Origin of the sequence: Rothia sp. HMSC078H08, from assembly GCF_001808955.1 — a bacterium.
Lineage (GTDB): Bacteria > Actinomycetota > Actinomycetes > Actinomycetales > Micrococcaceae > Rothia.
The window spans coordinates 1-115,343 of record NZ_KV795235.1 but is presented as its reverse complement, the minus strand read 5'-3'; the positions used below and the strand labels follow the sequence as shown (position 1 = coordinate 115,343).

Annotated in this window: 99 protein-coding genes and 1 tRNA gene (1 of these 100 running past the window's edge); 16 read left to right on the top strand and 84 right to left on the bottom strand. The window is 58.2% G+C overall.

All coding sequences use genetic code 11. The annotated features are described in order from the left end of the window. The 5 genes from guaA to groES form a co-directional block, all read right to left on the bottom strand. A protein-coding gene (gene guaA, locus HMPREF2528_RS00500; RefSeq protein WP_012903093.1) for a glutamine-hydrolyzing GMP synthase crosses the window boundary here: on the bottom strand, positions 1-807 show its 5' portion. It extends 786 nt beyond the left edge of the window; the window shows 807 of its 1,593 coding nt (coding positions 1-807); it begins with the start codon at positions 805-807; its stop codon lies beyond the left edge, outside the window. A gap of 219 nt (positions 808-1,026) precedes the next feature. Continuing rightward, entirely contained in the window at positions 1,027-2,157 is a 1,131-nt protein-coding gene (locus tag HMPREF2528_RS00495; protein WP_049363234.1) for a GuaB3 family IMP dehydrogenase-related protein, read from the bottom strand. A gap of 146 nt (positions 2,158-2,303) precedes the next feature. Next, on the bottom strand, positions 2,304-3,821 hold the full coding sequence (guaB, locus tag HMPREF2528_RS00490) for an IMP dehydrogenase (RefSeq protein ID WP_049363231.1): 1,518 nt from the start codon (positions 3,819-3,821) through the stop codon (positions 2,304-2,306). Between the two features lie 310 nt (positions 3,822-4,131). Beyond that, positions 4,132-5,718 carry a chaperonin GroEL gene (groL, locus tag HMPREF2528_RS00485; protein ID WP_070541476.1) on the bottom strand — a complete coding sequence of 529 codons (1,587 nt, stop codon included), beginning with the start codon at positions 5,716-5,718 and terminating at the stop codon, positions 4,132-4,134. Positions 5,719-5,823: 105 nt separating this feature from the next. Further along, positions 5,824-6,111 carry a co-chaperone GroES gene (groES, locus tag HMPREF2528_RS00480; protein ID WP_005505066.1) on the bottom strand — a complete coding sequence of 96 codons (288 nt, stop codon included), beginning with the start codon at positions 6,109-6,111 and terminating at the stop codon, positions 5,824-5,826. A 226-nt stretch (positions 6,112-6,337) separates the two neighbouring features. Here groES and HMPREF2528_RS00475 point away from each other — a divergent pair, with 226 nt between their 5' ends. Further along, the gene (locus HMPREF2528_RS00475) at positions 6,338-7,822 is read left to right on the top strand and encodes a class I SAM-dependent methyltransferase (protein WP_371326304.1); all 1,485 of its coding nucleotides are present in this window, start codon (positions 6,338-6,340) and stop codon (positions 7,820-7,822) included. Positions 7,823-8,141: 319 nt separating this feature from the next. After that, a complete protein-coding gene (locus HMPREF2528_RS00470; protein ID WP_049358746.1) occupies positions 8,142-9,290 on the top strand; it encodes a glutamate--cysteine ligase in 1,149 nt (382 codons plus the stop codon). A 100-nt stretch (positions 9,291-9,390) separates the two neighbouring features. Here HMPREF2528_RS00470 and tsaD read toward each other — a convergent pair whose 3' ends face one another. The 5 genes from tsaD to alr form a co-directional block, all read right to left on the bottom strand. Further along, positions 9,391-10,491 (bottom strand): tRNA (adenosine(37)-N6)-threonylcarbamoyltransferase complex transferase subunit TsaD, encoded by a 1,101-nt coding sequence (gene tsaD / locus HMPREF2528_RS00465; protein ID WP_049349291.1) that lies wholly within the window; start codon positions 10,489-10,491, stop codon positions 9,391-9,393. Between the two features lie 144 nt (positions 10,492-10,635). After that, positions 10,636-11,145 (bottom strand): ribosomal protein S18-alanine N-acetyltransferase, encoded by a 510-nt coding sequence (rimI, locus tag HMPREF2528_RS00460; protein WP_049341807.1) that lies wholly within the window; start codon positions 11,143-11,145, stop codon positions 10,636-10,638. Beyond that, entirely contained in the window at positions 11,146-11,964 is an 819-nt protein-coding gene (gene tsaB, locus HMPREF2528_RS00455; protein WP_070541473.1) for a tRNA (adenosine(37)-N6)-threonylcarbamoyltransferase complex dimerization subunit type 1 TsaB, read from the bottom strand. Between the two features lie 23 nt (positions 11,965-11,987). After that, a complete protein-coding gene (gene tsaE / locus HMPREF2528_RS00450) occupies positions 11,988-12,587 on the bottom strand; it encodes a tRNA (adenosine(37)-N6)-threonylcarbamoyltransferase complex ATPase subunit type 1 TsaE (RefSeq protein ID WP_049358743.1) in 600 nt (199 codons plus the stop codon). Then, a complete protein-coding gene (alr, locus tag HMPREF2528_RS00445; RefSeq protein WP_070506887.1) occupies positions 12,587-13,900 on the bottom strand; it encodes an alanine racemase in 1,314 nt (437 codons plus the stop codon). The genes tsaE and alr overlap by 1 nt, the downstream gene beginning before the upstream one ends. A 138-nt stretch (positions 13,901-14,038) precedes the next feature. Between alr and HMPREF2528_RS00440 the strand changes: the two genes are divergently transcribed. The 3 genes from HMPREF2528_RS00440 to HMPREF2528_RS00430 all read left to right on the top strand — a co-directional run bounded on the left by HMPREF2528_RS00440 (position 14,039) and on the right by HMPREF2528_RS00430 (position 18,103). After that, positions 14,039-15,301 carry a glycosyltransferase gene (locus HMPREF2528_RS00440; RefSeq protein ID WP_070506890.1) on the top strand — a complete coding sequence of 421 codons (1,263 nt, stop codon included), beginning with the start codon at positions 14,039-14,041 and terminating at the stop codon, positions 15,299-15,301. A 28-nt stretch (positions 15,302-15,329) separates the two neighbouring features. Continuing rightward, positions 15,330-16,112, top strand: coding sequence for a phosphatase (locus HMPREF2528_RS00435; protein WP_070506892.1), 783 nt, complete (start codon positions 15,330-15,332; stop codon positions 16,110-16,112). A 509-nt stretch (positions 16,113-16,621) separates the two neighbouring features. After that, positions 16,622-18,103: a sugar transferase gene (locus HMPREF2528_RS00430; RefSeq protein ID WP_044150222.1), complete on the top strand. Its 1,482-nt coding sequence runs from the start codon at positions 16,622-16,624 to the stop codon at positions 18,101-18,103. Positions 18,104-18,327: 224 nt separating this feature from the next. On the opposite strand, the gene HMPREF2528_RS00425 is transcribed toward HMPREF2528_RS00430, so the two are convergent. The 3 genes from HMPREF2528_RS00425 to glmS all read right to left on the bottom strand — a co-directional run bounded on the left by HMPREF2528_RS00425 (position 18,328) and on the right by glmS (position 22,602). Continuing rightward, complete coding sequence (locus tag HMPREF2528_RS00425) at positions 18,328-19,914, bottom strand: bifunctional ADP-dependent NAD(P)H-hydrate dehydratase/NAD(P)H-hydrate epimerase (protein WP_070541470.1); 1,587 nt, start codon at positions 19,912-19,914, stop codon at positions 18,328-18,330. Positions 19,915-19,999: 85 nt separating this feature from the next. After that, complete coding sequence (locus tag HMPREF2528_RS00420) at positions 20,000-20,440, bottom strand: holo-ACP synthase (protein WP_044150219.1); 441 nt, start codon at positions 20,438-20,440, stop codon at positions 20,000-20,002. Between the two features lie 278 nt (positions 20,441-20,718). Further along, a complete protein-coding gene (glmS, locus tag HMPREF2528_RS00415; protein WP_070541467.1) occupies positions 20,719-22,602 on the bottom strand; it encodes a glutamine--fructose-6-phosphate transaminase (isomerizing) in 1,884 nt (627 codons plus the stop codon). A gap of 184 nt (positions 22,603-22,786) precedes the next feature. On the opposite strand from glmS, the gene coaA reads away from it, so the two are divergent. The 3 genes from coaA (at position 22,787) to mscL (ending at position 25,486) form a co-directional block, all read left to right on the top strand. Further along, positions 22,787-23,743, top strand: a complete 957-nt coding sequence (coaA, locus tag HMPREF2528_RS00410; RefSeq protein WP_070541464.1) for a type I pantothenate kinase — start codon at positions 22,787-22,789, stop codon at positions 23,741-23,743. A 161-nt stretch (positions 23,744-23,904) separates the two neighbouring features. Beyond that, positions 23,905-24,813, top strand: a complete 909-nt coding sequence (locus HMPREF2528_RS00405; RefSeq protein ID WP_070541461.1) for a M15 family metallopeptidase — start codon at positions 23,905-23,907, stop codon at positions 24,811-24,813. Positions 24,814-25,105: 292 nt separating this feature from the next. Then, positions 25,106-25,486 carry a large conductance mechanosensitive channel protein MscL gene (mscL, locus tag HMPREF2528_RS00400; RefSeq protein ID WP_012903069.1) on the top strand — a complete coding sequence of 127 codons (381 nt, stop codon included), beginning with the start codon at positions 25,106-25,108 and terminating at the stop codon, positions 25,484-25,486. Positions 25,487-25,663: 177 nt separating this feature from the next. On the opposite strand, the gene glmM is transcribed toward mscL, so the two are convergent. The 37 genes from glmM to rpsJ all read right to left on the bottom strand — a co-directional run bounded on the left by glmM (position 25,664) and on the right by rpsJ (position 54,393). Continuing rightward, positions 25,664-27,022: a phosphoglucosamine mutase gene (gene glmM / locus HMPREF2528_RS00395; RefSeq protein WP_012903068.1), complete on the bottom strand. Its 1,359-nt coding sequence runs from the start codon at positions 27,020-27,022 to the stop codon at positions 25,664-25,666. 243 nt (positions 27,023-27,265) lie between these two features. Then, positions 27,266-28,333, bottom strand: a complete 1,068-nt coding sequence (ppk2, locus tag HMPREF2528_RS00390; RefSeq protein WP_070541458.1) for a polyphosphate kinase 2 — start codon at positions 28,331-28,333, stop codon at positions 27,266-27,268. Positions 28,334-28,512: 179 nt separating this feature from the next. Continuing rightward, entirely contained in the window at positions 28,513-29,004 is a 492-nt protein-coding gene (gene rpsI / locus HMPREF2528_RS00385; RefSeq protein ID WP_070541455.1) for a 30S ribosomal protein S9, read from the bottom strand. A gap of 31 nt (positions 29,005-29,035) precedes the next feature. Continuing rightward, positions 29,036-29,479, bottom strand: a complete 444-nt coding sequence (gene rplM, locus HMPREF2528_RS00380) for a 50S ribosomal protein L13 (RefSeq protein WP_005505035.1) — start codon at positions 29,477-29,479, stop codon at positions 29,036-29,038. Between the two features lie 364 nt (positions 29,480-29,843). After that, the gene (gene truA, locus HMPREF2528_RS00375) at positions 29,844-30,809 is read right to left on the bottom strand and encodes a tRNA pseudouridine(38-40) synthase TruA (RefSeq protein ID WP_070541452.1); all 966 of its coding nucleotides are present in this window, start codon (positions 30,807-30,809) and stop codon (positions 29,844-29,846) included. Positions 30,810-30,982: 173 nt separating this feature from the next. Then, positions 30,983-31,636, bottom strand: a complete 654-nt coding sequence (gene rplQ / locus HMPREF2528_RS00370) for a 50S ribosomal protein L17 (RefSeq protein WP_012903064.1) — start codon at positions 31,634-31,636, stop codon at positions 30,983-30,985. A 105-nt stretch (positions 31,637-31,741) separates the two neighbouring features. Then, a complete protein-coding gene (locus HMPREF2528_RS00365; RefSeq protein ID WP_005505031.1) occupies positions 31,742-32,734 on the bottom strand; it encodes a DNA-directed RNA polymerase subunit alpha in 993 nt (330 codons plus the stop codon). A 138-nt stretch (positions 32,735-32,872) separates the two neighbouring features. Continuing rightward, complete coding sequence (gene rpsK, locus HMPREF2528_RS00360) at positions 32,873-33,280, bottom strand: 30S ribosomal protein S11 (RefSeq protein WP_005505028.1); 408 nt, start codon at positions 33,278-33,280, stop codon at positions 32,873-32,875. A 68-nt stretch (positions 33,281-33,348) separates the two neighbouring features. After that, entirely contained in the window at positions 33,349-33,717 is a 369-nt protein-coding gene (rpsM, locus tag HMPREF2528_RS00355) for a 30S ribosomal protein S13 (protein WP_005505026.1), read from the bottom strand. A gap of 180 nt (positions 33,718-33,897) precedes the next feature. Continuing rightward, a complete protein-coding gene (rpmJ, locus tag HMPREF2528_RS00350) occupies positions 33,898-34,011 on the bottom strand; it encodes a 50S ribosomal protein L36 (RefSeq protein WP_004005257.1) in 114 nt (37 codons plus the stop codon). Between the two features lie 124 nt (positions 34,012-34,135). Continuing rightward, positions 34,136-34,357 (bottom strand): translation initiation factor IF-1, encoded by a 222-nt coding sequence (infA, locus tag HMPREF2528_RS00345; protein ID WP_005505018.1) that lies wholly within the window; start codon positions 34,355-34,357, stop codon positions 34,136-34,138. A gap of 287 nt (positions 34,358-34,644) precedes the next feature. Next, positions 34,645-35,859: a dual-specificity RNA methyltransferase RlmN gene (gene rlmN, locus HMPREF2528_RS00340; RefSeq protein WP_044150213.1), complete on the bottom strand. Its 1,215-nt coding sequence runs from the start codon at positions 35,857-35,859 to the stop codon at positions 34,645-34,647. Between the two features lie 124 nt (positions 35,860-35,983). Then, positions 35,984-36,823: a type I methionyl aminopeptidase gene (gene map / locus HMPREF2528_RS00335; protein WP_070541449.1), complete on the bottom strand. Its 840-nt coding sequence runs from the start codon at positions 36,821-36,823 to the stop codon at positions 35,984-35,986. Between the two features lie 119 nt (positions 36,824-36,942). After that, entirely contained in the window at positions 36,943-37,506 is a 564-nt protein-coding gene (locus HMPREF2528_RS00330; RefSeq protein WP_005505015.1) for an adenylate kinase, read from the bottom strand. Continuing rightward, positions 37,503-38,810: a preprotein translocase subunit SecY gene (gene secY / locus HMPREF2528_RS00325; RefSeq protein WP_012903060.1), complete on the bottom strand. Its 1,308-nt coding sequence runs from the start codon at positions 38,808-38,810 to the stop codon at positions 37,503-37,505. Before secY ends, HMPREF2528_RS00330 begins: the two co-directional genes overlap by 4 nt. Before the next feature lie 280 nt (positions 38,811-39,090). After that, a complete protein-coding gene (rplO, locus tag HMPREF2528_RS00320) occupies positions 39,091-39,537 on the bottom strand; it encodes a 50S ribosomal protein L15 (RefSeq protein ID WP_005505008.1) in 447 nt (148 codons plus the stop codon). A gap of 2 nt (positions 39,538-39,539) precedes the next feature. Continuing rightward, positions 39,540-39,746 carry a 50S ribosomal protein L30 gene (gene rpmD, locus HMPREF2528_RS00315; RefSeq protein ID WP_004005265.1) on the bottom strand — a complete coding sequence of 69 codons (207 nt, stop codon included), beginning with the start codon at positions 39,744-39,746 and terminating at the stop codon, positions 39,540-39,542. 2 nt (positions 39,747-39,748) lie between these two features. Continuing rightward, the gene (gene rpsE / locus HMPREF2528_RS00310) at positions 39,749-40,393 is read right to left on the bottom strand and encodes a 30S ribosomal protein S5 (RefSeq protein WP_171840195.1); all 645 of its coding nucleotides are present in this window, start codon (positions 40,391-40,393) and stop codon (positions 39,749-39,751) included. Positions 40,394-40,422: 29 nt separating this feature from the next. Then, positions 40,423-40,782 (bottom strand): 50S ribosomal protein L18, encoded by a 360-nt coding sequence (gene rplR / locus HMPREF2528_RS00305; protein WP_005505006.1) that lies wholly within the window; start codon positions 40,780-40,782, stop codon positions 40,423-40,425. Positions 40,783-40,784: 2 nt separating this feature from the next. Next, positions 40,785-41,321, bottom strand: a complete 537-nt coding sequence (rplF, locus tag HMPREF2528_RS00300) for a 50S ribosomal protein L6 (protein WP_005505004.1) — start codon at positions 41,319-41,321, stop codon at positions 40,785-40,787. A gap of 27 nt (positions 41,322-41,348) precedes the next feature. Continuing rightward, positions 41,349-41,747: a 30S ribosomal protein S8 gene (rpsH, locus tag HMPREF2528_RS00295; protein ID WP_005505003.1), complete on the bottom strand. Its 399-nt coding sequence runs from the start codon at positions 41,745-41,747 to the stop codon at positions 41,349-41,351. A 73-nt stretch (positions 41,748-41,820) separates the two neighbouring features. Beyond that, entirely contained in the window at positions 41,821-42,381 is a 561-nt protein-coding gene (rplE, locus tag HMPREF2528_RS00290; RefSeq protein WP_005505001.1) for a 50S ribosomal protein L5, read from the bottom strand. Further along, positions 42,381-42,716, bottom strand: a complete 336-nt coding sequence (rplX, locus tag HMPREF2528_RS00285; RefSeq protein WP_005504988.1) for a 50S ribosomal protein L24 — start codon at positions 42,714-42,716, stop codon at positions 42,381-42,383. Before rplX ends, rplE begins: the two co-directional genes overlap by 1 nt. A gap of 3 nt (positions 42,717-42,719) precedes the next feature. Next, complete coding sequence (gene rplN / locus HMPREF2528_RS00280) at positions 42,720-43,091, bottom strand: 50S ribosomal protein L14 (RefSeq protein WP_005504986.1); 372 nt, start codon at positions 43,089-43,091, stop codon at positions 42,720-42,722. A gap of 681 nt (positions 43,092-43,772) precedes the next feature. Further along, positions 43,773-44,549 carry a YncE family protein gene (locus HMPREF2528_RS00275; RefSeq protein WP_239669209.1) on the bottom strand — a complete coding sequence of 259 codons (777 nt, stop codon included), beginning with the start codon at positions 44,547-44,549 and terminating at the stop codon, positions 43,773-43,775. A 1,364-nt stretch (positions 44,550-45,913) separates the two neighbouring features. After that, positions 45,914-48,670, bottom strand: coding sequence for a Vgb family protein (locus tag HMPREF2528_RS00270; protein WP_070506912.1), 2,757 nt, complete (start codon positions 48,668-48,670; stop codon positions 45,914-45,916). A gap of 489 nt (positions 48,671-49,159) precedes the next feature. Beyond that, entirely contained in the window at positions 49,160-49,432 is a 273-nt protein-coding gene (rpsQ, locus tag HMPREF2528_RS00265) for a 30S ribosomal protein S17 (RefSeq protein ID WP_012903053.1), read from the bottom strand. Beyond that, the gene (gene rpmC, locus HMPREF2528_RS00260) at positions 49,429-49,668 is read right to left on the bottom strand and encodes a 50S ribosomal protein L29 (RefSeq protein WP_005504969.1); all 240 of its coding nucleotides are present in this window, start codon (positions 49,666-49,668) and stop codon (positions 49,429-49,431) included. Before rpmC ends, rpsQ begins: the two co-directional genes overlap by 4 nt. 5 nt (positions 49,669-49,673) lie before the next feature. Further along, the gene (rplP, locus tag HMPREF2528_RS00255; protein WP_005504968.1) at positions 49,674-50,093 is read right to left on the bottom strand and encodes a 50S ribosomal protein L16; all 420 of its coding nucleotides are present in this window, start codon (positions 50,091-50,093) and stop codon (positions 49,674-49,676) included. After that, positions 50,094-50,891 (bottom strand): 30S ribosomal protein S3, encoded by a 798-nt coding sequence (rpsC, locus tag HMPREF2528_RS00250; protein WP_005504966.1) that lies wholly within the window; start codon positions 50,889-50,891, stop codon positions 50,094-50,096. Next, a complete protein-coding gene (rplV, locus tag HMPREF2528_RS00245; RefSeq protein WP_005504964.1) occupies positions 50,892-51,257 on the bottom strand; it encodes a 50S ribosomal protein L22 in 366 nt (121 codons plus the stop codon). Positions 51,258-51,317: 60 nt separating this feature from the next. Beyond that, positions 51,318-51,599 (bottom strand): 30S ribosomal protein S19, encoded by a 282-nt coding sequence (gene rpsS / locus HMPREF2528_RS00240; RefSeq protein ID WP_004005282.1) that lies wholly within the window; start codon positions 51,597-51,599, stop codon positions 51,318-51,320. A gap of 12 nt (positions 51,600-51,611) precedes the next feature. Then, positions 51,612-52,448, bottom strand: coding sequence for a 50S ribosomal protein L2 (gene rplB / locus HMPREF2528_RS00235; protein WP_005504961.1), 837 nt, complete (start codon positions 52,446-52,448; stop codon positions 51,612-51,614). Between the two features lie 40 nt (positions 52,449-52,488). Further along, positions 52,489-52,791, bottom strand: a complete 303-nt coding sequence (gene rplW, locus HMPREF2528_RS00230) for a 50S ribosomal protein L23 (protein ID WP_005504959.1) — start codon at positions 52,789-52,791, stop codon at positions 52,489-52,491. Continuing rightward, positions 52,791-53,408 (bottom strand): 50S ribosomal protein L4, encoded by a 618-nt coding sequence (gene rplD, locus HMPREF2528_RS00225; RefSeq protein ID WP_005504957.1) that lies wholly within the window; start codon positions 53,406-53,408, stop codon positions 52,791-52,793. Before rplD ends, rplW begins: the two co-directional genes overlap by 1 nt. Positions 53,409-53,414: 6 nt before the next feature. Further along, positions 53,415-54,071, bottom strand: a complete 657-nt coding sequence (rplC, locus tag HMPREF2528_RS00220) for a 50S ribosomal protein L3 (RefSeq protein ID WP_005504955.1) — start codon at positions 54,069-54,071, stop codon at positions 53,415-53,417. 13 nt (positions 54,072-54,084) lie between these two features. Beyond that, on the bottom strand, positions 54,085-54,393 hold the full coding sequence (rpsJ, locus tag HMPREF2528_RS00215; RefSeq protein ID WP_004005287.1) for a 30S ribosomal protein S10: 309 nt from the start codon (positions 54,391-54,393) through the stop codon (positions 54,085-54,087). A 486-nt stretch (positions 54,394-54,879) separates the two neighbouring features. Between rpsJ and HMPREF2528_RS00210 the strand changes: the two genes are divergently transcribed. Then, a complete protein-coding gene (locus HMPREF2528_RS00210; protein WP_070541446.1) occupies positions 54,880-58,299 on the top strand; it encodes a Fe2+/Zn2+ uptake regulation protein in 3,420 nt (1,139 codons plus the stop codon). Between the two features lie 587 nt (positions 58,300-58,886). On the opposite strand, the gene tuf is transcribed toward HMPREF2528_RS00210, so the two are convergent. The 22 genes from tuf to modA form a co-directional block, all read right to left on the bottom strand. Then, the gene (tuf, locus tag HMPREF2528_RS00205) at positions 58,887-60,077 is read right to left on the bottom strand and encodes an elongation factor Tu (protein WP_005508397.1); all 1,191 of its coding nucleotides are present in this window, start codon (positions 60,075-60,077) and stop codon (positions 58,887-58,889) included. 200 nt (positions 60,078-60,277) lie between these two features. Beyond that, a complete protein-coding gene (fusA, locus tag HMPREF2528_RS00200) occupies positions 60,278-62,392 on the bottom strand; it encodes an elongation factor G (RefSeq protein WP_005508395.1) in 2,115 nt (704 codons plus the stop codon). A gap of 72 nt (positions 62,393-62,464) precedes the next feature. Next, a complete protein-coding gene (rpsG, locus tag HMPREF2528_RS00195; protein ID WP_005504941.1) occupies positions 62,465-62,935 on the bottom strand; it encodes a 30S ribosomal protein S7 in 471 nt (156 codons plus the stop codon). Then, positions 62,935-63,309: a 30S ribosomal protein S12 gene (gene rpsL / locus HMPREF2528_RS00190; RefSeq protein WP_005504939.1), complete on the bottom strand. Its 375-nt coding sequence runs from the start codon at positions 63,307-63,309 to the stop codon at positions 62,935-62,937. Before rpsL ends, rpsG begins: the two co-directional genes overlap by 1 nt. Positions 63,310-64,007: 698 nt before the next feature. After that, positions 64,008-66,038: a neutral/alkaline non-lysosomal ceramidase N-terminal domain-containing protein gene (locus HMPREF2528_RS00185; protein WP_070541443.1), complete on the bottom strand. Its 2,031-nt coding sequence runs from the start codon at positions 66,036-66,038 to the stop codon at positions 64,008-64,010. Between the two features lie 591 nt (positions 66,039-66,629). Further along, on the bottom strand, positions 66,630-70,532 hold the full coding sequence (locus HMPREF2528_RS00180; protein WP_070541440.1) for a DNA-directed RNA polymerase subunit beta': 3,903 nt from the start codon (positions 70,530-70,532) through the stop codon (positions 66,630-66,632). A gap of 110 nt (positions 70,533-70,642) precedes the next feature. Continuing rightward, positions 70,643-74,149, bottom strand: coding sequence for a DNA-directed RNA polymerase subunit beta (gene rpoB, locus HMPREF2528_RS00175; RefSeq protein WP_049349243.1), 3,507 nt, complete (start codon positions 74,147-74,149; stop codon positions 70,643-70,645). Positions 74,150-74,406: 257 nt separating this feature from the next. Then, positions 74,407-75,903: an L-serine ammonia-lyase gene (locus HMPREF2528_RS00170; protein WP_070541437.1), complete on the bottom strand. Its 1,497-nt coding sequence runs from the start codon at positions 75,901-75,903 to the stop codon at positions 74,407-74,409. Between the two features lie 276 nt (positions 75,904-76,179). Beyond that, the gene (gene gcvT / locus HMPREF2528_RS00165; protein WP_049341124.1) at positions 76,180-77,298 is read right to left on the bottom strand and encodes a glycine cleavage system aminomethyltransferase GcvT; all 1,119 of its coding nucleotides are present in this window, start codon (positions 77,296-77,298) and stop codon (positions 76,180-76,182) included. 172 nt (positions 77,299-77,470) lie between these two features. Next, entirely contained in the window at positions 77,471-80,311 is a 2,841-nt protein-coding gene (gene gcvP / locus HMPREF2528_RS00160) for an aminomethyl-transferring glycine dehydrogenase (RefSeq protein WP_012903038.1), read from the bottom strand. Between the two features lie 284 nt (positions 80,312-80,595). Then, the gene (locus tag HMPREF2528_RS00155) at positions 80,596-81,816 is read right to left on the bottom strand and encodes an MFS transporter (RefSeq protein WP_049363181.1); all 1,221 of its coding nucleotides are present in this window, start codon (positions 81,814-81,816) and stop codon (positions 80,596-80,598) included. A gap of 30 nt (positions 81,817-81,846) precedes the next feature. Beyond that, positions 81,847-82,680, bottom strand: a complete 834-nt coding sequence (gene narI / locus HMPREF2528_RS00150; RefSeq protein WP_070541434.1) for a respiratory nitrate reductase subunit gamma — start codon at positions 82,678-82,680, stop codon at positions 81,847-81,849. A gap of 26 nt (positions 82,681-82,706) precedes the next feature. Beyond that, positions 82,707-83,447 (bottom strand): nitrate reductase molybdenum cofactor assembly chaperone, encoded by a 741-nt coding sequence (gene narJ / locus HMPREF2528_RS00145; protein ID WP_070541431.1) that lies wholly within the window; start codon positions 83,445-83,447, stop codon positions 82,707-82,709. A gap of 3 nt (positions 83,448-83,450) precedes the next feature. Further along, on the bottom strand, positions 83,451-85,064 hold the full coding sequence (gene narH / locus HMPREF2528_RS00140; protein ID WP_012903032.1) for a nitrate reductase subunit beta: 1,614 nt from the start codon (positions 85,062-85,064) through the stop codon (positions 83,451-83,453). Continuing rightward, positions 85,064-88,783, bottom strand: a complete 3,720-nt coding sequence (locus tag HMPREF2528_RS00135) for a nitrate reductase subunit alpha (protein WP_070541428.1) — start codon at positions 88,781-88,783, stop codon at positions 85,064-85,066. The genes narH and HMPREF2528_RS00135 overlap by 1 nt, the downstream gene beginning before the upstream one ends. Before the next feature lie 78 nt (positions 88,784-88,861). Next, entirely contained in the window at positions 88,862-90,055 is a 1,194-nt protein-coding gene (locus tag HMPREF2528_RS00130; RefSeq protein ID WP_044150199.1) for a ThiF family adenylyltransferase, read from the bottom strand. A gap of 120 nt (positions 90,056-90,175) precedes the next feature. Next, entirely contained in the window at positions 90,176-90,682 is a 507-nt protein-coding gene (locus tag HMPREF2528_RS00125; protein ID WP_044150198.1) for a molybdenum cofactor biosynthesis protein MoaE, read from the bottom strand. Continuing rightward, positions 90,672-91,190, bottom strand: a complete 519-nt coding sequence (locus HMPREF2528_RS00120; protein ID WP_070541425.1) for a MogA/MoaB family molybdenum cofactor biosynthesis protein — start codon at positions 91,188-91,190, stop codon at positions 90,672-90,674. The genes HMPREF2528_RS00125 and HMPREF2528_RS00120 overlap by 11 nt, the downstream gene beginning before the upstream one ends. 49 nt (positions 91,191-91,239) lie before the next feature. Next, positions 91,240-91,740, bottom strand: a complete 501-nt coding sequence (moaC, locus tag HMPREF2528_RS00115) for a cyclic pyranopterin monophosphate synthase MoaC (protein ID WP_005508376.1) — start codon at positions 91,738-91,740, stop codon at positions 91,240-91,242. A gap of 108 nt (positions 91,741-91,848) precedes the next feature. Beyond that, entirely contained in the window at positions 91,849-93,228 is a 1,380-nt protein-coding gene (locus HMPREF2528_RS00110; RefSeq protein WP_044150194.1) for a molybdopterin molybdotransferase MoeA, read from the bottom strand. A gap of 124 nt (positions 93,229-93,352) precedes the next feature. After that, positions 93,353-94,225 (bottom strand): ABC transporter permease, encoded by an 873-nt coding sequence (locus HMPREF2528_RS00105; RefSeq protein ID WP_012903025.1) that lies wholly within the window; start codon positions 94,223-94,225, stop codon positions 93,353-93,355. A 37-nt stretch (positions 94,226-94,262) separates the two neighbouring features. Continuing rightward, entirely contained in the window at positions 94,263-95,072 is an 810-nt protein-coding gene (gene modA / locus HMPREF2528_RS00100) for a molybdate ABC transporter substrate-binding protein (protein WP_044150191.1), read from the bottom strand. A gap of 229 nt (positions 95,073-95,301) precedes the next feature. Between modA and moaA the strand changes: the two genes are divergently transcribed. The 5 genes from moaA (at position 95,302) to HMPREF2528_RS00075 (ending at position 100,218) form a co-directional block, all read left to right on the top strand. After that, the gene (moaA, locus tag HMPREF2528_RS00095) at positions 95,302-96,513 is read left to right on the top strand and encodes a GTP 3',8-cyclase MoaA (RefSeq protein ID WP_070541421.1); all 1,212 of its coding nucleotides are present in this window, start codon (positions 95,302-95,304) and stop codon (positions 96,511-96,513) included. A 104-nt stretch (positions 96,514-96,617) separates the two neighbouring features. Continuing rightward, the gene (locus HMPREF2528_RS00090) at positions 96,618-96,884 is read left to right on the top strand and encodes a MoaD/ThiS family protein (RefSeq protein ID WP_049338071.1); all 267 of its coding nucleotides are present in this window, start codon (positions 96,618-96,620) and stop codon (positions 96,882-96,884) included. Continuing rightward, positions 96,884-97,588: a molybdenum cofactor guanylyltransferase gene (locus HMPREF2528_RS00085; protein WP_049338070.1), complete on the top strand. Its 705-nt coding sequence runs from the start codon at positions 96,884-96,886 to the stop codon at positions 97,586-97,588. Before HMPREF2528_RS00090 ends, HMPREF2528_RS00085 begins: the two co-directional genes overlap by 1 nt. Positions 97,589-97,729: 141 nt before the next feature. Further along, entirely contained in the window at positions 97,730-99,043 is a 1,314-nt protein-coding gene (locus HMPREF2528_RS00080; protein ID WP_070506949.1) for a molybdopterin molybdotransferase MoeA, read from the top strand. 98 nt (positions 99,044-99,141) lie between these two features. After that, the gene (locus HMPREF2528_RS00075; protein ID WP_070506951.1) at positions 99,142-100,218 is read left to right on the top strand and encodes a LacI family DNA-binding transcriptional regulator; all 1,077 of its coding nucleotides are present in this window, start codon (positions 99,142-99,144) and stop codon (positions 100,216-100,218) included. Positions 100,219-100,334: 116 nt separating this feature from the next. Here HMPREF2528_RS00075 and HMPREF2528_RS00070 read toward each other — a convergent pair whose 3' ends face one another. The 12 genes from HMPREF2528_RS00070 to HMPREF2528_RS00015 all read right to left on the bottom strand — a co-directional run bounded on the left by HMPREF2528_RS00070 (position 100,335) and on the right by HMPREF2528_RS00015 (position 112,210). Further along, positions 100,335-100,988, bottom strand: a complete 654-nt coding sequence (locus HMPREF2528_RS00070) for a GNAT family N-acetyltransferase (protein ID WP_070541418.1) — start codon at positions 100,986-100,988, stop codon at positions 100,335-100,337. A 274-nt stretch (positions 100,989-101,262) separates the two neighbouring features. Further along, complete coding sequence (locus HMPREF2528_RS00065; RefSeq protein ID WP_049349209.1) at positions 101,263-103,260, bottom strand: PTS sucrose transporter subunit IIABC; 1,998 nt, start codon at positions 103,258-103,260, stop codon at positions 101,263-101,265. Between the two features lie 242 nt (positions 103,261-103,502). Further along, entirely contained in the window at positions 103,503-105,044 is a 1,542-nt protein-coding gene (locus tag HMPREF2528_RS00060) for a glycoside hydrolase family 32 protein (RefSeq protein ID WP_070541415.1), read from the bottom strand. Between the two features lie 323 nt (positions 105,045-105,367). Continuing rightward, positions 105,368-105,742 carry a 50S ribosomal protein L7/L12 gene (gene rplL, locus HMPREF2528_RS00055; RefSeq protein ID WP_005504884.1) on the bottom strand — a complete coding sequence of 125 codons (375 nt, stop codon included), beginning with the start codon at positions 105,740-105,742 and terminating at the stop codon, positions 105,368-105,370. Positions 105,743-105,896: 154 nt separating this feature from the next. Continuing rightward, positions 105,897-106,427: a 50S ribosomal protein L10 gene (gene rplJ / locus HMPREF2528_RS00050; protein WP_070541412.1), complete on the bottom strand. Its 531-nt coding sequence runs from the start codon at positions 106,425-106,427 to the stop codon at positions 105,897-105,899. 419 nt (positions 106,428-106,846) lie between these two features. Continuing rightward, complete coding sequence (locus tag HMPREF2528_RS00045; protein WP_070541409.1) at positions 106,847-108,001, bottom strand: ABC transporter ATP-binding protein; 1,155 nt, start codon at positions 107,999-108,001, stop codon at positions 106,847-106,849. A gap of 195 nt (positions 108,002-108,196) precedes the next feature. Beyond that, a complete protein-coding gene (locus HMPREF2528_RS00040; RefSeq protein ID WP_070541406.1) occupies positions 108,197-109,186 on the bottom strand; it encodes an SLAC1 family transporter in 990 nt (329 codons plus the stop codon). Positions 109,187-109,402: 216 nt separating this feature from the next. Next, on the bottom strand, positions 109,403-110,098 hold the full coding sequence (rplA, locus tag HMPREF2528_RS00035) for a 50S ribosomal protein L1 (protein WP_005504876.1): 696 nt from the start codon (positions 110,096-110,098) through the stop codon (positions 109,403-109,405). Positions 110,099-110,235: 137 nt separating this feature from the next. Then, a complete protein-coding gene (gene rplK, locus HMPREF2528_RS00030) occupies positions 110,236-110,664 on the bottom strand; it encodes a 50S ribosomal protein L11 (protein WP_005504870.1) in 429 nt (142 codons plus the stop codon). Positions 110,665-110,930: 266 nt separating this feature from the next. Beyond that, positions 110,931-111,677 carry a transcription termination/antitermination protein NusG gene (nusG, locus tag HMPREF2528_RS00025; RefSeq protein ID WP_049338063.1) on the bottom strand — a complete coding sequence of 249 codons (747 nt, stop codon included), beginning with the start codon at positions 111,675-111,677 and terminating at the stop codon, positions 110,931-110,933. Positions 111,678-111,781: 104 nt separating this feature from the next. After that, on the bottom strand, positions 111,782-112,060 hold the full coding sequence (gene secE / locus HMPREF2528_RS00020) for a preprotein translocase subunit SecE (RefSeq protein ID WP_012903011.1): 279 nt from the start codon (positions 112,058-112,060) through the stop codon (positions 111,782-111,784). 77 nt (positions 112,061-112,137) lie between these two features. After that, positions 112,138-112,210: transfer RNA gene (locus tag HMPREF2528_RS00015), tRNA-Trp, on the bottom strand. Between the two features lie 353 nt (positions 112,211-112,563). On the opposite strand from HMPREF2528_RS00015, the gene HMPREF2528_RS00010 reads away from it, so the two are divergent. Together HMPREF2528_RS00010 and HMPREF2528_RS00005 are read left to right on the top strand one after the other, a co-directional pair. Beyond that, on the top strand, positions 112,564-113,766 hold the full coding sequence (locus HMPREF2528_RS00010) for a pyridoxal phosphate-dependent aminotransferase (protein ID WP_070541403.1): 1,203 nt from the start codon (positions 112,564-112,566) through the stop codon (positions 113,764-113,766). Between the two features lie 472 nt (positions 113,767-114,238). Next, positions 114,239-115,270, top strand: coding sequence for a 6-phosphofructokinase (locus tag HMPREF2528_RS00005; protein WP_005504866.1), 1,032 nt, complete (start codon positions 114,239-114,241; stop codon positions 115,268-115,270). Positions 115,271-115,343: the final 73 nt, after the last annotated feature.

The window sequence follows — 115,343 nt, the reverse complement described above, 5'->3', positions numbered from 1 at the left end:
TTCACGCTCGCCCTCACGGAGCAGACCGTGGTCAATGAAGAAGCAGGTGAGCTGGTCACCAACAGCCTTGTGCACGAGTGCTGCTGCCACGGAGGAGTCAACGCCGCCGGAGAGCGCGCAGATGACGCGGTCGCTACCGACCTGCTCGCGAATCTTAGCAACCTGCTCTTCGATGATGTTGTTGGTGGACCAGGTGGGCTTCAGACCTGCCACATTGTAGAGGAAGTTCTCCAGGGCGACCTGGCCGTAGTCGGAGTGCTTCACCTCGGGGTGCCACTGCACGCCGCCGAGCTTGCGGGACTCATCCACGAATGCTGCCACGGATGCGCCGGGTGTCGTTGCCAGCACCTCGAAGCCTTCGGGGGCTTCGGTCACGGAGTCACCGTGAGACATCCACACGTTCTGGGTGGTGGGGGTGCCGGTCAGGAAGGAGGAGTTCTCAGCGCAGATCACAGCGTCGGTTGCGCCGTATTCGCGCAGACCGGTCTGGGCGACGGTGCCGCCGAGGGTCTGGGCCATGACCTGGAAGCCGTAGCAGATACCGAAGATCGGCACGCCAGCTTCAAACAGGGCCTTGTCACCCTTGGGGGCGCCATCGGCGTAGACCGAGGAGGGGCCACCGGAGAGCACGATGGCTGCCGGGTTCTTGGCGAGCATCTTCTCAGTGCTCATGGAGTGGGGGACGATTTCGGAGTAGATGCCGGCCTCACGCACGCGACGAGCAATGAGCTGTGCGTACTGTGCACCGTAATCTACCACCAGGACGGGACGCTCTTCGAGCTGGTCCAGGTTCACAGAGTTGGTCACGAAAATTACCTCAACGTGTTGGTACTAATCCGCGCACTTGCGCGGGGATATATCTATTTTACGCTATCGCTGTACGCCGCCGACGGCACGTAGCCACTCCCCCATCCCGGGGTTCCGCTACATGCCCTAACGGGAGTAGAGCGTGCGTATAGAAAGCACCGCCCGGCGACCGGCAGACCAAAACCTGCCAACCGCCAAGCGGTGATTCATAAAGCTACATTAGCCGCGGTACGAGGGAACCACGGTCAGGTCAGCCTTCTGGAACTTCTTCAGGTCCAGGTAGCCGCAGTTAGCCATTGCGCGCTTGAGCGCACCGACAATGTTGCTGGTGCCGTTCACGTGGTGCGAAGGACCGTACAGGACCTCCTCCAGGGAGCCTACAACACCGAGCGGGGTGCGCACGCCGCGCGGGAAGTCCAGCGAGTGCGCCTCGTTGCCCCAGTACCAGCCCTGGCCGGGAGCCTCGGATGCGCGAGCCAGCGGAGCGCCCAGCATGACAGCGTCAGCGCCCAGTGCGAGCGCCTTCACCATGTCGCCGGAGCGGCCCAGGGAGCCGTCAGCGATCACGTGCACGTAACGGCCGCCGGACTCATCCAGGTAGTCCGAACGTGCTGCAGCCACGTCAGCGATAGCGGTTGCCATCGGTGCAGAAATGCCCAGGCCCTGACGGGTGGTCTGTGCAGAACCGCCACCGAAGCCCACCAGCACACCGGCTGCGCCGGTACGCATCAGGTGCTTAGCCTGCGAGTAGCCAGCCACGCCACCAACGATGACCGGAACGTCGAGCTCGTAGATGAACTTCTTCAGGTTCAGCGGCTCGTGCGAGGTCGAAATGTGCTCAGCGGAGACGGATGCGCCGCGGATGACGAACAGCTCAACGCCAGCCTTCACCACGGTCTCGTAGTGCTCCTGGGTGTTCTGCGGGCTCAGGGAGCCGGCAACAACCACGCCGGAGTCACGAATCTCTTCCAGGCGTGCAGTAATCAGTTCCGGCTTGATCGGCTCGGAGTAAATCTGCTGCATGCGGGTGGTGGCGGAGGCGGGGTCCGCCTCGGGCAGCTCAACAATCTCGTCGAGCAGCGGCTGCGGGTCCTCGTAGCGGGTCCACAGGCCCTCAAGGTTCAGCACGCCCAGGCCACCCAGCTTGCCCAGGGCAATAGCGGTCGCCGGGGACATGACCGAGTCCATGGGCGCACCAATGATGGGGGTGTCGAACTTGAAGGCGTCAATCTGCCAGGAGGTATCGACATCGCGGCGGTCGCGGGTACGGCGGGTGGGAATGAGCGCCACATCGTCCAGGGAGTAGGTGGGGCGGGCGTTCTTGGAGAGGCCAATCTGAATTTCAGACATGGGGTGAATCCTTTCGAATTCGGTTTGAGGGGTGCCGCTGGGCGTTATTCGCGCCGATGCCCGCCCCGATACCCGAGCGGGTATGGGGCGGGCTCAACGGCGCATGGCGTGCACGCCATGCGGGGAATCATCGTTGGTGATGCGTATTAGGCGCGGTAGTTCGGTGCCTCAACGGTCATCATGATGTCGTGCGGGTGCGATTCCTTCAGACCTGCGGGGGTGATGCGCACGAACTGACCCTTGTACTTGAGCTCCTCGATGGTGCGGGAACCGACGTAGAACATGGTCTGGCGCAGGCCACCTTCGAGCTGGTGAATCACTGCGGAGAGCGGGCCGCGGAAGGGAACCTGACCCTCAATACCCTCGGGAATCAGCTTCTCTTCGCTGGAGACGTCAGCCTGGAAGTAGCGGTCCTTGGAGAAGGACTTGTGGCGGCCGCGGGTCTGCATTGCGCCGAGCGAACCCATGCCGCGGTATGCCTTGTACTGCTTACCGTTCATGAAGATCAGCTCACCGGGAGACTCGGTGGTACCAGCCAGCAGGGAGCCGAGCATCACGGAGTCAGCGCCGGCAACCAGTGCCTTGCCGATCTCGCCGGAGTGCTGCATACCGCCGTCAGCGATCAGCGGCACACCTGCCGGGATTGCTGCCTTAGCGGACTCGTTGATAGCGGTCACCTGGGGAACACCAACACCGGCGATAATGCGGGTGGTGCAGATGGAGCCGGGGCCAACGCCGACCTTCACGCCGTCAGCGCCGGCGTCGATGATTGCCTGTGCACCCAGGCGGGTTGCAGCCTGGCCACCGATGACGTCCACGTGTGCTGCGGCGGGGTCCTTCTTCAGGCGGGCAATCATGTCGAGCACGCCCTGGGAGTGGCCGTTTGCGGTGTCCACGAACAGTGCGTCGACGCCTGCCTCAACCAGGGTCATTGCGCGCTCGTAGCCGTCGCCGAAGAAGCCGATAGCAGCGCCGGCACGCAGGCGGCCGTCCTCGTCCTTGGTGGCCTTGGGGTACTGCTCAGTCTTGACGAAGTCCTTCAGGGTAATCAGACCGGCGAGCTTGCCTGCGTCGTCGACCAGGGGCAGACGCTCAATCTTGTTGTGGGACAGCAGCGCGAATGCTTCGTCCTTGGTGACGCTGGGGTGCGCGGTGACCAGCGGCATGGGGGTCATGATGTCGCGGACGCGAATGCCCTCGTAGTCGGAGCGGGAGATGTAACGGATATCGCGGTTGGTGATGATACCTTCCAGCACGCCCTCTTCACTGACGACGGGCAGACCGGAGACCCTGTAGTAGCCACAGACCTCGTCGTATTCGGCGATGGTTGCGTCAGCACCAATGGTGACGGGGTTGATAATCATGCCGGACTCGGAGCGCTTGACGCGGTCCACGTGTGCAGCCTGGTCCTCGATGGAGAGGTTGCGGTGGATAACGCCCATACCGCCCAGACGTGCCATAGCAATTGCCATAGCGGAGTCGGTCACGGTGTCCATTGCGGCGGAGATGATGGGGGTGTTCAGGGTGATGCGCTTGGACAGGCGGGTGGAAGTATCCGCATCGGAGGGGATAACGTCAGTGTTGCCGGGCAGCAACAGCACGTCATCGTAGGTCAGGCCGGTGAAGCCGAAGGGATCCTCGGACAGAGCGGTGGGAATGGTCATTGTCTACCTTTCGGATGCTGGCTTCATCGGTGAGAAGCTCAGCCTATACGTTGCATATGTCAAGATGCGGTACGAACCCGTCTGCTCGCACCCCACAAGGTGGTTTGAGCGCAAACGGGAACAGCTTACCTTCTATAGTAAACCGCTAAAGATTTCTTTGCTGAGAAGCACTCATAGTAAGCGTCCCTCAGCGGGAGGCTGTCGGCAGGTTCTAGCGCCCTTCGAACGCGAGCGCGCCCGAGCCTACCGACAGCGAGTGCCCGGTACCGGCCTCCATGATGGAGGGGGCGGCACCAGGCACACACACTATTTAGTCTTCTTCAGTTTCTTCGGGCTTCTCAACCACCAGGGTCTCGGTGGTCAGCACCAGAGCCGCGATGGAGGAGGCGTTCTGCAGGGCCGAACGGGTCACCTTCACCGGGTCAATCACGCCGGCTTCGATGAGGTCCACGTACTCGCCGGTCTTGGCGTTGTAGCCATGACCCACGGGCAGCTCGGAGACCTTGGAGACGATGACGTAGCCGTCTTCGCCAGCGTTCTCAGCGATCCAGCGCAGCGGCTGAACCAGGGCTCGGCGAACGATCTGTACACCCACGTTTGCGTCGTGGTTGCCCAGGTCCATGCCGTCCAGTGCCTTCAGCGCGTGAACCAGTGCGGAACCGCCACCGGAGACGATGCCCTCTTCCAGAGCGGCACGGGTGGAGGACACAGCGTCCTCGATGCGGTGCTTGCGTTCCTTCGCCTCAACCTCAGTTGCGGCACCAACCTTGATGACGCCCACGCCGCCGGCAAGCTTGGCCAGGCGCTCCTTGAGCTTCTCGCGGTCCCATTCGGAATCCACGCGCTCAATTTCGCGGCGCAGCTGCTGCACGCGATCCTCAATTGCCTCGGGGTCACCGCCGCCGTCCACGATGGTGGTGTGGGACTTGGTGACGGTCACGCGGCGTGCCGAGCCCAGGTGCTCCAGGGTGACCTGCGGCAGGTCAATGCCGAGCTCGCCGGTCACGACGGTGCCGCCGGTCAGAATTGCCAGGTCCTGCATGATTGCCTTACGGCGGTCACCGAAACCGGGAGCCTTCAGAGCGACCACGTTGATGGTGCCGCGCAGCTTGTTCACGACCAGTGCAGAGAGCGCCTCACCGTCAACGTCTTCTGCGATGATGGTCAGCGGCTTCTTCGCCTGAACGATCTTCTCGAGCACGGGCATGATTTCTGCGATGGTGGAAATCTTGCCCTGGTAGAGCAGCACGAGGCTGTTCTCCAGCACTGCTTCGCCGCGCTCAGCGTCGGTGACGAAGGAGGGCGAGAGGTAGCCCTTGTCGAACTGCATACCTTCGGTGATGTCCAGCTCAATTTCGGTGGAGGAGCCGTCTTCGATGGTGATGACGCCGTCCTGGCCGACCTTCTCGAAGGCGCGAGCCAGCAGCTCACCAATCTGCTCGGACTGGGCGGAGATAGCGGCAACGTGCGCCACCTCGGGGCCCTGCACGGGGCGTGCGTTCTCGAGCAGGCGTGCGGAGACAGCCTCCACAGCAGCCTCAATGCCGCGCTTGACCTCGGCGGGTGCCGCGCCGCTGGTGACATTGCGCAGGCCCTCGTTGACCAGTGCCTGTGCAAGCACGGTTGCGGTGGTGGTACCGTCACCGGCTACGTCGTTGGTCTTGGTGGCGACTTCCTTCGCCAGCTGGGCGCCCAGGTTCTCGTACGGGTCGTCCAGTTCAATTTCGCGGGCAATGGACACGCCGTCATTGGTGATGACGGGTGCGCCCCACTGCTTGTCGAGCACAACGTTGCGCCCGCGCGGACCGAGGGTTACCTTGACCGCGTTTGCCAGCTTATCGACGCCAGCCTGCAGGGACTTGCGGGCGGCATCGTTGAATTCAAGCTGCTTAGCCATGTGTTCGCTACTCCTAGTGCGTCACAGAAAGGAAAATTTGAGGGGCAGATGATAGCTCATGCGCCGTACCGGATGAGCGGTACGGCGCATGAGCATCTGAAAGTATTAGTCGACGATTGCCAGAACGTCGCGTGCGGAGAGAATCAGGTACTCTTCGCCCTGGTACTTGACCTCGGTGCCACCGTAGCGGGAGAACACGACAACGTCGCCTTCCTTGATGTCTACGGGGATGCGGTTGCCCTTCTCATCCACGCGGCCCGGACCAACGGCGACAACGCGTGCTTCCTGCGGCTTTTCCTTCGCAGTTTCGGGGATAACCAGACCGGATGCGGTGGTCTGCTCAGCCTGTTCGATCTTGATAACGACGCGGTCTTCCAGCGGCTTGATAGCCATAATCGGTTCCTCCGGGTTGTGGATTTACGTTTGATGCGAGACAGCGGCGCAGTGGCGCGCCCGATGACTGTCTCGAGTGCTACCTCAACTCTAGTTTCACCTGTGCTTTCGGTCAAGAAAAGCGCCCCTCTGCCGGGGTGTTTCACCGCAAGGCGAACGCTGAGCAAAAAGCTGGGCAAATCGGGCTCCCCACCTACCAAAACCGGCACCCCGTAAAATGAGGAGCATGCCTACATCCCCTTTTACTCCCGCCGCTGAGCTTCCGTTCAGCGCCGAAGCGCTCGCGGCAGCCGACGAGCTCTACCCGCTGGGCTCGGATACGCTCAGCGCCGTTACCTCTTTGCGTTCGCGCGGTTTCAGCCCCGAGGAGTCTGCACAGATTATTTCGCTGGCGCAGGCTCGTACCCGTGCGCGCGCCAAGTTCGGCGAGCGCGCCCGCACGCTCATGCTGACTCAGGAGGCTGCGGAGCAGGCGACCCGCCCGGTGATTGCGCATTATCGCGCTCAGCGTCTGCGCCCTGTTGCCGGCACGGTGGCTGATTTGGGGTGCGGTATCGCCTCGGATTCTGCCGTATATGCGGCGGATCGCGGTGCCGTGGTTGCGGTGGAGTTGGACCCGCTGACCGCTTCTTTTGCGGCGAAGAACCTTGAGTTCTGCCCGCAGGCGCGCGTGTATTCGGGGGATGTGACCGATTATGTGCACGGTGAACTTCTGGACGCTTCCGGTGAGCCGGTGGGCATTGTGTGGATGGACCCGGCACGCCGCGAGTTGCGCGGTGCGAAGAAGGCTCAGACGGAGCGTCTTTTTGATCCGGAGGCGTTCTCTCCCCCGTTCTCGTTCGTGCTGAATCTGGCGCGCACTGGCGTGCCGATGGGCGTGAAGTTGGGCCCCGGTTTTCCGCATGAGGGCATCCCCTCACCCGAAGATATTGCGTCGGAGGCGAACCCCAACCCGCGCGTTGAGGCGGAGTGGATCCAGTCGGAGGGTTCCCTCGCCGAGTTGGTGCTCTGGTTTAACGCGCTGGCTCAGGAGGGGGTGGCTCGCACGGCGACCTCTGTGCATGAAACCCCTGCGCGCGAGATGCCTGCGGAAGAGGCTACCCCCAACGAAGGCTCCACCGAAGGATCCACCGGAGGCACCGCCGAAACCTGCGCCCTACTGCCTCCCTACGAGGCGGTGAACTTCCGCAGCCCCTTGACGGCGGAAGAGGCACAGCAGAGCGTTGACGTTCCGGTGTCCCTACCTCAGCCCGGTGATTACCTGCTGGAGCCTGCCCCGGCGATTGTGCGCTCGCACCTGGTCGCTGAGTTTGCGCAGAGTATTGGCGCGCACCTGCTGGATGAGCACCTGGCGTACCTGTGTTCTGCCGAGCCGGTGGCGCATCCGCTGGTTGCCTGCTACGAGGTGCTGGAGGAGATTCCCCTGCAGGAGAAGCAGCTGAAGCATTGGGTGCGTGAGCAGGGCTTTACGGCGCTGACTATTAAGAAGCGTGGCGTGGATATTGTTCCGGAGCAGTTGCGGGCGCGACTACTGGGTTCTGCGGGTTCTAAGCCTTCCAAGAAGAAACAGAAAAAGAACGCTAATTCTTCTTCGGGTACTCAGGAGTCCTCGTACCGTCCGGCAACGCTGGTCTTTACCCGCATCGGTTCGGGTAGGGATTCACGACGCGTCGGCTGGCACGTGCGCCCGCTCCAACCTCGCCAGCCCTAACTAACCAGCCTTGACTACTCAACCCTGGCTACCCAACCCTGACTGCCCAGCCCCGAGGACAGGTTACCGTTCATGACGATTCATTACGGTACCGTTCCGGATTCTGCACTCGACAGGGCACTGGGAACCGCAAGACCGTACACTAGATACGGTGCCGGATAAAGATACTGTGCCTGATCAAAGATACGCGGCCTAGTAGAGGTACTCCCTCAAGGAGCCAGCTCTCACAGGCTAGCGCACAGCCGGGCAGAGCCCACCGATAATAACTTCCATAGTCGGCACCATGCACGACCCTATTTCCAGACGCAGGAAAGGCAATATGATCGACTTTGCTACCTCCCCGCAGTCCACTCTCGGCGTGGAATGGGAGATTGCGCTTATCGACCGTGAAAGCGGCGCACTGACCCAGCGCGCCAGCGAGGTGCTATCCATCCTGCGCGAGCGCCGCCCCGAGCTGCTTGAGCCCGCCTCCGACCGGGCGCACGTGACCGGGGAATTCCTGGAGAACACCATCGAGGTCATCACCGGCGTCTGCACGACCGTGGCGCAGGCCTGCCGCCAGCTGCAGGAGTTGACCGACACCATTCGCGAGATTACCGACGGGCTGGGTATCGAGTTCTACCCGGCGGGCACGCACCCGTTCTCCCGCTGGTCCGAGCAGCCCGTCGTGGCCAAAGAACGCTATCGGCGCGTCGTGGAGCGCGCCCAGTATTGGGGCCGCCACATGGTCATCTACGGCGTGCACGTGCACGTGGGTGTGGATTCTCGCGATAAGGTTCTGCCGCTCGTTGACGCGCTCACCAACTACGGGCCGCACCTGCTGGCGCTCTCCTGCTCCTCCCCATACTGGGAGGGCATCGACACCGGTTACGCCTCGCACCGCACCCAGCTCTACCAGCAGCTGCCGACCAACGGCCTGCCCTTCCACTTCGACACCTGGGAGCAGTACAGCGAGTACCTGGATTCACTGGTGGCGACCGACGTGATTAACGACCCGAGTGAGGACCGCTGGGATGTGCGCCCGGTTCCGCGCTACGGCACCATTGAGATGCGCTATTGCGACGGCCTGGCCTCCCTGCCGGATGTTGCCGCGGTTGTGGCGTTCACCCAGTGCCTGGTGGAGTACTTCTCCCGCCGCATTGAGGCCGGCGACAAGCCCGAGGTGCTGGCCCCCTGGCACGCGCAGGAGAATAAGTGGCGCGTGGCCCGCTACGGCCTGGACGCAAAGATCGTGGTTTCCAACGCGCCGGAGCAGCGCACCTTGCGCGAGGACTTTGAACTGCTGCTGCCCGAGCTGGAGCCGGTGGCCCGCGACCTGGACTGCGAGGTGGAGCTGGCACAGGTGCGCCGCATCCTTGCGGAAGGTACGGGAGCCGACCGCCAGCGTGCAGTGTTCGAGCGCACCGGCTCGATGCGTGAGGTGGCACTGGATGTGGCCGCGCAGTCTCGTGCGCGAGCGCTGCGCTAACCCCTCGCGGGAAGAAAACTTAGATACGTAAAATGCCTCGGCGCAGTCATCATGAGACTGTGCCGAGGCATTTCTACGAGCTTTTTTAGAAGCAGGCAGTTTAGAAGCAGACGGTGGTCACCGGCAGCGAGGAGTCCGTCGTGAAGTCCACGCCCGAGGGCTCGCGGCCCGCGGCGACCAGGCGGGCGCCCAGGGCGGCAACCATCGCGCCGTTGTCGGTGCACAGGGTGAACTTCGGAATGATTAGGCGCACACCCTCGGAGGCGCATCGGGCGGCCAGCAGCTCGCGCAGACGCGAGTTTGCCGCCACGCCACCGCCGAGTAGCAGGGTCTTCATGCCCTGCTCGCGGCAGGCGAGCATCGCCTTCTTGGTGATGACGTCCACGACCGCTTCTTGGAAGGAGGCGGCGATATCAGCAACAGGGATCTCTTCACCGGCGGCTTCGAAGCTCTCAATCACGCGCGCCACTGCGGTCTTCAGGCCCGAGAAGGAGAAGTCGTAGCGATGCTCTCCGGGGTTCTCGGCGGTGCCCATGAATTTGCGGTTCGACAGGCCGCGCGGGAACACGAAGGCGTTGCGGTTACCTTGCGCGGCGGCGCGGTCGATGGCGGGGCCACCCGGGTAATCCAAGCCGAGCAGGCGGGCGACCTTGTCGTAGGCCTCGCCGGCGGCGTCATCCAGGGTTGCGCCGAGCAGGCGCACATCGGAGGTAATGTCGCGCACCTGCAGGATTTCGGTGTGACCACCAGAGACCAGAAGCGCGCCCAGGCCGCCCGAGCCGGCGTTGGCCAGCAGGTCGGAGCCGTCCTCGGTGCCGTTGTCCTCGAGCAGGCCAACGCCAACGTGCGCGACCAGGTGGTTAATGCCGTAGAGGGGCTTGCCGGTGGCGATGGCGAGCGCCTTTGCCGCGGAAACACCCACCATGAGGGCACCGGCCAGACCGGGACCCGCGGTCACGGCGATGGCGTCCACCTGATCGAGGGTGATGTCCGCTTCGGCAAGTGCCGCTTTGAGGGCGGGAATCATGGCGTCCAGGTGAGCGCGGGAGGCGATTTCGGGGATCACGCCGCCAAAGCGCACGTGCTCTTCCATGGAGGAGGAGATGGTGTTGCTGAGCAGCTGTGCACCGTGCACAATGCCGATTCCGGTCTCGTCGCAGGAGGATTCGATGCCCAGAACGAGGGGTTCGCGAGTGCTCATAGTTCATCTTTCTGTTGCGCTGTCTGCGCGTAGTGCTTCTAGTTGCAGTGATGTAGGGATGCTGTGTTGTAGGGATACTGCGATGTAGAGGGCGGTGGAAGCTTGCCCCTAGTGCGGGGATTGCCGTTTAGCTCCACGGACTATTTAGAACGTGCATTCCATAATGATGGCGTCGGTTCCGTCATCGTAGTAGCCGCGGCGTACGTGAATCGCACGGTAGCCGTTGCGTTCGTAGAGGCGCTGGGCGCGCGGGTTGTCGGCACGCACCTCCAGCAGGATACGCTCGGCTCCCTGCTCGCGGGCGCGCTCGTGCATCTGCTCGAGCATGGCGCGACCGAAGCCGTGACCCTCGTACTCGGGGAGCACGCCGATGGTCTGAACGTCGGCGGTGTCGGCTACGACCATGGTTCCGCAGTAGCCGATGGCGCGCCAGCTGCCCTCGTTATCTTCCGAACCTTCTGCAGGCAGTTCGAGCATGTAGTAGGTTCGGGTCGGGTGGGTCAGCTCTTCGAGGAACATGTCGATGTGCCAGGCGTCGGCGGGGAACAGTGTGGTTTCCATGCGGTGCATGGTCTGCACGTCGGCAAGTTCGGCAATGCGCAGGCGGGCACCCTGTGCTAGGTCGTCTCGCACGATATTTTCGGTAGCGCTCATTTAGTTCTCCTTCTGCGCGGCAGTCTGTGCAGCTGCCTGCGCGGCCTGCTTCTGCTGGCGGGCGAGCATTGCGGCGGGGACCTTTGCGTCTGAGTCGCGCAGGTACTGGGCGGAGGTGTCCTCGCTCAGGTTCTCTACGCCCAGGCGTGCCGCGGCGGCAACTAGGTACTCGGCGTGCGGGTGAACCTCGCGGGCAGAATCAACGATGGTCCAGCCGTGCTCTTCGAGGGCCTCGGTGTACAGGCCAGCACCGTAACCGTAGGCGTAGGAGGGGCCCCCACCGGGCAGAATTTCGGAGGCGGGGCATACGTTCGGGCCGTCCACCAGGCTGTAGCCTTCGGCGTTCACGCAGTAGCGGGCGGAGTAGACTTCGCGGCGGCGCGCGTCGGAGAGTACGAGCAGTTCAGCACCTTCAGCAGAGGCGAACGCTCGTTCTACGTTCTCTTCCTCGGCAACTGCGCCTGCTTCCCCGGCAGCCGCACCGGATACAGCGCGCTCAGCCAGGGCGGTCAAGCTCATCATGCCGTACACCGGCACCGACCAGGCAAAACCCAGAGCGCGCGCAGTAACGATACCGGCACGCAGACCCGTAAAAGGTCCCGGACCGGTACCGGTCAGAATCGCATCCAAGTCTTCGCCGCGCACGCCAGCGTCCTGCAGGGCAGCCCGCGCGTAGGGTCCCATCACCTCGGCATGGGAGCGGGTATCTTCGCTCTCGTAGCGGGCGAGGATTTCGAAGGACGCACCGGCTTCGGAGCCGTGCACACGGGCGAGCGCCACAGATGCGGTGGCGGATGAATCAAGGGCAAGTACTAGCACCCTATCATTCTAACGCGCGGGCTCTAGGCGCTCTGCAGGGCCTCTTTCAGAGCGTCGAAAGCGTGCTCCCAGCGGGGGCCGAAGGCGCGCACCCGCAGCAGGCGAGGTTCGGGGGTGTCCGCGTCCTCGTCACTTTCGTCTTCGTCGTCCCAGCTGAACTCTTCGGCACCCGAGTAGGCAAAGCGCGCATCCGCACCAGTCAGACGGGTGAAGTCCAGCTCCAGGCGGGAATCGCTCAGATGCTCAGCCTTATCGCGGCCCCACTCGATGACGGTCACCGAGCGCGGCAGGGAGAACTCCAGGTCCAGGTCGTCGAGCTCTTCGGCACTGGAGAGGCGGTAGGCGTCCACGTGCACCAGGTCGGGGCCGCCGGGGCGGGGGCCGTCCGGCAGGTTTGGGTGCACGCGCGAGAGCACGAAGGTCGGTGAGATAACACCTTCGCGCACGCCCAGGCCTTCGCCCAGGGAGCGGGTGAACGTGGTCTTGCCCGCGCCGAGCTCGCCCGAGAGGAGTAGTACGTCCCCGGCGTTCAGGTGCTGCGCCAGGGTGAGCGCCAGGCGGCGCGTATGGTCGGGGCCGGTCACGTCCAGGTCGAGGGCGGCAGAAATGTATTCAGCGCTCATTAGCCCTCCTGTTCCTCGCCGGTGCCCCACAGCTCGTTCAGCTCAGCTTCAACCCAGGAGCCGCCGACGTAGAGGCGCTCCACACGGGGAGAAATACGGGTCACGATTTCGTAGTTAATGGTCTGCGCCGCTTCAGCCCACTCCTCTACGGGCGGGTTCTCGCCAGCGCCAAAAAGGATGGCGGGCGCGCCCAGGTACCCCAGGGCGGGATCGCTCAGGCCGGGTTCGCCCAGGTCAACGACCATCTGGTCCATGGCGACGCGGCCAACCACGCGGTAGGTCGTACCCTCCGCGTTATTAGGCACGGAGCCGTTCTCCACGTTCTGCGCGCCCGGGTAGATGCGCACCGGCGCGTTCTCCGCAATGCGCGGCACACCGTCAGCGTAGCCGAGCGGCACAAGCGCCAGGGTGGTTGCCTTGGGAGTGTGGTAGCGCAGACCGTAGGAAACACCCTGACCTGCAGGAACTTCCTTCACGGCGGCAATGTAGCTGCCCACCGTCATGACGGGCTTCAACCCCAGGTCTTCAGCGGTCACCTCCGGCAGCGGGGAAAGACCGTACAGCGCGAGGCCGCAACGCACGCCGTCACCGAGCAGACGCTCCTCAGTGTCCCAGCCCTCCAGCGAGGCGGTCAGGGTCGCCGGGGAGTTCGCCAAATGCACGATCTTCGGGGCCAGGCCAGCCTCACGAGCCTGAGCCACAAAAGTATCCAAAGTATCGACCTGCTGCGCAGTCTCGGCGCGGGTCGGCTCATCCGCAACCGCCAGGTGGCTAAAAATACCCTCAACCGTAATCAGACCGGCATCCTCCAGGGAAGCGGCGCGAGCCACCAGCGCAGGCCAATCCGCCGCGGTGGCACCGTTACGGCCCAGACCGGTATCAGCCTTCAGATGCACGATAGCGCGCTCGCCGGTGCATTCAGCGGCGGCGGCAACCGCCTCCAGGTCCCAACCGGAAACACCCAGACGAATCTTCTCCTGCAGTGCAGCCTCAAAATCGGTGGAGGGGGTGTGCAGCCACGCCATGAGCGGCGCATCAATACCGTCAGCACGCAGTTCCAGCGCCTCGTTCACGTGCACCACACCCAGCAGGTCAGCGCCGGCTGCAATAGCCGAACGTGCCACCGGGTACGCGCCGTGACCGTACGCATCCGCCTTAATCACTGCAATGAGCACGCGGTCGCCAATGAGTTCCTTGAGTCGGCGCACATTATATTCCAGCGCGTCAAGATCAATCGTGGCGCTACGTTCCACCTGGCCGGGAGCGCAGGGCGGGCAGTAAAGCGGTTCGGCAGGCTGCTGAGGGTGAGTCATGGTCCTTCGTTTCTGACGGGCGGGTACTACAGGCTGTACTTGAGCAGCCTCTCTTCTACTAAATTCTAGACCTCCCGCTGTGCGAAAGTCCTGTCGCGCTACACTAGGTCAGGTACCCCTTTAGAGAGGAAAGCATCGATGAGCACTCTGCCGCCGGTTCGGACGGTTCACGTGTATTCCATGCACACCGACCCTTTTGCGCAGCCCGGTAGCGGAGATGCAGGCGGCATGAACGTCTATATTGCCCGGTCGGTGCATGCCATGCTGGAACTGGATCCGGAGCTGCGGGTTGAGGTTTTCACCCTGGATCGCGGTGAGGCGCTTCCGACCGATTCGCCGTTCCGTCAGCCTCCTCAGCCCGGCGAGCGCCTTGTGCGCCACAGTCTTGATCTGCCCTCCGCCCGTGGTCTTTCGAAGAACGAGCTGGCTGCGGTCACCGATGATTTTGCGCAGGCGTGCGTCGAGCAGGCACTGTACACCCCGGATATTATTCACGCCCACTATTGGCTGTCGGGTCAGGCTGCGGCTCGTGCATCCGACCTGTGGTCGGCTCAGGGCGTTGGCTTCCCGGTTCCTGTTCTTTTTACTCCGCATACGACGGCTGCTGCCAAGGATGCGCGCCGCGGCGAAGGTGAGGCGCCCGAACCCGAGGAGCGCTATGCCGCCGAGCGCCTGATGAGTAGCTCCGCGAGCCGGGTGATTGTGAATACTCCCCTGGAGGCGCAGCAGATGGGCGAGTATTACGGTACGGACGCGCAGAAGCTTGCCACTATCCCGCCGGGTGTTGACACCTCGATTTTCCATACGATTCCTGGCGTGCATCCGCTCAATGACACCTCTGAGACTCGTTGCCGCATTGTTTTTGCCGGTAGGCCTCAGCCGTTGAAGGGCCCGCATCTGCTGGTGGAGGCACTCGCGCTGCTCCCCGATGATTTGCAGGTGGACGTAGATATTATTGGTCGTTCCGATTCGGATTATGAGCGCCGCCTGTTGCAGCGTGCAGCTGAGCTGGGTGTGGCGGATCGGGTGCATTTGAAGGACCCGGTTCCGGCGTCTGAGTTGGCGAATATTTTCCGTGCCGCCGATATTGTGGCGTCCCCGTCCTCATCTGAGACGTTCGGTTTGGTGGCGCTGGAGGCGCAGGCATGCGGCGCGGCGGTGCTCGCTACGGATGCTGACGGTCTGCGCTATGCGGTGGAGAACCACCGTACGGGTCTGCTGGTGGCGCCTCGTACTCCGCAGCGTTGGGCTGCGGCTATTGAGCGTCTGGTGCGTGCCCCGTATCTGCGTCATTCGTTGGGTGCGAACGCCGCTGCGCGTGCCCGCACGATGGGTTGGGAGCAGACGGCGCGTAAGACCCTGGAAGCTTATGCCGAGGTACGTGAGGGTATCTCGCAGTAATGTATTTTTCACGTTGTGAGGAGTTTTAATGTCTTTCTCGATGAGCCGCAATGAGTTCGCCGCGTACCTGGATTCTGTGCGTATTACCGGCGAGGTGGCAACCGCCCGAGAGAATAACCTGGACCACATTCAGGGTTTCCTGGATGGTAATGAGCACCTTGAGTTTGGTGTGCAGTGGACCCGTGAGTGGGATTACGATTCGGTGTTTGAGGTGATGGTCCGCCGCGCGGGTCTGAACCCGGACCGTTCGCATACTCACGGCCAGGACACTATTGGTGCTGAGCAGTGCATCAGCGCGCTGGAGGAGTACGCCCGTATCTTCGGTGAGGCGGTGCGTGCGGGTTCTCGTATTCTGTTTGCGACCGGTCACCCGGCGGGTTTGTTCCCCATGTACGCGGTGATGGCTGCGGCGGCGAAGGCTGCTGGTGCTGAGGTTCTTCAGATTGAGGAGGGCGAGCGTTTCCTGGACGGCGACGTCCGCCAGATTATGGATGTCGTGATGTTTGAGCAGTACGGCAACCTGCAGCATACGCATTTCCCCGGCCCGATGCGCATCGCTTTGGATCAGCTGGAGGCGCGTGGCGTGACCCCGGACCTGGTGGTTTCGGATCACGGTATGGGTGGTTATGCGGCGTCTACTCGTAAGCTGCTGACGATTGGCATTGCGGATTGTAATGATCCGGGTCTGTTTGTTGCGGCTGAGCAGGGAGATTTGCCGGTGTGCGTGCCGATGGACGATAACGTTCCGCCGCGCCGTTATGAGCCGATGATTGATTTCATTTTGGATCGTGCGGGGCTTGAGCGTCCTTAATGTCCCTTTTACGCCGTGTGCGTAGGGTTTGTTATTGAGCCTCCGGGGTTTGTCTTTTTATATGCCGGTTATTGTTTTTCTGCAGGTGCGTGAAACATACCGGTAGTTTTGGGAGTTTCTTAGCTCCACTAGGCATTCTTCCCGGAGGCTCTTATTCTCTTCTTTTTCTGTGATTGATTTCATCACACCGGAGCGACTTTGCCTCTTCATTCTTCGAGACGGAAGACCCCCGACCCCGTAGAATAGTTTACGGAACACGTTTATGCGCTCTGTGGGCTCATATAACGCTCCACTAGGCGTCTTACCAGCGCCTTTGCCGTAGTCTCTGCCATTATTTTCACTCAGTAAGATTAAGGGTTCACTCATTCATCAGGACAAAGACTAGGACACGATTCCCTATTCACCGATAATTAGGGGTAAATGTGCCTATTCGCCGCTCTCAGTCCACGACACAGGACAAATTTCCGGGGAAGATTACACCGTTGAAAGTACAAGATCGTCTTAAAAAAATGTGGGGTTCAGACTTCGTCGTCAAGCGAAGCTGGCATCCCAAGGTTCAGCGTGCCCTTTACTTTGGCGATTTTCTCGCCATTGCTATTGCGGTTGTCGCTGCGCATCTGATTCGTTTCGGGTGGGAGAATGCTGACCTGCCCTATGTGAACGTTTGGCCTATTAACGCCCTGGATGGCCGTATTCCCGCTATTGATTACATCTTCCTGGGCGTTGGTATGGTTGTCGGCTGGTGGTTTATCCTCCAGGTGAACGGCTCCCGCAGCCTGCGCATCATGGGGTTCGGCACTGAGGAGTACCGCCTCATTACTCGCGGTACTACTTACTTTTTCTGCCTGCTGATTATTGTGGCGTTCTTCCTTAAGGTTGACGTCACCCGCATGTACCTACTGATTGCTTACCCGCTGGGTCTGTTCCTTCTGCTCGTTGAGCGTTGGCTGATTCGTCAGGGTCTGGTGCGTTCGCGTACTCGCGGTCGTGCGTTGACTCGCGTCATGATTATTTCTGATGTGACGACTGGTCAGCACCTGTACAAGAACCTGAAGGATGTGGTTGCTTCCGGCCTGTCCCCCGCTGCGTTCTACCTGCCCGGTTTCACCCCGGGTACTACTGTTGCTGGCGCTCCGATTCCGGTCCTTGGTTACAGCACTTCTCCGGCTGACATTATGGAGGCCATCCGCGAGAACGATATTCACATGGTCGCGGTTACGAATGGTCACCACTTGAGCCCGGATCAGGTTCGTCTGCTGGGTTGGAAGCTTGCTGATGCGCATATTTCGCTGATTATGGCTCCTGCGACGACCGATATTGCTGGTCCGCGTATGCACATGCAGCCGCTGAATGGTCTACCGCTGGTGCACGTGTCGACGCCGCGTATTACCGGTCTGTCGGCGTTCTTCAAGCGCGCTGTGGATGTTGTGTCTTCGGGTCTGGGTTTGATTCTGCTGTCTCCGCTGTTCCTGGTGGTGGCGCTGCTGGTCAAGCGTGATGGCGGTCCGGTCTTCTTCCTGCAGAACCGTGTGGGTCTGAACGGTGAAATGTTCAAGATGGTGAAGTTCCGTTCGATGCGTACTGACGCCGAAGAGGTTAAGAAGCGCCTCCTGGAGCAGAACGAGGGTAATGGTGTGCTCTTCAAGATGAAGGACGACCCGCGTATTACCCCCATCGGCAAGTTCATCCGTAAGTACTCGATTGATGAGTTGCCTCAGCTGTGGAACGTGTTCATTGGCGATATGTCGCTGGTGGGTCCGCGTCCTCCGCTGGTTGAGGAAGTTGAGCAGTACGAGGACATTGCGTACCGCCGTCTGCTGGTGAAGCCCGGTATTACCGGTCTGTGGCAGGTTTCTGGCCGTAGTGACCTTTCTTGGGAAGAGTCGGTTCGTCTGGATCTCTACTATGTTGAGAACTGGTCGCTTACCGGTGACCTCATTATTCTTCTGCGTACTGTCCGTGCGGTTTTCGCTAAGGAAGGCGCGTACTAAGAAGAGTTGGGGGTCTCTCGCTGGTATGTATGCCGTTTTTGAAGATGCTGTTCCGGCACAGGCAGCTTGGCATCATCCATTGATATAAACGCACAGAAGGGGCGTGAATCCATTTCCGGTGGATTCACGCCCCTTCCTTTGTGCCTTCTGCCTGGTTCATTGAGAGACGCTCTAGAATCTCTGGAGGGCGTTAGGCTGGAGGCGGCGTACTGGGCGCCTCTGCCCTATTCGGCGATGAGTCGCGCAATGACTTCGGGGAGCATATCCGCGACGCGGGTTGCCGGGGCGGGGCCCAGCAGCGCATCCTTGACGCTTCCGGTGGCGCTGGCGCGTGCGGCTTCACCGTGCAGGTAGACTGCGAGCGCACCGATGGAGGCGTAGGTGCAGTTTTCTAGGGCTTCTCCGCGAGCGTCGAAGGCGGCTACGGTCTGGGCGAGCAGGGCGCCGTAGATGCCGGTGAGGGTGTCACCGCTGCCTGCGGTGGCGAGCCAGGGGCTTCCTCCGGCAACGCTGTAAGTGGCGCCGTTGGGTGCCGCAATGAGCGTGTAACCGCCCTTGAGCATGACGGTCGCGCCGGAGAGTTCGGAGGCGGCACGCACCCAGCGGAAGGGCTCTGCGTCGATGTCCTTACGACTGGGAACGATGGTGTCGCCCAGGTGCTTCTTCCAGGTTTCGGGGGCGAGCTCGTGTACGACCCGCAGGAATCGTTCGAGTTCTGCCGCGTGCGGGGTGAGAATCTTGTGGGATCCGAGGTGCTTACCGGTTGCCATGTATTCTGCCGCCAGGTCGCAGGCACCAGCGTCGAGGATTGCGGGTTCGGGCGAGTGGAGCAGGTAGCGGTTCTTGTCCAGCGAGTCGTAGCTGGAGCCGGAGCCGCCGGCCCAGACGGTGACCCTCTGCAGGGCGGGTGCGCCGCTGAAGTAGACGGTTTCGGGGTTGTGGGCGATCATGAGCTGGCGGAGCTCGTGGGAGTTGGCACCGAAGCGAACCATACCAACGCCGGTGTTGAGGGCAGCACGCACACTCATGAGGGCTGCGCCGGGGTATTCGAGGCTTCCAGTGAGCATGCCGAGTACGCCGCGAGTGTACTTGTGGGAGTGCTCGTCGGGGATTTCGATGAGTTCGCGGTAGTCTTCGCGGTCGAGAACACGCAGGGCGGGCTTGTGGGCGTCGAGGGCTTCGGGCACGCCCAGGTCGTAGAGTTTGATGTCTCCGGAGTGGACGCTGTGGCTGGTGCCTGCCGGCAGCTTGTGACCGATGAAGGTGACGGTGCGGTCGGCACGCAGGGAGGGTTCGTGCACGGTTCCGCGGTTGTTGTCGACTCCGGAGGGGGTGTCGACGGCGAGGACTGCGCCGAGCTTACCGTCGAGCTGCGCGGCGCGGAGTACGCCCAGGTATTCGCCGGCGCTACCGCGTACGGCGCCGCTGGAGCCGGTACCCAGGATGCCGTCGATGGTCAGGTCGTAGCCGGCAAGCTGCTCGTGGGTGTGTTCGGGGTCGAGCACGCGGGTGCCTTCGCCGCCTTCGCGGGCGATGAGTTCGAGGTTCTTTTCGCTGGAGTCGAAGATGACTGCATCAACGCGGTGACCCTTGGCGCTAAGGCGGGCGCCGGCGTAGATGGTGTCTGCGCCGTTGTTGCCCGGACCGATGAGCAACAGGATTTTGGCGTTGTCCTTGCCGCGGAGCAGGTCCTGTGCTTCGGCTGCGACGGCGTCTGCGGCGCGTTGCATGAGGTAGCCGTCGTAGTCGGCGGCTTCGATGTAGGGCTTTTCTGCTTCGCGTACCTGGGAAGCAGTGTAGATGAGCTTCATTGCTGTCTCCTTGGGTGGCACCGTGCGGGCCTTAGGGGTCACCGGGTGTGGTGTTGATGTGGCTCTGCGTTAATCGTCGGTGGCGTTAGTTTTCGTCGGTGTCGTCGCCGGCGATGACGCTGAGTCGGTAGCTTTCGGGGTTGAACTTTTGCAGGTGCGCCAGTTCTGCATCGCTGAGGTATTCGGCGGTTGCGATGGCGATGGCGATGGGTTCATCGTGGGTCAGCGAGAGGTGGATGCGGTTGATGCCGAGTTCTTTAGCACGGCGGGCGATGGTGCCCTGAATGATGAGGTAGGGTTGGCCGCTTTCGGCGGTGGCGACTTCGCAGTCTTGCCAGTTGAGTCCGGCGGGTGCTCCGAGTACTTTTGCGACGGCTTCTTTGGCGGCAAATCGTACGGCTTGGGAGCGTACATTCCGGGTACGTTCGTTGGGGGTGAAGACGCGGCGGACGAAGGCTGGTGTTTCGGTGACGATTCGTTCGAATCGTTCGATGTTGACGGTATCTACGCCGATTCCCATGATCATGAGCTTCACCTTCTGGGCTAGGGGTGGTGCCGCGTCCTGTTTGCGGTTTCTCTTGTTTTAAGTCTAGCGAGATTCGTTTCTTTTAGATGGGATAGCGGCAAATATGACGCATAGTTGATATCTGTTTCACAGCGTCTATTTTTGTTGGATCATCCACGAATAACCGCCTGAGTAAACGACAAGGGCGGTGGTTGAGTTCTCTAAGAACTCAACCACCGCCCTTGTCGTTATCGCCGAGGCGATTTCCGAGGATTACTCCAGAGGATTACCCTAGAGAATTACTCCACGGTCACGGACTTTGCGAGGTTACGCGGCTGGTCAACGTCCAGGCCCTTAGCTTCTGCCAGTGCGCATGCGAAGATCTGCAGGGGCACAGTTGCCAGCAGGGGCTGCAGCAGCGAGGGGCATGCCGGGACGGTGATGAGGCGGTCTGCGTAGGGCTTGACGGCCTCGTCGCCTTCCTCGGCGATGACGATGGTGAAGGCGCCGCGAGCGCGCACTTCCTGGATGTTGGAGACGACCTTGCCGTGCAGGGAGTCGCGACCGTTTGCGGAGGGAACCACTACGATGACCGGCTGGCCTTCATCGATCAGTGCGATGGGGCCGTGCTTGAGCTCGCCTGCTGCGAAGCCTTCAGCGTGGATGTAGGTGATTTCCTTGAGCTTGAGTGCGCCTTCCATTGCGACGGGGAAGCCCACGTGGCGGCCAAGGAAGATCACGGAGGAGGCATCCTTCATTTCGACGCCCAGTTCCTTGACCTGGGTGTCGTTGTCGAGGACCTTCTGGATCTTTGCGGGCATGTTCTGCAGCTCGGCAAGGATCGAAGCAATTTCGTCCTTGTACTTGTTGCCGCGCAGCTGTGCCAGGTACAGGCCAAGCAGGTATGCTGCGGTGATCTGTGCCAGGAATGCCTTGGTGGATGCCACTGCGATTTCGGGGCCTGCGTGGGTGTACAGCGCAGCGTCGGATTCACGGGGCAGGGTCGAGCCGTGGGTGTTGCAGATGGAGACAACCTTTGCGCCCTGTTCGCGTGCGTGGCGCACTGCCATCAGGGTGTCCATGGTTTCACCGGACTGCGAGAGTGCCACGATGAGGGTCTTCTCGTTCACGATGGGGTCGCGGTAGCGGAACTCGTGTGCGAGCTCAACCTCGGTGGGGATGCGGCACCAGTGCTCGATGGCGTAGCGTGCCACCTGGCCTGCGTATGCTGCGGTACCACATGCGACGACGATAATCTTGTCGATCGAGCGTAGCACCGAGTCGTCGATGTTCAGCTCGTCGAGGGTCAGGTTGCCGTTCTCGTCGAGGCGGCCCATGAGGGTCTGCTCAACAGCTGCGGGCTGCTCGTGGATTTCCTTCTCCATGAAGGAGTTGTAGCCGCCCTTTTCGGCTGCTGCTGCGTCCCACTCGATGTGGAAGGGCTTGCCCTCTGCGGGGTTACCTTCGAAGTCGATGATGGAGTAGTCGGTGCCGGTGATGGTCACGATCTGGTCCTGACCCATCTCGACGGCTTCCTTGGTGTAATCAATGAACGCGGAGACGTCAGAGCCGAGGAAGTTCTCGTTCTCGCCCAGGCCGATAACCAGCGGGGAGTTGCGGCGGGTTGCCACAACGCGGTCCGGGTGGTCGGCGTGGATAGCCAGGATGGTGAATGCACCTTCGAGGCGGTTGGATGCGACGCGTACTGCCTCGGTGAGGTCACCGGTACCGAGCTTGTTGTAGATGCTTGCGATGGTTGCTGCAGCTACCTCGGTGTCGGTCTGAGATGCGAATTCTACACCTTCGGCGAGCAGCTCGGCGCGCAGTTCTGCAAAGTTTTCGATAATACCGTTGTGTACGACGGCGAGGCGGCCGTTGTCGACAACGTGGGGGTGAGCGTTGTTGTCGGTGGGTCCACCGTGGGTTGCCCAACGGGTGTGACCGATACCAATCTGGGAGTCCGGCAGGGGGTGTTCCTTGACCTCGTTCTCAAGGTTCAGGAGCTTGCCTGCCTTCTTACGGAATACGATGCCGTCGGGGCACACGAGTGCCACGCCAGCAGAGTCATAGCCGCGGTATTCCTGGCGGCGCAGACCTTCGAGGACCACATCGTATGCGTTGTGGTCAAACTTGTTACCGTCCGGAGCAGTGTCCAGACCTACATATCCTACGATTCCACACATGCTATAAGTTTATCCCACAAGTATCCAGATATGCGCACGGTGAAATACCGTTATACGTCACGTTTATTGTGGCTTTCCTGGCTTTTTCAGGTTTTACCCTTTTCTTTCCATACATTTATTTCTTCAGACATACCGTGAGAGTAGATATTTTCCCCACGGGCTGAAAGTTCGTACACTTAGATAAATGAGCACCGCACCGTATTTTTCTGGCGATGACCGCTTCATGCATCTTGACCGTTCCCGTTGGTCGCACCTAGCCGATGAGATTTCTGTTCCCCTCAGTGCTGAGGAAATTGAGTCTCTTCGAGGCCTGGGTGAAACTGTCGACCTTGAGGAGGTGCAGCGTATTTATCTGCCGGTTTCTCGTCTTCTTAACCTGTATGTGACTGCTGCTTCTTCGTTGAACCATATGACGAATGATTTTCTGCATGTGTCTCAGCGCCGCGTCCCGTTCATTATTGGTGTGGCGGGTTCTGTTGCTGTGGGTAAGTCGACGACGGCACGTATTTTGCAGGCTCTTTTGAGCCGTTGGCCTTCGACTCCGAAGGTTCAGTTGGTGACGACGGATGGTTTCTTGTACCCGAATGCGGAGCTTCAGCGTCGCGGCATTATGCACCGTAAGGGTTTCCCGGAGTCTTATGATCGCCGTGCCCTGTTGAATTTTGTGTCACAGGTGAAGTCCGGTGCCGAGCGTGTGGTGGCGCCGAAGTATTCACATCTTTATTACGACATCATGCCGGATGAGCATATTGAGGTCACGGCACCGGATGTTCTGATTCTTGAGGGGTTGAATGTTTTGGCACCTTCTCAGGCTGAGGGCCCGGAGACTTCTGATCTGACGCTGAGCGATTTCTTTGATTTCTCTATTTATGTGGATGCCCGCACTGAGGATATTGAGCGCTGGTATGTGAATCGTTTCTTGACTCTGCGTTCTTCGGCTTTTGCGAACCCGGAGTCGTATTTCAAGCGTTATGCGGAGCTGAGCGATGAGCAGGCGGTTGAGGTTGCGACCGGCATTTGGAAGAGCGTGAATGAGCCGAATCTGTTGCAGAATGTTTTGCCTACTCGTGCTCGTGCGCATTTGATTCTGCAGAAGGGCGCCGAGCATACCGTGGAGCAGGTTCTTCTGCGTAAGAACTAGAGGTTCTTTAGGTTTTTATTGTTCGTGTGTGGCTTTTAGTTGCCCGTGTAGCGCGTTTGTGGTGCATTCTAGTAGAAGGCGCCGGAGGCTCCACTCCCTCACGGGGTGGGTTTAGGCTTCCGGTGCTTTTGTATGCACCTACGCCATGATGAGGAGTTATTGTGAAGTCCCTGCACCGTACGTCTACCGCTCAGGAGTCTTTTGATAGTTCTGCGGTGAATCGCCGTACTCTTTTGGGTGCCGCTTTGGGAGTTGGTGGCACGGCGCTATTGGCAGCTTGCGGTTCGCAGGGTCAGGGTGCGTCTTCTTCATCTTCTGCTGCGAGTGCTTCTGAGTCTGCGGCGGCTTCGGCGGCTTCTTCTAGCGCCTCTTCCGCTGCGTCGGCATCTTCTGCCGCGCCCTCCCCTGTTGCTTCTGCTACCAGTGCTTCTGCAAGTGCTTCGGCTTCTGCGAGCGTGTCTTCTTCCCCGTTGGCGCTTGCTCAGCCGAGTGTTGAGTCTCAGCCGGATTCTTTGCGTTGCCTCGTAAATAAGATGCGCCCCTTTGAGCAACAGGACTGGGAGCCGAGCGACCTGGTGGAGTTCTATGGTCATCAATTGCGCGCTGAGGCGGCTAAGGCAGCGGATACGATGATTGATGCGGCTGCTACTGATGGCGTGACTCTGCTTGTTTCTAGCGCGTATCGTTCGTATGCGGTGCAGCAGCAGACCTATCAGTATTGGGTTTCGGTGAACGGTCAACAGGTGGCGGACCAGTTATCGGCTCGTCCCGGCTATTCGGAGCATCAGACGGGCTTGGCGATTGATTTTGCTTCTCCTGAGGGTTGCCGTCTGGAGGAGTGTTACCGCGATACGCTGGCTGGTCAGTGGTTGGCGAAGAACGCTCCGCGTTACGGATATATTTTGCGCTTCCCTGATGGTCGTCAATCGGTGACCGGTTATCGTTTTGAGCCGTGGCATTACCGCTATGTGGGTGTGCAGATTGCCCAGGAGTATGTGTCTTCGGGCGCGAAGACTTTTGAGGAGTTTATCGGTACGGGTGCGGCACCCGATTATGCAAGTGCGAGCTAGGGTCGAGGCTAATCTTTCGGCTTTGGTCGGTGCGCCAAGTGGTGATGTGTATCGTCTTTCAAGCTTCCGTACCGGAGATAAATAGGCACAGTAGATGCATATTTTTTCGCATACACACCCCGTAAATCCGCGGTTTTTCGCAGGTTTTAGAGATTTTTGCTCAGGTTCATGTGAGCTAGACTTTAAGTATCGGGCGCCATAGGACCACTGTGAAGAAAAACACATGCTTTACAATGAAAATTTTCTCAGAATATGGCATTTTCTGAGGTGAAAAGGCGCTATTCTATATCTCATGCTTAAGGGTTTTAAAGATTTTGTAATCCGCGGTAACGTCATCGACCTCGCAGTTGGTCTGATTATGGGTACCGCCTTCACCGCTGTGGTGACCTCGCTTGTCCAGGCCGTCCTGATGCCGGCTATCTCCATGCTGGTTGGCTCCCCCAACTTCGACAACTTCCTGGTCTTCGGCCAGATCAAGGTTGGCGTGTTCCTAACCGCTATTGTCAACTTCATCCTGATTGCAGTTGCTGTCTACTTCGCAGTTGTTGTGCCCACTCAGAAGCTGACTGAACTCGCGCTGGCTAAGAAGAAGGCTGAAGACGAGGCTGTTGAAAAGGAAGAGACCGAGCTTGACCTCCTGAAGGAGATCCGCGACGCTCTGGCAAAGAAGTAATTTCTCTGCTCTCTACCACTAATTTTTTAGACCCCCGTATCCCCTGTGGATACGGGGGTTTTCCGTATCCTCGTCCCCCCCCTCCCCCGCCCAAGATAACGAAGAAGGGCTGGGAAGGTAACACCTTCCCAGCCCTTCTCTATCCTCCATTGCGGTCTTCGCACCGGAAGGATACGTTTAGAGTGCCAGTTCCTTAGCCACAACGCCAGCCAGCTGCTGAGCAACCTCATCAGCCTGCTCCTGGGTTGCAGCTTCAACCATCACGCGGACCAGAGGCTCGGTGCCGGATGCACGCAGCAGCACGCGGCCGCTCTCGCCCAGTACGCCTTCAGCCTCGCTCACAGCGGTAGCGAGCGCCTCGTTGGTCTTGACCGCCGCACGGTCAACGCCCTTGACGTTGATTAGACGCTGCGGGGTGGGTTGCATACGCGATGCCAGCTCCGAGAGGGTCTGACCGCTACGAGCCACCTCTGCAGCCAGCTGGATGCCGGTCAGAACGCCGTCACCGGTGGTTGCGTAGTCGCTCATGATGACGTGGCCGGACTGCTCGCCGCCAAGGTTGTAGCCGTGCTCGCGCATAGACTCGAGGACGTAGCGGTCACCCACAGCGGTACGGCCCAGGGTAATACCGTGCTCGCGCAGGTACAGTTCCAGGCCCAGGCTGCTCATTACGGTTGCGACGAGGGTGTCCTTTGCGAGCTTACCTTCGCGCTTAGCGGCAACAGCCAGGATAGCCATGATCTGGTCGCCATCTACCAGGTTGCCCTTTTCGTCAACTGCCTGGCAACGGTCGGAGTCACCGTCGTGGGCGATACCGAGGTCCGCGCCGTGCTCAACGACAGCTGCCTGCAGCTTCTCGGGGTGGGTGGAGCCCACACCGTCGTTGATGTTGGTGCCGTTGGGCTCTACAGCCAGTGCGATGACCTCTGCACCCAGTGCCTCGAAGGTTGCCGGGGACGCCGCGTAGGCTGCACCGTTTGCACAGTCCAGAACAATCTTCATGCCTGCGAGGGGCTTGCCATCGGGCAGGGTGGAGACCAGGTGCTTCACGTAAGCCTCGGTACCGTTCTCCAGGGGCTTGACGGTACCCACAGCACCACCGGTCGGGTAGCGGAAGGACTTCTCGCGGTAAACGCGCTCAATAGCGTCCTCAACGGAGTCTTCCAGCTTCTGGCCGCCACGAGCCAGGAACTTAATACCGTTGTCCGCTGCAGGGTTGTGCGATGCAGAAATCATCACGCCGAAGTCAGCACCGGTGTGTGCCACCAGGTAAGCTGCTGCGGGGGTGGGGACAATGCCGGCATCCAGCACGTCAACACCTGCGCTAGCGAAGCCAGCCTTCATCGCAGAGACAATAAAGTCTGCAGAGGATCGGGAGTCATTTGCAATCACGGCACGGGGGCGTACGCCCTCTTCTACCGTGTCAAAGCCCAGAACAATAGAAGCCGCCTGCGCGAGCTCCATAGCCAGGGCGGGAGTAATTACATCGTTTGCCAGACCGCGTACGCCGTCGGTTCCAAAAAGTCGTTCAGTCACCCTTTTATTTTACGTTGTGCGTAACTCTGCTTAGGCGCATACACCGTAAATTCTTCATAATCAGAAAGTGATTTTCAGCGGCTACATATCTGCTTCATAGCTAATATTTCTGCAGACGCGCAAAGGTGCCTGCTCTCCGTTCCCGGGGTTGGGAAAAGAGAGACAGGCACCTTCATAATGCAAGCTATTTGGCGGTTATATCGCCGTAGGGTTGAGTTTTTATTCTCCCCTATTTATCCACGCTTACTTGACGACGGGGAAGCCGTCGGGGGAGTCACCGGACTCGTCCTCGAAGACGTGTGATGCGGAGCGAACGATCAGCGAGTCGAGCTCGCCCACGACTGCCTCGTCCTTGGAGGGGTAGTCGAACTGGGAGAGCACGTAACGCATTGCTTCCAGACGTGCGCGCTTCTTGTCGTTGGACTTGATAACGGTCCAGGGGGCGTCACCGGTGTGGGTGTAGAAGAACATTGCTTCCTTTGCCGCGGTGTAGTCGTCCCACTTGTCCAGAGATGCCAGGTCGGTGGGGGAAAGCTTCCACTGGCGGACCGGGTCGGTACGGCGGGAGGTGAAGCGTGCGAGCTGCTCTTCGCGGGTGACGGAGAACCAGAACTTGATGATATGGATACCGGAGTTCACCAGCATGCGCTCCAGGTCCGGAACTTCGCGCATGAACTCGAAGTACTGTGCCTGGGTGCAGTAGCCCATAACGCGCTCAACGCCGGCACGGTTGTACCAGGAGCGGTCCATCAGGACGATTTCGCCGCCGGAGGGCAGGTGCTTGATGTAACGCTGGAAGTACCACTGGGTCTGCTCGATGTCGGTCGGCTTCTCCAGTGCCACAACGCGAGCGCCACGGGGGTTCAGGTGCTCGGTGAAGCGCTTGATGGAGCCACCCTTACCTGCTGCGTCACGGCCTTCGAAGATGATGAGGATCTTCTGACCGGTGGACTTAGCCCAGAGCTGCAGCTTCAGCAGCTCAATCTGCAGGGCACGCTTTTCCTTCTCGTATGCCTTACGGCTGAGCTTGGTGTCGTAGGGGTAACCCTTCTTCCATGCCTGCGAGGTTTCGTCGTCCTTCTTGTCCTTGCCGAGGGCGCGGGTGAGGGAAGCCATTTCGTCCAGCTCTGCCGAGTAGTCCTCGACAACGGAGGTACGGCGCGCCTGGGGCTTCAGGGCTTCCTTGATGGCTTGTTTCTTCTCAGAACCGGTGTGTGCGTGTGCGCCTTCAGCGGCGTGCTGGTGGGCTTCAGCCTGAGGAGCCTCCACTGCCTTCTCTTCGGGCTGGGTGGAGGGATTCTGCTCTGCCATGAGTACTCTTTTCTTCCTGTCTGCTTTGACTCTTTAACTCTACCGGTGTGCTCTTCGATGAACAAACGTAACAGTTATATGCACCTATAACCTTGTAACGCTCACGGTGGATAGATACGCAAAACGCCCCGATTCTCCCGAAGGAGAAGCGGGGCGTAACGCTTCGTAAAAACCAGCGATTAACGCTTGGAGAACTGCGAAGCCTTGCGTGCCTTCTTAAGACCAGCCTTCTTACGCTCGATGACGCGTGCGTCACGGGTCAGGTAGCCAGCCTTCTTCAGTGCGGGGCGGTTGTTCTCGCGGTCGATCTCGTTCAGTGCACGAGCGATACCCAGGCGCAGAGCACCTGCCTGGCCGGAGGGGCCACCACCGTTGATGCGTGCGATGACGTCGTATGCGCCCTCGAGCTCCAGGAGCTTGAAGGGCTGGTTGACGTCCTGCTGGTGCAGCTTGTTGGGGAAGTAGTCTTCCAGGCTACGGCCGTTGATGGTCCAGTTGCCGGAACCGGGCACAACGCGAACGCGTGCTACTGCTTCCTTGCGGCGACCAACTGCTGCGCCTGCAACAGTCAGGGCCGGGCGTGCTGCCTTAGCCGCTGCGGGGGCAGCGGACTCCGAGGTGTAGCTGGTCAGCTCTTCCTCGACTACGATCAGCTCTTCGTTCTGAGCCACGATTTCTCCTATTGTTTCTCGTAGGCCCGAATTACTGGGCGACCTGGTTGAATTCGTAGGTCTTGGGCTGCTGTGCCGCGTGCGGGTGCTCGGGGCCAGCGTAGACCTTCAGCTTCTTGAGCTGCTGTGCAGCAAGCTTGTTCTTGGGCAGCATGCCCTTGACAGCCTTCTCAACCGCGCGAACGGGGTTGGTCTCAAGCAGCTCTGCGTAGTTCACGGACTTCAGACCGCCGGGGTAACCCGAGTGGCGGTATGCACGCTTCTGCTCGAGCTTTGCACCGGTCAGGGCGACCTTCTCAGCGTTCACGATGATAACGAAGTCACCGGTGTCAACGTGGGGAGCAAAAGTCGGCTTGTGCTTACCGCGCAGCAGGATAGCGGTCTGGCTTGCGAGGCGGCCGAGAACAACGTCGGTGGCGTCAATGACGTGCCACTGGCGCTCGACTTCGCCGGGCTTGGGAGTATAAGTGCGCAAAATATTGGCCTTTGTCTCGAAATGTACATACGGCGCTTAGTTGGGTATCGCGCCTTTTACTTACGTGCATGACGAACACCCGGGTGAGGACCGAGCTGCCGCCCGTTCTTCCCGTACTCTAGACCGCCTTAACGTCCTGCAACTAGACAGCGATTTAGAGCGCGCTCGGGTAGAACACGCACAACATATCAAGACTATACAGGACGTCGAGTGCTTAATCCACCGCCAAAGCCTTAAAAATAGGGCTTTTTTGTCTTAAACACATTTTAAATTCCATCCGTGTAATTCACCGGAGGTAGTTGTGCTCCCCCGCGACGCTTCACGGCACATGAGCAACGTGACGGGGCTCAATATATACAGGGCGTTAAGCACTCTGTGCTTCATGGTCCTCGCGCTTTGCTCGAGCACGTTCCGCCTGCTCTCCATACAACTCCGGAGCAGGGTAATAAATCTCAGCTAGTGCCAGAGCATGCGGAGGCGCCAGAGTCAGCGAAGCCTCGCGTCCCGGGTTCTCGATCCGCTCACGCAACCAGGCTGCGTCACGTTTGCCCGTTCCGTAGAGCACCAACGCGCCCACAAGCGAACGCACCATGTGATGGCAGAAGGCATCAGCCACCACACGCACCTCAATAAGGCCACTTTCAGTACGAGTGAAGCTAAGCTCTCGCAGCTCACGAATCGTGGTCGCGCCTTCACGCGGCTTGCAGAAGGAGAGGAAATCACGCAGGCCGAGTAGCTGCTGCGCCGACTGGTTAAGATCAGCACAATCCAGGTGCTCAGGTACCGCCCAGGTGTAGGTACGGTGCAGAGGGTTAAGACCGTCTGCCGCGCCATCTGCAATGCGATATACGTAGCGGCGACCGGTAGCCGAGAAGCGCGCATCAAAATCGAAGGGAACCTCAGCAACCCTGTGAATCTGAATAGCGCCCTGCAAAATGCCGCGAACGTTCTTCGGAAGGTTGAGTTGTTCTTCCGCATCGTAAAGGCAGCGTTGCAGAGCCCCGGTGAGGCGGCGCCCCAGGGCAGCCGTCGGGTCATCTTCCCCCGTTCGCCCCTGCAGGCGAGTCCAGTCCTCATCACTCAGATCGCAGTGCAAGGTTTGGGCTTCTGCGTGCACTCCCGCATCCGTTCGACCCGCAACCACCACACGGTGAGGCGCCCGCAGAATCAGCTCGAGGGCGTTCTCGATAACTCCCTGCACGGTGACCAGGTTCGGCTGGGCTGCCCACCCGCTGAAAAGAGAACCGTCGTAAGCACAATCAATTCGCACGCGGTGCGTAGCGGTGAAGGGCTGCTCTTCGTAATTCTCTAAAGAAGTAGCGTTATGCATTGGTGTGCCTTTCAGCGGTAAAGGACGATTGAAGACTACGGGCCGGCTCTTGGATAGCGAATGCGCAAAGAACCGTGTCCTCTTAAGTATGCAGATACGCCAATCCGCCGCCCACAATAGTGGACGGCGGATTGACATATTTTAGGCTTAGCCTAAATCAGCTGGGATCCGTATTACTCGGAAACCTTCTGTGCTGCTGCGCCACCTGCGGGGGCGTAACCTGCAGCCTCTGCCGACTCAGCGGAGTCGAACCAGATTTCAGCCTTGGTGCTGGTGTACCAGCGGGAACCGGGCACGTGGTACTTCATGGAATCGGCGTTACCCTTAACCTCGAAGCCCTCGGGAGCCTCGCCGGACTCCAGGGGTGCGTGGGAACCTGCGGGCAGGCCCTCAGCTGCTTCAGCCTTGGGAGCCTCAGCTGCCTTCTCAGCAACCTTGGTTGCCTCAGCAACTGCACCCTGGGTTGCAACGGGCTCCATGACGAGCTCGATGACTGCCATGGGAGCGTTGTCACCCTTGCGGTTACCGATCTTGATGATGCGGGTGTAACCACCGGGGCGCTCTGCCATTGCCGGAGCAATAACGGTGAAGAGCTCGTGCACAACGGACTTGTCGGTGATGGAACGCAGCACGCGACGGCGAGCAGCCAGGTCGCCCTTCTTACCGAAGGTGATGAAGCGCTCTGCCACCGGACGCAGGCGCTTTGCCTTGGTCAGGGTGGTGGTGATGCGCTTGTGCTGGAACAGCTGCGCCGACAGGTTGTTGAGCATGTGGCGCTCGTGGGTCGGGGAACCGCCGAGGCGGGGACCCTTAGTGGGAGTAGGCATAGTTAAATCTCCATAGTTGCGTTCCCTAACGCCCCAGCAGCGGAGCCTCTTAGGGAATCAAGTTTGACTGATCCCGGTGGAACCGGGTGAACTATTCGGTCGAAATTATTCGCCGGAACCGTCTTCGTCATCAAGCGGGCGTGCAGCAGGCTCGAAACCGGGAGGGGAGTCCTTCAGAGCCAGGCCGAGCTCAATGAGCTTTGCCTTGACCTCGTCAATGGACTTAGCACCGAAGTTACGGATGTCCATCAGGTCAGCTTCACTGCGGGTCACGAGCTCACCCACGGTGTGGATGCCCTCGCGCTTGAGGCAGTTGTAGGAGCGGACGGACATGTTCAGGTCCTCGATCGGCAGTGCCAGATCAGCGGCCATGGACTCGTCGGCGGGCGACGGGCCAACTTCGATACCCTCAGCTGCAATGTTCAGCTCACGTGCCAGGCCGAAGAGCTCGACCAGGGTGCTGCCTGCAGAAGCAACGGCGTCACGCGGTGCGATGGCTTCCTTGGTTTCGACGTCCAGGGTCAGGCTGTCGAAGTCGGTGCGCTGCTCAACACGGGTCGCGTTCACGCTGAAGGTAACCTTCAGAACCGGGGAGTAGATGGAGTCAACCGGGATACGGCCAATCTCGCCATCGCCGACCTTGTTCTGAGCTGCAGTCACGTAGCCGCGACCGCGCTCGATAACCAGCTCAGCGTTGAAGTTTGCCGAGGCGTTCAGGGTTGCTAGGTGCAGTTCCGGGTTGTGGATCTCCACGCCAGCGGGAACCTCGATGTCGCCTGCGGTCAGTTCACCTTCGCCCTGCTTGCGCAGGTAGGCCACGACGGGCTCGTCGTTCTCAGAAGAGATGGAGAGCTTCTTGATGTTCAAGATGATCTCAGTGACGTCCTCGGTCACGCCGGGAACGGTGCTGAACTCGTGCAGTACACCATCAATGCGGACGCTGGTAACAGCGGCGCCGGGGATGGAGGACAGCAGAGTACGGCGGAGGGAGTTACCCATGGTGTAGCCGAAACCGGGCTCCAGAGGCTCGATGGTGAAGCGCGAGCGGTTGGGCGCTACGACCTCTTCAGTCAGAGTGGGGCGCTGTGCAATAAGCACTTTGTTTCCTTTCGGTGAGCTCCGCTATATGAGCCCACAGGTTGGGGAAAACATATCTTAGGAAGCAGACGGGTGTCTGTACTCTCCGGGTACAGCTCCGTGGAGCGTACCCGTCGAGGGATTAGGTCAGGGACCTAATTAGACGCGGCGGCGCTTCGGGGGACGGCAACCGTTGTGTGCAACGGGGGTAACGTCCTGAATCGAACCGACCTCGAGGCCTGCAGCCTGCAGGGAGCGGATTGCGGTTTCGCGACCGGAACCGGGGCCCTTGACGAACACGTCAACCTTGCGGACGCCGTGCTCCTTGGCGCGGTTTGCAGCAGCCTCAGCAGCCAGCTGTGCGGCGTAGGGGGTGGACTTACGGGAGCCCTTGAAGCCCATGTCGCCAGCGGAGGACCAGGAGATCACTGCACCGGTGGGATCGGTGATGGAGACGATGGTGTTGTTGAAGGTCGACTTGATGTGAGCCTGACCAGCAACGATGTTCTTGCTAACCTTGCGGCGGTTGGTCTTACGAGCTGCCGCAGCGCGAGTCTTGGGAGGCATTTTTGATTCTCCTACAAAGGTTTTCTAATACGTTGGTCGGATAGAGATATCCAACAGAGCAACGTTGCTTACTTCTTCTTACCTGCGACGGTACGCTTCGGACCCTTGCGGGTACGTGCGTTAGTCTTGGTGCGCTGACCGTGAACCGGCAGGCCGCGGCGGTGGCGCAGGCCCTGGTAGGAACCGATTTCAACCTTACGGCGGATGTCAGCTGCAACCTCGCGGCGAAGATCACCTTCAACCTTGTAGTTGCCTTCGATGAAGTCACGAAGTGCCACGAGCTCCTGGTCGGTCAGGTCCTTGACGCGGGTGTCAGGGTTGACGCCGGTAGCAGCGAGGGTTTCGTGTGCACGGGTCTTGCCCACGCCGTAGATGTAAGTGAGAGCAACTTCCACGCGCTTTTCGCGGGGAATATCAACTCCAGCGAGACGTGCCATACTGGCTTCTCCTTGTTGTTTTCCAGAGGTCTATAGCATCACTGCCCGAGTTATTCTGGCTCGGTCCCCGGCCTCTGAGTCCGGAGGTATCCGAAGGCGCCTCTTGGGGCGTTGCTTCGGAGCGGTGCCTATGACAATTCCACCCTCTTATAGGGCGGCTATGAAGTCAGCTGCTAGGGATTAGCCCTGGCGCTGCTTGTGGCGCGGGTTTTCGCAGATCACCATGACCACACCGTGACGGCGGATCACCTTGCACTTATCGCAGATCGGCTTAACGCTCGGCTTGACCTTCATCGCATTCCTTTTGATTGCAACTTGATTACTGGCGAGATAAGAGGTTCCCTCACTTACGTTGGGGAACTGCGTTATCCCTTTGAACACGATTTAAACGCCGCCAGAGGCGACGTTTATCTCGGGTTTACTTGTAACGGTAGACGATACGACCTCGGGAAAGGTCGTAGGGGCTCAGTTCCACTACTACTCGGTCCTCAGGCAGGATGCGAATGTAGTGCTGACGCATCTTGCCCGAGATGTGTGCGAGAACCTTGTGGCCGTTATCCAGCTCAACACGGAACATCGCGTTGGGCAGAGCTTCAACCACAGAGCCTTCAATCTCGATGACGCCGTCTTTCTTAGCCATATCCTCCGCTAACGTCGGTGCCCGTCGCAGGTGCGGCGGGCAAATGTATCTTCTGTTTGTGAGCTCACCGCGGTGAGGTGCTGGGGCGTTTTAAGGCGCACTTAACACTGGCACAAACAACCAACTGTTAACTCTACGGCAAAGACCCTGGAAAAACAACCGTGATTTTTATGACATCAGGCACTTAAGGTTTAAAAGGAAGAAGCCCCTCCCCCCACGCTCCAGAAAGCCTTGAGGATTTCCATCCGCAGGAAAGGGGCACCGCTTATCGGTCAAAGCTCAGCTACTTAGTCTTCCTTAGCGGCAAGCTGACCGCATGCACCATCAATATCTGAGCCTCGAGTATCACGAATAGTCGTCGGAATACCATGTGCACGCAGACGCTCCACAAAGTTCTGCTCAACGCCCTTACGGGATGCCGTCCACTTCGAACCCGGGGTCGGGTTCAGCGGAATCGGGTTCACGTGCACCCAGCCACGGCCGCGCTGAGCCAGCTTCTTACCGAGCAGATCCGCACGCCAGCCCTGATCGTTAATATCTCGAATCAGTGCATACTCAATGGAAACGCGGCGGCCGGTCGTACGGTAGTAGTCGTATGCAGCGTCCAGAGTCTCGTCGACCTTCCAACGCTGGTTAATCGGGATGAGCTCATCACGTAGCTCATCATCCGGAGCGTGCAGAGACAGCGCCAAAGTAATGGGCAGCTTCTCCAGCTCAAACTTACGAATACCCGGCACCAGGCCCACGGTCGACATGGTCAGACCGCGAGCAGAAATACCGAGGCCCTCGGGCGAAGGGTCAATCAGGCGGTGCACAGCACCCATGGTTGCCTTGTAGTTAGCAAGCGCCTCGCCCATACCCATGAAGACAATATTGGAAACACGCAGCGGACGAGTATCCTCAGAACCGCCTTCTGCTTCTTCCAGGCCCTTCATCTGCTTCAGGTAGCGGGCACCGGCAACGACCTGCTCCACAATTTCCGCGGTGGACAGGTTGCGAGTCAAACCCTGCTGACCGGTCGCACAGAAGGGGCAGTTCATACCGCAGCCAGCCTGCGAAGAGATGCACATGGTCACGCGGTTGTCATAACGCATGATGACAGACTCAATGAGCGCACCATCAAAGAGGCGGTGCACAACCTTCAGGGTGTCGCCACCGTCAGCCTCGAGGGTACGGACCGGGGTCAGAAGCTGAGGCATCGCCTGTGCAACCATCTGCTCGCGGTCCTTAGCCGGCAGGTCAGTCATCTCAGCGGGGTCAGTGACCAGACGCTCAAAATAGTGCTTGGACAGCTGGGATGCACGGAACGACTGGTAGCCAAGTTCCTTCAGAAATTCACGGCGGCCAGCCATGTCGAAGTCAGCGATATGCTTGGGCGGCTTCGCACGGCGCGGTGCTTTCAGGGCAATCTGGCCGGGTGCGGGGCGAACGTTCGAGATTTCAACCGGCACCTTGGTCGCAGCGGGTGCGGTTGCCTCGCCGCTATTGAGAGTTTCGCTCATGGAGCTTCTTCCTTGTGATGTGGATGCTTTCGGATGCGCTATCACGCACCGGACCGGATTCGCCGGTTTCTTCGGGTGGAGGTGGGGCAGCTAAAGGTGGATACCCCTCCCCTAGTGGTGGGACTTAGGCGGGGATCGGAACCGGGGTTACGCCAAAGCGAGCAAGTTCGCTTGCACCACCGTCTTCTGCAGTCAGGACCCAGATACCTTCGCTATGCACAGCAACGGAGTGCTCCCACTGGCAGGCATCGGAGCCGTCAACGGTTACAACGGTCCAGTCGTCGGAGAGCACCTTGGTCTCGATGGAACCAGTCACAAGCATCGGCTCAATAGCGAAAGCCATGCCGGGCTTGATCTTCGGCCCCATGTCACGCACTGCGTAGTTCAGTACGTCCGGTGCCATATGCATCTGGGAACCGATGCCGTGGCCCACGTAGTCTTCAATAATGCCGTACTTATCGCCGTATTCTTCGGTCACATATGCTTCGATGGCAAGGCCGATTTCGCCGACCTTCTTTGCGGTTGCCAGAGCGGCGATGCCGTGCCACATTGCCTCGCGAGTGATGGCGGAGAGCTCTGCGCGTGCTTCGCTCACATTGTCACCGACCAGCACAGTACGTGCCGAGTCGCCGTGCCACTGGCGGTTGGTTGCGGGGTCGATAACGTATGCGCCACCGTCGATAGAAAGGATGTCGCCGTCCTTGAGCACGTAGTCGCCGGGGATGCCGTGAACGACCTCATGGTTGACGGAGGTGCATACGGTTGCCGGGTAGTCGTAGTAGCCGTAGAAGTTGGAGGTGCCACCCAGTTCCAGCATGGTGCGTTCAAAAGCGGCGTTCACCTCTGCGGTGGTTGCGCCGGGGCGAGCTGCCGCCACTGCCGCATCGAGCGCGCGGCTGGTGATGACTCCTGCACGAGCCATCTGCTGAAGCTGTGCATTGGTTTTAATTTCGACTCGTGCCATTCTGGCTCCTTAGGTATAGGGGCGGTGCGCCCAAGCTTAGAACTCTACAGACAGCACTGTACCCCCGCAAGTCTTTGTGATGCATCATGCACCTCAAATTGCGGGGGTACAGCAGAAGATTACTTCAGAGCGTCGAGGATGCGCTCGGTGACTTCAGCAATCTCGCCGAGGCCGTTAACTTCCTTGACGATGCCGCGTTCGCGGTAGATTGCGATCAGCGGTGCGGTCTCTTCTTCGTAGACCTTCAGGCGGTGACGAATGACCTCTTCGTTGTCATCGGTACGACCCTGCTCTGCTGCGCGGTTGAGCAGACGCTCAACGAGTTCGTCGTTGTCTGCAACCAGCAGGAGAACTCGATCGATCTTCTCACCCTTGGCTTCGAGGATGGAGTCTAGCTCGTGCACCTGGGAGGTGTTGCGGGGGTAGCCGTCGAGCAGGAAGCCGTTGACGACGTCGCTTTCCTCCAGACGTGCGCGCACCATGTTGTTGGTGACAGAGTCGGGAACCAGGTTGCCGGAGTCGATGTACGACTTCGCTTCCTTGCCCAGCTCGGTCTCTTCCTTGATGTTCTTACGGAAGATATCACCGGTGGAAATCGCGGGAATCTTCAGCGCTTCAGCGATCTTGACGGCCTGGGTGCCCTTACCTGCACCGGGAGGGCCGACGATGAGCAGACGGTTCATCGGAGCAGTCCTTCGTAGTTTCGTTGTTGGAGCTGAGCGTTGATCTGCTTGAGAGTATCAAGACCAACACCCACCACGATCAGCAGCGAGGCGCCGCCGAACGGGAAATTCTGGTTTGCGTTGAATAGGATAAGCGCTACCAGGGGAATCATGGAAATTACACCCAGGTAAAGTGCGCCAGGCAACGTAATTCGGTTGAGTACGTAGCTGAGGTAACGCGCGGTGGGCTTACCCGCACGGATGCCGGGAATGAAGCCACCGTACTTCTTCATATTGTCCGCTACTTCTACCGGGTCGAAGGTGACCGCCACGTAGAAGTACGCGAAGCCAATAATCATGAAGAAGTAGAGAGCAATGTACAGCGGGTGATCGCCGCGCACCAGGTATGCGTTAATCCAGTTGACCCAGTCCGGCGGGGTGGAGCCGTCGGTGGGGGTGTTGAACTGGGCAATCAGGCCGGGCAGGGTCAGCAGGGAGGACGCGAAGATCAGCGGGATCACGCCGGCCATGTTGACCTTCAGCGGGATGTAGGTGCTGGTGCCGCCAATGGTGCGTCGACCAATCATGCGCTTTGCATACTGCACGGGGATACGGCGAACGGACTGTTCCACGTAGACCACGGCAAGCATGACCAGCAGGCCAATACCGCAGACAGCCGCGAAGATACCCCAACCGTGGGTGCGCTGGATGGAGCCCAGAGCGCTCGGGAAGGAGGAAGCGATGGAGGTGAAGATCAGCAGGGACATACCGTTGCCGACGCCACGCTCGGTAATCTGCTCACCCATCCACATGATGACGGTGGTACCTGCACACAGGGTGACGATAATCAGCAGGATGTGCAGTACGTCGTCCTGGGGGATGATGCCCGGGCAGTTACCCAGCAGAACGCCAGAGCGTGCCATCGAGACGATGGTGGTTGCATTCAGCAGAGCAAGAGCGATGGTCAGGTAGCGGGTGTACTGGGTGAGCTTTGCCTGACCCTGCGCGCCCTCATCGTGCAGCTCCTGGAATCGCGGGATGACCACGCGTAGCAGCTGGATGATAATGGACGCGGTAATGTACGGCATCACGCCGAGGGCAAAGATCGAAAGCTGCAGCAGTGCGCCACCACTGAAGAGGTTGACGATATCGTAGACGCCACCGCTTGTAACATTGGCGTTCAGACACTGCTGTACATTTCCGTAGGAAACGCCTGGCGCGGGGATGAAAGTGCCCACGCGGTACAGCACAATCATTGCCAGGGTAAACAGCAGCTTACGCCGCAAATCGGCGGTCTTGACGACTCGCCCGAATGCGCTCAGCACATGTCCTCCTGTAAGTCTATGGGGCGCCCATCCCTCTCAAAGAGTTTTAGGGCGCAGTAAACACATCTTCCAGTCTATCGTGTTTGGAGCGGGTAACGATAACTCCCTAGCAGATTATGTAGCTTTTATATTCTCTTAGCGTGATTTTTGAACGCCAAATGTGGCGCACACCAAGCGTTCAAATATACGAATACAGGAATATATCCCGTTGTGAGTCTTTCCGAGCAGCAAAAAGCCCCCGCCGTACAGTGTACGGACGGGGGCTTTCTCGTCTTGAAGACTACTTAACGGTTACAGAACCGCCAGCGGCCTCGATCTTCTCAATAGCGGAAGCCGATGCCTTGTCAACAACAACGTTCACCTTGACGGAGATTTCGCCGTTGCCCAGAACCTTCACGAGCTCGTTCTTGCGAACGGCACCCTTAGCAACCAGTGCCTCGACGGTGACGTCGCCACCGTTGGGGAACAGTTCCTGGATGCGGTCCAGGTTAACAACCTGGTACTCGGTGCGGAAGGGGTTCTTGAAGCCGCGCAGCTTCGGCAGGCGCATGTGCAGCGGCAGCTGGCCGCCTTCGAAGCCTGCACGAACCTGGTAACGTGCCTTGGTACCCTTGGTACCGCGACCTGCGGTCTTACCCTTGGAGCCTTCACCGCGGCCAACGCGGGTCTTTGCCTTGTGGGCACCCGGTGCCGGGCGCAGATCGTGAATCTTGATAGCTTCTGCCATCTTTACTTGACCTCCTCAACCTTCACCAGGTGAGCAACGGTGTTAACCATGCCAACGGTGACGGGGTCAGCAGTGCGGACTACCTTGTTGCCGGGGCGCTTGAGGCCCAGGGAACGCAGGGTGTCGCGCATGTTCTGCTTCTGACCAACATAGGACTTGACCTGGGTGATTTCCAGCTTTGCGTCGCTGGGCTGAATACGCTTGGCCATTACTACGCACCTGCCTTTTCAGACTTGGTGTTGCGCAGGTAGCTGGGGATAACCTCATCGGTGGGCAGGCCACGGCGGGCTGCCACTGCCAGGGGCTCCTCGAGCTCCTTGAGTGCTGCAACAGTTGCGTGAACGATGTTGATCTGGTTGGAGGAACCGAGCGACTTGGACAGCACGTCGTGAATGCCTGCGCACTCGAGTACTGCACGCACGGGGCCACCTGCGATAACACCGGTACCAGCGGTTGCCGGGCGGAGCATCACAACGCCTGCAGCTGCCTCACCCTGCACACGGTGCGGGATGGTGCGGCCTTCGATGCGGGGAACGCGGAAGAAGTTCTTCTTTGCTTCCTCGACACCCTTGGAGATTGCTGCGGGAACTTCCTTAGCCTTACCGTAGCCAACGCCGACCAGGCCGTTACCGTCACCAACGACGACCAGTGCGGTGAAGCTGAAGCGACGACCACCCTTGACGACCTTGGAAACGCGGTTGATGGTCACAACGCGCTCGATGTACTTGTCCTTCTCCTCCTCGCGAGCGCGGTTGTTACGGCGCTCACCACGGCCACGACGCTCGCCGCGGTTGTTGCGGCGCTCCTCGCGCTGGTTGGAGGTCTCAGCGGTTTCAGCTACTACTGCTTCGCTCACCTGAGTTTCCTTTACGTTCTGCTCGCTCATTAGAGTGCAAGACCTCCCTCGCGTGCACCGTCAGCAACGGCTGCAACACGGCCGTGGTACTTGTTACCACCGCGGTCGAACACGACTGCCTCAACACCAGCTGCCTTGGCGCGCTCTGCTACGAGCTCACCAACGCGCTTTGCCTTAGCGGTCTTGTCCAGGTCAGCTGCACGCAGCTCTGCTTCCATGGTGGAAGCGGATGCCAGGGTTACGCCCTTGACATCGTCGATAACCTGAACGAACATGTGACGGGTCGAACGGGTGACGCACAGGCGCGGACGCGCAGCGGTACCCGAAACGTACTTGCGGATGCGAGCGTGACGACGTGCACGCTGCGCTGCCTTCGACTTGATAGCCATGTTTACTTACCAGCCTTTCCGACCTTGCGGCGGATGTGCTCACCTGCGTAGCGAACACCCTTACCCTTGTAGGGATCGGGCTTACGCAGACCACGAATGTTTGCTGCAACCTGACCAACGAGCTGCTTGTCGATACCCGACACGGTCAGCTTGTTAGCACCCTCCACTGCGAAGGTAATACCCTCGGGAGCGGTGATGTTGATCGGGTGGGAGTAGCCCAGAGCGAACTCCAGGTCGTTACCCTTCGGGGTCACACGGTAACCGGTACCAACGATTTCCAGCTTCTTTTCGTAGCCGGAGGTAACGCCGATAATCAGGTTCTGAATCAGGGTACGAGTCAGACCGTGCAGCGAGCGAGACAGGCGCTCGTCGTTCGGACGAGATACAACGATCTCGTTTTCGTTCAGAGCCACGGTGATGGGGGAAGCTACCTTGTGGGAGAGCTCGCCCTTCGGGCCCTTAACGGTAACCAGGTTGCCATCGACCTTAACCTCAACGCCGGCGGGAACCGAGATGGGGAGACGTCCAATACGTGACATTATTCTCTTCCTTTCTCTTCTAACCGACTACCAGATGTAAGCGATGACTTCGCCGCCCACGCCCTTCTTCGCAGCCTGCTTGTCAGTGAGCAGACCCGAAGAGGTGGACAGGATTGCGATGCCGAGGCCACCCAGAACCTGGGGCAGGTTGGTGGACTTTGCGTAGGTACGCAGGCCCGGCTTGGAAATACGACGCACGCCAGCGATGGAACGCTCGCGGGACGGACCGTACTTGAGGACGAGGGTCAGGGTCTTGCCGACCTTTGCATCCTCAACCTTCACGTCGGCGATGTAGCCCTCAGCCTTCAGGATCTCAGCAATGCGAGCCTTCAGCTTGGAGTAGGGCATGGATACGGTGTCGTGGTATGCGGAGTTTGCGTTACGCAAACGGGTCAGCATATCTGCGACCGGATCAGTCATAGTCATTGTGGGCTTTAGCCCTTCCTCGTTGTGGTTTCCCTACCCCGCGGTAACGGGGTCTGGACCTACAACGTAGTCGTTAGTTGGTCTTGAACGGGAAGCCCAGTGCCTTCAGGATTGCACGGCCTTCTTCGTCGGTCTTCGCGGAGGTCACCACGGTGATGTCCATACCACGCACGCGGTCGATCGAGTCCTGATCGATTTCGTGGAACATGGACTGCTCGGTCAGACCGAAGGTGTAGTTACCATTACCGTCGAACTGGCGGTCCGAGAGGCCGCGGAAGTCGCGGATTCGGGGCAGTGCCAGGGTGACGAGGCGGTCCAGGAATTCCCACATGCGGTCGCCACGCAGGGTGACGTGTGCGCCGATGGGCATACCTTCGCGCAGCTTGAACTGTGCGATGGACTTCTTAGCGCGGGTAACAATCGGCTTCTGACCGGTGATTGCGGTGAGATCGCGGATTGCGCCGTCCATGAGCTTTGCGTCGCGAGCTGCCTCGCCAACACCCATGTTTACGACGACCTTAACGATCTTCGGGGTCTGCATGACGTTCTCGTACTTGAACTCTTCCTGCAGAGCGGGAACGACGACCTCAGCGTACTTGGTCTTGAAGCGGGGGGTGATCTTGGTTTCGGTCATTAGATGTCCTTACCCGAACGCTTAGCAACGCGCACGCGAACGGTGCGCTCCTTGCCGTCACGCTCTACAGTCTCGAGGCGGAAACCAACACGGGTCGGCTTCTTGGTCTCGGGGTCAACAATCGCAACGTTAGAAACGTGGATCGGTGCCTCAACCTTCTGAATGCCGCCTGCTGCGCCGGTCAGGGGGTTAGCCTTGGTGTGCTTGGTGACGACCTTGACGCCCTCAACAATCACGCGGTTTTCCTTGGGGAGAACCTTCAGAACCTTGCCCTGCTTGCCCTTATCTGCACCGGAAATAACCTGAACCAGGTCGCCGGACTTGATCTTAGCCATGAATTAGAGCACCTCCGGAGCCAGCGAAACGATCTTCATGAACTTCTTGTCGCGAAGCTCACGACCCACGGGGCCGAAGATACGGGTACCACGGGGATCACCATCAGTGTTCTTCAGGATCACTGCGGAGTTCTCGTCGAACTTGATGTAGGAGCCGTCGGGACGACGGGTTTCCTTCTTGGTGCGGACGACGACTGCCTTGACAACGTCACCCTTCTTTACGGTACCGCCGGGGATTGCATCCTTGACGGTTGCGACAATGATGTCGCCAATGCCTGCGTAGCGACGCGAGGAACCACCGAGAACACGGATGGTCAGGATTTCCTTCGCACCAGTGTTGTCGGCGACCTTCAGTCGCGACTCCTGCTGAATCATATTTCTCCTGTCGTCTCGCCGGTTCCGACTCGCTTTAGGCGCGAGCCAGCCTTGCGGAACATTTTTACGGGATTGGTTGACGCCCCGGGCCCCAACTCTATGGAAGGGGTTAGCGGAAACGCCTGGGGCAAACCCATGCCAGAAGCATTTGGACCCGCGTGAAGCGGGCGTATCCCACCCGTAAATAGCGGCATTATGCACTGGCACGAGAAGCCCGTGGTTGTGCGGCTATTTGGATACAGCCACACAGTCTTAACACTGTACAGGAAGCAGGTATGTAGCGCAAGAGTTTGCCGACTATGATTTCAGTCTCCTCCACCCTATCTCTGGGGATAGCCGGGCTTAGAGAGCAAAAACCCCATACCCCACATCACCATCGATTGAGAAGGCCCCTTATTTGACACTTAAAGCAGGAGGCCCCTTCGTGTAGTTCCTGACGCATAAGAAACTGAAGGGGCCTCGAGAAATCTATCAAACAATGTGTCAAACAAAGAAGATAGATATTAATATTTTACTACGCTTTAATGTCCCTCCACGACAGACTTGCCGCAGTACTGGCAAGAGACCACCCCGGTCCTACTCCCCACCTCTCAGACATACGCACAGTGCTAGAGCGCGGCTAGAGCGCGGCACGCACTACGTTGATATATCAGCTGCTCTCAGTCGCTCTTCACTCATCAGCTAGGGCATATATACTTTCGCGATACCGTCACGAACGATAGGGCGAGGAGGTTCTCCCGGTCGAGTCTCTTCTGCAGCCTCGTAGTATTCGCCAGAGTTTGCATCCAGCACGTAGGGAACCTCAGCTGCGGGGTAGTCTCCTGCTTTATCGACAGCAATAACACTCCCGTCCTTCAACAGGACCTGGTGGTTAATGCGGGTGGGAGCCACCTGCACGGTGTCAATAATGGCTCGATTGAGCGTATTAATGACGGTAACAGTTCCGCCACCAGCAACTGCCGCCTCCCCCTTGCCACCGAAATCAGCAACATAGAGCAGGTGACGTTCTGCATCGAGCAAGATATCGGTGGGCATCTTTCCGAACGGAAGATAAGCGAGGTGCTCACCCTCAAAGCTCAGAACATACAGACCGCCATTCTTACCCTCGCGCCCTTGCGCAGAGACATATAGTTCACCGCGCGTCGAATCAATCTCCACACCGTGAACACCGACTGGAGTATTGGCGTCTTCCCCGCCAATTACGGGTAGCTTGCGTGCAAGCTCCCAGGTATTCATATCCACAACCCAGATTTCATCTCGCATAATATTCGGGATGTACAGGAGGCTACGGCTTTCGTCCGCTACGGGTCCTAGTAGCATGGCAGGGCCTTCCCCTTGAAGGGGGCTAACCCTACGTTCCCCCTCTGCGGTGGGTGCAGAAATCACCTGGTAGCCGCCCATTCCGGTAACGAGTACGGCACCGTTGGGTGCGACGTATAGCTCACGCGGAGTCAGCATCTCTACTTCTAGAACGAGAGAATCCCATACGCGCGATAGGTCCTTTTGGGAGTATGCGGTAACCGAGTTTGTGCGGGTTCCTCCGGTCCAGAGAAGCCCCCGTTCATTGTCTGCGGCTAACCCATAGGCAGCTTGAACCTGGAAGAGGTTTGCTAGTTCGGGGTTATTTTCCGGGATAACGGGCAGAGTAGCCGTCTGCTCAATCTGCAGGGTATCCGCGTTTATGCGAGCAATTGTGGCGCAGAGAGTGCCGTGGGTCTTTGTGTGGTTATAGCTTCCACTTACAAAAAGAACGTTCTCTTCAGGGTTGTATGCCACTTGATACTGGCCAGCAAGTCCCGCGGAACGATCCACGGAAAAACGCTTAGCATCCGGCACGTTCTTCTGCTCTTCTCCTGCGACAGGGGGAACCATAAGTATCTCCAGAGTTGTGTAGTTTGGAGGCTAGCTCACCTTATATTTTGCGGGCTTAGCATCCGGAGCTTTCTGCTGTATATCTTACGCTTTGCCCACCATTTTGAGGCTTTTCTAGTGCAGTCCATGCACTACGAAATTCATCCTCAAGAGGTCCTATATTGGCATCCGGAGCTGTTCTCCCCTCCGGCTCTGAGCGGGGCAAATTTACCCCATGAAAGCTTTACAATATAAACATAATTAGCATAAAAGACATATATCTAGAACTATCGGCATCTTCTAGAACTAAAAGACTTATATCGAGTCGACCAGAGCCATAGATTTTGTAATATTTCTTCACCTCTGACCCCCTCAAAACAGCGTTCTGAAAAAATCTGCTTAAAAATTTAGAAATTAAGGGTTGTTTTTTCAAAAATCAAGTTTTTTAGCAAAAATCGCGATTCAAGGTGCGAAAATCAGCGAGATGTACCATAATAGAAGAGACGCATGCGTCAAACAAGAGGTTCGGTCCTTATCGGACAGATTTCTTGGGTCCCTTTTTCCTCGCTAATCCGTTTGTCTAGGGACCGAACCTCGCTTTGACACTAAACCCGCACTTCGGTGCGGGTTTTCTTCGTATTTGAGGCGTTAGAATCCCGCACTTCATTCTTCAGGCTGTTAACTCGTCAAATAAGGGCGGGCGAGCGCAGAGGGTGCGCTTCACCCTTCCTCCGCTTCTCTTCCGCTCTCCCCCGCTACTACTTCTGATCCTGGTCTAGGCCTTCCGCTCGAATACAGACGTATAGGCAAAATGATAGGGGCGGTACCCATCGGTTCGATGGGTACCGCCCCTTTCAGCGCCTATCGGCAGTTTCAGAGAGTCAAGCGGGTTCTTGAATATCTAGCAGATCCCGCTCTACCTCTTTCGCTACCGCCAAGCGGTAGTATCGTGGGCTGCCGTGGGGTACGGGCTATGCCTTGCGGCGACGTGCTACCAGCACGGTTGCGCCAACGACCAGGGCAAGAACGCCGATTCCTGCAGCAACGACGACGCCCGAAGCACCGGTGTTAGCCAGCGAAGACTTCGAGGAGCTCGAAGCGGTGGAGCCGTTGTTGGAAGAGGTGACGTTCTGCGACGAAGAGCCGGAGGTCTTCGGTGCAGTGCTGTCCTTCTTCTGAGCATCAGACTTCAAAGAATCCGCGGGAGCCTTGGACTGATCCTTAGCGTTTTCCTTTACCTGTTCCTTGGAGTCTGCCGGTGCGGAAGGCGCCTCAGAGGGGTTAGTTACAGGTGCATTAGCCGATTCGGATGCCTTCGGTGCAGGTGCCTGGTTGTCAACGCTGAAGGTGTATTCTGCAGCCACACCACCGCGCACGTTATCGTTCTCGGTCAGGGAACCGGAGAGCAGGTAGATAGCAACGCTATCGCCGGTCTTCAGTTCTTCAGTCAGGTTAGAGTTTGCCACGGTGGGGCGGTCGATGGTTGCGGTGAAGTTACCGTTTTCGTCCGCCTTGATGTATGCCCAGATGCCTGCGCTATTGCCTTCAACGCCTGCGAGCTTAGGCTCTACCTTCGCAGAAATAGCGCCCTTGTTCAGCTTGACGGCGATAACGGAGCCCTTACCGTCCAGAGTCTTGAAGCCTTCACCGCGGAAGGTCAGCTTCTGGCCGTCCCAAGTCTTGGGGAAGTAGACCTTAGCGCCGTCCTTGTACTCGTGCACAACCTCATTGGAATTTGCGCTTTCGGAGGGTGCCGGGGTGCTCGGCTCGGGCTTAGCAGACTCGCTCGGAGCCGGAGTAGTCGGCTCAGGCTTAGCAGACTCACTCGGAGCCGGAGTGGTCGGCTCAGGCTTAGCAGACTCGCTCGGAGCCGGAGTGGGCTGTTCGCTATCCGGCAGGCTCAGCTTAGTGCCGGCAGGGTAAGTGGTAGTCACGCCAGAAGGAGTAGCAGCGACCTGGGTGGTTTCTGCCGGTGCGCAGGTCTCAGCGGTGTCTGCCTTCTTCTCTGCAACAGTTGCGGAGAGCGCTTCACCACCGCGAGGAGTGTCACCTTCAACAATGGAGCCGGAGAGCAGGAAGACCGATACCTTATCGCCGCTCTTCAGATTTTCCGTCAGGTTGGAGTTCTCGGTGGTCGGGTACGGCAGTTCAGCGGTGAAGTTACCGTTTTCATCTGCCTGGATGTACGCCCAAACACCTGCGCTGTTGCCCTCAACGCCGTTGAACTTCGGCTCTTCCTTCGCGGAGATACGACCCTTGTTCAGCTTAACGGCGAGCACGGAGCCCTTCGAACCGTCCTGAGTCTTGAAACCTTCACCACGCAGCTTCAGGGTTTCACCGGTGGTCCAGTCCTTCACTGCGTAGAGCTTAGCGCCGTCGGCATAGGTCTTCACCAGCTCTTCAGAAGCAGTCTGCACTGCCGGCTTCGCGGCAGTTTCAACGGTGGTGTTGATCTTCACCATGACGCCGGGGGTAATCGGGGAATCTGCGTTGTCCTTGCCCTTAGGCTCGGTGCTAGAGGTGCGGTATTCACCGGTGGTCTTATCGATGGTGTAGTCGGTTTCGATAGCGGAAGCGCCTTCGACGCTACGTGCTACAGCGTATACGCTACCGTCTGCAGTGACCAGAACATCATTCGCACCGCTAGTTGCGCCGGTGGACACCTGAGACACAACGGTGCCGGTGCGTGCGTCAACAACGCCGACGTTGCCGGTACCGTAATCGGTCACGTACAGCAGGTCACGGGCTTCGTCGGAGGCAAGGGCGAGAGCCTGAGAGCCGAAAGGAATGGTCTTCTTGTAGGCGCCGGTTTCCAGGTCGTAGACGGTGATACCAGAGTTAGTGCCCTTACGGTCACCCTGGGAGCTGACGTAGATTTCCTTCAGAGACTTGTCGATGGTGACGTCAGAGGCGTTCAGGTCGGCTTCAGCATTGTCCTTGTGCAGCTGAATAGTCTTCTCAACCTCGTAGCTCTTGGTGTCGATTACCTTCACGGTGCCGGCACTCAAGGAGGGTACGTAGAGCTTGCCATCAGCGGAGTCCACGTGCATGTTCATTGCGATGTCAGATTCGCCCTTGGCGTCGGTGAATTCAATCTTCTTGACCAGGGCGTGCTGGGTGGTGTCGAAGACGCTAATGCCGCCGGAGCCAGATACAAAGACCTTGCCGCTGGAGGGATCGATGCGTACCTCGCGCGGGTGGTTGACCTCGCCTTCTGCGCTGCTCCAGATAATCTTGTTGGTCGCGGGATCGAAGACAGATACCTTGTTGACGCGGGTCTGGGTCACCCATACGTATCCGGTTGCTTCGTCGTAGGCAATACCGTAGGGAGATTCAATCTGCTTACCGGTCGGTGCGGTAGCGCCACGTGCGGTGAAGTCGGTGGTCGGGAACTGGTAGACAGTGGAGAGGCTCGGGGTGGATCCAACGTTCCAGGTGCCGACACCACCGGTCAGTACCGGCGGGCGGCCGGAGGAGAAGGAGGTGTAGAGGGAGGAGGTTGCTGCCGAGTATGCCAGCTGGTACTGGCCGGGCAGGCCCTGGTACTGGGTAGCGCTCACTGCAATGTGGCGGCATTCCTCAGCAGAGGTCTGGGAGTTTCCTCCGGGGACGGAAGCGGAGACGTTTGCCGCAAAGGTAGCGGGAACCGCAGCGAAAGAACCTGCGACAACGGAAAGTGCGCCAGCAATGGCGAGCAGCTTACGTGAGGGCTTGGGTGAAGAAGTCATGCTGATCCTCGATGATGTGTAGTGGTACTTCTCCAAAGGTCGTGCAACCTCCGGAAGATGCGTAGCTAAGCCCCTATGGATGAAGCAAGGCTAGACTAAGCAACTATAAAGTTGATAATAAGTGCCTCGTTAGGTTATTTTCAAGCAGCTATTATCAGCGCCCACGCTTCTCACGACTCTTTTAGCCACCGTCGCTATCCTCCCTAAAGCCCCGCATACACGCTCCACAAGGGGATTTCTTCCTCCAGCTCAAGCTACGTGGCTCTTTGATAGCGTTGTCCGGTAAAAGTAACCACTTTTCTGTATGACATCTTCAAAAGTTTTATGACAAATATTTATTCGGCATTTCATGACTTCTATCGTTGATTCTGTAGCTCACAGAACTTCCCGCTGAGTTCTCCCGAATAAAGGTTAAACGCAAAGGAGCCCTCTCCTACCTAAGTAGGAGAGGGCTCCTTTTATTGCTCTAGCAGAGAGTCATTAGAGGGCTTACTTAGCCTTCTCGATGATCTCCACGATACGCCAGCGCTTGGAAGCGGACAGCGGACGGGTCTCTGCAATCAGAACGAGGTCACCGATACCAGCAGTGTTCTGCTCGTCGTGTGCCTTGATCTTGGAGCTACGGCGAACGACCTTGCCGTACAGTGCGTGCTTCACGTGGTCCTCGACCTCGACGACAACGGTCTTGTCCATCTTGTCGGAGACAACGTAGCCGCGGCGGGTCTTGCGGTAGCCGCGCTCTTCGTTCTTTACTTCACTCACTTGGACTCACCTTCAGTTGCGGGACGAATACCGAGCTCGCGCTCACGCAGCACGGTGTAGATACGTGCGATGTCGCGCTTGATAGTGCGGCGACGACCTGCGTTAGCCTGACCGGTGACTTCCTGGAAGCGGATGTTGAAGAGTTCCTTCTTCGCTTCGCTCAGCTTTGCAGCCAGCTCTTCGTTGGAGAGCTCTGCGAGCTTATCGATGCTCAGGTCCTTGGATCCTACTGCCATCTCGCTTATTCACCACCTTCGCGGCGACGCACAACACGTGCCTTCATCGGGAGCTTGTGGATTGCCAGGCGCATTGCCTCGCGAGCCACTTCTTCGGACACACCGGAGAGTTCAAACATGACTCGACCCGGCTTGACATTTGCGACCCACCACTCGGGCGAACCCTTACCGGAACCCATACGGGTTTCAGCAGGCTTCTTGGTCAGCGGACGGTCGGGATAAATGTTGATCCAGACCTTACCGCCACGCTTGATGTGACGGGTCATTGCGATACGTGCAGCCTCAATCTGGCGGTTGGTCACGTATGCGGGCGACAGGGCCTGAATGCCCCACTCACCGAAGCTAACCTCGGTGCCGCCCTTTGCGAGACCACTACGCTTGGGGTGGTGCTGCTTGCGGTACTTTACTCGACGGGGAATAAGCATTTATGCCTCACCGTTCTCTGCAGTCTTGGCCTCGACCTTTGCCGAAGCGTTCTCGTTGCGGCGCTCGCGACGAGGACCACGGTTGCCCTGGCGGCGGCGGTCACCATCGCGGCGGTTGCCACGGCGGTTGTTTGCTGCCTGCTGAGCTGCCAGCTCCTTGTCGGTCAGGTCGCCCTTGTAGATCCAGACCTTCACGCCGATGCGACCGAAGGTGGTCTTAGCCTCGAAGAAGCCGTAGTCGATGTTCGCACGCAGGGTGTGCAGGGGCACACGGCCTTCGCGGTAGAACTCGGAACGGGACATTTCAGCGCCACCCAGACGGCCGGAGCACTGGATACGGATACCCTTTGCGCCTGCACGCTGTGCGGACTGGATTGCCTTCTTCATTGCACGTCGGAATGCAACACGCGATGCGAGCTGCTCTGCGATGCTCTGTGCAACCAGCTGAGCGGAGAGGTCGGGGTTAGCAACCTCGAGGATGTTCAGCTGAATCTGCTTGTTGGTGAGCTTCTCGAGCTCGCCGCGGATGCGGTCTGCTTCTGCGCCACGGCGGCCAATCACGATACCGGGACGAGCGGTGTGGATGTCCACACGCACGCGGTCACGGGTACGCTCAATCTCGACCTTTGCAACGCCTGCGCGATCCAGGTTCTTTGCCAGCAGCTCGCGGATCTTTACGTCCTCGCGGACGAAGTCAGCGTAACGCTCGCCGGGCTTGTTGGAATCAGCGAACCACTTGGAGACGTGGTCAGTGGTGATGCCCAGTCGGAAACCGTTCGGGTGAATTTTCTGACCCATTTAGCGGTCCTCCTCCTTCTCCGGGGTAGCAACTACCACGGTGATGTGGCTGGTGCGCTTGTTGATTCGGTATGCGCGACCCTGAGCGCGGGGCTGAATGCGCTTCATGGTCGGGCCCTCGTTCACGAATGCTTCGCTGATGAACAGCTCTTCCTCGCGGAAGGGCAGACCCTGCTGGGTTGCCTTCTGACGAGCGTTAGCTACTGCCGAAGCAACGATCTTGTATACCGGTTCCGAAGCTGCCTGGGGTGCGAACTTCAGAATCGCCAGAGCCTCTTCCGCCTGCTTACCACGGATCAGGTTGACGACACGGCGGGCCTTCATAGGCGTAACGCGAACGAAACGCGCTGATGCCTTGGCTTCCATTGCCTATCTCTCTTTCGTCTATTGCCGAAAGGGAAACGTTAGCTTATCGGTATGAACCGATTAGCGACGCTTACCCTTACGGTCGTCCTTCACGTGGCTGCGGAAAGTGCGGGTCGGAGCAAACTCACCGAGCTTGTGACCAACCATCGACTCGGTGATGAACACCGGCACGTGCTTGCGACCGTCGTACACTGCGATGGTGTGACCGAGCATGTCGGGGATAATCATCGAGCGACGCGACCAAGTCTTGATTACGTTCTTGGTGCCCTTCTCGTTCTGAGCTGCAACCTTCAGGTAGAGGTGCTGATCAACGAAAGGGCCCTTCTTCAAACTACGAGGCATGTTTCAGGCTCCTTAGCGCTTCTTGCCAGTACGACGGCGACGAACGATGAGCTTGTCGCTTTCCTTGTTGGGACGGCGGGTACGACCCTCGGGCTTACCGTTGGGGTTAACCGGGTGACGACCACCGGAGGTCTTACCTTCACCACCACCGTGCGGGTGGTCAACCGGGTTCATGACCACACCACGGACGGTCGGGCGGATGCCCTTCCAGCGGTTACGGCCTGCCTTACCCCAGTTGATGTTGGACTGCTCAGCGTTGCCAACTTCACCAACGGTTGCGCGGCAGCGAACATCCACGTTGCGGATTTCGCCGGAGGGCAGACGGAGCTGACCGTACTTGCCTTCCTTAGCAACCAGCTGTACAGAAGCACCTGCGGAACGAGCCAGCTTTGCGCCGCCACCGGGGCGGAGCTCGACACAGTGAATCACGGTACCAACGGGGATGTTGCGCAGGGGCAGGTTGTTACCGGGCTTGATGTCAGCTGCGGGGCCGGACTCGACGATGTCGCCCTGAGCGAGCTTGTTCGGAGCGATGATGTAGCGCTTGGAACCATCGAAGTAGTGCAGCAGCGCGATGCGAGCGGTACGGTTGGGATCGTACTCGATGTGCGCAACGCGTGCGTTAACGCCGTCCTTGTCGTGACGACGGAAGTCGATCAGACGGTACTGGCGCTTGTGGCCGCCACCCTTGTGACGGGTGGTGATGCGGCCGGTGTTGTTACGGCCGCCGGTCTTGTGAAGCGGACGAAGCAGGGACTTTTCCGGGGTGGAGCGGGTGATCTCGGAGAAATCAGCAACGCTCGAACCGCGGCGACCCGGGGTCGTCGGCTTGTACTTACGAATACCCATTTAGATATTTCTTCCTTCGTTAAAGTGGTCTCCGCGGGGCTTATGCCTGCGGACCGCCGAAGATGTCGATGGTGCCTTCCTTGAGGGTCACAATCGCACGCTTGGTGTTCTTGCGAGCGCCCCAACCGAAACGGGTGCGCTTGCGCTTGCCCTGACGGTTGATGGTGTTGACGGAAGCAACCTTGACGTCAAAGATCTTCTCGATGGCCTGCTTGATTTCCAGCTTGTTGGAATCGGTTGCGACCTCGAAGGTGTACTTACCTTCGTCGAGCTGACCGTAGCTCTTCTCGGAAACGACGGGAGCAATGATCACGTCGTATACAGACTTGGTGGAAACGCTCATTACTTAGCGCCCTCCTTCTTCTGAGCTGCAGCAACGAATGCGTCGAATGCTGCCTTGGTGAAGACCACGTCGTCCGAAACCAGCACATCGTAGGTGTTGAGCTGGTCTGCGTACAGAACGTGGACGTTCTCCAGGTTACGTGCGGACAGAGCCACAACGTCCTCTGCACGAGCAATCACAAGAAGGATGTTCTTGCGCTCGGTGATAGCTGCGAATGCAGCCTTTGCAGCCTTGGTCGAGGGGGTTTCACCGGAGATGAAGTTCTCGACAACGTGGACGCGGTCGTGACGAGCGCGATCGGAGAGAGCACCGCGCAGTGCAGCGGCAATCATCTTCTTGGGGGTGCGCTGTGCGTAGTTACGCGGGGTCGGACCGTGAACAACGCCACCGCCGGTCATGTGCGGTGCGCGGATGGAGCCCTGACGTGCGTTACCGGTGCCCTTCTGCTTGAAGGGCTTACGGCCTGCGCCGGAAACCTCGCCGCGGTTCTTGGTCTTGTGGGTGCCCTGGCGTGCAGCAGCGAGCTGTGCAACGACAACCTGGTGCAGCAGGGGCACGGATGCCTGCGCGTCGAAAATCTCTGCGGGCAGGTCTACCTTAAGGGTCTTAACAGCCATGATGTATTAGGCTCCCTTCACAGCGGTACGAACCAGAACAACGCCGCCCTTGGGACCGGGGATTGCACCCTTGATCAGCAGGACATTGTTCTCTGCGTCCACACCCTGGATAGTCAGGTTCAAGGTAGTGTGACGTGCTGCGCCCATACGGCCAGCCATGCGCATACCCTTGAACACGCGTGCGGGGTAGGATGCGCCACCGATGGAACCGGGCTTACGGTGGTTCTTGTGCTGACCGTGAGACGCGCCAACACCCTTGAAGCCGTGACGCTTCATAACACCTGCGAAGCCCTTACCCTTGGTCTTACCAACGACGTCGACCTTCTGGCCTGCTTCGAAGAGCTCAACGGTCAGTTCCTGACCGAGGGAATACTCAGAAGCATCTGCGGTACGCAGCTCGACGATGTGGCGACGGGGGGTAACACCGGCCTTCTCGAAGTGACCAGCCAGGGGCTTGGTAACCTTGCGAGAGTCGATTGCACCGAAACCAATCTGAACAGCTTCGTAGCCGTCAGTTTCCTGGTTACGGATCTGGGTAACAACGTTAGAATCAGCCTTGACGACGGTGACGGGCACAAACTTGCCGTCCTCGTCCCAGACCTGGGTCATGCCGAGCTTGGTGCCCAGCAGGCCCTTCACCTGGCGCTCGAATTTGTTAGTCATTAGATGCGATCCTCTACAGCTTGATCTCGATGTTTACGTCTGCCGGCAGGTCGAGACGCATGAGGGCATCAACAGCCTTGGGGGTCGGATCAACAACGTCGATCAGACGCTTGTGCGTACGCATCTCGAAGTGCTCGCGGCTGTCCTTGTACTTGTGGGGAGAACGGATAACACAGTAAACGTTCTTCTCGGTCGGCAGCGGCACGGGGCCAACTACAGTTGCGCCTGCGCCCTTTACCGTTTCGACGATTTTCCGTGCCGAAGAATCGATGACCTCGTGGTCATAGGACTTCAGACGGATGCGGATTTTCTGTCCCGCCATCTGTCGGACTCTCTTTCTTGATGTATTCCCTGTATCGGAGCTTTTGCCCCTTTGTTATAGCGCTTAAGGAACGCGATATATTCATCACGTGCGCCACTCAGAACGAACTGAATCCGGCTTTGCCGGGTTCCTCACCCCGCCTGAGTACCGACCCCCGAACTCGGGCGTGTCGCCTATTTTCTAGACAGACTCATCCCGTCATCCTTCGGACCGGGTCATACGTGGGCCTACCTTTAGTGCAGGTAGACGCTTTGACAACGTCGTCAATTCTCTCAGAGATAGAGCGCTTGCGCAATACAAACACGAGTTAAGTGCTTAAGAACACTTAACTATCTCTGTCAACCTGAGGATACTCCCGCGATGTAACTCTCAGGGAGCTTTCAATCTACTTTCAGTAAGTTCCATGCGCTTTATTGCTCTTAATAAAGCTTTTAGATCTAAAGACTCTCGTATCGTAGAAGTATCACTACAGCCTAAGGAGAAACCATGTCTCAGCCGACACAACCTCATCAGGCATCCTCTAGCTCTCACTCTTCGTCTCAGAGCCCTCAGCATGTTCAGCCGCAAGGTCTCGGCTTGTACGTTCCCCCATCCCTGTCGGGTCCGTATCCTCAGCCTCCTGCGCAGCGACGCCGAGTCAATGAGGATATCTTCCTCAATATTGTTCTGTACATTGGTTCGCTCCTGCTCATTGGTGCTGCGGGCCTTTTTGTCACCTCGGTGACTTCTTCTCAGGATGAAACGGCTATCTTCCGTGTACTCGCAATGGCGCTTGGAGCAATTGTCTTCTACGGAGCCGGTCTGCTCACCTACCGTTTCGTAGAGCGCCTGCGTATTGCCTCCTACTCTTTTGCAGCAACGGGTCTTGCGTTTATTCCTCTGACCGGCGTTGCTATCTATGTCCTCAAGATTTGGACTGAAGGACGCTACATTTGGCTCCTCACGTCTCTGGTTGGCACTGCAGCCATTATTGGAGCCTGCGCCCTCATGCGTAACCGTGTGATGGCGTACCTGCTGATTTCGTTCATCGTTTCGGACTCGTTGGCAGCTACGAAGGTGGCGGCTCTGCCTTTCGTTTGGTATTTCGTTTCTCTGACTGCCGTTGCCACTGTTCTGGGTTTGATCTTGCACTTTGCCCCGAATGCTGCCCCGAAGGGTATCCGCGAAGGTCTTGTTGATTCTTCCCGTATTTTCGTCCCGGCTACTGCCGTCGCCATTTTCTTCTTTACCAACGATCTGAGCTACACGGATGCGGGTATTGCTTTTGCGGTTATGTCTGTGCACGCCATTCTGTTCACCTGGCTGAACGGCACGGCGGATTACTACGCCCAGGCACGCATCTACCCGATTGCGTCCATTCTCTCCTTCATCATGGACTCGGATCACGGCCCGTGGTTCCCCAGTATCTTCTTCGTCTCTGTTCTGGTTGTTAACCTGATTTCTGCCTACGTGTTTATTCCTCGTCTGCAGAAGACTATTGCTGGTTCCGCTCCTGCTACTGATGAACAGCCCGAGCAGGTGCAAAGCACCCCGGCTATCCCCTGGGCGAAGGAAGCTCTTCACCAACCCGCTCGCAAGATAGAGTGGTTGCCGGCAATTGACGCATGCGTCGGCGTATTCTTCTCCTTCTTTGCTCTCCTTGATGCCTTCTACACTGCTCACGTCGCTGATAGCGTTACCTACGCAACGCGCTGGAGCGCCTTCCTTCCCTACGCAGAAGGCAATCAAGGTATCTTCCCCGCCCCCTGGGTTATCGGTGTCCTCTGCATCGTGAGCTTCTTGCTGTACCGCAAGGCAATTCAGCCTCTGGTGCTCATGAGTTTTGTAGCGCTCATTCCTGTTATTGGCATGTACGCCTCCCCTGGCAACCAGGGAACGTTCTACCTCTTCTTTGCCGCGGCTGTAGTCATCTATCTGGTCAGTGCTAAGGCTCCCGAGGCACGTACCGCTGGAGCGGTACTGAGCAACATCGGTTATGCCATTGGTATGATTCAGCTCTTCCTCGCTCTCATTCCTGAGATGCAGACTTCTGAGTCGCTTTTGATGTTTGCGTTGGTCTGCGCCGCTATTGCGCTGCTGACTTTTGTCCTCTCTCAGGGCGTTGCAGTACAGAACGCAAGCTACCGTCTTGTAGAGATGTCGGTCTACCTCTTCTTGGGCGTTTTTGCTCTCTTCGTTGGGTACGTAGCTAACCATGCTGATGGCGGAGCACATGGCCGATTCTGGGTTGGTTTCCCGCTCTTCTCGGGTGCCGTCCTCTTCTTGAGCGTCCTGAGCGCTCTTATTCTGGCCCGCGCGCTACGACTTTCGGATGTTGGTTCCTTCCGCTCCACGCTTGTCATGTTTGTCCGTATCGCGTTCTACGCGACTCTGCTTATCGCGACGATTGGCTCGCGACACTACCTGCTGTACGACTTGCAGAAGGAGTACATTGCTGTAGCACTGCCGGCGCTCCTAACCGTCGTTTATGGTGCGCTTGGTTTCTTTATGCCGGTTGGCTCTTCGATTCGTTCGGAGCTACTCACCGTTGCGCGATTCCCCATCTGCTGGTCGGTCATTCTGCTCGCGATTACCGGCAATATGAAGGAATCGCTCGTAGACTTCCTCGTACTTGCACTGCTGGCGGTTCAGGCGCTGTGCAGCGTGCTACTCTATGCGTACTCCAAGCGAAACTACGAAGCATACGCGGCGGCGATTTTCTTCACCCTTGGTTCTGTCCTGAGCGCAGGCCGTTTCATTGGCGATTTTGATAATCTTCTGTTCGCGGTAGCAACTCCTGCTATCTTCATCGCTGTATGGGTGCTTGCCCTTATCTTCAGGGTCTCCCGCATGCAGATTGGTGCCTCCATCAGCATCACGACTTTCTGCATCGGTGCTCTGTGGAATCTCTTCAACACGAGGGAAAGCACAATGGAGATGACTCTTCTGGGCTACTACGCTCTGATTGCCGTCATCATCCTGTTCGTTCTGAAGGTCACGCTCCCGATTGAGGTCTTCGGTGTGAACGCTAATGTTCGTCCGCGCATCGCTGTCCCGGTTGGTAATACGATGGTTGATTTGCCGATGCACGGCCCGTTGGGTGCCCCTTACGCGCGTTTCCTGTCTCGTCGTCCCCTGAGCCAGGGTATCTATGCACCGGTCAATACGCTGCTGATGATTCCCGCTCTGGCGACGCTGGGATTCTACACTTTCGTTGGGCTGGTTTTTGAGCCCAGGCAGGTGGAGCTCAACGCACTTCTCTGGGGTCTAGGCGCTCTGTCCTTCGTGTCTGTCACCAAGGCGAAGAACCTGCCGATCGTCTGCACCACGGCGTTCAGCCTCTTCATTGCCCGTCTGGTCATTGATTACTCGAAGTCCAATCCTCTGAGCGTCATTCTTGAGGTTGCTCTCCTGATTATGCTGGCTGTTGTGGCCGCCAAGGTCCTCAAGAACTTCATCGCAAAGAGGCCTGTAGATACGCAGGTATCGGATTCTCCTCTGTACTGGGCTTTGGGCCTGCAGGTATTCCTCACCCTGGTAACGTGGGCAGTTCCCGCTGACGGTCCGGATATCGTGGTGCTGGTACTCGGCATTGCCCTGACTCTCCTGAGCGCTCTGCTGCTCGACCGAGTCTGGACCTATATCGCAACTGCGCTAGTCACCCTCGACCTGGCAATTTTGCTCAACGGTCTGAACCCGCTCACCCTGTTCATCATCTCTATTCTGCTCATTGCCGGCGTTATCTGGCGTCTGTTGGTTCGACAGAACAAGCAGGATGCAGCAGCTCCGCACCAGGGTTCTGAGCAGCTTGAGGACTTCCCGCAGCCTCAGAATCAGCCGGGTATGTACCCTCAGAGCAATGTCCAGATGCAACAGCCCCCGGCTCCTCAGCAAGGCTACGAGCCTCGCCACGAGGAAAACATCTAGCTATCAGCACGTATAGCTTCTATTCCTACGGCATTCTGTAGTAGGATTACCTATGTCCCTTCCGAGGGGCAGTCATTCGAATTGCGGTTCCCAGCCTTCGGGCTGGGAACCGTTTTTCTTTGCCTGCACCCCCTATTCGCATCTGCAACGTCTATCTCGCGTCCTTTTGCCAGCTCCTTGAAAGTGTGTGGGCGTTCAAGAACGGTAAGCCAATGACAGCACATCTGTTCCCCTATGCCCTGCTACAGGTCTGAGGCACGGGTGTGCGATACTGCTACCGCTCTGAGGATTCCTCACCATTGGCTCCTCACCGCTGAGGATCCGATCTTCTCCCCTATCTTTTAGCGTGGGTTTCTGCCGCACAATAGCGCTGAGAGCCTGTAAGAAGGGCGTCTATAGCGCCCAGGACGTGGTTACGAAGTTCTCCCAGCAGAGAGGGATATACCTGCCTCTTTGCAGCCTTCAGCAACCCACAAAAGGGCATAACAAAAGGACCCCCGCAGATGCGGGGGTCCTTGAGTATCGCTACCTGGTGGAGGGTTTCCCCTCCGGCAGATCTTTAGCGAATTGTCGTAAATTTACGGCAATTACTTGATGATCTTGGTAACACGACCCGAACCAACGGTGCGGCCACCCTCACGGATAGCGAAGCCGAGGCCCTCTTCCATTGCGATGGGCTGGATCAGGGTAACGGTCATCTCGGTGTTGTCACCGGGCATAACCATCTCGGTGCCCTCGGGGAGGGTGATAACGCCGGTCACGTCAGTGGTACGGAAGTAGAACTGAGGACGGTAGTTGGAGTAGAAGGGGTTGTGACGGCCACCCTCATCCTTGGAGAGGATGTAGACGTTTGCCTCGAACTCGGTGTGGGGGGTGATGGAGCCCGGCTCCACGACAACCTGACCACGCTCAACATCGTCACGCTTCAGACCACGCAGCAGCAGACCACAGTTCTCGCCTGCCCATGCTTCGTCGAGCTGCTTGTGGAACATCTCGATACCGGTAACGGTGGTCTTCTGAATCGGGCGGATACCGACGATCTCGACCTCGGAGTTGATCTTCAGGGTACCGCGCTCTGCACGACCGGTAACAACGGTGCCACGACCGGTGATGGTGAAGACGTCCTCGATGGGCATGAGGAAGGGCTTGTCCTTCTCACGCACGGGGTCCGGAATGTAGGTGTCGACTGCGTCCATGAGCTCCTCGACCTTAGCAACCCACTCGGGGTCGCCTTCGAGAGCCTTCAGTGCGGAAACGCGAACAACGGGAGCGTTGTCGCCGTCGAACTCCTGCGAGGAGAGGAGGTCACGGACCTCCATCTCGACGAGGTCGAGGAGCTCTTCGTCGTCAACCATGTCTGCCTTGTTCAGTGCAACCAGCAGGGTGGGGACGCCAACCTGGCGAGCGAGCAGAACGTGCTCGCGGGTCTGTGCCATGGGGCCGTCGGTAGCTGCAACCACGAGGATTGCGCCGTCCATCTGAGCCGCACCGGTAATCATGTTCTTGACGTAGTCAGCGTGGCCGGGAGCGTCAACGTGTGCGTAGTGGCGCTTCTCGGTCTGGTACTCGATGTGAGCAATGTTAATGGTAATACCGCGCTGGCGCTCCTCGGGAGCGGAGTCGATCATACCGAAGTCGCGCTTCTCGTTCAGGTCCGGGTACTTGTCAGCCAGAACCTTGGAGATTGCTGCGGTCAGGGTGGTCTTACCGTGGTCAACGTGACCAATGGTACCGACGTTAACGTGAGGCTTGGAGCGCTCGAACTTAGCCTTAGCCAAGAGTGTTCCTCCTAGAACGATTGAAAACATGCACGCGGATCTTCGCTCCGGCGCATCCCGTTATAAAACGGTCTAGCGTCTACAATAGCGGATTACGCCGCAGAGATGAAACTGTTCATGCTCTCAATAATGGATTTAATTGAAAATTTTGGCGTGGGCCACAGGTTTTTGGCCCGTGGCCCACGGGTGAGACGCGGAAATTACTCGCCGCGGCTCTTCTGGATGATCTCGTCAGCGACGTTCTTGGGAACCTCGCCGTAGCTGTCGAATGCCATCGAGAACACTGCACGACCCTGGGTCTTACCACGCAGGTCGCCAATGTAACCGAACATTTCGGTCAGGGGCACGATAGCCTTGATGATCTTAACGCCGGATGCGTCCTCCATGGAACGAACCTGGCCACGGCGGGAGTTCAGGTCGCCGATAACGTCGCCCATGTACTCCTCGGGGGTACGAACCTCAACGTCCATCAGCGGCTCGAGCAGGACCGGGTTAGCGCGCTTAGCGCCTTCCTTGAAGACCATAGAACCAGCGATCTTGAACGCCATTTCGGAGGAGTCGACGTCGTGGTAAGCACCGTCGATCAGGGTTGCCTTCACGCCCACCATCGGGTAGCCAGCGAGGACACCGAACTTCATAGCGTCCTGGATACCAGCGTCGACCGAGGGGATGTACTCGCGAGGAACGCGGCCACCGGTGACCTTGTCCTCGAACAGGTACAGCTCTTCGCCATCCAGGGGCAGGGGCTCGAAGGAGACCTGCACCTTTGCGAACTGACCGGAACCACCGGTCTGCTTCTTGTGGGTGTAGTCGACCTTCTCGACTGCCTTCTTGATGGTCTCGCGGTAAGCAACCTGAGGCTTACCAACGTTAGCCTCAACCTTGAACTCACGCTTCATACGGTCAACGATGATGTCCAGGTGCAGCTCGCCCATACCACCGATTTCGGTCTGACCGGTTTCTTCGTTCAGCGAAACGGTGAAGGTGGGGTCCTCAGCGGAAAGCTTCTGGATAGCGGTGGACATCTTCTCCTGGTCACCCTTGGTCTTGGGCTCGATAGCCACGAAGATCACAGGGTCGGGGAAGGTCATCGACTCGAGAACGATCGGGTGTGCGGGGTCGCACAGGGTGTCACCGGTGGTGGTGTCCTTCAGACCGATCGCAGCGTAAATGTGACCTGCGGTAATCTCCTCAACAGGGTTCTCCTTGTTGGAGTGCATCTGGAAGAGCTTACCGATGCGCTCCTTCTTACCCTTGGTGGAGTTCAGAACCTGCTGGCCCTGAGCTGCAACACCGGAGTAAACACGGGTGTAGGTCAGCTGACCGTAGAACGGGTGAGCTGCAACCTTGAACGCCAGTGCTGCGAAGGGCTCGTCTGCGGATGCCTTACGGGTCAGCTTCTCTTCCTCGTTGGAGGGGTTGGAGCCGACAACGTCCGGAACGTCCAGCGGGGAGGGCAGGTACTCAATCACAGCGTCCAGCATGGGCTGAACACCGCGGTTCTTGAATGCAGAACCGCAGAGAACGGGGAATGCCTCGCCGGAGATAACAAGCTGACGGATACCCGACTTAATCTCGGGGATAGTCAGTTCGCCCTCTTCGAGGTACTTCTCCATGAGCTCTTCGCTGGACTCAGCAACAGCCTCAACCAGCTCAGCGCGGTACTGCTCAGCCTTCTCAACCAGGTCAGCAGGAATGTCCTGAACCTCGTAAGAAGCACCCATGCTCACGTCACCCTTGGCGTCGCCGGGCCAGACGTATGCCTTCATTTCGAGCAGGTCAACAACACCGAGGAAGTCGCTCTCAGCACCGATGGGGAGCTGAACAACCAGCGGGCGAGCGCCCAGGCGGTCGATGATGGTCTGAACGGTGAAGTAGAAGTCCGCACCCATCTTGTCCATCTTGTTGACGAAGCAGATACGGGGGACGTCGTACTTGTCAGCCTGACGCCAAACGGTCTCAGACTGGGGCTCAACACCTTCCTTGCCGTCGAACACAGCAACTGCGCCATCGAGGACGCGCAGGGAGCGCTCAACCTCAACGGTGAAGTCAACGTGACCGGGGGTGTCGATGATGTTGATCTGGTTGTCCTTCCAGAAGCAGGTGGTTGCTGCGGAGGTAATGGTAATACCTCGCTCCTGCTCCTGAGCCATCCAGTCCATGGTGGAAGCGCCGTCGTGGGTCTCACCGATCTTGTGGTTAATACCGGTGTAGAACAGAATGCGCTCAGTGGTGGTGGTCTTACCGGCGTCGATGTGCGCCATAATACCGATGTTGCGGACCTTGTTAAGGTCGGTGAACACGTCAAGTGCCACGTTATTCTCCCTAAATGAGATACTCCGAAAGCCTGCCGACTCGAATCGACTCGGCAGGCTCTAAACGGAGAATTACCAGCGGTAGTGTGCGAAGGCCTTGTTGGACTCGGCCATCTTGTGAGTGTCCTCGCGACGCTTCACAGCGGCACCGAGACCATTGGATGCATCCAGGATCTCGTTCATCAGACGCTCAGTCATGGTCTTCTCGCGGCGCTGCTTGGAGAAGCCAACGAGCCAGCGGAGAGCCAGAGCGGTGGAACGGCCGGGGCGAACCTCAACCGGAACCTGGTAGGTTGCACCGCCAACGCGGCGGGAGCGAACCTCGAGAGAAGGCTTGATGTTGTCCATTGCCTTCTTCAGGGTTGCGACCGGGTCAGAACCGGTCTTCTTCTCGACGCCCTCGAGGGCACCGTAGACGATGCGCTCTGCGACGGACTTCTTGCCATCCAGCAGAACCTTGTTGATCAGCTGAGTGACCAGAGCAGAACCGTAAACAGGATCGTTTACGAGGGGACGCTTGGGAGCGGGACCCTTACGAGGCATTACTTCTTCTCCTTCTTAGCGCCGTAGCGGGAGCGAGCCTGGCCGCGACCCTTAACACCCTGGGTATCCAGAGCGCCACGAACGATCTTGTAGCGAACACCGGGGAGGTCCTTCACACGACCACCGCGAACGAGCACGATCGAGTGCTCCTGCAGGTTGTGACCCTCACCGGGGATGTATGCGGTAACCTCGACGCCGCCGTTGAGCTTGACACGAGCGACCTTACGCAGTGCCGAGTTCGGCTTCTTCGGGGTGGTGGTGTACACACGGGTGCACACGCCACGCTTCATGGGGTTGCCCTTCAGTGCGGGCGCCTTGGTCTTAACGACCTTGGGAGTCCGGCCCTTACGGACCAGCTGCTGAATAGTAGGCACGTTTTCTCCGTTGCTTGATCGGGTTCTTCGTTAGAAAATCCCGTATAAACTTACTGGCCCCCATCACGTTGGATGGGTGCTCTCGGTTATCAGAAACGCTCGGATGCATATCCGGTTGGTTTCTATAGGTTCCTCGACATCTCGGCGAGTTCTCAAGGCTAAAATTCCCCACCATCAGAGGTGAAAAAGTTTTTGGGCACGCTTAAAAATGGCATTTAGGCGTCAGCAAAAAGCAACGCCAAAGGACGGTATCCATACTGCCATTGATTCATCATGCCCGTGCCCTCGGGAAATATCCCGCGTAAACCCACCGGGGGTGGATCCTTGTGCACCGAGCTCAAGTACTTCGGATAAGACTATACAGGTTAAATCCCGCTTAATCTAGCGCCAGAGCAGGGATTCTTTGCTTTTAAGCCCCCATCTAAGGGTAAAAACTGATGATTTACCTCACTTAATTACATCTTTGGGATTTACCGCTCCCCCGCGGCCTCCTCCACCACCTCTGTTTCTTTTGCCTCTTTGACGCAATTTAAAAACTTAAAGCAGAAGACCGACAAGAACCCTCTCGACGATTCTTGGCGGCATCAACAGATACGGGAGGCGAGCGCATATCTACACCCGCCTCCCGCAATCCCGCAAGAGAATATTCAGTTATTGGTCTGCCACAGTAGCTACTGGGCTAGGCCACCTGGAAGAGACTACGCCACCTGGAAGACTCGAGTCTGACCCTCAAACGGGGTGATAGTCTTCGAATTCTTCTTAGCATTGCCGTAGTAGCGGATGCGGTACTGCCCCTTAGGAGTATTAGCCGGCACCTTCCAGCGAACCGTCACCTGAGACGCCGAAACGCCAATGCGCTTCCATTCAAAGAAGGTATCCGGGTTGTTATCCCCGGTGTAGTACCTCCAGGTATTACCCACACGACGCTCAATCACGAAGTAGCTACCATCGTGATGCATGTTGTTATTGGGGTGAGCACCAGCAAAACGAGCCGTTACCTCTTCGCGGCCGGCAATAGCGTCCTGAGGCTGCTGAGTGACCTGGCCGTAACGCATACCAAACATGGGGGTATCGTAGACGACCTTACCCTGCAGGCTGGCTACCGGGCGACGATCATTCGGACGGTCGCCAATACCCAGCGGAGTGCCGTTCTTCAGCGAAGTTCCAACAACATTAATGGTCTGACGGAACGCACTGGAGGTGTAACGACCGAAGAGGGTCGCACCACCTTCATACTGCTGAGAGTCATACTCCTCAGGAGTCGTCACGTAGTGGTCGTAGGCGTTGGTGTAGCCCTGCAGAATAATATGCGATTCGGGAACACCGAAAAGCTTGGCAGCATCCTGGCGGTATTGCACACCTACCGCACCGGTGAACTCACCGGGCATACCCAGCAGGTAGTAGTCACCGAAGCGCATAATCTGCACCGGATACTTTTCCTGAATGATCGTTCCATTTTTTGCAGAGAAGAGAATGCCCTTCGGCTGCTGGCAACGCGTCTGCGCTGCACTCGGAGTGAACACCAAAGTACCCAGAATAGAGGGGCGACCAGAGCCTTCCTTATAAACAGCCCAACCACCACCGCCGTCCTCAGTGGAACCGGCACCAAACGGAGTACCCAGGAAGCCCTGGCAGGTGCGCTCATTATGACCACTACCGGTGTACTTGGCATCCACAGTCATACCCGAGAAATTGAAGTACGAAATACGCGAATCCAGGCCCTTACCCACAGGGGTACCTGTGCTCTTCAATTGAGAACGCACAGCGTTAGCCTGCTTCTCACCCTGAATCTTCACGTTCTTGAACTGGTCATTAGTGGGACCCTGACCAGGCTTCAACCAAGTATTCGGGGAAACATCACCAGCATTAGCATTTGCAAACGCCGCAACGAAACCATCACCACTACCGGGAACATTGCGGTCAACGCCGTGATCCTGAGTCTCCAGCAGATACTCCGCATAACCCTTGTTATCACTCGAAATCAGAGTATTCTTCGAGGTCAAAGAAGTCGGGTGAATCGCATACCAGTTCAGCACCGCACGAGTCTTACCGTTGCGCTCCAGACGCAGAGTCATATTGGTCGGATCGGTACCGCCGGGCAACTTAGAACGCAACTGGGGAGAATCCAGATTAAACGCCTCGCGGGAACGGTTAGCACCAACACCGGTCAGCTTCGAAGACGAAATCGTCAGGTTACCCGGTGCCAGATCCTTGGTCGCCTGGCGGATTGCCTTCAGCGAACCGTCCACCTGGGCATTGAAGGTGTCCTGATGGAAACCCAGAGTCGTAATGTTGTACAGGCTCTGGTGCGTAATGCCACCCGGAGTCGCATGAGTGTGGGTCGCGGTAATCATAATGTTCGACTCGTCGTACGCGGAGCCAAACTCTGCACGGATGCGCTTCACCAGTTCATCACGCAGAGACTGCCAACCGGTCAGAGAGTCCAGAACAACGATGAGGTTGCGCTTACCCGAGGCGCGATCCACCGCAATAAAAGCACGAGCATACTGGCGAGTATGCACACCGCTACCCTTCTGGGAAGAGTCACCATAGCCCATGAAGCCGACTTCACCGGGCTCACCGGTAATATCCGCCGCACCCGCACCCACCAGGTAGGGGGTGGCGCTAGAGCTCTGAGAAGCAGGGGCTGCGGTCGCAACCTGACCGGCAGGAAGAACTGCGGAAGCCGCAATAAGGCATGCTGCACCAATACGAGTGAGAGAATGCACAGGCGCCTTAAAGCGCGAAAAAACAGAGGAGCGCTTTTGCTCCCCAGCAGTCGAGGAGGGATTCTGTTCAGATTCGTGAGGCTGTGCCGTTCCGGAAGACAGTTGGGTGCCACCAGTAGTCACCCGTCCGGAAGTGATTGGAGTGATATGCATGCCTTCAAGAATAGAACCTAGTCAAAAGGCTTTCCAGTTGAATTAGCACTGTTCAAATAAAGAACATTTATTCCATGTATACCCCAAAGAAAAACGAGTGAATATTCTATATATTGCAGTCCTAGTGCGGTTTCTAGGGAGATTTAGAATATTTGACCGCCATCTAATTTCTTGCCCAGTCAAGAAATTTTCCCAGTTTGAAAAAATAATGCACTCTAATGATTTTTTATAAATAGATTCGTCCACTAGGCAAAAAATATACAACCTTCCCCTGAAGGATAAAGAATATTAAAGTACCGCTTAAAAGAATGCCACCCTCCCCCACCTATTCGTTAAACACAGAACGCGGATACCCGAGACAAACTCGAGTATCCGCGTTCTTTATCAAGGACCAGGCCGGGAGCCTAAACCCCCAACCTGCCCCTCATGGCAGAAGCCTTAGTCCAGACCACGACCGTACTCATCCAGCGAAACAGCCATAAAGCCGCCGTTGCCGTAAGTGTACACCTCGTTATCCATCTGGAACGCGCTCTGGTAACCACCGAAAGTGTCCAGAGCCTGCATACGCTCAGCAGTAGCCTGGGGGCTGGGCTCAACCTCAATATCGTTGTAACGTGCCAGACCGGTACCGGCGGGAACCAGCTTACCGATGATCACGTTCTCCTTCAGGCCGAGCAGCGGGTCAGTCTTCGCCTCCATAGCAGCCTGAGTCAGGACACGGGTGGTCTCCTGGAAGGAGGCCGCCGACAGCCAGGACTCGGTAGCCAGCGAAGCCTTGGTAATACCCATCATTTCCGGACGGCCAGCTGCGGGCTTCTTGCCCTCAACCAGTGCCTTGCGGTTAGCAGTCTGGAAAGCAATGTTATCAACCAGCTCACCAGGCAGCAGATCGGTATCACCGGACTCAATCACGGTCACGCGACGTAGCATCTGGCGAACAATAACCTCAACGTGCTTGTCGTGGATTTCCACACCCTGCGACTTGTACACGCCCTGAACCTCGCTCACCAGGTGCTTCTGAGCCTCACGAGGACCACGAATACGCAGAACCTCCTTCGGATCAACAGAACCGGTAGCCAGCTGATCGCCAACCTGAACGTGATCGCCGTTCTGCAGCTTAGAAGCTGCACGACGCAGAACAGTGTAGGACTGGGGCTCGGAACCATCGTCCGGGGTCACCACAATCTTGTAGGACTTCTCGGTATCCTCAATGGTCACGCGACCAGACACCTCAGAAATCGGGGCAACACCCTTGGGGGTACGAGCCTCGAACAGCTCCTGAATACGGGGCAGACCCTGAGTAATATCGTCAGCCGAAGCCACACCACCGGTGTGGAAGGTACGCATGGTCAGCTGGGTACCGGGCTCACCAATCGACTGAGCCGCAATAATACCAACAGCCTCACCAATGTCCACCAGCACGTTCGAAGCCATCGAACGACCGTAGCACAGTGCACACACACCAATAGCGGACTCACAGGTCAGAACCGAACGGACGCGAACATCCTTCACGCCTGCCTTGAAGAGCTTCTCGATGAGCTCATCAGAGACATCGGAGCCAGCAGCAGCCAGAACGTTGCCAGCCTCATCCTTCACGTCAACCGCAAGGGTACGACCGTGAATTGAAGTCTCAACATCCTGGTGCAGACCGCCATCCTCATCAATCAGAGGCAGAACCAAACCGCGGCGAGTGCCACAGTCGTGCTCGCGAACGATAACGTCCTGCGAAACGTCCACCAGACGACGAGTCAGGTAACCCGAGTTAGCGGTACGCAGCGCGGTATCAGCCAGACCCTTACGTGCACCGTGGGTCGCGATGAAGTACTCCAGAACCGACAGGCCCTCACGGTACGAGGACTTAATCGGGCGAGGCATAATCTCACCCTTCGGGTTCGACACCAGACCACGGATACCCGCAATCTGACGGACCTGCATCCAGTTACCACGTGCACCGGAGGTCACCATACGGTAAATGGTGTTCAGACCACCGTGAGAGCTCAAGTTCTCACGCATAGCCTCTGCAACCACGTCGGTAGCCTCGGTCCAAACCTTAATCAGCTCCTGACGACGCTCTTCGTCATCGATGGTACCGATCTCGAAGTCGTCCTCAATTGCAGCAGCCTGCTTCTCGTAGCGCTCCATAATTGCCGGCTTCTCAGAAGGAGTAGCAATATCGGAAACAGCCACGGTCACGCCCGAACGAGAAGCCCAGTAGAAACCGGAGTTCTTCAGGTTATCCAGGGCACGAGCCACAACATCCATCGGGTAACGCTCAGCCAGATCATTAATCAGGCTACCCAGACCCTTCTTATCTGCCACGCCAGAGAACCAGGGGTAATCCTTCGGCAGAGCCTGGTTGAACAGAACCTGACCAACAGTGCAGTCCAGCAGCACAGAATCGCCGGGCTGGTAACCCTCCGGTGCTTCCCAATCCTCGGGAGCAACAAACTGGTCACCATCAAGGCGAATCTTCACCTTGGTGTACAGCTCAATCTCATGACGATCCATCGCCATCAGAGCCTCAGACACCGAGGAGAATGCATGACCCTCGTTCTTCTGACCATCGCGAGGAGTAGTCAGGTGGTACAGACCAATAATCATATCCTGCGAAGGAACAGCCACAGGGCGGCCATCCGACGGCTTCAGGATGTTGTTCGAGGACAGCATGAGGATACGAGCCTCAGCCTGAGCCTCAGGAGACAGCGGCAGGTGAACTGCCATCTGGTCACCATCGAAGTCAGCGTTGAACGCGGAGCAAACCAGCGGGTGCAGCTGAATAGCCTTACCCTCAACCAGCTTCGGCTCAAACGCCTGAATACCGAGGCGGTGCAGAGTAGGTGCACGGTTCAGCAGAACCGGGTGCTCAGCAATAACCTCTTCCAGCACGTCCCAAACCTGCGGGCGGAAACGCTCAACCATACGCTTAGCGCTCTTAATGTTCTGAGCGTGGCTCAGCTCCACCAGACGCTTCATAACGAAGGGCTTGAACAGCTCCAGCGCCATCTGCTTGGGCAGACCACACTGGTGCATCTGCAGCTGAGGACCAACCACAATCACGGAACGACCCGAGTAGTCAACACGCTTACCGAGCAGGTTCTGACGGAAACGACCCTGCTTACCCTTCAGCATGTCAGACAGAGACTTCAGGGGGCGGTTACCGGGGCCGGTCACCGGGCGACCGCGACGACCGTTATCGAAGAGCGAGTCCACAGCTTCCTGCAGCATACGCTTCTCGTTGTTCACGATAATCTCGGGAGCACCCAGCTCCAGCAGACGCTTCAAACGGTTGTTACGGTTGATCACACGACGGTACAGGTCGTTCAGGTCGGAGGTCGCGAAACGGCCACCATCCAGCTGAACCATCGGGCGCAGTTCCGGCGGAATAACCGGAACAACATCCAGGACCATACCCAGCGGGGAGTTGTTAGTGGTCAGGAAGGCGTTAACAACCTTCAGGCGCTTCAGGGCGCGGGTCTTCTTCTGGCCCTTACCGGTCTGAATAATCTCCTTGAGAGCCTCAGCCTCAGCCTCCAGGTCGAAGGACTCCAGACGCTTCTTAATAGCCTCTGCGCCCATCGCGCCCTCAAAGTACAGGCCGTACTTATCAATCATGGAACGGTACAGCGCCTCGTCACCCTCAAGGTCAGCGACCTTCAGGTTCTTGAAGCGATCCCACACACGATCCAGGTGCTCAGCCTCACGCTCGTAACGCTTACGTACCGACGCGAGCTGACGCTCAGCGTTATCACGCAGCTTACGCTTCTCAGCAGCCTTGCCGCCTTCTGCCTCAATACGAGCCAGCTCCGCCTCAACCTCACGGCTAATAGCGTTCACATCAGCGTTCAGAGCAGCCTCAAGCTCCTGCTTCTCACGGTCGTGAGCAGCCTGCAGCATGGGCAGATCCTCGTGACGAGCTTCCTCATCAACCTTAGTGATCATGTACGCAGCGAAGTAAATGACCTTCTCCAGGTCCTTCGGAGCCAGATCCAGCAGGTAACCCAGACGGGAAGGAACACCCTTGAAGTACCAAATGTGGGTAACAGGAGCAGCCAGCTCAATGTGACCCATACGCTCACGACGTACCTTAGAGCGGGTCACCTCAACACCACAGCGCTCACACACAATGCCCTTGAAGCGCACGCGCTTGTACTTACCGCAGTAGCACTCCCAGTCCTTGGTGGGGCCGAAGATACGCTCGTCGAAGAGACCGTCCTTCTCGGGCTTCAGGGTACGGTAGTTGATGGTCTCGGGCTTCTTAACCTCACCAAAAGACCAACGACGGATGTCGTCGGCGGTGGCGAGGCCAATTCGCATCAAACCAAGCGAAGATTCGTTGGACATATCGGTCCTAATCTCTTTCTGTAAGTTTCTGAAGACTTGGGTTAGCGGGCAGGAACCCCACAACGCACGCGAGCGCATGCGGGGTTCCCCACCCTAGAAGGAGGCGGTGCTTATGCCTCGTCGACGGAGCTAGGCTCGTCGTGGGTCAGGCTCACGCCCATATCTTCTGCTGCCCGGAAGCCTTCTTCCTCCGAGTCGCTCATCTCAATAATCTTGCCGTCGGTGGAGAGCACCTCGACGTTCAGGCACAGAGACTGCATTTCCTTGATAAGAACCTTGAAGGATTCGGGGATACCCGGCTCAGGGATGTTCTCGCCCTTCACGATAGCCTCGTAAACCTTCACACGGCCCGCCACGTCATCGGACTTGACGGTCAGGATTTCCTGCAGGGTGTATGCGGCGCCGTATGCTTCCAGCGCCCACACTTCCATCTCACCGAAGCGCTGACCACCGAACTGCGCCTTACCACCCAGGGGCTGCTGGGTAATCATCGAGTACGGACCGGTGGAACGAGCGTGAATCTTGTCATCCACCAGGTGGTGCAGCTTCAGGATGTACTGGTAACCAACCGAAATCGGGTCCGGGAACGGCTCACCGGAACGGCCGTCAATCAGACGTGCCTTACCGGAACGGTTGATCAGACGGTCGCCATCGCGGTTCGGGTTCGAGTGATCCATGAGGTCGAACAGCTCGTCCTCGTGGGCACCGTCGAACACCGGGGTTGCCAGGCGGGTCGGGCCGGATTCCTTCGGGAAGTTCGGCATGTGCTTGAGCCACTCGGGCTCGCCCTCAATCTTCCAACCCTGCTTAGCCAGCCAACCGGTGTGGACTTCCAGAACCTGACCAATGTTCATACGACCGGGCACGCCCAGCGGGTTCAGGATAACGTCCACGGGGGTACCGTCTTCCAGGAAGGGCATATCCTCGATCGGCAGGATCTTGGAAATAACACCCTTGTTACCGTGGCGGCCTGCGAGCTTGTCGCCGTCGGTAATCTTACGCTTCTGAGCCACGTACACGCGGACCAACTGGTTCACGCCCGGGGGCAGATCGTCCTCATCGTTGCTCTCGCGGTCGAAGATGCGGATACCGATGACGGTACCGGACTCACCGTGAGGAACCTTCAGGGAGGTGTCGCGAACCTCGCGAGACTTCTCACCGAAGATTGCGCGCAGCAGGCGCTCCTCGGGGGTCAGCTCGGTCTCACCCTTAGGGGTGACCTTACCAACCAGGATGTCGCCAGCCTCAACCTCAGCACCGATGTGGATGATGCCGCGCTCGTCCAGAGCCGAGAGAACATCCTCGGACACGTTCGGGATATCGCGGGTAATCTCCTCGGGGCCCAGCTTGGTGTCGCGGGCGTCAATCTCGTGCTCCTCAATGTGAATCGAGGTCAGCACGTCCTCAGACACCATGCGCTGGGAGAGGATGATCGCATCCTCGTAGTTCAGGCCTTCCCACGGCATGTATGCCACGAGCAGGTTCTTACCCAGTGCCAGCTCGCCGCCGTCGGTGGAGGGGCCGTCAGCAATAACGTCGCGGTATTCGACGCGCTGGCCTTCCTTCACCACAACGCGCTGGTTGTAGCAGTTACCCGGGTTCGAGCGGGAGAACTTCATGATCGGGTAGGTGGAGACAGAGCCGTCGTCGTTACGGACGATAACGGTCTTAGCGTCCACGGAGGAAACCACACCGGGCTTCTTCGCGAGCACGGAGTCACCGGAGTCCAGTGCTGCGTACTTCTCCATACCGGTACCAACCACGGGAGCCTCAGACTCCAGCAGGGGCACAGCCTGACGCTGCATGTTAGCACCCATCAGTGCTCGGTTAGCGTCGTCGTGCTCCAGGTAAGGAATCAGAGCGGTAGCAACAGACACCATCTGGCGCGGGGAGACGTCCATGTACTGAACGGCGCCGGGAGCAACCAGAACAGCTTCGCCAGAACCATCGCCCGCACGGCAGAGAACCTCGTTCTCAGCGAAGGTGCGGTCAGCGTTCAGCGGTGCGTTTGCCTGTGCGATAACAACAGACTTCTCGTCGTCAGCGGTCAGGTAGCGGACCTCATCGGTCACGCGGCCATCAGTCACCACGCGGTAGGGGGTCTCAATGAAACCGAAGGAGTTGATGCGACCGTAGGTCGCCAGCGAACCAATCAGACCAATGTTCGGGCCTTCAGGGGTTTCAATGGGGCACATACGACCGTAGTGCGAGGGGTGGACGTCTCGAACTTCCATGCCTGCACGGTCACGGGACAGACCGCCCGGACCCAGTGCGGACAGACGACGCTTGTGGGTCAGACCTGCCAGCGGGTTGTTCTGGTCCATGAACTGCGATAGCTGAGAAGTACCGAAGAACTCCTTGATAGCTGCCACGACGGGGCGGATGTTCACCAAGGACTGCGGGGTGATAGCGTCCACATCCTGGGTGGTCATGCGCTCGCGAACCACACGCTCCATACGGGACAGACCGGTACGGATCTGGTTCTCAATCAGCTCGCCCACGGTGCGGATACGACGGTTGCCGAAGTGGTCAATATCGTCGATATCAATCTTGAGGGAGATTTCCTCGCCGTCACGGACGCCGGGGATGGTGGTCTCGCCTGCGTGCAGAGCGCAGAGGTAACGAATCATCTGAGCGATGTCGTCCTGGCTCAGAACAGAAGCCTCGGGGGAATCCATGGGAACGTCCACGCCGAGCTTACGGTTCAGCTTGTAACGACCGACCTTCGCCAGGTCGTAGCGGCGCGGGGTGAAGTACATGTTGTCCAGCAGAGCCTGGGCAGCTTCAACCGTCGGGGGCTCACCCGGACGCAGCTTGCGGTAGATGTCCAGCAGAGCCTCGTCGCGGTCCTTGACGGAGTCCTTCTCCAGAGTTGCGCGGATGGAGTCGTACTGACCGAACTCAGCCAGAATCTTGGACTCGGTCCAGCCCAGAGCCTTCAGCAGAACAGTCACGGACTGCTTACGCTTGCGGTCCAGACGCACGCCAACCTGGTCGCGCTTATCAATCTCAAGCTCGAACCATGCACCGCGGGAAGGAATCACGCGGGCAGAGTAAATGTCCTTATCGGAGGTACGGTCCGGAGCCTTCTCGAAGTAAGCACCGGGGGAACGCACCAGCTGAGAAACGACCACACGCTCAGTACCGTTAATAACGAAGGTACCGGCCTCGGTCATCAGGGGGAAGTCACCCATGAACAGGGTCTGCTGCTTGACCTCGCCGGTAGCGAGGTTCATAAATTCAGCCTTAATGTACAGCGGAGCCGAGTAGGTTGCGTCGCGGTCCTTGCACTCCTCAACAGAGTACTTGGGGTCCGCAAACTCAGGCTCAGAGAAGGAGAGCTGCATAGTCTCCTGGAAGTCACGAATCGGGGAGATTTCTTCAAAAATCTCAGCCAGACCGGACTGAGCGGGGACAGAAGTGTCACCAGCAGCCTGCGCCTTCTCCAGACGCTCCGCCCAGCGCTCGTTACCAACGAGGCGGTCGAAGCTATCGGTCTGGATAGCAAGCAGGTTGGGAACCTTCAGCGGTTCGTTAATCTTCGCGAATGAAATTCGGCGCGAGACGTTCTCTGCGCCGTTAGCGGCGTCATGGTTAGAGGTGCTCGAAGCGACCAAAATGGGGATCCTTCCACAGACATGTCTGTTAGCAATCAGCCTCCCGGCGACATTACCGGCGACACGACAACCTCAGCCCCCGAATAGAACGGTGCTCGAAGCTATAGAGTCGGACGGAAAAACGTCACCTTCAGCCCGTGCCCACCGCTATATGAAGGCACAAAGGTTAGGGAAAGCGTAAATACTAACGATACAGGAAGAAAGCCCTTCTGTCTACCACACCCTCATCAGGAGTGCAAACCTGCCACAGCGTGCACCTAGCATTCCACCACATTCACAGCCAAACCACCCATAGACGTCTCCTTATAACGGTGAGACATATCCAAACCGGTCTGACGCATCGTCTCAATCACCTGATCCAACGACACACGGTGCGTACCATCACCACGCAACGCCATACGAGCAGCCGTCACAGCATTCGACGCCGCCATCGCATTACGCTCAATACACGGAATCTGTACCAAACCACCCACCGGGTCACAGGTCAGACCCAGGTTGTGCTCCATCGCAATCTCAGCAGCATTCTCAACCTGCTCAGGAGTACCACCCATCACCTGTGCCAAACCGGCTGCAGCCATTGAGGAAGCACTACCCACCTCGCCCTGGCAACCAACCTCAGCACCAGAAATCGACGCGCGCTTCTTATACAGCACACCCACAGCAGAAGACGCCAAGAAGAAATCAACAACCGCCTGATCACGAGCAGCCTGACCGCAATGGCGAATACCCTGCGTGTAGTTCATCGCATAATGCAACACCGCCGGAATAATACCCGCAGCACCATTCGTCGGGGCAGTCACCACGCGACCACCAAAAGCGTTCTCCTCATTGACCGCCAAAGCAATCAGATTCACCCAGTCAATAGCGAACTCAGGAGACTTCGAAGGATCCTCCACCATCAAATCGCGATGCCACGCGCCCGCACGGCAACGCACCTTCAGCGGGCCCGGCAAATAACCCACACGTGCCAGAGAAGAGCCAATGCACTCCTTCATCACGCGGTAGATATGCAAGATGCCATCGCGGACCTCCTGCTCAGAACGCAGCGAACACTCATTCGCCATCTTCAACTGCGCAATCGACAACCCAGCCTCATTCGCCATCTCCAGCAGCTCAGTAGCCGAACCAAAAGGATACGGAGGGTTCATCAGCGACGCGCCACCGGTCGCCTCCTCATCACCCTCAACAATGAAACCGCCACCAATGGAATAGTAGGTACGCTCCAACAGCAGCTGCTCACCGGCAAACGCCGCAATCTTCATACCGTTCGTATGGCGCGGAAGAACCGTCAGGGGGCGCAGAGTCATATCCAGCTCACGGTACTTCACCACCGGGCCGTACACCTTCTGATCCTCGCCACCGGGCGCACTCACACCGTAAGCAGAGGAGGGGTAACCCGCCAGAGGCAACGTGCCATCCACGCTATTACGCTCAATCATCGCCTCAGAATCAGCGATATTAATCGTCTCCGGAACAAAACCACACAAGCCCTTCAACGCAGCGCTCATCGTGCCGTGACCAGCGCCCGTAGCCGCCAACGAACCATACAGATCAACATGTACGCCCGTCACACGGTCCAACAGGCCCTCATCAATCAGCTCCGCCACAAAACGGTTCGAAGCGCGCATCGGCCCCACCGTATGCGAACTCGAAGGGCCCACACCAACGCTGAACATCTCAAAAACACTGATGTCATACGGCAGAGCCTCTGCCTTCTTCTGGGCGCTGCTGGGCGCGCTCTGGTTAATAGCCACATTCTGTCCTTCAAATAAATAATGTCTGTGCACCGCACCAAAAGATACGCGCCCCTGAATGGAGGAACCACACATCAATCTGCGGTCTATAAGTGCGGACAATCACCCTTGACTGGCCGCTCTAATCCTAACGCACTTCAGAACCATCACAAACTAAGGTTCAGAACACCTCACGCCCTCCCTCGCTATTCAACGCCCACCTCACGGCGCAGAAAAGGCGCCGTGCCCACACGGGACACGACGCCTCTACCCTACAGATTATCTGCAGAAAAACTCTTACTTCTCACGCTTGTAGAACGGCAGAGCCACAACATCAAACGGAGCACGCTTACCGCGGATATCAACATCCACAGTAGAGCCAACCTCAGAGAACTCACGGTTCACCAGCGCCATAGCAATCGGGAAGCCCAAAGTCGGGGAAGGAATACCGGAGGTAACCTCACCAATCTCATTACCTTCAGCATCCACCAGCTTAGAACCGGCACGAGCAGGACGCTTCGCCTGAGCCTTCAGACCAACCAGGATACGCTTCGATTCACTCTTAGCCAACTCAGTCAGAGCCTCACGACCCACAAAGTTAGCAGCCTTCTTCTCCAGAGCAATCTCAACCAGGCGACCCAAACCGGACTCAAACGGAGTAATCTCAAGACCCAGCTCGTTACCGTACAGCGGCATACCAGCTTCAAGACGCAGGGAGTCACGAGAAGCCAGACCGGCAGGAATCATACCGAAAGGCTCACCGGCAGCAGCCAGCTTATCCCACAGCTCAACAGCGTTCTCATTCGGAACGAACAGCTCGAAGCCATCCTCACCGGTGTAACCGGTACGAGCCAGCAAAACATCAACGCCGGCAACAGTCAGCGGTACCGAAGCGTAGTACTTCAGCTCACGGACAGCCTCTTCATCAGACACGCCAGCAGCCAGCAGAATCTCCTCAGCACGAGGACCCTGAACAGCCACCAGAGAAGTCTGCTCCGACTCATTCACAAACTCAACGTTGAAATCACCCAGGCGCTCGCTCATCGCCGCGAAGTCAGTGTCAATGTTCGCAGCGTTCGGAACAACCATGAACTCTTCATCGCCCAGACGGTAAGTAATCAGGTCGTCAATCACGCCGCCCTTGTCGTTGACCAGGATCGAGTACTTTGCCTTACCGACCTTCAGGATGGACATGTTCGACACCAGAGCGTAATCCAGGAACGCACCCGCATCCGGGCCGGTCACACGGAACTCACCCATGTGAGACAGGTCGAAAATACCGGCACGAGTACGGACAGCCTCGTGCTCAGCAACGTCGTTAGCATACTTCAGGGGCATATCCCAGCCACCAAAGTCGGTGAAAGAAGCGCCCAGCTTCTCGTGAACCGGGTACAGGGAGGTCTTCTTGGGGGACATTAGGTTCTCCTCACGCACAGCCTTGTGCTGTTATCGTTCAATCGTCGTAGATTTAGTTCACCCCCACAGACACGAGATACGCTGCGGAGGCGACCCCCACCCGTCCCCAGAAATCTGAGGACGGGTGAGGCGGGTAGACCGCTACAGCCTACCCAGGAGCGTTATAGGCTCCTTATGCTTCCAGATCGAAAGCCTCCATCGGGGGGCATTCGCACACGAAGTTACGGTCACCGCCAGCGCCATCAATACGACCCACCGAAGTGAAGTACTTGTTAGCGCGCAGGCTCGGAACCGGGAAAGCTGCCTGGGTACGGCTGTAGGGGCGATCCCACTCATCAGCGCTTACCACATCAACGGTGTGCGGTGCGTTGCGCAGAACCGAATCCTCCACAGCGACCTTGCCCTCAGCCACCTCGATAATCTCGTCGTAGATGGTCTCCATTGCCTCAATGAAACGGTCCAGCTCTTCCTTCGACTCAGACTCAGTCGGCTCAACCATCAGGGTGCCCGGAACCGGGAACGCCAGAGTCGGAGCGTGGAAGCCGAAGTCCATCAGACGCTTGCAGACATCCTCAGCGGTCACATGAGACTGATCGGTCAGCTGACGCAGATCCAGGATGCACTCGTGAGCGACCAGACCGCCGGGGCCGGTGTACAGCACCGGGTACTTGTCGTTGAGCTTCTTCGCAATGTAGTTAGCGTTCAGCACCGCGTACTGCGAAGAGTCCTTCAGACCCTGAGCACCAGTCATCGCAATGTACATCCAGCTAATCGGCAGAACACCGGCAGAACCGAAGAACGCCTGAGAAATCGGCAGTGCAGCATCGTTGGGGAGCTTACCTTCAGCATCAGCGCGGTATGCGTCGCCGGGCAGGAACTTCGCCAAGTGCTCACGAACAGCCAGCGGGCCAACACCGGGGCCGCCACCACCGTGAGGAATGGAGAAGGTCTTGTGCAGGTTCAGGTGCGAAACGTCGCCGCCGAACTTACCGGGCTGAGCGAAGCCCATCTGAGCGTTCAGGTTCGCGCCATCCAGGTACACCTGGCCGCCAGCCTCGTGAACCAGCTGGCAAACCTCAGCAACCTGCTCCTCAAACACACCGTGAGTGGAAGGGTAGGTAATCATGATGCCGGCAACCTTGGGGCCGTACTTCTCAATCTTTGCCTTCAGGTCGTCAACATCAATCGAACCGTCAGCCGCAGTTGCCACACCGGCAACCTTCAGACCAGCCAGAGCAGCAGATGCCGCGTTGGTGCCGTGAGCAGACAGCGGAATCAGGACGGTATCGCGCTCGTGGTCACCGTTAGCCTCATGGAAGGAACGGATAGCGCGCAGACCAGCGTACTCACCGGTCGCACCCGAGTTCGGCTGCAGCGAGATAGCATCGTAACCGGTAATAGCAACCAGCCACTCGCTCAAATCCTTAATCAGCTCGTGCCAGCCCTCAGCCTGATTCTCCGGGACCAGCGGGTGGATGTTCGCGAACTCAGGCCAGGAGATGGGCTCCATCTCAGCGGCCGCGTTCAGCTTCATAGTGCACGAACCCAGCGGAATCATGGTGCGGTCAAGTGCCAGATCCTTGTCAGCGAGGTGACGCAGGTAGCGCATCATCTCGGTCTCGGAACGGTACTTGTGGAAAATCGGGTGCTGCATGTAGTCATCGGTACGCAGCAGCTCAGCGGGCAGATCGTACTGTGCATCTGCCTCACCCAGGGTGCCGCCCAGAGCCTCAACCAGGCCCTTGAGCAGCTCCTCACCGTGAGACTCACCCACGGAAATACCGATGCGGTTCTCGTCGAAGCGGCGGATGTTCACGCCAGCTTCCAGAGCCTTCGCAACCAGCTCGTCGGCACGGCCAGCAGCCTCCACCACGACGGTGTCGAAGAAAGTATCGTGAGCGATACCGTAGCCCGCAGACTTCAGCGCGGTAGCAACACGAGCGGCATTAGTGTGCAGGCGGTTCGCGATAGCGCGCAGACCCTCAGGACCGTGGTACATCGCGTAAGCACCAGCAACAATCGCCAGCAGAGCCTGAGCAGTACAAATATTGGAAGTAGCCTTCTCACGGCGAATGTGCTGCTCACGAGTCTGCAGAGCCAGACGGTACGCAGGCTTACCAGCCGAATCCTTAGAAACACCCACCAGACGGCCAGGCATGGTACGCTCCATGCCCTTGTGAACAGCCATGTACGCAGCGTGGGGGCCACCGAAGAAGAAGGGCAGACCGAAACGCTGAGTGTTACCAACTGCGATATCAGCACCCAGCTCACCCGGAGACTTCAGCAGGGTCAGAGCCAACAGGTCAGCGACCACAGTGACCAGGGCGTTACGCTCCTTAGCGGCCTTAATCAGCGGCTCAATATCGCGAATATCGCCTTCATTGCCGGGGTACGCCAGGACGATACCGTACAGGTCGCCCTCAGGCAGACCCTCAGAGAAATCAGTAATGACGAAGGGAATGCCGAGCATCTCTGCACGGCCGCGAGTCACCGAAATAACCTGAGGCAGGCAACGGGAGTCAATCGCGAAGAAGCCATTCTTCACCTTGCGGTTCGCACGGTGCATCATGACAGCTGCCTCAGCTACTGCGGATGCCTCATCCAGCAGGGAGGAGTTTGCAATCTCCAGGCCGGTCAGCTCCATCACGGTGTTCTGGAAGTTCAGCAGAGCCTCCAGACGGCCCTGAGAAATCTCAGCCTGGTACGGGGTGTAAGAAGTGTAGAAACCGGGGTTTTCCAGAATGTTACGGCGCAGAACCGCGGGAGTTACTGCATCGTAGTATCCGGCACCAATCATCTGGGCGAGAACCTTATTCTTCGCAGCATAGCCGGCAATCTTTGCCTGAGCCTCATGCTCCGACAGCGGAGCAGGCAACTGCAATTCGCCGTCAAGGCGAATCTGCGAGGGGACAACAGCGTCCATCAGCGCATCCAGGGAAGAGTATCCCAGGGTTTCGAGCATCTGCTCTGCGTCTGCGGAACGGGGGCCGAGATGACGATCAATAAAGGACATAGGATTCTCCTATTAGTCGGCGCAAACCGTAGAGGGGTCACGTCGCGCTATTGCGACGAGTCGAACATCTTAAGTGTCCCACATCTCCACAAAGTTTTGCTAGCTTTACCAACATTTGACATGCCTAAACATCAAAGTCTTTTGCCCCGCTAAGCTCCCTCCCTGTTAGAGGAAAAACAGCAGAAACGCACAAAGCCCGGCTCGTTCTCTCCGAAGAGAAAACGAGCCGGACTCAGTCAAAGCAAACTTCACATACATCCCGCAGAAGGATGTATTAGAAGACCCTACTTAGCGTGGTTGGGCTTGCCACCGTGCGGCACGAGGAATGCCGACAGAAAGGCGAGGAACGCGGTCACGGCCAGCAGCATCAGACCGATGAAGTAGTTGTTCTCAGCCTGGTTGTAGGTTGCACCCATCACCAGCGGCGGGAAGAAACCACCCAGAGCGCCAGCAGCAGCAACCACACCGGACACCGCACCAACGTTCTTCGGATCAGCCGCACGAGCCACCCAGCCGAAGACCGAGCCGTGGCCCAGACCCAGAAGAGCAGCCATCAGGATGAAAACAGCACCATACACGTGCTCAGCATCAGGCTGGAACGCGGTAATAACTGCCAGGATCACCACACCACCCAGGGAGATGAGGGTGATAATCTTCGGACCGAACTTATCAGCCAGCACACCACCGAAGGGACGAGCAATCACAGCAGCAACCGCAAAGCCAGCCGCACGCATACCAGCGTCGTTAGCGTTGAAGTTGTAGATGTTGCTCAGGTAAGTAGGCAGGTAGTTCGAGAATGCCACGAACGCACCGAACACAACAGCGTAGAGGAAGCACAGCTGCCAAGTGGTCTTCACCTTGAATGCCTGAACAATCTTCGGCATCAGCGGAGTAACCTCACGGCCGATGGTTGCCGGGGAATCCTTCAAGAAGAAGAAAGAGATAGCAGCGGTTACAGCACAGATAACAGCAATCAGAACGTGAGTCTGGAAGTAACCAATACCCTGCACCAGGCGGGGGGTAGCGAATGCAGAAATTGCAGTACCCACCATGCCGGCACCGAACACACCGGTCGCAAAACCCTTCTTGGAAGCGTCATACCATGCGGAACTGAAGGGAATACCCACAGCGAACACGGTACCCGCAATACCCAGGAAGAACGCCACAACAAGCAGCATGGGCAGCGAGTTCATCTGACCAGCAACACCAACCAGGAAGACCAGGGGTGCGCTAATCGCCAGAACAGCGGTGAACATAATACGACCACCGTAGCGGTCAGTCAGACCACCAACGGGAATACGGCCAATAGCGCCGATAAAAATCGGCATAGCCACCAGAACACTGGTCATACCAGCGTCCAAGTGCATCTGCTTGGCGTACAGCTTGGCCAGCGGACCAACAATAGTCCAAGCCCAGAAGCCGATGGTCGAGATGAACGTTGCCAGCAGAACGTTACGGAGCTGACCATTCTTCAGGTCGTAGCTCGGTGCAACAGGGGTGCTCATATTTCCTCTTTTGCAATATGGATATGTGTATTAGCGGTCGGCGCGCTCACGCGGGAGAGTACCTACCGGATCCCAACCTCGACGTGCACCAACACGCTGGCCGCCACGGGTGCGGTACACGGTGTAGGGGCGGAAGAGGTAGTGCAGGGGCACAGTCAGTGCGTGCACCAGGCGGGTAAAGGGCCAAATGATGAACAGAACCATAGCCACCACGATGTGAATCTTGAAAGCCACGGGAATATTCACCATCAAAGCTACCTCAGGGTGGAAGTAGAACAGCGAACGGAACCACACAGAAATGGTCTCACGGTAGTTGAAGTGAACCTCGTGACCATTCACCGGAGGCAAACCGCCCGAGGGGTTCACTGCCGAAATCAGAGTAGCCGCAGTACCGGCGAGAATCACCAGAACCAAAACGACATACATGAAAACGTCATTACGAGTGGTAGCCGAACGCACACGAGAGTTCGAAACACGGCGACCAATCAGAACGAACATACCAACAATGGTTGCGACCGCAGCAACAGAACCGCCGACCAGCGCCACAATGTGGTAAGTGTCATCCGAAACGACCAGGTCGGTGAATGCCTTAGGCACCACCAGACCACCAACGTGGCCAAGGAAAACGGCCGCAAGACCGTAATGGAACAGGGGCGAAGCGATGCGCAACAGCTTCGATTCATAGACCTGGGACGAGCGGGTAGTCCATCCGAACTGGTCAGTACGGTAACGCCAAATGGTGCCACCAATCAGAATGACCAGTGCAACATAGGGCAGAACGCCCCACAGCAGGATGTCAACAATACCCGGATCGGCTACAGCCTGTGCAGCATGTCCTGCGTTCTCAGAAGCAAGTACGTACACGTGTTGTCTCCTCACAAGGGATAAAACTAGTTAGAACGAGCCGAAGCCTGCTGGAGCAGCTGATGATCAGCGTAGCCGTTCAGGCCAACAGTCTCGACGGGAGGGCCGTAGCCAGCCATCTTCTGGACCTCCTCCTGAGTCTGCGGAGAGACGCCAGGAAGGGTATCGCAGATGCTCTGCAACAACCCGTAGTGGGGCAGATTTCCGTCCTTCATGGACAGACGAAGAAGCTCAAGAGACGGACGGTACGCCTGCAAAGCGGAACGGCCCTTACGGCGATCCACCAACGCACAGAACTCCAGCACCAGCGGCAGGTAGTCCGGAAGCTCACCGTTCAAAACGGTCAACATACCGGAGTCGCGGTACATCTGCTTAAAACGCAGAAGAGTCTCACCACGGCGGCGGGTATCGCCATCGGTCCAGTAGGACAGGTGCAGAGAATGACGACGCGAAAGGTCATACTCCTGCACGTACTCGGACTGCACATCCTCCAGGTCCTTAGAAGTCAGCCACTGCTGAACCGCATCAACGGCAGCAATGAAAGCCTCATCCTGAGTGGAAGCGGTAATCTCAACCAGTTCAGGCAGAACCTTCAGAGTTTCCTCATCGGGGTAGCCCAGGAGCATAGCGCTCACCTGGTAGATTACCGAGTCCTTATCCTCGCCGGGACCGTAATCGATATCGAACGGGTTCTCCGGCTGAGCCGGCTCCGAGACAGCAGCCTCGGAACCGGCTTTGCCCATGAGCTTGGAAAAGAATCCAGCCACTTATTACTTCTTTCCGGTGGTGTTCGGGAAGAGGCCGTCAGGACGGGAAGAACCGTCCCAGCTGAACAAGCTGACCTTGTTGTTAGCCTCGTAGACACCGGTGGACACGGGGGTCGGGCGACCCTCCATGTCGTTGAACGCATCGCCGTACATGCCGGGTCCGCCATCCACGCTCAGGGAGCAACCCATTTCCTCAAGGTTGTGGGCGTCCTCCATGTGAGCCTTCGGAATGACGTAACGCTCGTTGTACTTAGCGATAGCCATCAGGCGGTACATCTCGTACACCTGCTGACCGGTCATACCAACAGCCTGAGCAATCTCTTCGTTGCCTTCGCCACCGAGGTTGATATCACGCATGTACGAACGCATCGCAGCCAGACGGCGCAGAACGTTAGTAACAACCTCAGTATCGCCTGCGGTGAACAGCTCAGCCAGGTACTCAACCGGAATACGGAGAGACTCAATAGCACCGAACAGGTTGTTGCTGTTCTCTGCATCGTGTCCCTGCTCCTTGAGCAGATCAACAATCGGAGACAGCGGCGGCACGTACCAAACCATGGGCATGGTGCGGTACTCGGGGTGCAGGGGCAGAGCAACCTTCCACTCCTTCGCCAGCTTGTACACGGGCGACTTCTGAGCTGCAGTAATCCACGCATCGGGGATGTCGTTCTTACGAGCCTGCTCAATCACAGCCGGATCCGAAGGATCAAGCATCAGCGACAGCTGAGCCTCGTAGAGGTCCTTCTCATCCTCGACCGAAGCAGCCTCAGTCACGCGGTCTGCATCGTAGAGGAAGATACCGATGTAGCGCATACGACCAACACAGGTCTCCGCACACACGGTCGGGATACCAGCCTCAATACGGGGGTAGCAGAAGGTACACTTCTCAGCCTTACCCGTCTTGTGGTTGAAGTACACCTTCTTGTAGGGGCAGCCGGTGATGCACTGACGCCAACCGCGGCAACGGTCCTGGTCAACCAGAACGATGCCGTCCTCAGCACGCTTGTAGATAGCGCCGGAGGGGCAGGAAGCCATGCAGGAGGGGTTCAAGCAGTGCTCACAAATACGAGGCAGGTAGAACATGAAGGTCTGCTCGAACTCGAACTTAATCTTGTCCTCAGCCTTCTTGCGAACCTTCTCCACCAGCGGGTCCAGGTGACCGTACTCGGTCGCACCAGCCAGGTTGTCGTCCCAGTTCATACCCCACTCAACCTTGGTGTCCTCACCGGTGATGAGGGAGATCGGCTTAGCAGCCGGGAAGTCATCACCCAGAGGAGCACTGGTCAGGTTCTGGTAATCGTAGGTCCAGGGCTCGTAGTAGTCGTTCAGCTCGGGCTGAATCGGGGAAGCGAAAATCGTGAAGAGCTTCTGGAAGCGGTTACCGCTCTTGAGCTCCAGACGACCGCGCTTGTTCAGCACCCAGCCGCCCTTCCACTTCTCCTGATCCTCGTAACGGCGGGGGTAACCCTGACCGGGGCGAGTCTCAACGTTGTTGAACCAGACGTACTCGGTACCGGCTCGGTTCGTCCATGCCTGCTTACAGGTCACGGAGCAGGTGTGGCAGCCGATGCACTTATCGAGCGCCATCACCATAGCAACTTGTGCCATAACGCGCATTAGAAAGTTACCTCCTGGGACTTACGGCGACGGATGTACGAGACGATATCTCGCTGGTTACCGGTCGGTCCAAGATAGTTGAAGGCGAACGCCTGGTGAGCGTAGCCACCAATCATGTGGGTAGGCTTCAGAAGAATACGGGTCACCGAGTTGTGAATACCACCGCGCTTACCGGTGACTTCAGACTTCGGGCTAACCATACGCTCCTGAGCGTGGTAAACGTAGCAGACACCCTCGGGCATACGGTGCGAAACGACCGCGCGGCCGACGAAGACACCGTTGGTGTTCACACACTCAATCCACTCGCCGTCCTTGACGCCAATCTTCTCAGCGTCCTGCGGGCTCATCCACGCAACCGGACCGCCACGGAACATGCTGAGCATGTAGTGGTTGTCGAAGTACTGCGAGTGGATTGCCCACTTGTTGTGCGGGGTCAGGTAGCGAACAGCAACCGAAACACCATCGGTAGTACCGAGCTCGGGCTCGTTGTACAGGCCGGTCATGTCCAGCGGCGGACGGTAAATCGGCAGAGCCTCGCCCATTTCGTGCATCCAGTCGTGGTCGAGGAAGAAGTGCATACGGCCGGTCAGAGTGTGGAACGGCTTCTTCTTCTCGATGTTGACGGTGAACGGAGCGTAGCGGCGACCGCCGGTTTCCGAACCGGACCACTCGGGGGAAGTCATCACGGGCTGCGGTGCGGCCTGGGTCATGGGGAAGGTGATACGACGTTCCTCGTTACCTTCTGCCAGGTCCATCAGGTGCAGACCGGTCTGCTTCTCGAGCTCCTTGAAGCCCTTGACAGCGACCGCGCCGTTAGCGGTACCGGAAATCATGAGGATTGCTTCAGAAATCTTCACGTCGGTATCCAGTGCCGGACGGCCTGCGCCCTTACCGGAGTCCATCACACCGAATTCCTTAGCCATCTTCGCGACTTCGTCCTTCAGATCGTAAGTGATGAACTTAGTGGTGGCGCCGAGCTTATCGAACAGCGGGCCAACGGTGGTGTACATGTCGTACACTGCGCCGTAGTCACGCTCGACAGTGACGAAGTTCGGCATGTTCTTGCCGGGCACGCCCACCATACCGGGGGTGTTCTTCCAGTCGGGTGCGTGACCGCCGGGCTGAGCAATCTGGCCGGGGGTGTCGTGCAGCAGCGGGACCGAAACGATGTCCTTGCGGACGCCGAGGTGCTTCTTAGCCAGGCGAGAGAACTCGTATGCCAGAGCCTTGAAGGTCTCGTGGTCGGTCTTTGCCTCCCACGGCGGGTCAATCGCCGGGGAGAACGCGTGCAGGAACGGGTGCATATCGGTCGAGGAGATATCGTGCTTCTCGTACCAGGTAGCAGTCGGCAGAACGATGTCAGACAGCAGGGTCGTGGTAGTCATACGGAAGTCCGAGGTGACCAGCAGATCCAGCTTGCCCTGAGGTGCGTCGTCGACCCACTTCACTTCGTTCGGGTGCTTCTCCGCGTCGGAACCCTGGACGTTGTCCATACTACCGACCAGGTGCTTCAGGAAGTAACTCTCACCCTTAGCGGAGGAACCGAACAGGTTCGAACGCCACAGGGTCAGGGTACGAGGCCAGTTGACGGGGTTGTCGACGTCCTCAACGGAGAACTCCAGGTCACCGGAGTTCAGGCGCTGTGCAATGTAGTCCGCGTTCGAGGAAGCCTCGCCGCGTGCCACTGCCTGCTCTGCCTTATCAGCCAGTTCCATCGGGTTCTCGGGGAACTGCGGGAAGAACGGCATCCAGCCCATGCGCACGGAGCGTGCCACAACGTCAGCAGTGTGCACATCGCGCAACTCACCCTTAGCCAGCGGGGACTGCAGGTAATCGGTGGAGTATGCATCCTGACGGAACTGGTCAGTGTGCATGTACCAGAAGCCGGTACCAATCATGTGACGCGGCGGGCGGCTCCAGTCCAGAGCGTTAGCAATGTTGGTCAGACCGGTCAGCGGACGTGCCTTCTCCTGGCCCACGTAGTGAGCCCAACCGCCACCGTTACGGCCCTGGGAACCGGTCAGGTTCAGCAGGGCGAGGATAGCGCGGTAGGTGGTGTCAGCGTGGTACCACTGGCAGATACCTGCACCGAAGATGATCATGGAGCGGCCGCCGGAATCCAGGGCGCTCTTAGCGAACTCGCGGGCAACGCGGATAACAGCCTCGGCGGGGACAGAAGTAATCTGTTCCTGCCATGCCGGGGTGTTCTGGACGTTCCAGTCCTCGTAGTCCTTAGCCCAGGTACCGGGCAGGCCCTCGCGGCCCACACCGTAGTGTGCCAGCATGATGTCGAAGACAGTGGTGACTTCGTGGCCTTCAACGTAGGCTACGGGCACACCGCGGGTAATGACGTCGCCGTGACCCTTCGGGTTATCGAAGGTCGGCATCTTGATTTCCACGGCTGCGGTCTGGCCCTGGGGCAGGTCGCGAATCGACAGAATCGGCTTACGACCCTGCAGGTCCAGGTTCCACTTGCCCTGGTCTTCCTGAGCGTAACGGTGACCCATGGTGCCGTTGGGCACGAAGACCTCACCGGTCTCGCGGTCCATCAGGACAGGCTTGAAGTCAGCGTTCTGCTGCTCAGCCTCACCAGCAAGCTTTGCAGCGGTCAGGAACTTGGAGGGGACCTTCACGCCGTCTTCGCGGGTTTCCAGGGTGACCAGGAAGGGAAGGTCGGTGTAGGTCAGGGAGAAGTCCTCGAAGAACTCGACACGCTGGTCGACATAGTTCTCCTTGAGGATGACGTGACCCATTGCCATAGCCAGTGCCGCGTCGGTACCTGCCTGTGCGGGCAGCCACTCGTCAGCAAACTTGGTGTTGTCGGCGTAGTCGGGGCTCACGGTGACAACCTTGGTACCGCGGTAGCGGACCTCGGAGACCCAGTGAGCATCCGGGGTACGGGTCAGCGGAACGTTTGCGCCCCACATGATGAGGTATGCAGCGTCCCACCAGTCGCCGGACTCGGGAACGTCGGTCTGGTCGCCGAAGACCTGCGGGGAAGCCACGGGAAGGTCGGCATACCAGTCGTAGAAGCTGGTCATGACACCACCGGTCAGCTGGATGTAGCGAACACCCGCGCTGAAGGAGGTCATGGACATTGCCGGAATCGGGGTGAAGCCGGTGTTACGGTCGGGACCGTAGTACTTGATGGTGTGCACGTGAGCAGCAGCCATCAGCTCAAGAGCCTCAGCCCAGGTCGAGCGCACCAGACCACCCTTACCACGTGCGTTAACGTAGCGTGCACGCTTGGCGGGGTCGGACACGATGGAGTGGAAGGCGTCCACGGGATCGTTGTGGATTGCCTTCGCTTCGCGGTACATCTCCAGCAGGAGACCGCGAACGTAGGGGTACTTAACGCGAGTGGGAGAGTAGGTGTACCACGAGAACGCTGCACCGCGGGGGCAGCCGCGGGGCTCGTACTCGGGGCGGTCGGGACCAACCGTGGGGTAGTCGGTTTCCTGTGCTTCCCAGGTGATAATGCCATCCTTGACATACACCTTCCAGGAGCAGGAGCCGGTGCAGTTCACGCCGTGGGTAGAGCGAACTTCCTTATCGTGGCTCCAACGGTCGCGGTAGAAGGCGTCACCTTCACGGCCGCCTTCACGGAAGACGGCGCGGCCGTCTTCAGTCTCATCCCAGCGGGAGAAGAACTTACCGAACTTAATCAGCTGATCGGTAAGGGGGCCATCCGGGCCCTTAATCTGTGATGCTTGTTCCATACTGCCCAATATATCTGAAATTTGGCATGGAAAATACGAGATAAAAACCTTGCCTAATTCATGCGAAATAAGGGTGTTTTAGACCGTAAGCCAGGCAGAAATTCCGCCCTCCAACATATACACAGAACGCCCTACCAAAGGGGCAATTTCGCGAGCCGCCTCAACCGTTCTAGCGTATCCAGTGCAGTAAATAACGATTTTCTGGGCATTTGCGGGGATTTTACGCTCAATCAAGGCCTTTAAAACACTATTCCGACCGGCCTCCAGCAACTCAGTCAGAGGAAGATTAATAGCCCCATCAATAGCAAAAGCTTCGAATTCCACCTGCTCACGGACGTCCAAAAGGGCAATATTTTCATCCGATGACAGCTTTTTAAGGTCCTGGGCACTTATGGGACGAGGCGTCGAATCAGTAGAAGAGCTAGTAAAATCCTGAGAAATATTACGAATTGTTACATAATTTTTGGGCTTATAACTCGTTTCTTGAGGCAAAACGACACTTTTCTTAGGTACAGCTTGCACGCTAGCTACGAGAGGTATATATTCCCACCTCCCGCTTAACGCCGAATATAGGCCAACCTCACCCATGAGTGGCTCCCCCACCCCGGTCAACAGCTTCACGGCCTCCATAGCCATAGCAGCACCCACCACACCAGCCATAGCGCCCACCACGCCAGCAGTACTACACGAAGGCACACTACCGGCAGCAGGAGCATGAGGGTACAAATCCTCATACACCGGACCGTGTCCCGCCCAAAACACACTCAACTGCGCATCAAAGCCAAGAATCGCAGCCCACACATGCGCAATCCCAGCACGCGCCGCCGCCGCCGACACCATATAACGCGACTCAAAATTATCGCTACCATCCAGCACCAAATCAGCGCCAGACAGCAAATCATCAACATTCGCCTCCGTTAAACGCTCACGCACCGGCACAACCTCAATAAAAGGATTCAGCGAGCGCAAAGACTCAGCGGCAGAGTCAGCCTTAGAATTACCCACCCTGGCGTGCGTATGAATCACCTGGCGGTGCAGATTCGAAGCATCCACGACGTCATCATCAACCACCACAATCTGACCGACCCCGGCACCCGCCAGGTACAGCAGCGCGGGAGCACCCAAACCGCCAGCGCCAAGCACCACCACTCGCGCACGCTTGAGTGCCAGCTGAGCTTCGTACCCCATTTCGGGCAGAATCAGCTGACGAGAGTAGAACGCACGCTCAGCGGCAGAGAGCTCGCTCGTGCTACGAGAGGTGTGAGAAGACATAGGGGTTCCTCGCATCAAATAGTAGAGGTGGCTTGAACTTTAGGGATCCAAGCGTCAAGGAGAATAAGCCTGCCCGAGAGAAATCCCCCTGACAGGCTTATATTCAGAATATTCAGAAGGCTAAGCGGGCGAAGTATCCACGCCAACCCACTCGATGCTTCCATCGAGCAGTTCCTGTTCCTTCCAAATCGGTACACGAGCCTTCACCCGGTCAGCCACCAGCTCGCAAGCATCAAACGCACGGCCACGGTGAGCAGCCGCAGCCATCACGGTCAGAGCCGACTCGCCAATAGCAATCGGACCCACACGGTGCACGGCCCACAGACGCACGCCATCCAGCTCGGCGGCAACCTCAGCAGCAACCTCCGCAATATACTCTCGAGCCTGCGGATGCGCGCTATAAGACAGCCCGCGCACCGCGCTACCGTGATCATGGTTGCGCACAATGCCGTCAAAAATTACCAGGGCACCCATGGCGTCAGTCATGACCTCAGCCTTAGCCGCCGCGTACAGCGGTTCCAGGGGCGCCTCCGTAATATCGGTGAACACCACGGTCGAGCCGCTCGGCTCAGCACCGTGGGCGCCCGAGTGGTCCAGGGATTCTTCCTTCTGCGGCTTAGTGGTCATGGTAGTCCTCCATCTGACGGCAAATGTGCTCAACAAGCGGGTCTAGGGTCGCCACGCCGTCCTTCACGCCACCGCGCGAACCGGGCAGGGTCATCACGAAGGTACGGTCAATCACGCCCGCCACGCCGCGTGAAAGCACAGCCGCGGGAACGTTCTTCAGACCGTTCATCCAGAAGGCATGCATAACGCCGGGAACTTCCTTATCCAGGTGGGGGCGAACCGCCTCCACGGTCTGGTCGTCAGAGTTCAGGCCGGTACCGCCGCTGGTCAGGATGAACGTCGGCAGGTTACCGTTCTTCTTGCCCTCGGCCACCAAGGTGTTGAAGTACTCGACAATCTCACGGTCTTCAATGACCACGGCATCCGGGGTGTCAAAGCCGCGCGAGCGCAACCACTCCACGGCGATGGGGCCGGACTTATCCTCGTACACGCCGCGGGCTGCGCGGGTGGAGGCGACAATAACCAGGCCGGTGAGGTTCTCGGGCATGGTGTAGTCTTCGCTACTCATTGGCTTTCCTTTTCTGTATCTATCAGGTGACGGGGTGTGCCGCCGTAGCTTAGGAGTCCTCGCGGACGGACCAGTCGCCGGACTTGCCGCCACTCTTCTCCAGAACACGGATATCGGTAATGACGGCGTACTTATCGACTGCCTTGATCATGTCGAAAACGGTCAGTGCCGCCGAGGAGACGGCGGTGAGCGCCTCCATCTCTACGCCGGTGACGCCGCGGGTCTTCACGGACGCCTCAATACGCACGAAGTCGGTACCGCGCTCAAAGTCCACCGTGATCTTGCCCAGGGGCAGCGGGTGGCAGAGAGGAATGATTTCCGGGGTGCGCTTAGCACCCATAATGCCGGCAACACGTGCAACCGGAAGCGCGTCGCCCTTGGGCAGGTCTGCATCAAAAATCATGGCGATGACGTCTTCGCGGGTGCGCACGGTTGCCTCCGCCAGGGCGGTGCGGGTGGTGACCGACTTCTCCGTAACGTCCACCATGTGTGCTGAGCCGTCGGCGCGCACGTGGGTCAGTTCCTGGTTGGGCTGCGAGGTAGAGGTCATCGTTTCTCCTGGCTTCAGCGCGGTATTCTTCTGCCGCGAATCGTTACTTAGTATGAGTCTCAATTATTCCTTGTCGTTCACGCAAGGAACAACGCGGGTGTGTTTCGCTTAGTTATCGGTGAGGCGAATGCGGTGGTAGGGTACCGCTTCTCCCCCGGTGTAGGTGGTTCCGGGCGCCAGCTCGATGAGCACATCCGCCTGGGCGGCGCGGTGCAGCAGGTGCGAGCCTGAGAGGACGTCCGGGTAGAGCTCCACCCGGTAGGTTCCGGGTTCCACCTCGACCATGGCGAGGGTGCCGCGCAGGAACTGGCGTTTGGCCGCCGGTGCGGTGAGCGGGGTTTCGGTGACGAGCACGCCTCGCGGTGCGTTATTCAAGGTCGCTTGTTCGGAGGCGACCGCGTAGGGCACACCGTAGGGACCGCCAGCACGCAGGTAGGGGCGCAGAATCAGCGCGTACGAGATGAGCGTGCTCACTGGGTTTCCGGGGAAGGAGATCATGGGCACGCGGTGGCCCTTGAAGTCGAGCAGGTTCACGCCCTGGGGGCCGCCGGGCTGCTGGCTGACGTGGCCAAACCAGGAGACGGGCACCAGAATATCGGCTTCGTGTGCCTTGGCGATGGCGTTACGGACCACCTCGTATTTGCCGTGGCTAATACCACCCGAGGTGATGATGATGTCCGGTTTGAAGCTCTCGTACTCTGCTACGAGGCGGTGCACCAGCTCTACCGGGTCGTCACCGATAGCGATGCGGCGCACCTCCGCTCCGTCTTCGCGGAGCATGGCGGTGAGCATGGGTCCGTTGGCGTCAAAAATCTGGCCCTGGCCAAGTTCCTGAGTGGTGGCGCTTCCATCTTCTTCAACGCCGGAGAGGATCTCGTCGCCGCCGGTGCACACGAGCACGCGAGGACCAGCCGCAACGGTCAGGCGTGCGTAGCCCTGGGATGCGAGCGCACCAAGCATGGCGGGGGTGATGCGTTCACCGGCGCGTGCGAGGACCTGGCCGGTGACGACGTCTTCGCCGCGGCGGCGCACGAATTGTCCGGGCTTGCCGGGGGCGAGTTTGACCTTTTCGCTGGGGCGGCCGAAGGACTCGGGTAGGTCGGGATATTCGATGCGTTCAGACTGTTCGACGGGGATGACGGCGTCGTAGCCCTTAGGCATGGGCGCGCCGGTCATGATGGGGTAGGTCAGGTCGTCAGAGGAGCGGGAACGTTGGAGGGGGCGGCCAGCGGGGATTTCGCGTCCGACGGTGAAGATGCGGTCTTCGCGTTCTGCGGCTTCGGCGGTGAGGGCGTAGCCGTCCATTTGGGAGTTGTCGAAGCTGGGTACGTCCATGCGTGCGGTGACGTCTTGGGCGAGGATGCGTCCGGCCGCGTGGTAGAGGGGAACCGTTTCTGCGGTGCCGATGAAGACTTCGCGCAGCAGTAGCGCCAGGTAGGCGCGGTATTCCTCGGTGCTGGGGGTTCCGTTGAATTCGGGGGCAATCATGGCGGTTCCAATCGTGCGGCGGCGGTTATGACTAGTGTAGGTGTGTTTTTGTGGGCTGGTAAATGCAGTTTCGCCTAAGGACCGGTATGCTCCCGGTGGTGTGCGGGGCAAGCGACGGGGTGGTTTATCGGGTGCTTTCGCGTAGTTTTTTCAGAGCGCGGATCAGGCCGAGGACCCCGAAGATTCCTAGGTAGAGGCTGATGAGAATCAGGGCGCTTCCGAGGGCGCTGGGGATGTCGCTGCTGTTGATGGCCAGGTCGATGGCGAGGGGTATGGTTTGGGTTTTGCCTTGCACGTTGCCGGCGAAGGTGACGGTTGCGCCGTATTCGCCGAGGGCACGGGCGAAGGAGAGCAGGAAAGCGGTGGCAAGGCCGGGCGCAGCGAGGGGTAGCAGCACTTTGAAAGTAATTTCTGCGGGTTTAGCGCCTTCGACGAGGGCAATTTCTTCGTATTCGCGGGGAATAGCCTGCAGGGTGGTGACCGCAGTGGCAACGAAGAAGGGTAGGGCGACGAATACCTGGGCGATAATCACCGCGTTGGGGGTGAATGGAATAGAGATTCCCGACTGGTAGAGGTAGGTGCCAATCATGCCTTTGCGTCCCCAGAAGAAGAGTAGCCCGAGGCCGGAGACAACCGGAGAGAGAATCACCGGGGTGTAGATGATGGCGTAGAGGACCGACCCAAACCGGTGTAGCCGCGAGCGATTGAGCACTTTGGAGAGCACAAGCGCCAGGGGCGCGCCGAGAAGCCCGCAGATGAGGGTGGATGCGGCGGCGGTGCTGAGGGAGAGGTTCGCCGCCCCGAGCACCTGCGGGGTGAAGATACTGCCGAGCTGGCTCCAGGGGATGTTGAGGAAGAGCCCGAGGAGCGGTCCGGCAATGAGGAAAATACCCAGCGACGCCGGAACCAGGAAGAGCACGGGCACGGAGGCGAAGAGTCTGCTTCCGGGTGTGCTTGAGGTTCCGGCGTTGCGGCGGGTAGCGGTAGTGTCTGTCATGGGTGGTGAGACGCGGGTTGTTCCCTACTGTGTTGAATTACTGTGCGGTGTTGAAGCCGTACTCGGTGAGGATCTTCTTCGCCTCGTCGGAGTTCTTCAACCATTCGTTGAACTTCTTCGCGGTTTCGGAGGAGGAGCCGGTCTTGCTCAGCGCTGCGGGGTATTCGTTGCGTTCCACGTCGGTCAGTTCGACGGAGCCGAGGTTGACGCCCTTCTTCTTGGCTGCGGCGAGGTCGGTGGTGTAGATGAAGCCTGCATCGGCGTTACCGGTGGTGACCTTGGTTGCTACGTCGGTGACCTTGCTTTCGGTGGTTGCGTTCTTGAGGGTGATGTCGTGCTTCTTCAGTTCCTGGTGGGCGATGGTGCCGCAGGGGACGTCTTCTTTGCAGACTGCGACGACGCCGTCGGTGGTCTTGAGGTCGTCGAGGCTGTTGATCTTGCCGGGGTTGCCTTCAGCGGTGACGAGCACGAGCTTATTGGTGACCAGAACGTTGGTTTCGGAGCCGGAGAACTGGTCGAGTTTCTTTGCCTTGTCCATGTTCTTGGTGTCTGCGGTGATGAGCAGGTCGGGGGTTGCGCCCTGCTCAATCTGGTTGACGAGCTTTGCGGAGCCTTCGTAGACGAAGGTGACGTCCACGCCGGGGTTGGCGGCTTCGTATGCCTTTTCGAGGTCTGCGCCGGCGTTGTTCAGGGAGGCTGCGGCGAAGACTTCGACCTTGCCGGAGGCAGCCTGACTGCTTGCCGCAGACGAGGAGGAAGATGAGGAGGAGCTCTGGGGGGCGCCGCATCCGGTGAGAGCGAGGGTTGCGGCGGCGAGCGCGCTGAGGGCTGCGAGGGGGGTCTTCATGAAATTTGTTTCCTTGATGGTTTCGTACTCTTGCGGTGGTGAGGTGCGTCCATGTGTGGGCTCTGTATGACGTTTTGTGTACTTCCCTAGCTTGTACACGTTGTTTTCCTCGTGGTGGTCTGCGGTGGCGCAGTTGTAACTTACCCTGCACACACTATGTACGGGGCGCCGGAACATGGAATAATCATATTGTCACCTGAAATATGCAAATTTTCCACATAGGTTTTACATGGCGTACACGGCAAATTCGACCTCTTCTGAGCTCATTGCGGGCCCAACGTTAAGCACCTTATCTTCTGCGGAGGGTAACGGGGCTGCTTTTGTGACACCCCAAAAATCTGAGAATGGCGTAAATGTACAGCGTAAGCTCCCGAATATTACGAATAGCGGTCCGCTCTTGGACCGTTGGGGTCGTGTGGCGACTGATCTTCGTATCTCGCTGACCGATAAATGTAATCTTCGTTGCATTTATTGCATGCCGGCGGATGGTTTGCAGTGGCTCCCGAAGGAGAATCTGCTCTCCGCCGAGGAGATTGCGCGCCTTGCCGATATTGCGATTACTGAGCTGGGCGTTGAGGAGATCCGCTTTACCGGTGGCGAGCCGCTGGTGCGCGCCGATTTGGTGGATATTATTTCCCGCATCCACCAGGCGCATCCGGATGTTCCGCTTGCTATTACGACGAACGGTATTGGTTTGGAGAAGCGTGCCGCCGCGCTGGCGGAGGCTGGTCTGACCCGCATCAATGTTTCTCTGGATACGATTTGCCGTGAGACCTTTGCCGAGCTGACCCGCCGCGATAAGCTCGACGCCGTGCTCAAGGGCATCGATGGTGCAGCGGAGGCTGGCCTGTGGCCGATCAAGATTAATGCTGTGCTGATGCCGGGTCTGAATGATGATCAGGCTCCGGAGCTTCTGCGTTGGGCGTTGGCGGGCGGCTATCAGCTGCGTTTCATTGAGCAGATGCCGCTGGATGCTGATAACCGTTGGACCCGTGAGGGCACGATTACCGCCGCTGAGATTCGCGAGAAACTGTCGGCTGAGTATGTTCTGGGTTCGGTGGCGGAGGCGCGCGGCGACTCCCCCGCTCAGCTGTGGGAGGTGTACCCGCTCGGTACTGCCCTGGATGAGGCGGGCTTCCCTGCTGACGGTACCGAGTCGCTGGGCCGTGTGGGTATTATCGCCTCGGTCACGGAGTCGTTCTGCAATGCATGCACCCGCACCCGCCTGACGGCGGACGGTAAGATTCGTTCCTGCTTGTTCTCCGACACCGAGACTGATTTGATGCAGCTTCTGCGTTCCGGTGCCGACGATCAGCAGCTGGCTCTGCGCTGGCGTGAGGGCATGTGGTTTAAGCCGCGAGCTCACGGCAAAGAAGACGCTGACTTCGATATTGAGGAGTTCGCCAAGGCGAGCCGCTCGATGAGCGCTATTGGTGGCTAGGAAAGCCGCTGATTCATCAGCCGAAGGTGCGCGGATAAGGCTTTTTATTGGCATCTTGCGCCCGTGATTTTCGGCTGTCCCCTGACTTAGGATTGAGGAGCATTATGCAGGTTCATTTTTTCGCTGCCGCACGTTCTGCGGCGGGTACCACGCAGCTGTCGGTACCTTTGGCTGAGTTACCGTCGGCAACTCTTGGCGCGCTCGTTGAGCATCTGGGTCAGAGCTTGGAGGGTACGACCCCGTCGGGTCTGACTCTTGCGCAGGTGATGGAGCAGTGCTCGTTCCTGGTCAATGGTGCCCGCTCGGATGCGCAGGCACCTCTGCAGGATGCCGACCGTGTGGACGTTCTGCCTCCCTTTGCGGGTGGATAATGCGGGCGGATAAAATGCCCGGTTCTGTACTTCCCGCTGGGGGCGATTTTTCGTGCGCCGCGGTCGTTGTTGCCGGAGGTGCTTCTCGCCGCCTGAACCACGTGCCGAAGGCGTCCCTGTCTGATGGTACGAATACTCTGCTGGATTGTGCTCTGGAGGCGGTGGCCGCCGCATCCCCGCGCGTGGTGGTGGGTCCTGAGAGCCTACCCTTGCCGTCGGGGGTGTTGCGTACTCGTGAGGATCCGCCGTTTTCGGGTCCTGCCGCGGCGATTCATGCCGGTTTGGAGTGCATTGCGGCCGATTGCGAGCGCTCGCAGATTCCTGTGCCCGACTGGTGCCTGATTTTGGGTGTGGATACTCCGCGTATTGCCCCGGCGGTTCAACAGCTGATTACTGCGGCGCAAAGTGCTGAGCGCACGGCGGGCTTCTCCCCTACTGATTCGGAATCATTTGAGGGTGCTGAATCATCTGCAGGTTTCTGGGGTGTTTCTGAGGGTATCTATCAGCCGCTGGTTGGTATCTACCGTTTTGAGGCAATTCGTTCGGTCTTTTCGGCCGGCACCACCAACGCTTCTGTTCGTTCTTTTTTGCGCCGTTTGAACCCGGTGGCGGTTCAGATGTCTGCCGCTGATACCGCCGATGTTGATACGTGGGAGCAGGCGCAGGCGCTGGGTTATACGACTTCGCTTTGGTCAAGCTATTAGTAGCTGAGCTACCGCAGTGTGATATTAGGGCCTGACTACGAGTACCCTAGGTGATAAGTCTTGGCTTTAGATGCCGTGTACATGTAGCGTTTTTGAGCTCGCGCGCTGTTGCGCGTCCCGCACACACTTTTACGAGGTACGATGTCTCACCATATTCCTTCTGTTTCGTGGCAGCAGGCCCGCCAGATTTTGCATGAGCAGGGCCTGGAGATTGCACACCATGTGAAGACGGAGTCTTTGCCGCTGCTGGCGACAATTGACCACTATTTGGCGGATGATGTTTATTCGGTGATGCCGGTGCCCCACTACAGCTCTTCCGCGATGGACGGTTACGCTGTGGCGGGTGTGCCTCCGTGGCGTCTGGTGACTCCGGCGTATCCGGAGGATTCTCGCGCTAATATTCACCGTCTGACGGTGCCGATTGCTCCGGGTGAGGCGACCCCGATTTTGACGGGTGGTTTGCTCCCTGAGGGCGCTGAAGCGATTGTGCGCGAGGAGCATTCGCGCCTGTATGAGGGTGCGGAGGCTTCGTCTCGCCCTGGTGTAGCTGCTCATTTGGAGACTCAGTCCAGTATTCATTACCTGGATATGGCGGAGGGTTTTGAGCCTCCGGCGCCGGGTGCTGATATTCGCCATGCTGGTGTTGAGCTAGAGCGTGGCGAGCTGTTGGCACGCCACGGCGACCGTATCTCTGCGCGTATGGCGGCGTTCTTGGGCACGAATGGTTTTGATGAGTTGCCGGTGTACGCCCCGATTCCGGTACGTTGCGCGTTTACGGGTAATGAGGTCATTACCTTTGGTGTGCCTGCGCCTGGTCAGGTGCGTGATGCGTTTGGCGGCTTTATGGAGCATGCGATTATTTCTGCTGGCTGCGAGGCGCGCCCTTCGATTCGTTTGGCGGATGTTGAGTCTGAGTTCCGCACGTTCTTGTCCACGTCGACGGCTCGTGTGCTGGTGTTTACGGGCGGGTCGAGCACCTCGGGTGTTGATTTGGTGCGTAAGGTGCTCAACGACATGGGCGCAACCTATTTGTTTGAGTCGGTGGATGTGCGTCCGGGGCATCCGGCATTGGCTGCGCGTTTGCCGGTTCCGGAGACGGGCCCGAATTCTGGTCGTGAGCGTTTTGTGTTGGGTCTGCCGGGTAATCCTTTGGCAGCGTACACGGCTTTGTATTCGTATTTGCCGCCGCTTTTGGCTGGTATGAGGGATATGCCCCTACCGGAGCTGGATTCGGCTGTTTTGGGTGAGCCGGTTGATACTTTGCGTAAGCCGGCGGGGGTTCGTCTGTTGCCGGTGTCGGTGCGTGATGGTGTAGCGTATCCTCTACCGAAGTCGGCGTCGCATATGTTGTCGTCGTTGGCAGCGGCTACTCATTGTGCGGTGTTGGATGATTCTTCGGTTCGGGGTTCTGCCCATGAGGTGGGAGCTCGGGTTCCGATTATTCCGGTGCTGTAGTAAGGCGCTATTTTCCGGCGTTGAAATGTTTATGCGGTATGCGGTCGGGGTATAGTAGAGAGATATGTCAATCGTTTAGCATACCGAAGGGAGCCCCCGTGGCTAAGCCCAAACTCAGCGACGTTGCAGCCCTGGCGGGAGTCTCCCCCACCACGGTCTCCCGCGTGCTCAACAACCGCGGCTACCTGAGCGAAAGCACCCGCACCAAGGTCCACGAGGCAATGCGGGAACTCGGCTACCGCCCCAACGCCATCGCCCGCAGCCTGCAGGGCCAGCGCTCGCAGATGGTGGGCCTCATCTTCCCCACGGTCGCAAACCCCTTCTACGGGGAGATGGTGTACCGCCTCGAAAGTTACCTTGCCGAAGCAGGCTACCGGGTCATTCTCTGCAATAGCGATGACCACCCCGAACAAGAGAAGCGCTACCTGGAGATGCTTTTCTCCAATCAGGTGGACGGCATCATCAGCGGCGCCCACTCTGACGCGCTGGTCAATATTCCGCACGCCCAGGCTCCCCTGGTGACCGTGGACCGCCTCGAAAGCGGCTTTTACCCGAATGTCCGCTCCGATAATTACGGAGGCGCCCGCGCCGCCACGGAGCATCTGATTGCCACGGGTGCGCAGAATATTGTGCACGTGACGTCGACCCTGGGTAAGCACAATGAGCGTCAGCGCGGATACCGTGAGGCAATGCTCGAAGCCGGACTCATGCCGGAGTTCCTGGAGCTGGGCTTCCACCCCTCCCTGGGCATTAAGCGTGAGGTGCTCTACCGCCACCTCGACGAACGCGCCGATAGCCCGGAGCCGGTGGATGCGGTCTTCGCCTCCAACGATAATTACGCCGCGTTGGCGCTGGGCTGGGCGCGCGCACGCGCTATTCGTGTTCCGGAGGATTTCCAGGTGATTGGTTACGATGGCACGCAGAGCGTTCAGCTGCTCATGCCGGAGTTGGCGACCGTGGTTCAGCCGATTGAGGGCATGGCAGAGCGTACCGCGCAGCGTCTGCTGGAGCTCATTGAGCTACAGCAGGAGGATTCCTCAGAGAAGACCACTCCCCCAATTACCCAGCCCGAGGATGTACTCCCGGTTGAGCTCCATCTGGGGGCTACGGTGCGTTCTATCCCGAATCTGGATCAGATTCAGCCTGACACCTCCGCCCCGGACGAGCTCCAATAGACGAGCTCCAATAAGAAGCTCCTCTTCTGACGATAAAAATCCGCCCCACCGTGCGAGTGCTCACGGTGGGGCGGATTTTGCATATACATTTATCGGTTTTGTGCGCGTCCGGAAGTTTAGGAGGTGCGCTGCACAATCTCGGTGGGACCGGTGCCGGGGTAGACCATACCAACGGCGTGTGCCTTGGAGAAGATTCCGTGGAGCGGGCCGAGGGAGAAGAATCCGCGGCGCTCATAGAGACGGGCACTATCGTAGGTCGATGCTTCGAGGTAGGCGGGGTAGTCGCCGATGCGTTCGGTACCGTAATCGAGTAGCTGCGAGCCGATGCCGCGGCCTCGGTACTCTTCGAGGACACCAATGTTGAAGAGGTACCAGTGCTTGTACGCGGGGCGGTACTTGAGCAGGTGTAGCTCCATCAGGACTGCCCTCAGCAGGGTCTTGCAACCGAGTGCCTTGTAGTAGGCGCCAATCTGCTTGAGCTCGTTAGCGAAGGAACCCTCATGGGATTCAGGGGTGTTCCAGAGACAAACACCCACAATCTTGCCGGTAGAGTCGTCAATAGCAATGTCGATACGGCCGCGACCCTGGAAGTTGCCGTAGACCTGAAGGGTCATAATGGCGCGGAGCCTGGCGAGTTCCTGTCGGCGGCTACCGCCTGCAATGACTGCCATCATGGCAGGGTCACCGTCAAACGCGGCAATCAGGACTTCGAGCGCTTCGGCATATTCATGAGGCTCGGCGGTGCGGACAGTATAGGAAGCTAAGGTCATATTCACCCTTTACAAAAGCTTGAAAGTATACATAAATATTAGCTGGATTATTCACTCCTGGCTAATAAATTCTGCCTTATCAAGACATTTTTCATAGCCATGCATCGAATGTGTGCCAGCTTATATTGCACCAATATGCATAAATTTTACGAATATTTATTCATGTTATTTTTGCATTACTTTGCAGGAAAAAATGTACACCCCGCACCAACTCTAGGAAGAGGGGTACGGGGTGTACATCACGTTGAGGTTATCTACTCATTAAGAGTGCAGACTATGCGTTAGCCTTTGCCTTCAGTGCAACCTTCAGCAGCGAATCTGCGCTGGTCACCGATGCGCCCGAAGCCTGAACATCTTCAACCGAAGCAGCCGCCTTCTTGGCGTTGGTAATCACCATGGGGGTTGCCAGCGGGTAGCCAGCAGCCTTGATGGCGGGGATATCGAACTCAGCGATGACGTCGCCGCGCTTGACGGTGTCACCCTTAGCAACCTTGGGCTCGAAGTGCTTGCCGTCGAGCTCAACGGTGTCCATGCCGATGTGCATCAGCAGATCCAGGCCGTCCTCGGTGCGCAGACCGTATGCGTGGCCGGTAGGGAATGCAACGGTGATCTTGCCGTCAGCCGGTGCGTAGAGCTTACCTTCGGTGGGCTCCACTGCGGTGCCTGCACCCAGTGCGCCGGAGGAGAAGGTGGGATCCTTGACGTCAGCCAGCAGAACCACGGAACCGACCATGTGGGAACCGATTTCGACGCTCTCGCCAGCCTCAGATGCTACAGCGGCGGCGGGAGCTGCGGCAGCAGCTACGGTGGCAACGGGAGCGGCAGCAGCGGGTGCAGCGGGTGCCTCAGTGTTGCCAGCCTCAACCTTCTTACCCCAGATAAAGGAGGCAACGAAAGCGATAACGGTGGTCAGGATGAGGCAGCCGAAGAAGCCAGCCCAGCCCGCGCCGGTAGTGGGGCTAATGGAGGGGAAGCCGATGTAACCAGCGGCGCCCAGAGCAATTGCCTTCACATTCAGGATGGAAGCGACCATTGCACCGATACCTGCGGAAACAATAGCAATGTAGAAGGGCCAGCGCAGAGCCAGGTTCACACCGAACATTGCGGGCTCAGTAATACCCAGGAATGCCGAGGGTGCAGATGCCGAAGCAATACCCTTAATCTTCTTGTTCTTGGTGGTCAGCGCAACACCGGCTGCAGCAGCACCCTGCGCCACGTTAGACATCGACGCGACAACAAAGATGAAGGAACCACCGGTAGCCCACAGGCTCATCTCGATGGGCGGGAATGCCTGGTGCATACCGGTCATCACGATGAATGCGTAGAAGGTACCGAAGACCAGACCGCCGAGCGGGCCGGCAACGGTGTAGAGCCAGTTCACGCCCTCGCCCAACCAGGTACCCAGCTGGAACATCGGGGGACCGACCAGAATAAAGGTCAGGAAGCCGGTGATGAGGATGGTCAGAGTGGGGGTGAAGATGAAGTCGATGGTGCCCTTGAGGACCTTGTGGAAGAACTTCTCGATATTCGCCAGGATGAAGGCGACCAGCATAATGGGCAGCACGGTACCCTGGTAACCCGCTTGCTGAACCTGCAGACCGAAGAGGTTCCAGTACTTCATCGGGTCGGTGCCTTCAGCACCCGCCAGGGATGCTGCGACACTGTAGCCGTTCATTAGGGCCGGGGAAACCATCGCGGCACCCATGGTCAGACCGAGGTAGGGGTTACCACCGAAGACCTTAGTAGCGGAGAAGCCGACCAGCACGGGCAGGAAGGCGAAGGGAGCTGCGGAGAGCAGGTTGATGATGTCTGCAAAGTCAGCCCACTCGGGGTGCATTGCGATGAAGCTCTCGGGACCAAAGATACCCTTGGAGGTCAGCACGCTGTTGATTGCCATCAGCATACCGCCACCGACCAGAACCGGAATCAGCGGGACGAAGATATCAGCAATGGTCTTAATGAAGCGGGAAACGATGTTGCCCTGCTTGGAGGCGATTTCCTTGAGATCATCCTTAGATGCTTCGGGTGCGCCAGCGGCGATAAGGTGCTTGTGTACCTCGTTAACGTCGCCGGGGCCGACGATAATCTGGAACTGGCCAGCATTGAGGAAGCTGCCCTTAAGATCCTCGTCGTTGTCGATTGCTGCCTGGTCGACCTTGTCCTGGTTCTTCAGGACGAGGCGAAGGCGGGTTGCGCAGTGTGCGGCTGCAACGATGTTGCCGGCGCCACCGACGTCCTTCAGCACGCGCTGTGCCACTGACTTGTGGTCCACGCTCGCTCTCCTTTGTTTGGAGCACCACCGTATGATGCTTTGTAAATGGGGTGGGGTGACATGTCTGTGTGTGCATGTCATGTATATGTCATACGTTTGACATATCAGATGTAAAACATGGTATCACGGGAAAGTTCTTAAAAGCGAGGGCCCACTCTCCACACGGAGAGTGAGCTCTCAGACATATTCAGAAATTACCGGAAACTACCCGCATAGGCGGCTCCCAACGCCTAGAAAATGGCTTAGAGGCGGCCATACTCCAGGGACAGCACCTCGCCACCGGTCAGGCGGACGCGGCGCTTATCGCCCTTGAAGAAGGTGCGAGCGGTCATAACCTCAGCGCCCATGGAGGCAACCAGCTTGCCACCCACGTACAGTTCGGTAGCCGAACCGTCCACAAGCAGGTCAAACTCGCGAATCTTCGAACGCTTCAGGGTTCGACGGCGCAGGCTGCCACCCTCGGTGTAGCGGGTACCGCCACGGTCCATCTGCACAAAGTCCTTATCCAGAACGATGCTCAGTGCCACGCCGTGAGTGTCCTTGATCTTCAGCTTCACGCACTCGTCAGAGACGTTCACGCGGCCGCGCAGACGGAAGGTCAGGGCATTCTTCAGCTCGACGAGCTTACCCTTCTCCTCCTCGCGGTACAGCGGGGTCATCTTCATCGCGTCGTTCAGCTGCGGAACCGGGCGCTGGAAAATCTTGCCGTTGCGCAGGTGCAGCTCACGCGGGTAGGTGAACATGTGCACCCAGCGGTGGCTCCACGAGGGCAGGTCGTCCTGGTCAGCATTGCCCAGCCAAGCAATCATCACCGGGGCATCACCGCATACATCGTGCGGTGCCTTCGGGTCGGCGGTCAGGCCGGTACCGGAGATGGTCTGCGGTGCGTAGAACTCGAAACCTGCATCCAGCTCGGTGAAGGGGGTCTCCACGGTGAACTTGAGGGTCTTGTTATCCAGCGAACCAACAATGTAGCCGCTCTGGAAAATGTTGTTGTACTTCTCGCCGAGGGGATGCATGCCCTGCGGGCTGAAAATCAGCACGTCACGAATCTCGCCGGTCAGCTCATCACGCATGCTCAGCAGGGAGGGGCACTCATACATGTAGGTGCCCTTGAGGCTCTTATCCTTGATGTCCAGCTCGCCGCGGAAGGCCCACTCGCGGCGGTCAGCGGAGGTGTACACGACCACGGCGCCGGTCTTGTCTTCACGCTGAGCACCAATAACCATCCACCACTCGCCGTTACGCTCAAAGACGTGCGGGTCGCGGTAGTGCGCGGTGTAGCCCTTCTCAGGGCCGGAAATCAGCGGGGGCAGCTGACGGGTCGGCTTCGCGTCCTCACCCGCAGTTGCGAGAATCTGGTAGGTTTCACGGTTGCCCTTCTCGTCCTTCACGTTACCGGTGTAGAAGAACTCAAAACCGCCGGGAACCTTAATACCGGAGCCGGAGTAGCAGCCGTGCGAGTCGTAGCGGCTATCGGGCACCAGGGCGGTACCCTCATCGGTCCAGTGGGTCAGGTCCTCACTGACCGCATGACGCCAGTAGACCATACGCTCCGGGTGCAGGGGCGAGTACTGGTAGAAGGCGTGATAACGCTTACCATCGAAGACCAGGCCGTTCGGGTCATTCAGGCGGCCCACGGGAGGCGCCAGGTGCAGAGCAGGGTAGTCGCGGTCTTCACGAACACCGGCACCGAAAGCGTCCAGGACCTGCTGTGCTTCAGCCGCCAAGTCGCGGGCGGGTCGCTCGGTTGCGCTCTTCTTCTTTTTCTTCTGCTCGCTCATGTCTATCCGCTTTCGTGCAAAGGAATGTCTGGGTTGTCTCATCCCATCATACGGCACCTCTGCCCCGTTGCCGGGCTCTAGGAGAGAGGCACCACAGTGCTCTCAGCCTCTCTCATCCGGGGCACAGTGCGGTCACAGCGACTTCTGCGGGTGAGCGCGGTCAGATAGGACAGCACCACCGTTTGCTACAGGAGAAAAGAGCGGATGCGGCAAAGCCCCGAACCTCCCCAGTCTTCATACCGGGCGGGTTCGGGGCCGTTAAATGCCGCGAGGCGGCACATCCGATGGATGCACCGCCCGCGTAAGAATCGAGAAGAAGTCGATTACTTGAGGGTGATGGTTGCGCCAGCAGCCTCGAGCTGCTCCTTAGCCTTCTCAGCGTCTTCCTTGGAAACGCCCTCGAGCAGAGCCTTGGGAGCGCTGTCAACCAGGTCCTTTGCTTCCTTCAGGCCGAGGGAGGTCAGGGCACGAACTTCCTTGATCACTGCGATCTTCTTGTCGCCAGCGGACTCCAGGATAACGTCGAACTCGGACTTCTCTTCAGCAGCCTCGCCTGCTGCGCCGCCTGCTACAACAGCAACGGGAGCTGCTGCGGTGACGTCGAACTCTTCCTCGAATGCCTTAACGAACTCGGAAACCTCAACCAGGGACAGTTCCTTGAATGCTGCAATGAGTTCTTCGATGGACAGCTTAGCCATTGTTTGGCTCCTTCACTATCTGGTGCGGGCTGACGCCCGCGGTGTAAATCTTCAGTACCTACCCGAGAGGGTTGGTCAAATTTAGGTGCGTTATACGCTGTTCGCGTTCACGCTGCTGAGTATCTCAGCGCTGGTGCAGTAGCACGAAAGGGGCTTATGCCTCTTCCGAAGCTTCCTCGGCAGCAGCGGGAGCTGCGCCTTCCTGCTCCTCCAGCTTGACGCGCAGTGCGTCCACAACCTGTGCGATGCGTGCGATGGTAGCCTTTGCGCCACCTGCAACCTTGGACAGCAGAACCTCGCGGGATTCCAGGTCAGCGTAGCGCTTGACGTCGTCCTCGGAAAGAGCGGCACCTTCGTAGTAACCGTTCTTCACAATCAGCTGGGGGTTAGCCTTGGCAAAGTCACGCAGGCCCTTAGCAGCATCAATCAGGTCACCCTTGATGAATGCCAGTGCGGAGGGACCCTGGAGGTGGCCTTCGAATGCGTCGATGCCAGCTTCCTTAGCTGCAATAGCAGCCAGCGTGTTCTTCACCACGGCGTATTCGGTCTCTGCACCGAGTGCGCGACGCAGCTCCTTGAGCTGTGCAACAGAGAGACCGCGGTATTCGGTCAGGATGACTGCGTTCGAAGCTTCGAAGAGTTCCTTCAGCTCGGATACTGCAGCGATCTTTTCCTGAGTCGCCATGGTAGTTCCTTCTTCCGATTCTTGTAAGGTCGCCGGTAGAGCCTCGAAGCATTTATTGCAAGCAATAAAAAATGCCCCGACGCGTAGGCGTACGAGGCACAGTAGACGAAACCCTGAATCAGGGCAACGGCTATTCACTTCGAGTTACCTACGCGGGCGGCGATTTCTAGTGAAATCTGCTCTTATCAGAACTCTGTTCTTCCTCTCCACCGAGGTTCTTCGTCTCCACCGAGGTGGTGATAAAGGACATAGTTCTAGACCGGCGGTCTTTGGTTCATTCATCATCTCAGGTTAAAGCCCGAGTCGCAAGTTAAAAACGTGATTAAGCGGGGTTAATCACTTAAAGCTCCTCTTTAAGCCGATTAACCCGCGCTTTCTCCCGTCTGAAAGGTCCAGCTAAAAGCCAGTAAAGACGCGTTTTAGAGGTAAAAACGCTTTCCGCCCGAGAACAAGAAGCAACGCTCAGCAGCCACACCCAGGTGCACCCGCTCTCCCACACTCAGGAAGGTACTGTTCGGGGAGGCGCCGCTCAAGGTGGCACTCTGCACATCGGGAATAAAGAACTCAAGCTCCTGACCGGCACGCACTCGCGCATACACTCGGTCACTCGGCTCAGAATCCACCGAAGCCCGCCGAGATTCCAGAGGCAGGGACACCGCATCCAACAGACGCGCGCGGTACAGCATGCCACCCACCAGATGGCGGCTACCGAGCACCTGCACCGGCAGAGCATGAGCAGCGTCTGCCGCCACGGGGCACAAAGCGGTCGCACGAATCGCCAACTCGCACCCGGCAGGAAGCGACTCCGAATCCTCAAGATTCAAAAGGTTCAGTGCGGGCGCCGCCAAAAGCTTCGCCACCTGCAGAGTATGCGGATGCGCCAGCAACCGCTCCGGAGTGTCCACCTGCACCAGGTAGCCAGCATCCATCACCGCCACACGCTGCCCCAGCATGAGCGCCTCATTCTGATCATGGGTCACGTACAGGCCCGTAAAACCGTAACGCTCATGCAGGCGCACAATATCGGCGCGGATACTCGCGCTCATCTGCTCATCCACACTCGCCAGCGGCTCATCAAAAAGAACCACCGGGGCACGACGAATCAAAGCACGCGCAATACCCACACGCTGAGCCTGACCACCCGACAGTTGCGAAGGCTTACGGGACTCCAGCCCCTCAAGCTTCAAAGCCTCCAGCAGCTCACGGTAGTAGTCCATATCAACCCGGCCGGCGAACGCACCCAGCCGGGTCGGAAACATAATATTGTCCTTCACGCTCAGGTGCGGGTACAGAATAGGGCGCTGAAAAACCACACCCACCGAGCCGCGTTCCAGAGGCTGACCGGCATAGGTCACCCGACCCGCGCTCGGCTCCTCCAAACCGGCAATAATGCGCAGCAGAGTGGACTTACCTGTACCCGAAGAACCAACCAGAGAAATCAGCTCGCCGGGGTGCACATCCAGGTCAATCTCGTTCAGAACCGTCGTATCGGTGCCAAAGGTCTTAGCGACACCTCGAATACGTAGGCCTTCAAAAGGCTCCGCCGCAGCAGAAGAATAGGATGCAGAAGTCATTCCCCCATTATCGCCGAAACTCGCTCCCGGCACGGGCACAGAAGATAAGCGCCGTCATAAACAACCGCCTCAGCCTCCACGCCGGCTGCCTGAAGAAAAACCAAACAAAAAAGCCCACACAAGAAAGTCTAGGCACGGCAAAGCCCCGGATCACATCCGGGGCTCACACCATATGCCTAAAGCAGCGAAAGGCCTCTAGCGCCGCCCCACCAACAAACGACCCTGCGACGCCACATACGCCACACCGCCCCACAGGAAGACCAAGAAACCAGTACCAATCGCCATCAGCACAATACCCAGCGGGTTCAGCACGCCCGCGGCGCTCAAATGCACGCCGCTAGAAACCATTGCACCCATACCGAAGGAGAAACCCCACAGGCTCATGGAGAAGCCGCCCTCCATAATCCAGGGCAGCAGACGCATCAAAAAGAGCAGCTGCAAAATACCGTAACCGGTCATGATGAGGAAGAACCAGTCCACCGTGCCGCCATTAGCTGCCAGGTACGCGTTGCCTCCCACAAACGGCGGAGCCAACTGCACACCCATCAGACCGCGCTCACCAATGTTCATCGGAGCCAGGTTACGCAGACGGTTCAAGATCGCAGACTCCATGCTGAACCACGAAATCAGGCCCGCGCCGAAGAAAAGCATCGCCGCGTCCTTCCATCCCATCATGCCCATCGCGGTTGCCGTCGCAAAGTTCGTCGCAACCGTCGGCAGGTATAGTACCGGGGTGGTCGCCTCCGCCACGTGGGTACCGCGCCACATACCCGCAATGCGGTGGGAGGCAAAGTACAGCTGCCCCAGACCGCCAAGAATCGCCAAAGCGTAACCCAGGTAGGACAGGTACGGGAAAACCGTCGCACCCATCTGCGCGGTCGTCGCCGGGATTAGCGAAAAGAAGCAGCACCGCACCGGATGCGCCCACTGCTCCCGCAGCCACGGGCGGAAATTCAACACCGCAACAACCATGGCGGCAATCAGAATCAGCCACACCACAGCGGCGAAAGCAAGAATCGCCTCACCCAGCCAAGCGGGAACCATACCCGCGGAGGCGGCGGCACGCCATGCCGCGCCCAGGGCACCGGTACCCAGTGCCATCGCAAAGTAGCTGACGGGAATCGGGAAGGGACGAGTGGCAGCCTGCGCTGAGGGAGTAGAAGAAGCCGGTAAAGGCTGAGTCATGAATAGATCCTTAAGGTCTGCTTGAGCCCGCACATCAGGCAGGCGGAACTAGGATGATAAGAACGAAGTGTGTGCTGTTTATTCTAACGAGCTCGCCGCAGATATATTCCAGAACATACAGGTAGAGCGGCAGGAGAGCAGGCATAAAAATCGCCCCCGACGCCTAAACGTCGGGGGCGACTACTAGCTAAATGCTAGAAGCTACAGGTGCATACCTTAGGCAGCAACGGCAGCGGGATCAACGGGGATGCCGGGGCCGAAGGTGGTAGCAACGGTTGCCTTGGAGATGTAACGGCCCTTAGCCGAAGAGGGCTTCAGGCGGTTAACCTCTTCCAGAGCTGCCTGGAAGTTCTCCTCCAGCTGCTCAGCGGTGAAGGAAGCCTTACCGATGATGAAGTGCAGGTTGGAGTTACGGTCAACGCGGAAGTCGATCTTACCGCCCTTGATGTCTGCAACAGCCTTTGCGACATCCATGGTCACGGTACCGGTCTTGGGGTTCGGCATCAGGTTACGGGGACCCAGGATCTTACCCAGGCGGCCGACCTTGCCCATCATGTCGGGGGTTGCAACCGCTGCGTCGAAGTCGGTCCAGCCGCCAGCGATCTTTGCGATCAGCTCGTCGGAACCAACGTAGTCAGCGCCAGCTGCCTCAGCCTCAGCAGCCTTGGGGCCTGCTGCGATAACGACCACGCGAGCGGTCTTACCGGTGCCGTGGGGCAGGTTCACGGTACCGCGAACCATCTGGTCTGCCTTACGGGGGTCAACGGACAGACGCATTGCAACCTCAACGGTTGCGTCGGTCTTGGTGGAAGAGGTTTCCTTCGCCAGGGCAACTGCCTCAGCGGGGGTGTAGAGCTTACCCTCTTCAATCTTGGCTACAGCTGCCTTGTACGCCTTGCTGCGCTTTGCCATCTGCTTTTCTCCTTATGCAGTTGTGGTCTCGTGAGCCGCGCTCGGCTCTGCCACATCCCGTCCATACGACGGGCATTTACAAGTTCTGTGTAGAAAAATCTACGGTGCCGATTACTCGGCTATTCGGCGAACCGAAATTACTCGACGGTGATACCCATGGAACGAGCGGTACCTGCGATGATCTTGGAAGCAGCATCCAGGTCGTTTGCGTTCAGGTCGGGCATCTTGGTCTCAGCGATCTCGCGCACCTGAGCCTCGGTCAGCGAACCAACCTTGGTGGTGTGAGGAACAGCGGAGCCCTTAGCAACGCCAGCAGCCTTCTTGATCAGCTGGGAAGCCGGAGGAGTCTTGGTGATGAAGGTGAAGGAGCGATCCTCGTAGACGGTAATCTCAACGGGGATGATGTTACCGCGCTGCGACTCGGTTGCAGCGTTGTATGCCTTGCAGAACTCCATGATGTTCACACCGTGCGAGCCCAGTGCGGGGCCGACGGGGGGAGCCGGGTTAGCGGCGCCTGCCTGGATCTGCAGCTTAATGAGGCCAGTGACCTTCTTCTTGGGAGCCAATGTAGGGTCCTTTTCTTAGCTGGGAACCGACGCACAGGAGCGTACGCCGGCAAGACGGTGACCGTGGCGCGGTCACCCGTGCATCCGCATGAAAGCGTGACATGCGCATACACAAACCAACATTCTAGCGTTAATCAGCGACTTAATCCAGCGCCAGCTAGCAGAAAGAGTAAACCTCACCCACACAGCCACCGCCGGCTACACAGTCACTACAAAATATGAGCCCCGCACCGAAGTGCGAGGCTCATATTCACACGCTAAAAACGTTAAATCTTTTCGATCTCGGTGAAGCTCAAGGTCACCGGGGTATCGCGGCCGAAGACGGAAATCATCACGACAATCTGCTGGGACTCGCCCTTGATCTCCGAAACGGTAGCGTCCATGCCCTCGAAAGCACCGGACTTCACGCGGACGTTCTCACCCACAGTGTAGTCGGACTCGATAACGGGCTTGGAAACGGGCAGGCCCTGGCTCTGCTGCTGCTCTTCGAAGACCGGCAGGAGCATGTCGAAGACCTCGTCCATGCGCAGCGGGACCGGGTTGTACGCATCCTGACCCACGAAGCCAGTCACACCGGGGGTGTGGCGGACAACGCCCCACGAGTGGTCGGTCAGTTCCATACGAACCAGAACGTAACCGGGAACACGCACGCGGCGGATGGTCTTCTTCACGGTGTTCTTGAACTCAACCACGGTCTCCATGGGAACCTGAACCTCGAAGATCTCATCTTCAGCTTCCAGGTTCTGGATACGGGTCTCGATACCGGTCTTCACCTTGTTCTCGTAACCAGAGTAGGTGTGAACCACATACCAGTCGCCCATCTGACGGCGCAGCTTGGACTTGAATTCTTCCAGAGCGTCGACTTCCTCAGCAGCCTCAGCAGCTGCTTCAGCCACCTCAACAGCCTCGGTAGCTTCCTCAGCCTGCTGCTCAATAGCCGCAGACTCCTCAGTAGCCTCAGCAGCGGCTACCTCGACCTCTTCAATCTCGGATACCAGTTCCTGCTCGGACACGTCGCTCCTACTTTCTATCGTTAATCATCTAGAGGGGACTCCCACTCACCAATGCGCTGAGGGAAATCACTGATGGGGCACCCCAAATAAGGATGCATCCAGTACTAGTTACGCTGAATGGTTCCGTTACCGAAAATCCAGAATGCTCCCTGGCCGAAAAGATAATCCAGACCAGAAATAAGAAGGAGCATCACCACGACGAAGAACAGAACTCCGAAGAAGTAACCAACCAGTTCACGTCCGGTGGGAGTAGTAACCTTCTTCAACTCCGCAATAACTTCACGGAGGAATGCAAAAATACGGCCGAAGAAACCGAGCTTCTTATCGCTCTTCGACGATGCGCCGGGCTTAACAACCTTCTCGGCGGTAGCAGACGATGCCATTTCTTCTGCCCCTTTCTGAGTCTAAAAAAGTACGCCCGGGGTGCGGGCGTACAAATTATTTATTGAGGCAATAAAAGCAGGGCGGACAGGACTCGAACCTGCAACCTGCGGTTTTGGAGACCGCTGCTCTACCAATTGAGCCACCACCCTTTGAAGTTTTCACTTCAGGTGTGAGAGTTGCTTCTCACGTGTCTACTCCTCCATTGCCTCCTAAGCCGTGGCTTTAGAGGGGCAAACAATTACACCCTTGCGGGTGCAGAACTAACTGTAAACCATCTTTCGGGGCCGATGCAACTTCAGAATGTAATATTTTTCGAAAAACCTCTTGAGATACCTTGACGAGGGGTTCCGCATCGCTACTAGTGGACCGTATCCTATTACAAGGAACGCCGCACACACCCGCGCCCATCACGCGCGGATTGGTCCTGCACGCGCATTCCCATCACCTATTTCCTTGTCGACTTCACGCCGGCAGCGCACAAGAAGAAAGAGAAGAGAGCCCCATGGCGCGTATTTCAAGCCGCATCGGTGCCATCGCACCCTCCGCAACCCTTGCCGTCGACGCAAAGGCAAAAGCACTCAAGGCTCAGGGACGCCCCGTCATCGGTTTCGGTGCAGGCGAACCGGACTTCCCCACCCCCGCGCACATTGTGGACGCCGCACGCGAAGCGCTCAACGACCCCAAGAACTTCCGCTACTCCCCCGCCTCCGGCCTTCCCGAACTGAAGAAGGCAATCGCGGAAAAGACCCTGCGCGACTCCGGCGTAGAGATTGACCCCTCCCAGGTCGTCATCACCAACGGCGGCAAGCAGGCCGTCTACCAGGCATTCGCAACCGTCATTGGCGAAGGCGACGACGTCCTGTTGCCCGCACCCTACTGGACCACCTACCCCGAGTGCATCCGCCTGGCCGGCGGCAACCCCATCGAGGTGTTCGCCGGTAGCGACCAGCACTACAAGGTCACCGTCGAGCAGCTCGAAGCAGCCTACACCCCCGCCACCAAGGCGCTCATCTTCGTCTCCCCCTCCAACCCGACCGGTGCCGTCTACACCGAAGAGGAAACCCGCGCCATCGGCGAATGGGCTCTGTCCAAGGGTATTTTCGTTCTGACCGACGAAATCTACGAGCACCTCACCTATGACGGTGTTCAGGCAGTCTCCATCCTGAAGGCGGTGCCCGAGCTCGCTGACCTGTGCGTCATCCTCAACGGCGTGGCAAAGACTTACGCCATGACCGGTTGGCGTGTGGGCTGGATGATTGGCCCGCGCGACGTTATCGCCGCAGCTTCCAACCTGCAGTCCCACATGACCTCCAACGTCAACAACATCGCCCAGCGCGCAGCCCTTGCCGCTCTGACCGGTCCGCAGGACGACGTGGAAATCATGCACGCCGCCTTCGACCGCCGCCGCCGCACCATCGTCGACGGCCTGAACGCTATTGAAGGCGTGCACTGCCCCGTACCCACCGGTGCGTTCTACGCATACCCGGACGTACGCGAACTGCTCGGCAAGGAAATCGTGGGCGTACGCCCCCAGACCTCCGCAGAGCTCGCCGAGCTCATCCTCGAAAAGGCTGAGGTCGCCGTAGTTCCCGGCGAGGCATTCGGCCCCAGCGGCTACCTGCGCCTCTCCTACGCTCTGAGCGACGAGGACCTGGCAGAGGGCCTGGCTCGCCTGCAGAAGTTCCTCGGTCAGGCACGCGACTAGTTCCGTCCCCCTCTGAGCGCGCCTGCTGAACCAGTAACTCACCCCGTGGGAAGCGGTTCAGACGTGGGATAAACCGGTGTGAAACGATCAATCACAGGGCTATTGACCGTTTTTTGCCCTAAAAACGGAGAATCCCACAAATATTTAAAAATATTTTTAAAACGAATGAGGCTTCCCGCATCTTTACAGATGTGAGGAAGCCTCATTCGCCTCTTCGGTGCCATAGGTGGGAAAGGGCGGCTATTTGTGTTTCAAACCCAAACATACAGGTACTAAAAACCTGAACTTTTCAGCACCAAAACGGGTGTTCCCACGGCTTTCCACCACTACCCACACAACCCAAACATCGCTAAAATAGAGACCAAGAGAACGACCTCCCGACCGGCGAACATTCGCGTGCCGAATTCGTGGAGGTCATAGTTATATACACGCGCGCACAACACCTAAAACGCGCAGACATTAGGAGCCAACCATGAAGATCGGTCTGCTTACTTCCGGCGGCGACTGCCCCGGCCTGAACGCTGTCATCCGCGGCGCCGTGCTCAACGGTGTCAAGAAGTACGGCTACGAGTTCGTCGGCTTCCGTGATGGCTGGCGCGGCGTCGTTGAAGGCGACTACATGGACCTGCCCCGTCAGAAGGTCCGCGGCCTGGCAGCCCAGGGCGGCACCATCATCGGCACCTCCCGCACCAACCCCTTCGACGGCCCCAACGGTGGCCCCGAAAACATCGAAATTATGATGGAACGCCACGGCATCGACGCAATCGTTGCTATCGGCGGTGAAGGCACCCTCGCAGGCGCAAAGCGCCTGGCAGACGCAGGCCTGCCCGTCATCGGTGTGCCCAAGACCATCGACAACGACCTGCGCGCAACCGACTACACCTTCGGTTTCGACACCGCAGTGTCCATCGCGACCGAGGCAATGGACCGCATCCGCACCACCGGTGAATCGCACCACCGTTGCATGGTTGCCGAGGTCATGGGCCGCCACGTCGGCTGGATCGCACTGCACTCCGGTATGGCTGCAGGCGCACACGCAATCCTGATCCCCGAGGTCAAGGTCTCCATGGAGCAGGTTGCTGAATGGGTCAAGGAAGTACACGACCGCGGCCGCTCTCCCCTTGTTGTTGTGGCTGAAGGCTTCATCCCCGAAGGCTTCGACGACGTCATGGCAAACAAGGGTACCGAGAAGGACGGTCGTCCCCGCCTCGGTGGTATCGGTGAGTACATCACCCACGAAATCGAGAAGATGACCGGCGTCGAGACCCGTAACACCATCCTGGGCCACATCCAGCGCGGTGGCGCACCCACCGGCTACGACCGCGTGCTCGCAACCCGCCTGGGCATGGGCGCAGTCGACATGGTCGCTCAGAAGCAGTGGGGCAAGATGGTCTCCGTTCAGGGCACCGAAATCAAGTACGTACCCCTCGAAGAGGCACTGGACGGTCTGAAGTCTGTACCTCAGGAACGCTGGGAAGAAGCAGCCGTCCTCTTCGGCCGCTAAACCCCACAGCCTCAGCGCATTAGCTGAGCACTCATACTAAAACCGCGGAGGCGGGCACCCGTAACGGGTGCCC

Excerpts from the sequence above, each read along its gene's own strand:
- HMPREF2528_RS00090 (WP_049338071.1), top strand. The coding sequence starts at position 96,618 with ATGCAGGTTCATTTTTTCGCTGCCGCACGTTCTGCGGCGGGTACCACG.
- rpsM (WP_005505026.1), bottom strand. The coding sequence starts at position 33,717 with ATGGCACGTCTCGCTGGAGTTGATATTCCCCGCGAAAAGCGCGTGGAA.
- HMPREF2528_RS00135 (WP_070541428.1), bottom strand. The coding sequence starts at position 88,783 with ATGGAACAAGCATCACAGATTAAGGGCCCGGATGGCCCCCTTACCGAT.
- groL (WP_070541476.1), bottom strand. The coding sequence starts at position 5,718 with ATGGCTAAGCAGCTTGAATTCAACGATGCCGCCCGCAAGTCCCTGCAG.
- rplO (WP_005505008.1), bottom strand. The coding sequence starts at position 39,537 with ATGGCAGAAGCTATCAAGATTCACGATCTGCGCCCGGCACCGGGTGCC.
- HMPREF2528_RS00270 (WP_070506912.1), bottom strand. The coding sequence starts at position 48,670 with ATGACTTCTTCACCCAAGCCCTCACGTAAGCTGCTCGCCATTGCTGGC.
- HMPREF2528_RS00420 (WP_044150219.1), bottom strand. The coding sequence starts at position 20,440 with ATGATCATGGGAATCGGCGTAGATACCGTCAACATCGAACGATTCGAA.
- rplL (WP_005504884.1), bottom strand. The coding sequence starts at position 105,742 with ATGGCTAAGCTGTCCATCGAAGAACTCATTGCAGCATTCAAGGAACTG.
- rplA (WP_005504876.1), bottom strand. The coding sequence starts at position 110,098 with ATGGCAAAGCGCAGCAAGGCGTACAAGGCAGCTGTAGCCAAGATTGAA.
- HMPREF2528_RS00105 (WP_012903025.1), bottom strand. The coding sequence starts at position 94,225 with ATGACAGACACTACCGCTACCCGCCGCAACGCCGGAACCTCAAGCACA.
- rplV (WP_005504964.1), bottom strand. The coding sequence starts at position 51,257 with ATGGAAGCCAAGGCATCAGCGCGTTTCGTTCGCGTTACGCCTATGAAG.
- rplX (WP_005504988.1), bottom strand. The coding sequence starts at position 42,716 with ATGGCTAAGATCAAGTCCGGCGACCTGGTTCAGGTTATTTCCGGTGCA.
- rpmJ (WP_004005257.1), bottom strand. The coding sequence starts at position 34,011 with ATGAAGGTCAAGCCGAGCGTTAAGCCGATCTGCGATAAGTGCAAGGTG.
- tsaD (WP_049349291.1), bottom strand. The coding sequence starts at position 10,491 with ATGAGCACTCGCGAACCCCTCGTTCTGGGCATCGAATCCTCCTGCGAC.
- rpsS (WP_004005282.1), bottom strand. The coding sequence starts at position 51,599 with ATGCCTCGTAGTTTGAAGAAGGGCCCTTTCGTTGATCAGCACCTCTAC.
- HMPREF2528_RS00155 (WP_049363181.1), bottom strand. The coding sequence starts at position 81,816 with ATGAGCACCCCTGTTGCACCGAGCTACGACCTGAAGAATGGTCAGCTC.
- HMPREF2528_RS00005 (WP_005504866.1), top strand. The coding sequence starts at position 114,239 with ATGAAGATCGGTCTGCTTACTTCCGGCGGCGACTGCCCCGGCCTGAAC.
- rplF (WP_005505004.1), bottom strand. The coding sequence starts at position 41,321 with ATGTCACGTATTGGACGTCTCCCCATCTCGGTTCCCGCCGGCGTTGAG.
- HMPREF2528_RS00060 (WP_070541415.1), bottom strand. The coding sequence starts at position 105,044 with ATGAGCGAGCAGAAGAAAAAGAAGAAGAGCGCAACCGAGCGACCCGCC.
- coaA (WP_070541464.1), top strand. The coding sequence starts at position 22,787 with ATGAGCACCGCACCGTATTTTTCTGGCGATGACCGCTTCATGCATCTT.
- rplE (WP_005505001.1), bottom strand. The coding sequence starts at position 42,381 with ATGACCGAAACCAAGATCACCCCCCGCTTCAAGACCAAGTACGCTGAG.
- rpsH (WP_005505003.1), bottom strand. The coding sequence starts at position 41,747 with ATGACTATGACTGATCCGGTCGCAGATATGCTGACCCGTTTGCGTAAC.
- HMPREF2528_RS00180 (WP_070541440.1), bottom strand. The coding sequence starts at position 70,532 with ATGTCCAACGAATCTTCGCTTGGTTTGATGCGAATTGGCCTCGCCACC.
- rpsC (WP_005504966.1), bottom strand. The coding sequence starts at position 50,891 with ATGGGTCAGAAAATTCACCCGAACGGTTTCCGACTGGGCATCACCACT.
- modA (WP_044150191.1), bottom strand. The coding sequence starts at position 95,072 with ATGAAGACCCCCCTCGCAGCCCTCAGCGCGCTCGCCGCCGCAACCCTC.
- alr (WP_070506887.1), bottom strand. The coding sequence starts at position 13,900 with ATGACTCACCCTCAGCAGCCTGCCGAACCGCTTTACTGCCCGCCCTGC.
- HMPREF2528_RS00275 (WP_239669209.1), bottom strand. The coding sequence starts at position 44,549 with ATGCTGACTCCGCGTGAGCTATACGTCGCACCCAACGGTGCCGTACTC.
- guaB (WP_049363231.1), bottom strand. The coding sequence starts at position 3,821 with ATGACCATTCCCACCGCTCTGTCCGAGGATCCCTTCGGCTTCACCGGC.
- rplQ (WP_012903064.1), bottom strand. The coding sequence starts at position 31,636 with ATGCCTACTCCCACTAAGGGTCCCCGCCTCGGCGGTTCCCCGACCCAC.
- secE (WP_012903011.1), bottom strand. The coding sequence starts at position 112,060 with ATGGCATCGTCTGCTACCGCCGAGAAGGTTGTTAAGCCCGGCGCATCG.
- tsaE (WP_049358743.1), bottom strand. The coding sequence starts at position 12,587 with ATGAGCGCTGAATACATTTCTGCCGCCCTCGACCTGGACGTGACCGGC.
- rlmN (WP_044150213.1), bottom strand. The coding sequence starts at position 35,859 with ATGAGCGAAACTCTCAATAGCGGCGAGGCAACCGCACCCGCTGCGACC.
- HMPREF2528_RS00330 (WP_005505015.1), bottom strand. The coding sequence starts at position 37,506 with ATGAACCGTCTGCTCATCGTCGGCCCTCCCGGTGCAGGTAAGGGCACC.
- rpmD (WP_004005265.1), bottom strand. The coding sequence starts at position 39,746 with ATGGCCAAGCGTATTCAGCCCAGCGACGCAAAGCTGGAAATCACCCAG.
- rplD (WP_005504957.1), bottom strand. The coding sequence starts at position 53,408 with ATGGCTGTTAAGACCCTTAAGGTAGACCTGCCCGCAGAGATTTTCGAC.
- glmS (WP_070541467.1), bottom strand. The coding sequence starts at position 22,602 with ATGTGTGGAATCGTAGGATATGTAGGTCTGGACACTGCTCCGGACGGT.
- HMPREF2528_RS00430 (WP_044150222.1), top strand. The coding sequence starts at position 16,622 with ATGTGGGGTTCAGACTTCGTCGTCAAGCGAAGCTGGCATCCCAAGGTT.
- narH (WP_012903032.1), bottom strand. The coding sequence starts at position 85,064 with ATGCGCGTTATGGCACAAGTTGCTATGGTGATGGCGCTCGATAAGTGC.
- HMPREF2528_RS00110 (WP_044150194.1), bottom strand. The coding sequence starts at position 93,228 with ATGATTGCCCCCGAATTCAACGGAACCCCCAGCACCGAGGAATACCGC.
- HMPREF2528_RS00425 (WP_070541470.1), bottom strand. The coding sequence starts at position 19,914 with ATGAAGCTCATCTACACTGCTTCCCAGGTACGCGAAGCAGAAAAGCCC.
- rplP (WP_005504968.1), bottom strand. The coding sequence starts at position 50,093 with ATGCTTATTCCCCGTCGAGTAAAGTACCGCAAGCAGCACCACCCCAAG.
- rplW (WP_005504959.1), bottom strand. The coding sequence starts at position 52,791 with ATGAGCGTTTCCACCAAGTCTGTATACGACGTGATCATTGCTCCCGTC.
- HMPREF2528_RS00040 (WP_070541406.1), bottom strand. The coding sequence starts at position 109,186 with ATGACTCAGCCTTTACCGGCTTCTTCTACTCCCTCAGCGCAGGCTGCC.
- HMPREF2528_RS00475 (WP_371326304.1), top strand. The coding sequence starts at position 6,338 with ATGCCTACATCCCCTTTTACTCCCGCCGCTGAGCTTCCGTTCAGCGCC.
- HMPREF2528_RS00120 (WP_070541425.1), bottom strand. The coding sequence starts at position 91,190 with ATGAGTAGCGAAGACTACACCATGCCCGAGAACCTCACCGGCCTGGTT.
- infA (WP_005505018.1), bottom strand. The coding sequence starts at position 34,357 with ATGGCTAAGAAAGACGGCGTCATCGAGATTGAAGGCTCTGTGGTTGAA.
- rplR (WP_005505006.1), bottom strand. The coding sequence starts at position 40,782 with ATGGCTATCAAGTCGAAGGCAGCGCAGCGTGCACGTCGTCACGCTCGC.
- rplJ (WP_070541412.1), bottom strand. The coding sequence starts at position 106,427 with ATGGCGACTCAGGAAAAGATCGCTGCAGTATCCGAGCTGAAGGAACTC.
- map (WP_070541449.1), bottom strand. The coding sequence starts at position 36,823 with ATGGCACGAGTCGAAATTAAAACCAATGCACAGCTTCAGCAGATGGCT.
- moaC (WP_005508376.1), bottom strand. The coding sequence starts at position 91,740 with ATGACCTCTACCTCGCAGCCCAACCAGGAACTGACCCACGTGCGCGCC.
- gcvT (WP_049341124.1), bottom strand. The coding sequence starts at position 77,298 with ATGTCCCCCAAGAAGACCTCCCTGTACCCGGTTCACGAGAAGCTGGGC.
- HMPREF2528_RS00435 (WP_070506892.1), top strand. The coding sequence starts at position 15,330 with ATGTCTTTCTCGATGAGCCGCAATGAGTTCGCCGCGTACCTGGATTCT.
- rimI (WP_049341807.1), bottom strand. The coding sequence starts at position 11,145 with ATGAGCGCTACCGAAAATATCGTGCGAGACGACCTAGCACAGGGTGCC.
- rpsJ (WP_004005287.1), bottom strand. The coding sequence starts at position 54,393 with ATGGCGGGACAGAAAATCCGCATCCGTCTGAAGTCCTATGACCACGAG.
- HMPREF2528_RS00070 (WP_070541418.1), bottom strand. The coding sequence starts at position 100,988 with ATGACCTTAGCTTCCTATACTGTCCGCACCGCCGAGCCTCATGAATAT.
- HMPREF2528_RS00080 (WP_070506949.1), top strand. The coding sequence starts at position 97,730 with ATGTCTCACCATATTCCTTCTGTTTCGTGGCAGCAGGCCCGCCAGATT.
- HMPREF2528_RS00440 (WP_070506890.1), top strand. The coding sequence starts at position 14,039 with ATGAGCACTCTGCCGCCGGTTCGGACGGTTCACGTGTATTCCATGCAC.
- rpmC (WP_005504969.1), bottom strand. The coding sequence starts at position 49,668 with ATGGCAGTAGGATCCAAGGACCTGAGCATCGATAAGCTCGCAGAGCTC.
- HMPREF2528_RS00125 (WP_044150198.1), bottom strand. The coding sequence starts at position 90,682 with ATGACCACTAAGCCGCAGAAGGAAGAATCCCTGGACCACTCGGGCGCC.
- HMPREF2528_RS00130 (WP_044150199.1), bottom strand. The coding sequence starts at position 90,055 with ATGTCTTCTCACACCTCTCGTAGCACGAGCGAGCTCTCTGCCGCTGAG.
- HMPREF2528_RS00210 (WP_070541446.1), top strand. The coding sequence starts at position 54,880 with ATGTCTCAGCCGACACAACCTCATCAGGCATCCTCTAGCTCTCACTCT.
- rpsG (WP_005504941.1), bottom strand. The coding sequence starts at position 62,935 with ATGCCTCGTAAGGGTCCCGCTCCCAAGCGTCCCCTCGTAAACGATCCT.
- rplC (WP_005504955.1), bottom strand. The coding sequence starts at position 54,071 with ATGACTAACAAATTCGAGCGCCAGGTGAAGGGCCTGCTGGGCACCAAG.
- HMPREF2528_RS00470 (WP_049358746.1), top strand. The coding sequence starts at position 8,142 with ATGATCGACTTTGCTACCTCCCCGCAGTCCACTCTCGGCGTGGAATGG.
- HMPREF2528_RS00495 (WP_049363234.1), bottom strand. The coding sequence starts at position 2,157 with ATGTCTGAAATTCAGATTGGCCTCTCCAAGAACGCCCGCCCCACCTAC.
- ppk2 (WP_070541458.1), bottom strand. The coding sequence starts at position 28,333 with ATGGCAGAGCAGAATCCCTCCACCCAGCCCGAAGAGAAGGCAGTGGAG.
- rplN (WP_005504986.1), bottom strand. The coding sequence starts at position 43,091 with ATGATTCAGCAGGAGTCGCGACTGAAGGTCGCCGACAACACTGGTGCG.
- gcvP (WP_012903038.1), bottom strand. The coding sequence starts at position 80,311 with ATGTCCTTTATTGATCGTCATCTCGGCCCCCGTTCCGCAGACGCAGAG.
- rplB (WP_005504961.1), bottom strand. The coding sequence starts at position 52,448 with ATGGGTATTCGTAAGTACAAGCCGACGACCCCGGGTCGCCGCGGTTCG.
- HMPREF2528_RS00085 (WP_049338070.1), top strand. The coding sequence starts at position 96,884 with ATGCGGGCGGATAAAATGCCCGGTTCTGTACTTCCCGCTGGGGGCGAT.
- mscL (WP_012903069.1), top strand. The coding sequence starts at position 25,106 with ATGCTTAAGGGTTTTAAAGATTTTGTAATCCGCGGTAACGTCATCGAC.
- moaA (WP_070541421.1), top strand. The coding sequence starts at position 95,302 with ATGGCGTACACGGCAAATTCGACCTCTTCTGAGCTCATTGCGGGCCCA.
- groES (WP_005505066.1), bottom strand. The coding sequence starts at position 6,111 with ATGGCTATCAAGCCGCTGGAAGACCGCGTCGTTATCAAGATCGAACAG.
- HMPREF2528_RS00010 (WP_070541403.1), top strand. The coding sequence starts at position 112,564 with ATGGCGCGTATTTCAAGCCGCATCGGTGCCATCGCACCCTCCGCAACC.
- truA (WP_070541452.1), bottom strand. The coding sequence starts at position 30,809 with ATGCATAACGCTACTTCTTTAGAGAATTACGAAGAGCAGCCCTTCACC.
- rpsK (WP_005505028.1), bottom strand. The coding sequence starts at position 33,280 with ATGCCTCCCAAGACTCGCGCTGCGGCAGCTCGTAAGACCAACCGCCGC.
- HMPREF2528_RS00045 (WP_070541409.1), bottom strand. The coding sequence starts at position 108,001 with ATGACTTCTGCATCCTATTCTTCTGCTGCGGCGGAGCCTTTTGAAGGC.